Raw genomic sequence first — 115,343 nt, 5'->3', positions numbered from 1 at the left:
AAACTATTCCAACGGATACTAATGGATTAGATGTTAATTACATTGAAAAACACTTTACAAAAGGCAAAATTAGATGTGTTTATGTATGTTCTAATCGAGATTATCCAACTACCAATTGCTTGTCTGCTGAACGAAGATTACAACTTTTATATCTTGCCAAAAAATACCAATTTGCGATAATTGAAGATGATTTTGACTATGACTTTCAATTAGAGGGTTCTGCCATGTTGCCTATGGCGAGTTCCGATGCTAATGGAGTGGTAATTTATCTTGGAAAGCTGGGACAATCATTGTTTCCAAGTTTTCAAACCGGATTTGTGGTAGCGCCAGAAAATTTGATTTTGGAAGCTAAAAACTATATTCAAATATTAGATAAACAAGGTGATTTAATTCAAGAACAGTTGCTTTCGGAATTAATTTATGAAGGAGAAATTCATCGATTACTTAAAAAGAATACTATTATTTATAAACGAAGAAGAGATTATGCCTTTGACTGTCTCAAACATTACTTTAATGATGTTATAAAAATAAAAAAACCTTCTGGCGGATTAGCCTTATGGATAGAATTTAACCCTTCTATTTCGCTTGTTCAATTTGCAGAACAAGCTTTAAACTGGGATGTTTTTTTACCTAAAACTATACTTTATCAAGACCGAAATACATGTGCCATTCGTTTTGGATACGGACATTTCAATGAAGAAGAAATAGAAATAGTAGTAAGTAGATTAAAACAAGCTTATGATGCAATAAAATAAAAAAAGTCCTGCTGATTTGCAGGACTTTTTATTGTAAATCTATTGTCTTAATCAGCTAAAACAATAATTTTGTTTTCATTCATTTCGATGGTACCAGAATTGATAGGCAACCAATACGTTTGCTCATTTACTTTATTGAATTTAGAAACAAATTCTTTTTCAATTTTAATATTTTGAGCATTGATTTTCACGTTTCCTTTTGTTAACAATGAAACAATTGGCGCGTGATTATTTAGCATTTGAAACTCACCGTTAACTCCAGGAACTGCTACCGAAGTAACTTCTCCTTTGAACAATGTAGCTTCTGGTGATACTATTTCTAAAATCATTTTTATTAGTTTTCAGTCTCAGCTTTCAGTCTCAGTTTCTGTAAACTGCTACTGATAACTGATTACTAGTTATTATGCTTCTGCTAACATTTTCTCTCCAGCTTCGATAGCTTCTTCGATAGTACCTTTAAGGTTAAATGCTGCTTCAGGTAAGTGATCTAACTCACCATCAATAATCATATTAAATCCTTTGATAGTATCTTTGATGTCTACTAATACTCCAGGAATACCAGTAAATTGTTCAGCTACGTGGAAAGGTTGAGATAAGAAACGTTGTACACGACGCGCTCTAGCAACTGCTAATTTGTCGTCTTCTGACAACTCTTCCATACCTAAAATAGCGATGATATCTTGTAATTGTTTGTATTTTTGAAGAATTTCTTTTACTCTTTGAGCACACTCGTAATGATCTTTACCTAAGATTTCTGGCGTTAAAATACGAGAAGTAGAATCTAATGGATCTACCGCTGGATAAATACCTAACTCAGCAATTTTACGAGATAATACTGTTGTTGCATCTAAGTGAGCAAACGTTGTTGCTGGAGCCGGGTCAGTTAAGTCATCCGCAGGTACGTAAACCGCTTGTACAGATGTAATAGATCCTTTTTTAGTTGAAGTAATACGCTCTTGCATCGCACCCATCTCAGTTGCTAATGTAGGTTGGTAACCTACTGCAGAAGGCATACGTCCTAAAAGTGCAGATACCTCAGAACCAGCTTGTGTAAAACGGAAGATGTTATCAACGAAGAAAAGTACGTCTTTTCCTTGTCCATCTCCTGCTCCATCACGGAAATATTCAGCAATTGTTAAACCTGATAAAGCAACACGTGCACGTGCTCCAGGTGGTTCATTCATCTGACCGAATACGAAAGTAGCTTTAGAATCTTTCATTAATTCTTTATCTACTTTAGCTAAATCCCATCCTCCATTTTCCATAGAGTGCATGAATTCATCACCATATTTAATAATTCCTGATTCTAACATCTCTCTTAAAAGGTCATTTCCTTCACGAGTTCTTTCTCCAACACCAGCGAATACTGATAATCCTCCGTGACCTTTAGCGATATTGTTGATTAATTCTTGAATCAATACTGTTTTACCTACTCCTGCACCACCAAACAATCCAATTTTACCTCCTTTTGCATAAGGCTCAATTAAATCGATTACTTTAATACCTGTAAATAAAACTTCAGTAGAAGTTGATAAATCTTCAAATTTTGGAGCTGGTCTGTGAATTGGCAAACCACTTTCACCTGCTTTTGGTAAATCTCCTAAACCATCGATAGCATCACCGATTACATTAAAAAGACGTCCAAATACTTCACCACCAATTGGCATTTGAATTGGAGCTCCTGTAGCAACTACTTCAACACCTCTAGACAAACCGTCTGTAGAGTCCATAGAAATAGTACGAACTGTATTTTCTCCAATATGAGATTGAACTTCTAATACTAATAAAGTACCGTCTTTTTTAGTGATTTCTAATGAATCGTAAATTTTAGGTAACTCAGCATTTGCATCATTAAACACGACGTCAACAACTGGCCCGATAATTTGTGCAACTTTTCCTGTGATTCTAGACATTGCTTATGTATTTATTTAATAGCTAATTAATGTTGAAAAAATGATGTATTTTTCCGAGTGCAAAGATAGTTTTTTCTAAAACAATTTTGCAATTTATTTTTTGAATTTTTTGCAATAAAAAAGCGAAATTTTCCAATTTCGCTCTTAAAATGTTATTCTACAGTAACTGATTTTGCTAAATTCCTAGGCTGATCTACATTACAACCTCTTAAAACCGCAATATGATATGATAATAATTGCAAAGGAATTGTAGTTAATAATGGTGTAAATGGTTCATTTGTTTCAGGAATTTCAATTACGTGGTCGGCTAAAGCTCTAACTTGAGTGTCACCTTTAGTTACAACCGCAATAATTTTTCCACTTCTTGATTTAATTTCTTGAATATTACTAACCACTTTATCATAGTGTCCTTTATTAGGTGCAATTACAATAACTGGCATATGTTCGTCAATTAAAGCAATTGGTCCATGCTTCATTTCAGCAGCAGGATAGCCTTCAGCGTGTATGTAAGAAATCTCTTTTAACTTTAAAGCTCCCTCTAATGCCACTGGAAAATTATAACCTCTACCTAAATATAAACAATTACTTGCATTTTTATAAATCTCAGCAATTTTCTTTGCAACATCATTAGTTAGTAAAGCCTCCTGTACTTTTTCTGGCATAATTTCCAACTCTAATAAATAGCGTTGGTATTCCGAATTATTCATTGTTCCTTTTGCTTTAGCTAAGCGAAGTGCCAACAATGTAAGAATAGTAATTTGCGTAGTAAATGCTTTTGTTGATGCAACACCAATTTCTGGTCCGGCATGTGTGTAAGCACCTGCATGAGTTTCACGAGAAATTGAAGATCCTACCACATTACAAACTCCAAACACAAATGCTCCGTTTTCTTTAGCTAATTTAATTGCAGCTAAAGTATCTGCTGTTTCACCTGATTGTGAAATTGCAATAACAACGTCATCTTTATTAATAATCGGATTTCTATATCTAAATTCTGATGCGTATTCTACTTCAACTGGGATTCTTGAAAACTCTTCAATAATGTACTCTGCTACCAGTCCAGCATGCCATGAAGTTCCACATGCTACAATTAGAATTCGTTTAGCATTTAAAAATTTTTCCAAATTATCTTCAACACCTGACATTTGGATAATTCCTTTATTTGCCAGAAGTCTTCCTCTGTAGGTATCTTTTATTACATTTGGTTGTTCGTAGATTTCTTTCATCATGAAATGATCGTAACCTCCTTTTTCAATTTGCTCCAAGTTTAATTGAAGTTCTTGAATATAAGGATCAACCAATGAATCGTCTTTGATTTTTCTAACTTTTAACGGCTTGTGTAAACGCACAATTGCCATTTCTTCATCTTCTAAATAAATAGCATTAGAAGTATATTCTATAAAAGGAGTAGCATCTGAAGCGATGAAAAACTCATCTTCTCCAATTCCAATGGCTAATGGACTACCTAAACGTGCTACAATAATTTCGTCAGGTTTTTCCACATCAATAACCGCAATAGCATAAGCACCAATAACTTGATTTAAAGCAATTTGTACTGCTTTACCAAGTTTGCAATTTTCTTTCTTTTTAACCTCTTCTATTAAATTGACTAATACTTCTGTGTCTGTGTCTGACTTAAATGTATAACCTCTTTTGATTAATTCTTGTTTTAATGGTTCATAATTTTCAATGATTCCATTATGAATTATCACTAATTTTCCAGAATTAGAAAAATGAGGATGCGAATTTACATCATTAGGCACCCCATGTGTAGCCCAACGCGTATGCCCCATACCTACTTTTCCAAAAATTGTTTTTTCGCTTTGAGCTTTTGCTTCTAAATCTGAAACTTTTCCTTTAGTTTTTGATAGTTTTAAATCTTTTCCATCATACAAAACAATTCCGGCACTATCATACCCTCTATATTCTAATCGGTGTAACCCTTTAATGATTACAGGATATGCATCTCTATGTCCAATATAACCTACAATTCCACACATATAATACTAGTTAGGTTTAGTAAAATAAATCATTAATTTTAATTTCATAGGAACCACATTTCCTTTATCGTCAATGTAAGTTGCTGTACTTAACGGACCATGTAATACAGTCCCTAAAGGATTCATTACAGATGCAACAGGTAAAAATTCAACATGATCCCCATCAATAACAATAGGATTAGGGTTGGTTGGATTTATATAAGCATTTGAAACCAAGTTTATAGACTCTGTAACAGAAACACCAATTCTAAGATTTGTATTGTTATCTGTATCTTCATTGATTAGTAATCTTTTAATATATTCGGTAATTCTAAAGCTATATTTAGTTGTTATTACATCTCCATTCCCATTTTTTATTTCTGAACGAATTCCACCAAATGAAGATTTATTTTTTTTAACATCAGAACTTGTTGTTGGATCAGCATAATAGTCTATTATTGGTTTGTCATTGGTAGCATCAAAAATATAAATTCTTTGAGGTTCAACTATATAAGGATTACCCATTATGGAACGTTCTGTATAAAAAACTAAATTGGCTTCATTAATTAACCATTTATCATTTAGTACATTATTTCTCAATCTTGCTAACTCAACATCATCAAAAGCATCAATAAAAGCTAAGGAACCATTACCACCTTTAACATATAACATATCATCTCCTGTCGTTTGATTTGATGCTGCTAATTTAGCTTCATAAATAGGAGATTTTATATGTTCAATAAAATTAATTGTATTACTTTTTTTATTACCAGTTGATTTATATCCTAATTGTAAACTCAGTGTTCTTCTTAGAGCGTCAGTGCTCCCAATTTCGGATTTAAATAGAATTTTAAACTCTGCCAAAGATAAATCAAGCATAGCTAGAGCTCCTTGACCCGGCTGAATCTCTTCAACTTCAAACAATAGTCCTCTAAAATAATTTTTAAAAATGTTATTATTAAATAACACTCCTGATGATGCTGCGTCTAATATTTTTTGTTGAAAGAAACTTTTCTTTAAATCCAACCAAATACCTGGAGCTTTTCTCTCTTTTATAACTCTTAACGAAACATTACTTTGATCAGTAAGTACTTCACCTGCATTATCAACATATAAACCGCTTCCATTCGTCTTATATATATAAATTTCTTTGTTACTAACAAGAAACTCTTCATTCTGGGCTACATTTGAACTATTATTTAACAACTCTGTCCCTTTATATGAATCTATAAGACTTTTTTCGTTTGAATAATATTTTTGAGTAGTTTGAAAATTTGCTTCAGGATCAAAATCTCTTAAGTAATAACCGTTTTCATAAACATGTAATTTAAACTTCGCTGTTGGAGAATTTCCATAAACAGAATCTAACTCATAAATTCTCTCACCAGAAGTAGTGGTAGATTTTAAAGTACTAAAATAGGGTATATACAAATACACAGAATCTATCACTGCGTTTTCTCCAATTGTAGGATTAGCAGAAGACAATTCAACTTGAGATACGATGTGTGCTTTAGTCGTTCCAAAATAAGAATCTTTATAAATCCCTAATGCATTAATTGGTAAGTTATTCGTTTGAACAGGTCCAGTAGCAATTGAATAGGCTTTTAAGTTTTCTGCTTCATAACCTTCTAAATTAAAATGAGCATCATCAATAATGTCAGATCCGATGGAATTAAAATCTTTATCACAAGAAATAACTGAAAAAGAAATTGCTAATATGGAAACTATTTTTAAAAAACTTTTTTTCATAGTAAATAAACCCTTTTATAATAAGTGATTCTTAATAAACGAAGTGTACACTTCTTTAATTGTGTCTTTAGAGGCGAAAGGTAAAAAAGGTTTGTTTGAACTTTCTATAAATTTTGTTAAAGTTGGGGACAATACTTCAGAGCCTGCAACAATACCATCTGAATGCATTATAGAAACCTTCATTAAATTTTCGTAAGTAGGCTTTTCTAAATCAGCAATTGCCGCTTTATCAATATTGTCGAAAAGTACTTTATTTATAAAATTACTATCTAATTCTCCTTCGAAACCTTGATCATATACAGAAGAAATAATTTTTGTTTCAGCAAAAATACCTTCGTCTTTATAGTAATGCTTTAAATAAATAGGCAACATGGCTGCCATCCAACCATGAACATGAATAACATCTGGAACCCAATTTAATTTCTTAACAGTTTCGACTACCCCTTTTGCAAAGAAAATAGCTCTTTCGTCATTATCTGGATATAAAACACCTTCTTCATCAGAAAAAGTCGCTTTTCTTTTGAAATACTCATCATTATCAATAAAATAAACTTGAATTCGTTCTTTAGGAATAGAAGCAACTTTAATAATTAGAGGCATATCCATATCATTTACCACTAAGTTCATTCCTGATAATCGGATAACTTCATGCAGTTGATGTCTTCTTTCGTTGATATTTCCATATCTAGGCATAAAAATTCGTATTTGTCCTCCTAAATCATTAATCATTTTTGGCATTTCATACGATTGTAACGACACTTCGTTTTCCGCTAAATAAGGCACCACTTCAGATGATACATACAATATCCTCTTGTCTTCCATAATGTATTCTAGTTAATTATTGTTTTAAAAAACCTTGCAAAATTACAAAATTTTATGGATTTATCCACTAAAATAGTAAGTTTGCACCTGATTTAATCAATATAAAAATGCTCATTTTTAATAAAAAGTCCGATTTAAGCGCTTTTTTAAGCCCATTACTCAATCAAAATAAATCCATTGGATTTGTTCCTACCATGGGCGCTTTGCATCAAGGACACTTATCGTTGCTGAAAAAATCGCTTTTAGAAAACGACGTAACCGTAATGAGTATTTTTGTAAACCCCACACAATTTAATAATACCGAAGATTTAGATAAATATCCTAGAACTTTAGAACGCGATGTGCAAATCATGCAAGATTTGAGCAACAATATTATCGTGTATGCGCCAGAAGTGGAAGACATTTATGAAGGCTATACCGCTTCTGAAAGTTTTGATTATGATGGGTTAGAAAATCAAATGGAAGGCAAACACCGTCCTGGACATTTTGATGGTGTTGGAACTATTGTAAAAAGATTATTTGAAATAGTTAAACCATCCAAGGCTTATTTTGGTGAAAAAGATTTTCAACAATTACAAATCGTAAAAAAATTAGTTTCAAAATATAACATTTCTGTAGAAATTATTGGTTGTCCTATACATAGAGAAGCAAATGGGTTAGCTATGAGTTCTCGCAACGAACGGTTATCTGAACCAGCAAGAGAAAAAGCAGCTATCATTTATCAGATATTGAATTCGGCAAAAGAAATTTTTAAAAGAAATTCCGTTGTAGAAACACACCAATTTGTTGAAAACGAATTCAAAAAACACCCTGAATTTCAATTAGAATATTTTGAAATTGCAGAGGAAACAACACTTTTACCTATTTCTGAAAAAGAATCTAACAAAAAATATCGTGGCTTTATCGCGATTTTTATCGAGAATATCCGATTAATTGATAATATTTCACTAAATTAATTACCTTTGCATCATGCAAATTCAAGTAGTAAAATCAAAAATTCATAGAGTAACCGTAACGGGTGCTGATTTGAATTATATAGGAAGTATCACCATTGACGAGGCTCTTATGGAAGCTTCAAACATTATTGAAGGTGAAAAAGTACAAATCGTGAACATTAACAATGGTGAACGACTAGAAACGTATGCCATCAAAGGCCCAAGAAATACTGGAGAAATTACCCTTAATGGTCCAGCAGCTCGTAAAGTACATCGCGGTGATATTGTAATTATTATCTCTTACGGAATCATGGACTTTGAAGAAGCAAAAAAATTCAAACCTACTTTAGTTTTTCCTAACGAGAAAGATAATTCTTTAACGTAATTTGAAAACCAGTATCAGAAAATTTTTAAGTTTAACTATCCCACTACTCATTGGGTTAGGTATTATTTATTATCAGTATACTACACTTACTTCAGAAGAAATAGAGAAAATTAAAATAAGTTTCATCAAAGCTGATTATTTTTATATCTACTTATCACTTTTTATAGCACTTTTTGGCTATTGGTCAAGAGCTTATCGCTGGAAGTTTGCTTTACAGCATTTAGGTTACAATACTAAATTTCATAACGATTTTTTTACAGTTTGTGTCTCTTATTTAGTCAACTTAACTATTCCTAGATCAGGAGAAATCTCTAGAGCCGCTCTATTAAAAAAATACGAAAACGTGCCTTTTGACAAAGCTTTTGGAACTGTTGTTGCCGAAAGAATTGTGGATTTACTGATTTTCTTATTATTCGTTGTAATAGCTTTCATTTTACAATTCGATAAACTATATCAATTCTTAATTGAAAAATTACCACTTGAAAAAATAATTTATTTATTGCTAGGTGGAATCCTAGTTTTTGTACTCTTTATTTTAGTTTGGATTTACGCCGAATGGAATATCATTAAAAAATTAAAAGAGAAATTATCAGGTTTAATTGAAGGAATGACTAGCGTTTTAAAAATGAAAGACAAATGGAACTACATTTTTCATTCTTTTTTCATTTGGTTTTCTTATCTTATGATGTTTTATGTAACCATTTTTGCTTTACCCGAAACTTCCAATATAAGTTTTGATGTTGTAATCATGGGATTCATTTTTGGTAGTTTAGCTGTAGGCTTTACCAATGGAGGAATAGGAGCCTACCCATTAGCCATTGCATTAATCTATTCTCTTTATGGCATTACAAATGATGTGGGAGTTGCTTTTGGCTGGTTAGTATGGACTTCACAAACACTTTTAACCATTTTCTTGGGTATATTATCTTATTTGCTTTTACCTATTTTAAATAAAAAATAAATTAGTAAATTGCTAATCTATTTAACCAAACTATTTAAAATGAAAATCAAACTTTTCCTTATTGCATTAATGGTAACGTCTTGCTTATTTGCACAACGTACCCCCGAAACCATCCAATCTAAAAAATTAGGAAATCGTACTTTTACAGTGGTTACTCCGCCTTCGTATGCTTCAAGTCCGGGAAAAACTTACCCCACCTTGTTAGTTTTAGATGGCGAATATTTATTAGATCCATTTGAAGGAATTTTAAAATATGGAGCTTATTGGGATGATTTACCCGAGATGATTATCATTGCTATTGATCAAAACAATGGCGAAACTCGTTTTGCTGATAGTCAATTTGACGAAGCAGGATTTCCTTCTGGAACGGGAGCTAACTTCTTTGAATTTATTGGGCAAGAATTATATCCTTATATCGATAAAAAATATAGAACTTTGCCATTTAGAATGATTGCAGGTCATGATACGACAGCAGGTTTCTTAAACTTTTATCTTTATAAAGACAATCCTATTTTTAACGCTTACATTTCGTTAGCTCCAGAAATGGCTCCAGAAATGGAAAAACGTGTTGCAGAACGTTTGACTAAAATAACAAAACCTTTATTCTATTATCAAGCAACGGGTGAAGGAGATTTAAAAGAAATCAACGAAAAAGCAGCCGAATTAGACGCCAACATCAAAGCCATTCCAAATGCTACTTTTAAATATCAAAATGATGCATTCAAAGGCGCTTCACATTATTCATTAGTGGCTAAAGCGATTCCGAATGCTATTTATTTTATTTTCGATGGATATCAACCTATTTCTATGGTGGAATTTCAAGATAAAATTTTAAAATTAGACAAAGGTTATACCGATTATTTAATTGCCAAATATGACGAATTAGAAAAACGCTTCGGTTTTAAAATGAAACCTCGATTATCTGATTTTAAAGCAATTGAAGCAGCAATCCTAAAAAACAAAGCGTATAATGAATTATTACCTTTGAGTGATTATGCCAACAAACATTATCCAAAAACAACTCTTGGTACTTACCATGAAGCTTTGTATTATGAAAAAACAGGCAATTACAAAAAAGCTATCAAAACCTATCAAAGAGCTTTTACCCAAGAAGCTATTCGCGAAATTACAAAAGATTTCATGTTAAACCGAGCGGAAGCTTTAAAAGGAAAACCAGACAAACCAACGGAAGATATCCCAGCTGAAGCACCAGCAGACAAACCAACAGAAAAACAAGAATAATACCCAATGAGTAAAGTAAAAATCGCTTTCTTTTGCCAAAATTGTGGCACCCAATATTCAAAATGGCAAGGCCAATGTAATGCTTGTAAAGAATGGAATACCATTGTAGAAGAATTGGTGCAAAAAGAAGAAAAAGTAGCTTGGAAAACCACAACGGCTACATCAAAAGCGGTTACCAAACCTTTACTTGTAAAAGAAATAGACACCGCACAAGAAATCCGATTGAACACGACTGATAACGAGTTGAATCGGGTTTTAGGTGGCGGATTGGTTCCAGGCTCACTTACTTTGTTAGGTGGTGAACCAGGAATTGGAAAAAGTACGTTGCTATTGCAAATTGCTTTAAAATTACCTTATAAAACCCTTTATGTTTCGGGAGAAGAAAGCCAAAAACAGATTAAAATGCGTGCCGAACGTATTACTTCTAATGGCGATAATTGCTACATTTTAACCGAAACCAAAACCCAAAATATCTTTCGACAAATATTAGAAATTGAACCTGATATTGTCATTATCGATTCGATACAAACTTTGCATACCGATTACATTGAATCGTCTGCGGGAAGTATTTCTCAAATTAGAGAATGTACTGCAGAGTTGATAAAATTTGCCAAAGAAACCAATACACCCGTTCTTTTAATCGGTCACATTACCAAAGACGGAACCATAGCCGGACCCAAGATTTTGGAACACATGGTCGATACCGTTTTACAATTTGAAGGCGATCGAAATCACGTTTATAGAATTTTACGTTCGTTAAAAAACCGTTTTGGTTCTACTGCTGAATTGGGGATTTATGAAATGCAAGGTTCTGGCTTACGCGAAGTAGATAATCCATCTGAAATTTTGATTTCACACAAAGACGAACAACTTTCTGGAACAGCGATTGCCACTACTTTAGAAGGAATGCGTCCGTTGATGATTGAAATTCAAGCTTTGGTAAGCACCGCTGTTTATGGAACACCGCAACGAAGCACTACAGGTTACAACGCCAAACGCTTGAACATGATTTTAGCTGTTTTAGAAAAACGTGCTGGTTTTAGATTAGGAACAAAAGACGTTTTCTTAAACGTAACGGGCGGAATTTCAGTAGAAGACACCGCAATTGATTTAGCCGTTGTGGCTGCTATTTTATCCTCAAATGAAGACATTGCCATTGCAGAAGGTTTTTGCTTTGCAGGAGAAGTTGGGCTTTCAGGTGAAATTAGACCGGTTAACCGCATTGAACAACGCATTCAAGAAGCCGAAAAATTAGGTTTTACCACCATTTTTGTTTCGAAACACAACAAAATTTCGTTAAAAAATACGGGAATCAAAATTGTTTTAGTAGCGAAAATTGAAGATGTGGTGAGTGAGTTGTTTGGTTAATTATGAGTGATTTAAAAGAACGAAGATTAAAAAGTCTTGATTATCGAATTCAAGAGTTAGAAAACCAACCCAATTATTTTAAAAAATATGGGTTACGACTGCTTTTAATTGGTATTCCTGTTACACTAATAGCTCCAGAATACAAGGCAAGAAATTCTAAAAATTTAATCTATTATTTTAATTACAATTATCCACTATGTTACACGGTTGTAGCATTGTCTTATATTACTTTATGTATAATTATGCTTATTACATTTAAAATTCAAGACAAGAAAAAGTTGAAGAAATTAAAAGAAGAACGGGATATGATTGATTTGTTTAGAAGTTAAACTTAAGCAGATGAAAATATGATGAATAAATAATTTTAAATTTGTAACAAAGAAATAAATCCGAATTAAATGAAAGAAATATTACTAATCATCTTCCTTCAAATATCATTAACTGCTTGTAGCCAAAAAAATGAAACCCAAAATATAAAATCAAATAAACATATTGAGTATGATAAAGAAGGAAATATTTCTGTTGAAGGCTATCTAAAAGATCAAAAAAAACATGGCGTTTGGAAATTTTACAACAATAAAAAATTAGTTGATGTGAAAAAATTCAATGAAGATACTCTACAATATGTATTAGATGTAAATGATTATAACTACAAAGGTGTAATTATAAAAAAAATTAATTCCATCATACCATTACCTGAAAATTGGGAAACAAATCTAAATTTTGAAAACCCTAATACACTTTTAACATCTGTAAAAAAATGTGAAACCGAATCGTATTGCCCAAATATTATAGTAACATCTGAAGAACAAACTTCATCAAGTCTTGAAAAACATGTTAATGATTTCAAAAACCAAATAATTAATAATTACAAGGATGTTAAAATATTAGAACTTAAAAAAAATCCCCTTTCAAAAGAAGAATCATTTCAAATGAAATATTCATACACACATAATAACATTGAACTTATTTACATAATTTTTTGGATGAAAGACAATAAAAACATAACTACTTTCTGTGGTTCTTGTGAAAAAGTAGACTATACCAAATATTCATATTTATTTTACGAAATCGGAAATTCAATTAAGAAAATCAAAAATAATTGATTAAATCCCCTCCAACAACTCCAACGCTTTATTCACTGATTTCACATTATCAAAAGTCAGCAATAAACGTAAGCCGTTTTTTGTTTCTTTTTCTTTTATTTTACACACATTGCCGTTGCGTTGGGCAAATTGTAGCACTTTCATAAAACGATTACTTTGGTAAAAATCGCTTTGTTGGTCGCCAATAAAATAACCAATCATTTTGCCTTGCTTCATCATCAAACGTTCAATTCCCATTGCGGTTGCTTTCCACTTGATACGTACGCTATTTAGTAATGCAATAGCTGGTTTTGGTAAGGCGCCAAAACGGTCAATTAGTTTTTGTTCAAATTGTTGTAAGGTGGCTTCGTCTTTAATTTGGCTCAACTCGTTGTATAAATTCAAACGTTCGGTAATGTTGTTGATGTATTCATCTGGGAAGAGCAATTCAAAATCGGTATCAATTTGAATATCTTTGACAAATTCTTTGGTTTCGATGTCATTCTCTTCTTGGTACAAATCTTTGAATTCGTTTTCTTTCAGTTCATCAATGGCTTCGTTCATGATTTTTTGGTAGGTATCAAAACCAATTTCATTGATAAAACCACTTTGTTCTCCACCTAATAAATCTCCTGCACCACGAATTTCCAAATCCTTCATCGCGATGTTGAAACCGCTTCCTAATTCGCTAAATTGTTCCAAAGCCGTAATACGTTTTTGCGCTTCACCTGTCATCATTGAATACGGTGGCGTAATGAAATAACAAAACGCTTTTTTATTACTTCTTCCCACACGACCACGCATTTGATGTAAATCGGACAAGCCAAAATTATTAGCATTATTGATAAAAATCGTGTTGGCATTTGGCACATCTAAACCACTTTCGATAATGGTAGTAGCTACCAAAACGTCAAATTCACCTTCCATGAAAGCCAACATCAATTCTTCTAATTTTTTTCCATCCATTTGACCGTGACCGATGCCGACTTTTGCTCCTGGCACCAAGCGTTGAATCATTCCGGCAACTTCTTTGATGTTTTCAATTCGGTTATTGATGAAATAGACTTGCCCGCCACGCTGAATTTCGTATGAAACCGCATCGCGAATGACTTCTTCATTAAAACGAATGACTTGCGTTTCAATAGGATAACGATTTGGTGGAGGCGTTGTAATTACCGATAAATCGCGAGCTGCCATCAACGAAAATTGCAACGTTCTCGGAATTGGCGTTGCGGTTAAGGTCAACGTATCAACATTCGTTGCAATGGTTTTTAATTTGTCTTTTACGTTTACTCCGAACTTTTGCTCTTCATCAATAATCAACAAGCCTAAATCTCTAAAAACGACATTTTTATTCACTAATTGATGAGTTCCAATCAAAATATCAACTTTTCCTTCTTGTAATTTTTGAAGTGTTTCCGCTTTTTGTTTCGCTGTTCTAAATCGGTTCAAATAACTCACGGTAACTGGCATATCTTTCAAACGTTCCGAAAATGTTCGGTAATGTTGATAGGCTAAAATGGTTGTTGGAACCAAAACTGCGACTTGTTTTCCATTATCTACCGCTTTAAAAGCTGCACGAATGGCAACTTCTGTTTTTCCGAAACCAACGTCACCACAAACCAATCGATCCATCGGACGTTCGCTTTCCATGTCGGCTTTTACATCGGCTGTTGCGGTAACTTGGTCAGGCGTATCTTCGTAAATGAAGGAACTTTCTAATTCTTTTTGCAAATAACTATCGGGTGCAAACTGAAAACCTTTGTCTAATCTTCGTTTCGCATACAACTGAATTAAGTTGAACGCAATGTGTTTTACACGCGCTTTTGTTTTTTGCTTTAAGGCTTTCCAAGCGTTGCTTCCTAATTTATAAATCTTAGGAGGCGCGCCATCTTTCCCGTTATATTTTGAGATTTTATGTAGCGAATGAATGCTCACATACACAATATCGTTATCGGCATAGACCAATTTTATGGCTTCTTGCGTTTTGCCTTCTACTTGAATTTTCTGCAAGCCACCAAATTTTCCAATTCCATGATCGATGTGGGTTACATAATCGCCCACCGATAACGAAGTCAGTTCTTTTAACGTTATGGTTTGCTTTTTCGAATAACCGTTTTTAATGGAAAACTTATGATAACGTTCAAAAATTTGATGATCGGTGTAACACGCTATTTGATTTTCTTCATCGATAAAACCTTCAAACAAAGGCAACACCATGGTTTTGTATTGTTTGCGAATGCTTTCATGATTAGCTTCATCAATATCTTCAAAAATATCATGGAAACGACTCGCCTGATTTTCATTGGAACAACACAAATAGTTTTTGTAACCGTTGAAATGATTTTCGCTCAAATTATTCAACAACAAATCAAATTGTTTGTTGAACGAAGGTTGCGGTTGAATATGAAATTCGACTTTTTTTTCGGTTTTAAAAACAGCGTTCGTATGTAATTCAATTACTGAAAAATCAAGAGCTCTTTTCAAAAATTGCTTTTGATTTAGGAATAATTCTTCGGGTTTTGCGTGTTGAATGTCTTTGGATAATTTCTCGAAAGCTTCATTGGCTTTGTCGAATAATTTATCCAATTGTTGACCTAATAATTCGGTATTTTGAATGACTAAAACCGTTTTTTCGTTGATATAATCTAAGAAACTTTCGCGGTTTTCTTGTAGTAACTTATTTTCGACATTTGGGATAATCGAAATCTTTTTCAGCTTTTCAACTGATAATTGGGTTTCCACATCAAAACTTCGGATGCTATCGACTTCGTTTCCGAAAAATTCAATTCGGTACGGATTATCATTGGAAAACGAAAACACGTCGATGATTCCACCACGAACGGAAAATTCGCCTGGTTCGGTAACAAAATCGACGCGTTTGAAATTGTATTCAAATAAAGTTTCGTTGATAAAATCAATAGATAAATTATCACCAACCGACAATTTCAAAGTGTTTTTCTCTAACTCTTTTCGAGTAACTACTTTTTCGAAAATGGCTTCAGCATACGAAACAATTATCGCAGGTTTTTTTCGCGAATTGATTCGGTTTAAAACTTCGGCTCGTAACAAAACATTAGCGTTGTCGGTTTCTTCAATTTGGTAAGGTCTTCGGTACGAACTTGGGTAAAAAAGTACGTCTTCAGTATTGATTAGTTGTTCTAAATCGTTCAAATAATACGCCGCTTCTTCTTTATTGCTGAATAAAATTAGGAATGGAAGTTCGGATTTTTTAAACAACGAATTTGCCACAAAAGACAACGACGAGCCAACCAAACCCGTCATTTGGGACTTTTGGCGCGCTGCGAGTGTACTTTCTAAAACGGCAATTTTGGGTGACTTATCGTAAATGGATATAATGTCGGACTTGCTCAAAACTTATTTTATTTTTTATCTGAAAATTCCATTTTCTTTCGCATTTCATCTGGATTGGCGTTTCGCGTTGAATCCAAAGCTTGCAACATTAATTCTTCACCAATTTCTTTTGGGATAGCTTTTTTAATGATGATTTCATCCCATTGATTATACAAACCTTTGATTTCTTCATTGATTTCTGGAATTAACTTAGCAATTCGTTGTTCCGGAATTACTCGCAAATTCATGAAGGTTTCAAGTGATTTCAATTTGGTATTCAAAGTCGTAATTCTGCTTAAAATCTGGGGTTTGTTATATTCAAAAGGAACGGTTAAAGCCAAAGTATCTGCTTTTGATGATAAATTTTTAGTTTTCATCTGAAAAGCTGATAAGGTAGATTGTGGCTTTTGAAGCATTTCAATTTCAAATTGTCGCCATTCGTTCCAACGATCTAAAGTAGCGTCTACTTCTGGTCTTGGTGTTGGAAACTTAAATTGCCACATTTTTGAAATGTTCTTAAAAACAGCTTCGTTTTTTTGAGCTACTTTTTGGGCTTCTAATTGTTGATTTTCATTTTCGCATGAAATCAGCGTTAAAACGAAAAGCGATATACTATATAAGAAAACTTTCATTCGGATAAATTAAAAAGCAAAGGTACAAATGTTTGCCGAAAGCTGTATTTTTTCTAATACTATCTTAACACTAATTTTGTTAATCCATTAAGAATATTTGTTTAAATGATATTAATTTATGAAATAACCAAATTTAGGTTCAAATTTGTAAAAATATCACAAAAATTCATCGACAAAATAAAGGCAAAATACTATATTTGTTACCTCATTTACACAACCAAATGGATACGAAAATTTTAATTATTGGTGCTTGTGGGCAAATTGGCACCGAACTAACTGCTAAATTAAGAGCTACTTACGGCGTTAACAACGTAGTAGCATCCGATATTAGAAAATTAGAAAATGATGTAGTTAATAACGGAATTTTTGAAGTAGTAAACGCTCTTGATTATAACCAAATTGAGCATTTGCTAGAGAAATATCAAATTACCGATGTATATTTAATGGCGGCTTTACTTTCGGCTACGGCTGAGAAAAATCCGGCATTTGCATGGGATTTGAATATGAATTCATTGTTCCATGTTTTAAATTTAGCCAAAGCAGGAAAAATTAAAAAGATTTTTTGGCCATCGAGTATTGCGGTTTTTGGACCTACAACTCCAAGACAAAACACACCACAATATACTGTGATGGAACCTTCAACGGTTTACGGAATTTCCAAACAAACAGGTGAAAGATGGTGTGAATATTATCACAAACAATATGGTGTAGATGTAAGAAGTATTCGTTATCCAGGTTTGATTAGCTGGAGTACCGAAGCTGGTGGTGGAACTACAGATTATGCTGTTGATATTTATCACAAAGCGATTACAGACGGAAAATTCACAAGTTTCTTATCTGAAAATTCAGAATTGCCAATGATGTATATGGATGACGCGATTAAAGCGACAATCGGAATTATGCAAGCACCAGCGGAACAAGTTAAAATTCGTTCGTCTTACAATTTAGCGGCTATGAGTTTTACTCCTAAACAAATTGGCGAAGAAATTAAGAAACATTATCCAAATTTCGAATTAAGCTACGAACCTGATTTCCGTCAGAAAATTGCGGATAGTTGGCCAGCTAGTATTGACGATACTTCTGCAAGAGAAGATTGGGGTTGGAAAAACAATTTCGACTTAGAAAGTATGACAGTGGATATGTTCAAAAATTTAAAAGAACACATTTATAATAAATAAAAAAACGTCCCGAAATATCGGGACGTTTTCCATTAAAACAAAAAACAAACTTACTCCTGAACGATAGGAGCTCTCAATGATTCTAACACTGCCACTACTTCGTTAATAATTGCTGGGTCAGTTACTCCATTTAAACCTGCAGCTTCACCCACATATCCAATAAATTTTGTGTACTCAGCATTATTTGATTTTTTCCCCATACGTGGATTTTGAGCTGGGTTATGAGCAGCTACCATATCTAATCCTGTGTAAGTATTAGTAGCACCACCCCCAGTATTTGCCGAAAAGAAATCGGTTAAGTTTTTACTTAGGATAGCAACATTTGTAGTGTTTCCACTTAATGCCTCAGAAATAACAGGTGCAAAATGTTGTCCTAAATTCCCCTCAGCTCCCACCACAATATCAGAAACAATTAAAGTAATTGTTGAATCCACCACCGAACGGTAGCTTAAACGACCTTGCTCAATCATTTGTCCTGGATTATTAGGATCAGCAACCATTGTAGTTCCACCTAATTTTTGATATAACGTTTGTGGTGCAGCAGAATCATCATCACTACAAGATGTAAATAAGCTTCCCGATGTAATAAATAATGCCATTAAGGCTAATTTTGAAAAATTTTTCATGGTAATAGTATTTAGAAATTAATTAAAAATTCGTTGAATTCCTCTGGAAAATTTGTAACTAAAACTGTCTTCAGACATAACCGGACAAGCCGTTTTATTTTCTAACTCTTTAGGCAAAACAAAGCGTTCGGCTTTGTAATTTCCCATCGCCATAAGTTTATTGTAAATGGTTTTAGAATCCGCTACTTTAATATCGTGAAAGAAAACCAAAACTCCAGTTTCTTTATTCAATCTGTCCGTTTTTACTCCTGGAATAGATTTTAAATTTCGATGGATTTCTTTTGCTTTGAGTGAATCTATAGGTTCTTTGAAATCGATTCGACTAATCTGTAAAGACGCATTATCTACTTCAAGCGGTTTTGCAGTTGCAATGTGAACTACTAAAACCACAAATAAAATCAGGAAGACTCCTAAGATACTTCCTAAAGCAATTTTAATTTTTCTGTTAATTTTCATGATGTTTGAGATTTTTGTTTAGTTGCATTTACGAGAACAACATCAACTTGGTTTTCTCAAACAGAAAAAATTTGAATTTTTAACATTTGGACATAAAAAATCCCAAGACGAATTATCTTGGGATTGAATATTATTTCTGTTTACTTTTATTTCTTTTCGGAAAGAATTTTATCTTCTATTACCGACTTAATTTTCACTACTTCATCAACATTATCATTTGGCACCGTCATCGAAAGCACATAATGTTTTATTTTCCACTGTCCGTTTTCTTGAACCAAAACACCAGAACCGCGACAAATTTTCATTTGTGTACTTAATAATTCGTCAAACCAAACGATTTTTCCGTTTTCGCTAAAATAGATATTGCGTTCAAAAGCTTTAAAATTCCATGCTTTTCCTTTGTCAAAATAAGGTTTTGCAAACGCTTGAAATTGTTTTTTATTCCAATTTTCAGTAGCATCAGTTCCAATAAAAATAGATTCATCGGACATGGCTCCAAAATACTCATCGTAATTTGCTGTTGCCGCCGCTTTGTGCCAATTATCTAAAAGAGTGATAATGTTTTGTTTTTCAGATTGTAACTTTTCTTCACTATGGTTGCATGAGAAAGTTAGAGTTACTAGGATTAAAATGGTTAGTTTTTTCATGGTTTCTTCGTGTTTCCCCTCCTCTGGAGGGGTGCCTGAAAGGCGGGGTGGTTATTAATTAACTTTATATTCGGTAATAATAAATTGTTCTAAATCTTTCATAACATTTTCAGTATCAAATAACATTTTTGTAGTTGAAATTCTGAAAACTTTTAAACCTAAATTTTTGAAATACGTTTCTCTTTTCTCGTCATATTCTTCTTGGAAATTATGAATCTCTCCGTCAATTTCAACAACTAAACCAAGTGCTTTTACATAAAAATCAACAATATAATTCCCTATAATTCTTTGTCTGTCAAAATCGATATTCCAAAAAGATTTATTTCTTACTTCTTTCCAAAACACAACTTCGGAAAAATTTCCTGCTTTACTGAGTGCCTTTGCCCTACTTTTTAAAGAAGCATTATAAGGTAAATTTAAAACAAAATTTCTCTTTATTGGAATATTATGAATTGTTGTTAAGATTTCTTCTTGCATTTATTCCGTTTTAATTCAACATAAAAACCACCCCGCCTTTCAGGCACCCCTCCAAAGGAGGGGAAACCTCTAATTTATAAATTATTAATTACAACAGTTTTTACATTCACAAATTCTTTGATGCCGTCTTCGGCTAACTCTCTTCCATAACCTGATTTTTTTATGCCTCCGAAAGGTAATCTTGGATCGGATTTTACCATTTCATTGATGAAAACCGCTCCTTCATTAAAAGCTGAAATCTGGGTTTTGATGAAATCAATGTTATGAGTAAAGACGGAAACTCCCAAACCAAATTCCGATTGATTACTTAATTCGATAGCTTCTTCAAAGGTTTTGAAAGTTATGATGGCAGCCACAGGTCCGAAAGTTTCTTCATTGAAAACAGGCATTTCTGTGGTTACATTGGTCAAAATTGTAGGTTCATAAAAAGCTTCCTTTCTATTTCCGCCAACAATTAGCTTAGCTCCCAATTGAATGGATTTTTGAACTTGAACTTCTAGTTCTTCAGCTAAGTCAACTCGAGCCAACGAACCAATTTGCGTTTCTTTATCTAACGGATTTCCAGTTTTTAAGTTTTGAATCGCAACTTTGAATTTTGCTACAAACTCTTCTGCAATATCTTCGTGAACTAAAAATCGTTTCGCAGCAATACAACTTTGACCAGCATTTTGCATTCGGGCATTCACAGCTATTGCTACTGTTTTTTCTAGATTAGCATCTTCTAAAATGATAAAGGCGTTACTTCCGCCCAATTCTAAAACGCACTTTTTTAAGTGTTTTCCAGATTCGGTAGCGACTGCGATCCCGGCTTGTTCACTTCCTGTTAAGGAAACAGCTTTTATGATTGGATTTGTAATAATATTTGCGACTTCGCTACTTGGAATAGGCAAATCTTGATAACACCCTCTTGGAAAACCTGCTTGTTCAAATATTTCTTGAATTAATTGGGCTGATTTAGGAACATTGCTTGCGTGTTTTACGACAACTGTATTTCCTGCAATTAGTGTTGGAACAGCAAATCGGAATACTTGCCAAAATGGAAAATTCCATGGCATTACGCCTAAAATAACTCCTAAAGGTTCGTAGGTAATAAAACTTTCAGAAGCTTCGGTTTTTATGTGTTTCGTTGCTAAAAAGGTTTCGGCATTTTCATAATAGTAATTACATAAAAGAGCACATTTTTCAACCTCAGCGATAGCTTGTGAAATGGGTTTATGCATTTCGGAAGTGATACAAGTTGCATATTCCTCTTTGTTTTCTAAAAGTAATTGAGCTAATTGAGGCAAAAAAGAAATTCGATTTTGAACACTCAAATTACGCCAAGAAAGCTGTGTGTTTTCTGAAACTTTTAAAAGATTTTGCATGCTGAAAGGTTTTTGTAAAAATACTAATTTTAATTGAAAACGAGGTTCGCGTTAGGGATTACCTCACCTAGTTCTAGTTTTAGTTGAGTTCGGTGAATTTCATTTGTAATGGAAATCCTTTATTTGTAAAATTGTCAAATTTTATAAATAAAGATTGCAACGGAAAGCCCGACCCTTGTGGTAACGCCCAAATTAAAAAAGGAAATGATATCTTTGTACGATATTTTACAACGTAAATAAAATGGAAGATTGTTTTGAAACCTTAATTTCGAGTTATTTGGATTCGAAAGTGGGCATTGTGGAACATTTTGTATCGGAGGAATTGGCGCAACATTTGGTAAAGAGATTGTTTGAATTGAAAGAACAAAATTTACTAAAAGCCGCCGGAATAGGAAATGCAGCAAAATTGACTCAAAATTTGGCAATACGAAGCGATGCTATTTATTGGTTGGACCGAGCGAATAATAACGAACATGAAAATGCATTTTTAGATCAAGTAGAGGCTTTTGTGGCGTATTTGAACCGCAGTTGTTATACTGGAATTAAGGGTTATGAATTTCATTTTGCGTTGTTTGATAAAGGTAGTTTTTATAGAAAACATTTAGATCAGTTTCAAGATAATTCGAGCCGACAGTTTTCGATGATTACGTATTTGAATGAAAATTGGCAACCTGAAGATGGTGGCGAATTATGTATTTACGATGGGGATGTAGCTCAAAAAATTGCTCCCACGAATCGAAAAACGGTTTTCTTCAAGAGCAATGAATTGGTTCATGAAGTATTAGAAAGTCACAAACCTCGATTAAGCGTTACGGGTTGGTTAAGACGAGATTAAAATAAAAAAACCGATACAATGTATCGGTTTTTTGTTGCTCCCCCTTCCCGATAGTAATCGGGACAAGCAATGGGCCGAACTAATCCCGATAGCTATCGGGACTCTGATTAATAGTCAGATGCTCATTTATATTTTTCTAATAATTTAAATTTCATCTCGGGATATTTAAGCAAATTTTGAATGTAAATTTTGCTTTCCATTGATTTTATATGCTTCTCAATCGATAAACCTTGACGTTTAGTTTCACACTCAATAGTGAAAATCAATTCCCAATCATCTGATTTATAAGTAAACTTTCTGGATTGAGAATCACTATGATGAAAATCTAATCTAACATCAAGATTTTCTGTAAAACCAATATAATGTTTATCCAATTTTTTTGAGTAAAGAATATAAACCGTGTTGCTCATTTCATATAAATAAAAAAAACCGATACAATGTATCGGTTTTTTGTTGCTCCCCCTCTTGGGCTCGAACCAAGGACCCTCTGATTAACAGTCAGATGCTCTAACCAACTGAGCTAAGGAGGAATCACCTCAAAGGTTTATGTTTTGCTAAAAAGTTGCTCCCCCTCTTGGGCTCGAACCAAGGACCCTCTGATTAACAGTCAGATGCTCTAACCAACTGAGCTAAGGAGGAATCACCTCAAAGGTTTATGTTTTGCTAAAAAGTTGCTCCCCCTCTTGGGCTCGAACCAAGGACCCTCTGATTAACAGTCAGATGCTCTAACCAACTGAGCTAAGGAGGAAGGTATTTATCTTTTTAGCGAGTGCAAATATAAACTGATTTTTTGTTATCGCAAATTATTTTATTGAAAAAATTATAAAAGTTTATCTACCACTAATTGGTAAATATCTTTTCCGAAAGTTAAAGCCATTAAGGTCAATAAGATAATCATTCCTGCGGTTTGAACATAACCTGCTGCTTTATCTGATAATTTTCTTCCTGTAATCATTTCAACTATTGTGAATAAAGCATGTCCGCCATCTAATCCAGGAATTGGCAATAAGTTCATAAATGCCAAACCTATTGAGAACAAAGCTGTGAAATTCCATATGAATTCCCAATCCCAAGTGTTGGGTAAACGACGTGCAATACCTATAGGACTTTGAACATGTTTGTAGGCTTCGGTCTTTGGACGTAATATTAATTTGAACTGTTTTACATTGTAAACCAATAATGCCCATGATTCTTTTACCGCTGCAGGAATAGCTTGCCCAAATGATAATTGATTGTTTACTTCGTAGTCTAATTTATCTAAAGCTTTGTTTACGAAACCTAATTTTCCTTCTTTATCTACTTTGGCCTTCAATTCAACCATTTGGGATCCTCTCAAAACAGATAAAGCCACACTATCGTTTTTATGCTTAGCAATTAAATCTTTAAATTCATCATAAAAAGTAAACGCTGTACCATTTAACGCCTTAATTCTATCACCTTTTTTTAAACCTGCAACATCAGCAGCGGATTTTGGAATTACAGAATCTACAACTGTATTTGAAAAACGAGGCCCAACAAACTCTTTGCCTTCTTTGCTTATGATTTCACCTTTCATTTCATCGGTTAAAATCACATCTACTTTTTGACCATCACGTTCTACTTCAACTTTATCACCCAATAAAACATCTAATGTCATACGGTTAAAACTTGGCTGAAATTGCCCATCAACAGCAAGAATCTTATCACCATTTCTAAAACCTGCTTTCTGACCTACTTCACCAAAAGCTAATCCGTTTTCTTGAATTTTTTCAGTAGCAATAAATTTTTGACCTACGGTTGCATACATGATAGTAAAAATCAACCAAGCCAAAATTACATTCACAATTATCCCTCCAAGCATAATAATTAAACGCTGCCAAGCTGGTTTTGAACGAAATTCCCATGGTTGTGGTTCCTGATTCATTTGTTCGGTATCCATACTTTCATCAATCATTCCAGAAAGTTTTACATAACCACCTAATGGCAACCATCCGATTCCCCATTCTGTTTCACCAATTTTCTTTTTAATTAATGAAAAACCAGCATCCATAAATAAGTAAAATTTTTCTACTCGGACTTTGAACATCTTGGCCGTTATGTAGTGACCAAATTCATGAAGAATTACTAAAACAGATAATATGAATAATATTTGCGCTACTTGAATCATTTTTATGCATTTATTTAAACGACAAAAGTAAGGTTTTCACCTTACTTTTTATCATATTTTTATAGTTGGACTATTTTTTTATAAAATTTTTATGAATTGCACCTTCCGAAGTGGTAATTTTCATAACGTGCATTCCCGAACTTAAATTATCAATTTTAAAATCTACTGCATAATGTGTTGCCAATAATTGCCCTAGAGTATTATAAATTTCAACTCTCTCTAATTGTGTGGATGTTGGCATCATAATATGAAGTTCATCATTGGCAGGATTTGGGTAAACTGAAATTGTTTGTTCTAATTGAAAAGATTCGTTTCCTAATGTTACTACATTGTTCTTTGAAATAATATGTTTGTTAGGATCAAATTCAACCCCTGTAACCACAAAAGGAACAGAAACTACAAACTCCTGATTATTTGTTGTATTGTTTACAACAACATAATGCGTAAGTCCTCCAGCGCCTGTAAGTTTAATTTCAAGAGGCATTTCAAAAAAAGTAACAGAAGAATGAGATTGTGTTTGACTTACAGTAATCTTAGCTTGTCCTGCTCCCCAATTTTGTGCAGTAACGTTATAGGTAGGATAACCTTGCATATATATCCAATCATTAAAAAATTCAGATAAACTGCTACCGTGAACCGCTTCTAAATGTCCTTTTAAATCATTTGTAACAGCATAACCAAAAGCTAAATTGCTGTCTGATAAATAATTACGTAAAGCTTGAAAAAAATTAGTATCACCCATCACCCATCGCAACATGTGAGTTACCATTGATCCTTTGTTATAAGACAATCTACTGCTAAAAATTCTATTAACATCTAAAGCTTCTGCGTCTGTTAAGTATACAGCCCCAGAGGTAGAGGAAGTAATATTATTAATTTTAGATGATTTCCAAGAAACAAAACTAGCTGGTCCATCTAACTCTTCTACAACTATACCGGCCATATATTCTGTTAGACCTTCATTTAACCATATATCCTTCCATGTCCCACACGTAATTTTATCACCAAACCACTGATGACCTAATTCATGTGCAATTAGACTTCTACTCCATCCTCCCATTGAAGACATTGTAGTGTGCTCCATTCCGCCTCCCCAACCAAACTGAACGTGTCCGTATTGCTCAGATCGATAAGGATAAAATCCAATTTTTGATTCAAAAACATTCATAATAGGAACCGTAACATCAATTGCGGTTCTTGTTGATGCTGTATTACTTTCGGGATATAAGTAATTATTAATAGGAAAAAATGGATTTTGAGCCGTTCCTAAACCCGCCTGAATATTGTATGTAGTATAATTTGTAACATTTAATGAAATTAAATAAGCTGGAATTGGGAAATTATGTCTAAAATGACGTGTTGTATTTCCCCCAGACGTTATCGAACTCTGTAACAATCCATTTGAAACTCCAATATAGGTGTCTGGACAAGTGATATAAATATCAAAACTATCGATTTTATCATTCAAATCTTGTTTACACGGCCACCAATCTCTTGCTCCAAATGGCTCTGAAAGCGTAAAAATTACAGGTGTTCCACTGTGCGTACTTCTTGTAAAAGCTCCTTCTGCTTGAGGTGGTGAACCTGCATATGTAATAATTACTGTTGCACTATTCCCAACTGTTAATGTAGAAGGTAAGTTAATATTTAACTCATAATTGCTTTGACTAAATGTAAGATTTGAACTGTTCATTGTTACAGAACTTACCACTAAAGCGGTTGCCATATCAAAAGTAACCGTATTCATATTTGACAAAGCCCTAAAAGTGGTTTTTACAACACCATTAATGTAAGGTGTTGTATTATTTGGATTAACTGTAAATCGCAATTCATGATAGGTAACATCATAGTTTAATGTATTGGGATTTACTCTAAGATTTTGAATCGAAGAAGCCGATTTCATTTCCGCTTCTACCATTCTGTCAAATTCAGAATTATCAGTTTGGGCAAAACTGACAATACCAAATAAGAATAATAAACTAAAGGTAATTTTTTTCATTTGTATGTAGGTTATTGAATTTGGGATTTATTCGTATAACAATTATATATTTTTTACTTAATAGATTCCTTTAAAAATTGAGAATTTACATAAAAATTAAGCGAATATACAATAATATCTTTATTTTACTATTAATTTTTATGAGAATTTGCTCAATTCGTAAAAAGGTTTTGTGATTCATATTTTTTATTAATTATCTAAATTCAATTCCTTAAATTTGCATCCTTAAAATCCTATATATTATGTTACAAATAGCGTACATTAGAGAAAACAAAGACGAAGTAATAAAACGATTAGCTAAGAAAAACTTAGATGCTAAAAGTGCCATCGAAGAAGTTATTGCACTAGACGAAAAAAGAAGAGCAACTCAAGTGGAATTAGATACTATCAAATCCGAGTCGAATAAGCTATCCAAAGATATTGGGGATTTAATGAAAAGTGGCGAAAAAGCAAAAGCCGAAATCTTAAAAGAGAAATCTGTTCAACTTCGTGAAAAAGACAAAGAATTGACTGAAGTTTTGAATACATTCGCTACTCAATTACAAGAAGAATTATACAAACTACCTAATTTACCAGCTGATATCGTTCCAGAAGGAAAAACAGCAGATGACAATTTGAACGTTTATCAAGAAGGCGAAATCCCTCAATTGTTTGATGGCGCTTTGCCTCACTGGGAATTAGCAAAAAAATACGATTTAATTGATTTTGAATTAGGTGTTAAAATCACCGGAGCAGGTTTTCCTGTTTACAAAGGAAAAGGAGCCAAATTACAACGTGCATTAATCACGTATTTCTTAGATAAAAATACCGATGCCGGTTATCAAGAATACCAAGTACCACATTTAGTAAATGAAGCTTCTGGTTTTGGAACAGGGCAATTACCGGATAAAGAAGGGCAAATGTATCACGTAGGTGTTGATGATTTATATTTAATCCCCACCGCCGAAGTCCCTGTAACCAATATCTTTAGAGATGTGTTGTTAAATGAAAATGATTTACCGATTCTTTGTACAGGATACACACCATGTTTCCGTCGTGAAGCAGGTTCATATGGTGCTCACGTTCGTGGTTTAAATCGTTTACACCAATTTGAAAAAGTAGAAATTGTTCGCATTGAACATCCAGATAAATCTTACGAAGCATTAGACGGAATGGTAGAACACGTAAAAGGAATTTTACAAGAATTGAAATTACCATACAGAATCCTGAGATTATGTGGAGGAGATATGAGTTTTGCTTCGGCTTTAACGTATGATTTTGAAGTGTATTCAACTGCGCAAGAGCGTTGGTTAGAAATTAGTTCGGTTTCTAATTTTGAAACATTCCAAGCAAATCGTTTAAAATTACGTTTCAAAGACAAAGAAGGTAAAAACCAATTGGCTCACACCTTAAACGGAAGTTCATTGGCGTTACCAAGAGTATTAGCTGGAATTTTAGAAAACTATCAAACGCCAGAAGGTATCGTAGTTCCTGAAGTTTTGAGAAAATATACTGGATTTGATATTATTAACTAAACGTTAATCTTTATAAAATAATGTACTAATTTGACGCTAAAAAGTGTTACTTTAGTACATTATTTGTTTTATTTATGTTGCGAAAAATAGTTTTTTTTATTCTCTTTTTATCCTCGTTTTGGGTTTCGGCACAGAATGAGCAATTGGCTTTGGACTATTTTGATAAAGGCGAATTTCAAAAAGCACTAACTTTATTTGAGGAAATTTCGACCAAACAACCTTCCAATTATTTCTTCTTTCAAAAAGTAGTGGAATGTTACCAGCAATTGCAACAGTATGATAAAGCTGAAAATGCCATTACAAAACGAAAAGAAAAATACAACCAGCCCATTTTATTTGTTGAATTAGGTTATAACTACCAACTTCAAAAAAACACTGATAAAGCAGATAAAAATTACGAATTAGCCATTCAAGAAATTGAAAAAGAACCAAATTACTCTTATCAAATAGCAAATGCATTTGAGAAAAAAGTGTTGTTAACTTGGGCATTAAAAGCCTATGAAACTGCACAAAAAAAGAACCCTAATCTAAATTTCGATTATCAAACCGCCATGATTCAAGGGCAATTAGGTAATTTAGAAATCATGCTAAACAAATTGTTAGATTACGGGTTCAACACTCCTGATGGAACTCCAATGGTTCAAAATCAATTGACTCGTTTTTTAATGGATGATACCGATGGTTCTTTCGCTTCTACAATTCGAAAAAACTTATTGCTTAGAACACAAAAATCGCAAGATGTATATTGGAATCAATTTTTGAGTTGGTTTTTCGTTCAACAAAAAGAATACGGAAAAGCATTTATCCAAGAGAAAGCAGTTTATAAAAGAAATCCTAATAGTTTTTATAACATTATCTCTTTGGGGAACATGGCAATGGAAGAAAAACAATTTGAAGATGCTACATCGATTCTGACTTTTGTGTTAGAAAACACGCAAGATGTGGAATTACAAATGAAAGCTCATCATTATTTACTTTCGATGGAAATGGCATCAGCGACTTCAAAAGACTATCCTGCTATCGATTTGAAACTTCAGGAATTATTAAAAAAATATGGTATAAGTCCGTATTCATTAGACTTGCAAATTCTTTCAGCACATTTTAATACCTTTTATCTGAATCAATCAAAATTAGGAATTGAATTGTTGCAAAATACTTTAAAACTTCCCCTGAACATAAGAGAACAAGCTAAAGTGAAGATGGAATTGGCCGATATTATGGTGTATGATGAAAAATTCAATCAAGCCATTTTATATTACGCTCAAGTGGAAGACAATTTGAAAAACGATGTTTTAGCTCATGAAGCTAGTTTAAAATTAGCCAAAGCTAACTTCTATAAAAAAGATTTCGATTGGACGTTGCAACAAGTAAAAGTATTGAAACAATCTCCAAGTTTATTAATTGCTAATGATGCGATTGAAATGTTTTTACTGATTCAAGACAATTCTGCCGAAGACAGTTTACGAGTAGCACTTCAATCCTATGCAACTGCGGATTTGAAATTATATCAGAATAAAAAAGAAGAAGCACTTCAACTCTTTTTGGCCATCTTACAAAAACACAAAGGCGAAAGCATCGAAGAAGGAACCTTGTTCAAAGTTGGTAAAATTTATGAAGAGAAAGGTGATTTCAACAAAGCCTTAACCTATTATCAAAATATTTTAGACAACCATAAAGACGGAATTTACAAAGATGAAGCCTTATACTTTTCGGCAGAGATTTATAGAAAACATCTTTTAGACAACGAAAAAGCAAAAGCATTATACGAAAAAGTAGTTTTAGAACATCCCGATAGTCTGTATTACACCGAAAGCAGAAAGCAATACAGAACGTTGCGTGGTGATTCAACGATTTAAGATTAACCACAAAGTACTTAGAGAAAGTACAAGGCACAAGAAAATTTTTTTAATTATTCCAATTTTTTTAAATCTGTGTTCCAAAATTGATTTTTGAAATTGTACTTGAACTTGAAATTTATTAAAAATGATTATATACAACGTAACCATAAACGTAGACGAAAGCATTCATTCCGCTTGGTTAAAGTGGATGCAACACAAACATATTAACGATGTTTTAGCAACTGGTTTGTTTACCAATGCTAAAATGGTGAAGGTTTTAGTAGAAGAAGAAATGGGAGGAACAACCTATGCCGTTCAATATTTTACCGATTCTAGAGCCAAATTAGAAGATTATTATAAAAATCACGCTCCAAGATTACGCCAAGAAGGGTTAGAACTTTTTGCGGATAAAATGTTAGCTTTTAGAACGGAGTTAGAAGTTATGGAAGAATTCTACGGAGAAACGAATTAAAATGGAAAAAGTAACCGCAAAAAAACACTTAGGACAACATTTCCTAAAAGATGAAAGCATCGCAAAAGATATTGCTGATACGCTTTCGCTAGAAGGCTATTCTAAAATTTTGGAAATTGGTCCAGGAATGGGTGTTTTAACCAAATATTTATTAGACAAACCTACCGAAACCTTTGTAATTGAAATCGATAAAGAATCGGTGGAATATTTGGGCGTTCATTATCCAAAATTGGAAAATCATATCATTTCGAAAGACTTTTTAAAATACAATCTAAACGAAGTTTTCAATGGCGAACCTTTTGCTATCATTGGAAATTTTCCATACAATATTTCTACTCAAATTGTTTTCAAAACTCTAGAAATGCGCGATCAAATTCCAGAATTTGCTGGGATGTTTCAAAAAGAAGTTGCCGAAAGAATTTGCGAGAAAAAAGGCAGCAAAACCTATGGAATTCTTTCCGTTTTAGCCCAAGCTTTTTACGAAGCTGAATATTTATTTACCGTTCCACCAAACGTTTTTAATCCGCCACCAAAAGTAGATTCGGGTGTAATGCGTTTACGAAGAAAAGCAGATTATTCTTTGCCATGTGATGAAAAATTATTCTTCAATGTGGTAAAAACAGCTTTTAATCAAAGAAGAAAAACATTACGAAATAGCTTAAAATCATTCAATTTCTCTGATAATTTAAAAGAAGATAGTATCTTTGACCTGCGTCCGGAGCAACTTTCGGTAGAACAATTTATTGAAATCACCCAAAAAATAGCAGCCGATGGAGTTTAAAATCAGCAGAGAGTTTCTAACTGAAATAGAACAACTTATAAGCGAAAACAAGTCGCAAGAATTACTTTTGCTTCTTGAAGACATTCACTTTGCTGATATTGCCGAAATCATGGAAGAACTCGATGATTACGGCGCTTCTTACATTTTTAACACCTTAGATTCTGAAAAAACAGCCGAAATTCTTCTGGAATTAGATGAAGAAGTTCGTGAAAAAATCTTACGCAATTTATCTCCAAAAGAAATTGCGGAAGAACTTGACGAATTAAGTACAGATGACGCTGCCGATATTATTGCCGAATTACCACAATACAAAAAAGAACAAGTAATTTCGGAACTAGAAGACGTTGAACACGCTAAAGACATTGTTGACTTATTACGTTACGACGAAGACACAGCCGGTGGTTTGATGGGGAAAGAGTTAGTAAAAGTTAACGAAAATTGGAACGTTTTAACCTGTGTAAAAGAAATGCGTGCTCAAGCGGAAAACGTTACTAGAGTGCATTCTATATATGTTGTTGATGACGAAGAGCGCTTAAAAGGAAGATTGTCATTAAAAGACTTGTTAACAACCTCAACAAAAACACCTATTAGCGAAGTTTACATCAAAAAAGTAGATTACGTTAAAGTTGACACAAAAGATGTTGAAGTAGCCCGTATCATGCAAAAGTATGACTTGGAAGCCATTCCTGTTGTAGATGAATTAGGAAGATTAGTAGGGCGAATCACCATTGACGATATTATCGACGTAATTAAAGATGAAGCTGACAAAGATTACCAGTTAGCAGCAGGTATCTCACAAGACGTTGAAGCAGATGATAGCCTTTTAGAATTAACTAAAGCACGTTTGCCATGGTTGGTTTTAGCCTTATTGGGTAGTTTCATTGCAGTAAAAGTGTCGCGACAATTTGAAGGCGCCATGGAAAATTATGGTATTTTATTCTTTTTTACTCCATTAATTGCCGCAATGGCTGGAAATGTTGGGGTTCAATCATCGGCAATTATTGTACAAGGTTTAGCAAATAATACCTTAAGTGGAACTATTTGGTTTCGTTTGTTTAAAGAATTGCGCTTGAGTTTACTAAACGGATTAATTTTAGCCGCCATTTTAATGCTTGGAAGTCACTTTATCATTGGTGTTGATTATATTATTGGTGTTACCGTTTCTGTAGCTTTAATTACAGTAATAATCATTGCTTCAATGATTGGCACTTTTGTTCCCATTACTTTAAACAAATACGGAATAGATCCAGCTTTAGCAACAGGTCCGTTTATTACTACAAGTAATGATATTTTTGGAATTTTAATCTATTTTACAATTGCTAAACTTATTTTAGGATTTTAATTTCATTTCTTTCCCAACCTTTTCCTGTTTATTTCACTCTATACTAAAAACACTAAAGTTTATAGAGATGAAAAAAATACTTGTATTTGCATTATGTTGTTTTTCGGCAATCGTATTTGCTCAAAAACCAATTTTTACAACAGCTAAAATTAAAAGCGCAACCGTTTATAGCAATTCGGCTGAACTATTACAATCGGCAACCGTTACGCTTCCTGCAGGAACTAGCGAAATTGTGATAAAAAACGTAGCGGATTATGTACACGAAAACACCATTCAAATTGGTGCTCCCGCAAATGTTACCATTTTATCAGTTCAATTTACCAGAAATTTTATTTCGGAATATGAAATTGACGAAAGCAATCCTATGATAAAAAGAGTTCGTGATAGCATCGTAATCATTCAAAGAGAAATGGGAAAAATTGCCAATGAAAAAGTCTCATATTCTAAAACCATTGATTTATTAGATAAAAATCAAACCGTTGCAGGACAAAATTCGGGTTTAAATGTGACCGAATTGATGAAACTTGTAGATTATTACAGAGCAAAAAGAAACGAATTGAGTAATTTAGTTGATATACTTTATGAAAAAGAAAACAAACTAAAGGATAAGTTGGCTAAACTGAATTCAAAATTAGAATTGAATTCACAAAAACAGGAAAAAGCTTCACAAGGAAAATTGGTATTGCAAGTTATGACCGATATAGCAAATTCTGTAAATCTTGACATCAATTATCTTACTAACAATGCTTCATGGTCTCCGTTTTATGATTTACGTGCTGACAACATCAACTCGCCAATGAACTTAATGTACAAAGCAAAAGTGGTACAAAATACAGGAATTGATTGGAAAAAAGTAAAACTAACCCTATCAAGCGGTAATCCAAATCAAAACAATACGGCTCCAATTTTACAAGCTTGGTTTTTACGATTTGGATATCCAAGAGTTTACAATAATAGTAATGCTGTTTATAATTCACTTCAAGGTCAAGTTTCAGGCGTAGCTTATAAAAAAGATAAAGCAGAATACGATGAATCCTCAATTTCAAATTATACAACCATAAACGAAAACCAACTAAACATTTCTTTCGATATCGACATTCCGTATGACATTTTATCGAATGGAAAAGCGCATAGTGTTGCCCTAAAAGATTTGAAATTACCAGCAACTTACAAATATTACGCTGTTCCAAAAGCAGAAAAAGAAGCCTTTTTGCTTGCCGAAATTAGCGAATATTCTAAATTCAATTTATTACCTGGTGAAGCAAATATTATTTTCGAAGGAATGTATGTAGGAAAAACAATGATTAACCCAAATCAGACTTCGGATACTTTGAATTTGAGCATGGGAAGAGATAAAAAAATTGCCATTAAACGTGAAAAAATCGCAGATAAATCAGGAACTAAATTCTTGTCAGGTTATAAAGAACAAACATTTACTTACGATATCACTGTAAAAAACAACAAAAAAGAAGCTATAGAAATGTTGTTAAAAGATCAATATCCAATTAGCACTGACAAAGAAATAACTATCGAATTATTAGAAAATGGAAAAGCTAAAGCAAATGCTGAAACGGGAATTCTAACTTGGGATGTAAAATTAGGTGCGGGAGAAACTAAGAAATTTAGAATTAGTTATAAAATAAAATATCCTAAGGATAAGTTTATAGATAATTTGTAATCATTACCCATAATAAAAATGAAGCGCAAGGAATTTAAAATTCTTTGCGCTTCATTTTTTAACAAAACTAAAACATTGAAAATGAATTAGTTTAATAATTTTTCCTTAATTTTAAGAGCTCAAATCTACTATTATGAAAACAACACTTCTTTTCAATTTCATTTTGCTGTCGTTCTTTGGGCAATCTCAAACCATAGCTTTACAATCTTTTGCAACTGGTTTTGACAGCCCTGTTGAAATTACTCACGCAGGCGATTCCCGATTATTTGTAGTTCAAAAAGGCGGTTTAATTAGAATTCTCAATACAAACGGCACTGTTAATACTACTCCTTTTTTAAATTTATCTTCCATTGTATCTACTGGTGGAGAACGTGGATTATTAGGATTAGCTTTTCATCCCAATTATACTACAAATGGTTATTTTTTTGTAAATTATACCAATATTGCTGGAAATACAGTAATTGCAAGATATAGTGTAGATTCGGGAAATCCAAATGTTGCGAATACTACTGGTACCATTTTAATGACAATTGCACAACCTTATTCAAATCATAATGGTGGAAGCATAAAATTTGGTTCAGATGGTTATTTATATATAGGAATGGGCGACGGTGGAAGTGGTGGAGACCCAGAAAACAGAGCACAAAATATCAATGATAATCTTGGTAAAATGTTACGAATCGATGCTAATTCAGCCATTGCCCCTTATTATTCAAATCCCGCCACAAATCCATATGTTGGTAGTGCGGGCAACGATGAAATTTGGGCAATAGGATTAAGAAATCCTTGGAAATTTTCCTTTAATAGATTGAATGGTGATTTATGGATTGCTGATGTGGGTCAGAATGCAGTAGAAGAAATTAATAAAATTGAAAATCCACTGCCTAACACAGGAATTAATTTTGGTTGGAGATGTTACGAAGGAAATTCTACATACAATACTACAGGTTGTGGTTCTTCTAGCACTATGACTTTTCCGTTTGTTCAATATGCTCGTTCGGGTGGCGCTTGTTCTGTTACTGGAGGTTATGTTTATACAGGCTCCGTTTATCCCAATTTTCAAAATAATTATTTCTTTACAGACTATTGTGACAATAAAATTAGAATGGTTAACAGCGCTGGAGTCATTACAACTTCTACTGCATTTGCAGGCAATAACTTTGTAACTTTTGGTGAAGATATAAATGGCGAATTATATATTGCCGGAATAACCTCAGGAACAATTTACAAAATCATTGATTCTTCTTTAAGCAGTTCTGATTTCGAAACTAATGGTTTTTCATTATTTCCAAACCCTGCTAAAGAATTATTTACTATAAAAAGTTCGATAACTAATTTAGCCACAAAATTGGATGTGTTTGACTTAACAGGAAAATTGCTTTTTACTAAAAAATTAATTAACTCTCCTGAAAATACAATTGCCACTACTTCCTTATCAAAAGGAATTTACTTAGTTTCTGTCGAAACCATAAACGGAACCAATTACTCAACAAAATTAGTCATCGAATAATTGGACTCCTTTCTTTTTAAGGCGCTGGATTTGGAATTAATTCTTGAATTTTCTCAATTTCAGCTACAATTTCGTTTGATAAAACAGTATCGAAAGCTTGAATGTTTTCTTGTAATTGTTCCATAGTGGTAGCGCCAATAATCGTTGAAGTTACAAATTTTTGACGATGTACAAAAGCAATTGCCATTTGGGTTAAGGTCAAACCGTTGGCTTCCGCTAATTCTTTGTATAATTTGGTTGCTCTGAAGCAGTTTTCATTGGTATATCGAACGAAATTTGGAAACAATTTCATACGAGAATTCTCTGGATATCCGTTCAAATATTTTCCAGATAAAAATCCGAAACCTAATGGAGAATATGCTAATAAACCAACATTTTCACGCATTCCAATTTCAGACAAACCTACTTCATACAAACGATTCAACAATGAAAATGGATTTTGAATTGTGGCAATTCTTGGTAAACCGTGTTTTTCGCTTTCCATTAAAAAACGCATTACACCCCACGGATTTTCATTTGAAACCCCAATGTGTTTTATTTTTCCTTCTTTGATTAATCCATCATAAACTGTTAGTACATCAAAAATATTGTCTTGCCATTTGGTATCAATTTCCTGAACACCGCGTTTTTGAAACATGTTCATAACACGTTCTGGCCAATGCATTTGATATAAATCGATATAATCAGTTTGTAAATTTTTTAAACTCAACTCTACCGCTTCATGAATACTTTTCTTTGAAAAATCTAATGGCTGACGAATGTATTCCATTCCGCGATTTGGTCCTGCAATTTTAGTGGCTAAAACCAATTTTTCACGTTCAGAAGCACCAATTTTCTTAATCCAAGATCCAATGTGACGTTCTGTACTTCCAAAGATTTGAGCATTGCCACCAATTGGATACATCTCAGCCGTATCAATAAAATTGATTCCTTTTTCAATAGCATAATCCAATTGCGAATGCGATTCGCTTTCTGTATTTTGATTACCAAAAGTCATCGTCCCTAAACATATTTTACTGACTTTTAGCTCGGTATTAGGTAGTGTTGTATAGTTCATTGTTATATTTCAAAGTAGCAAAGATACAAAGTAGTAAAGTTTCTTAAAAAGAAAAAAGTTCAAAGAAATTCTCTGAACTTTTAAACTTTTAAACTATAAACTTTTAAACCTTTTATAGTTCATTCAACATTTTAGAAATTTCATCTAACTTAGGAGTTAAGATGATTTCAATTCTTCTATTTTTAGCTTTCCCTTCTGCGGTTTCGTTGCTCATTAATGGTGCATATTCTCCACGACCAGCTGCCGTTAAATTTTCTTTTTTCACTTTAGCATTCGCCGATAAAATGTTTACGATAGCAGTTGCACGTTTTGTTGATAAGTCCCAGTTATTTTCTACTCCACCGCCAATTGTTCCAGTGATTTTATCATTATCAGTATGCCCTTCAATTAATACAGAAATATCTGGATTATCTCCTAAAACTTTCCCAACTAAATCCACTGCTTTTTTACCTTCAGCACCCACAGTCCAACTTCCTGATTCGAAAAGTAATTTGTTTTCCATAGAAACATACACTTTTCCGTCTCTTTCTGTAACTGTTAAACCTTTACCTTCAAAAGCTTTTAACGATTTTGATAACGTTTCTTTTAGTTTTTTCATTGCCGCATCTTTATCAGCAATCATTTTTTCTAATTCTGCTAATCTTCCAGAAGAAGCTTCTAAATCCTTCTTCAATTTATTTAAACGATCTTGTTCAGCAGCTAACGCTTTTTCTTTAGCCTCTAATTGTGCTAATAATTCTCTATTTTTCTTAATATTTGATTCTAATGCGTCGTTACTATCTTTTTCTAGAGCTGCGTAAGAAGCTTTTAAGTTGTCTAAACTCTTTTTAGTTGCCGCATAATCTGCCGCTAATTTATCGCGTTCTGCTTTTACTTTATCTAATTCGGTTTGCAGTTTATTTTTGTCTGCTTCTAATTGATTTTTATCGGTTTTTAAAGCCGTATTTTCATCTGATAAAGCGTTGTGCTCTTTCTTTAAATCTGCATATTTGTTTTCTAAATCTTGATAGATTTTTTTAGAAACACATGAGGTAGTTAAACTTAAAACTACACAAGCAAGGGCAATTTTTCTAATCATTACTTTTCTATTTTTTTGATTAATTGATTCTTATTTAATTTCTACTAAAACTGGACAATGATCGGAATGTTTTGCTTCGGGCAAAATTACAGCTCTTTGAATTTTATCTTTCAATGGTTCGGCTGCCAAACAATAATCGATTCTCCAACCTTTGTTATTATTTCGAGCATTGGCTCTATAACTCCACCAACTATAATTGTGTGGTTCTTTGTTTAAATGGCGAAACGTATCTATAAAACCGCTTTTCATAAAACCATCTAACCAAGCGCGTTCTTCGGGTAAAAAACCTGAAACTTTTGCGTTTCTAATTGGATCATGAATATCGATTGCTTGGTGACAAATATTATAATCGCCACAAATTACCAAGTTAGGGATTTCTTTTTTCAACTCATTAATATAGTTTTGAAAATCGTCCATATACTTGAATTTATGATCTAATCTATCAATATTTGTGCCAGATGGAAGGTATAAACTCATCACTGATAACCCATCAAAGTCCAAGCGTAAATTTCTTCCTTCAAAATCCATGTGCGGAATTCCTGTTCCAAAAACCACTTTTTTAGGTTGTATTTTTGATAAAACGGCTACGCCACTATATCCTTTTTTTTCTGCTGGAAAATAATACTGATAAGGATAACCCGCTGCTTCAATTTCTAATTTTGGGATTTGATCTTCGGTTGCTTTAATTTCCTGAAGACAAATTACATCGGGATTCGCTTGTTGCAACCATTCTAAAAAACCTTTGGTAATGGCGGCGCGAATTCCGTTTACATTATAAGATATGATTTTCATTTACTCTTGTAGCTTTTGACCAAATGTACTAAAAAGGTTTGTAAAAATAAAAGTTTGATTTTATTGATTTTCTAATTCACTAACTATCAGCTTGCTAAAAAATATAACAAAATAGCTTTTTTTATTAGCCGTTGAAAAGTGCTCAAAATTCCTCAAAATTCTTATCTTTGTTTCTTGCTCAAAAAACAATACTGAATGGGTTTAGTTACTGCTAAAGAAGTTGCAAAGGCAATAAATGCTGATAAATACGGAGTTTTAGGGACTTTCTCGGGTTGGTTACTCATGAAAGTACTTAAGATTTCAACGCTCAACAAAATTTATGATAGAAACAAACATTTGAGTGAATTGGAATTTTTAAATGCTATTTTAGATGAATTCCAAATCAAATTTGAAATCCCCGAAGAAGATTTAAAACGTTTACCAAAAGAAGGTCCATATATTACGATTTCTAATCATCCACTGGGTGGAATTGATGGTATTTTACTATTGAAATTAATGTTAGAAAGAGAACCTAATTTCAAAATTATTGCCAACTTTCTACTGCATCGAATCGAACCGATGAAGCCCTATATAATGCCGGTAAATCCGTTTGAAAATCATAAAGATGCTAAATCGAGTGTTGTTGGAATTAAAGAAACCTTACGTCATTTAAGTGATGGAAAACCGCTAGGAATGTTTCCAGCTGGAGAAGTTTCTACTTATAAAGACGGAAAATTAGTTGTTGATAAACCTTGGGAAGAAGGCGCGATAAAAGTCATACGTAAAGCGCAAGTTCCTGTTGTTCCTATTTATTTTCATGCGAAGAATAGTAAATTATTTTATTTCTTATCGAAGATTGATGATACGCTTAGAACAGCTAAATTACCAAGTGAATTACTGACCCAAAAAGACCGCGTAATTAAAGTTCGTATTGGAAAACCCATTTCGGTAGCCGAACAAAACGAATATCAAGATATTGAAAGCTATGGTGATTTCTTACGCAAGAAAACCTATATGCTTTCGAATGCTTTTGAAGACGAAAGTAAAATTAATTTACCAAAATTAACGATTCCAAAACCGCCTAAACAAATTGCTAAGCCTGCCAATCAAGAGCAAATTTTAGAAGAAATGGCTTGTTTGAAAAAAGGTGATTATCGCTTATTGCAAAGTAAAAATTATGAAGTTTACTTTGTAACAGCAGATAAAATCCCGAATATTTTACATGAAATTGGTCGTTTACGCGAAATCACTTTTAGAGAAGTTGGGGAAGGAACAAACGAATCGTTAGACCTTGATGATTACGATAAATATTATCACCATATGTTTTTATGGGATGATGAAGCCCAATGTATAGCTGGTGCTTATCGTATGGGATTAGGTTCACATATTTATCCACAACATGGAATTGACGGTTTCTATTTGCATGAATTGTTCCGTTTTGAACCCGAATTGTATGATATGATGAGTAAATCTATCGAAATGGGTAGAGCGTTTATCATTAAAGAATATCAACAAAAACCAATGCCTTTATTCTTGTTATGGAAAGGAATTGTACACACTACTTTACATTATCCTGAACATAAATATTTAATTGGTGGTGTAAGTATTAGTAATCAATTCTCGGATTTTTCAAAATCGTTGATGATTGAATTTATGAAGTCGCACTATTACGATCCGTATATTGCGCAATACGTTCACCCGAAAAAAGAATACAAAGTAAAACTAAAAGACGCCGACAAAGATTTCGTTTTCAATGAAACGGAAGCCGATTTGAATAAATTTGACAAAATAATTGACGAAGTAGAACCAGGCAATTTACGTTTGCCGGTTTTAATTAAAAAATACATCAAACAAAACGCTAGAGTTGTAGCATTTAATGTTGACCCATTGTTTAATAATTCGGTAGACGGCTTAATGTACATTAAAATTGCCGATTTACCAGAAAGCACCGTGAAACCCGTTATGGAAGAATTTCAAGCGGAATTAGAAAGAAAAGAGAAAGGCTAATCGATTGATTAGCCTTTTTTATTAAATATTTTGATTTTGTTTCTTTAATTCTACAACAGTTGTGTTTGCAATGATGTCTCCCAGCCTTTGATTATTAGCTGAATTTTTTATGGTTAAAATCCCGATAATTCCAAAAGGAAACATATCAATCGGATCAAATAGATGTCTTGTTATAGATTGACCAAAAGTTAATTCACCATTATTGGATTTTAGTGATTTCGGCTTCAAATTCATGATCGAATTTCCTAATGTGGCCCCAAAAAAAACTTCTGTTAATACAATAATTGTAAACCACATAATAAAAGGAACAATAGCTGCAATTCCAGTAACTGAGAAACCTCCTTCATTATTAGGCTCTCCAAAAGAATAAAGGTATGCAAAGATTAAAGCATACAAAAGAACGTAATCTATCAATCCTGCAATAAATCTTTTTCCAATATTTTTTTTATTATATACTTGATTCATAACTAAAATTACAATTCAACACTATCAACCCTCTCTTTAAAATCTTCCCAAGCCTCTTTCGTTAAAATTGGCTTCGATTTTATTTTCTTCCCTTTTAGGTAATTCAAAATGGTTTTGGCTCTTGCTTCTGATTCAGGGTGAGTAGAAACCCAATACGTGTATTTGTGTAACTCATTGTCAACGGATAATTCGTAAAGAAAGTCAGCAAATGGTCTTGGATCAATATTCGCGTTAAGCAAATATTTTACACTTTGCATGTCGGCTTCGGTTTCTAAACTTCGGTCGTAGGCTGATGATGAAAGCGTTTTTAAAATTTCTCTTATTACAGTGCCATTTGAACCCGTTGTAATCGATAATAAAACCGAAAGCCCAATTTCTTTTGATAGTTTTTTCATTACATGATTCCCTTCAATATGAGCAATTTCGTGACCTAAAACCCCTAATAACGCTTGCTCGTTTTTACATGCTTTTATTAAACCGGTGTAAACCACCAAATGATTATCGGGCATGGCAAAAGCATTTACCTCATCTTTATCAATGATGTGTACTTTTAAACTGTCTCTTTCGATTTTGTTTTCCTTACAAATTGGCAATAATAAAGAATCTAATGTATTCACAATCGAATCATCTAGAATGATAGTTTCGCTTAATTCGATTTCATTCCAAATAATATCACCAATACTTTTTTCAGTCCCTGTTTTAGCTTCCTTTACTTTAAAATGTTTCACAAAATCAATTTGCGATAATAACATCCAAACACCAAAAAATAGTGCTACAACGATTAATCCTTTACTTAATAACTTCATTTGTTTTGCAAATTAAATTCGTAACATCTCCAAAAAAGAAGAATTCCGTGTGTTGTCCTTTTCTTACTTTCGTTGCGATAATTAAAGTGGAGAAAAATTCAATTAAGTTAAAAATCACTAACGTAATAATGTAGGCAAAATAATAATTAGTAGCCATTTCATCAGAAAATAAGATGGAAACTGTCCACCAAAAACCAGCACTATTAAAGAAAAATAATCCCAATTGAGAAACCAAAGCTTGCGTACAATGCCATTTAACAAAAGCCGTACTTTTTCTGTTTCCTAAATAAAAGAAGACACTTGCCAATAAATTTAAAATTGGTAATGGCAAACCTCCTATTACGGCTACAAGTGACATCAAATAACTATTCGATGCCCGTTCTAATTCCGATTCGTGAGGTTGATAATAAAATTTTGCTGTTGTAATCATAGATTTTTTTTAATATTCCAAATCCAATTGGCTATTACAAGTACGATAAGTATAATAGCAACTTTTCGTTTTCTGAGTATCGATTCTGTTTTTAAATAAGCAATGTAAAAAGTTTCCTTTTTTTGAATGAAATCATAGCTAATCCAAATAGGAGCTATAATCATAATTAGTCCAACAAGTAAACCAAAAGGATTGATTAAAATTGCTGAAAGAAAATTTCCGTGTGAAAGTTGCATTACAGAACGTGTAGTTCCGCAAGAAGGACAAGGAACAGTGGTTACTTTTTTGAACAAACAAACGGTAAATTCTTGATTTTGAATTTCGTGTTCGTGTTGCAAAGAAAAAAGCAACCAACTATACCCTACAAAACAAGCGAATAAAATAAAAATATATAGCTTGTTTTTATGCATTATTAGAACATGAAAGTTCTGTTAAATAACTCCATGTTTTTCTCTTTGGTAGCACCTTGAATTAAAAACCAATCCACGATAGCCCAAACTCCTAAACCACCACAAGTAAGTAGTTTACCAACTCCCATTCCAGTATCACCGATATAAAAACGGTCGATTCCATATGCTCCAGCAAAAATTGAAATTAATAAAGAAGTTGTTGGATCTTTGAATTGAAGAGTTTGTACCATTGGCCATTTATCATCATCCATTTGTAATAAACGTTCTCTGATTGCGTTTAATTGATGACCTTCGAAAAATTTGGCGTTCGTCATCATGAACATGTCTACTTTTTGTGCTTCCATTGTAAAATTGTTTGTTTTAGTTGTCTCCTACTCGTAAGGCTTTTCGGATGCGCCATAAAATGCTAATATAAAAAATATTTTCTTTATTAGTCGACAACCAAGTTAAAAGTTACAAATTTTATTGATAAATCTTACAAATCTTATCTACTATGGTCTGTGCTAATTTTTGATGACTTTCGAATGTCCAACCTGCAATATGTGGCGTTAACAATACATTTTCGGCGTTTAAAAGATATTCAAAAGCTACTGGTTTATCGCCTTCAAACAAGGTTTCAAAAGATAATTTTTCATATTCCAAAACATCTAAACCGGCGCCTAAAATTTTGCCTGATTGTAATGCTTGAACCAAATCAACAGTTACTACGGAATTCCCTCTTGCTGTATTTATGAACCAAAACGGTTTTTTGAATTTATTTATAAAAGCTGCATTAATCATCTTATCGGTTTCAGGTGTCCAAGGTGTATGTAAACTTAAAACATCGGCTCTTTCTTGAAGTTCTGATAATGAAACTTGAGTAGCATTAACATCACTCATATTCGGTAAAATATCATGACATAAAACGGTTACATCGAAACCTCGAAGTTTTTTTGCGAACGATTTCCCCATATTTCCATAACCAATAATTCCGACCGTTTTGCCTTCTAATTCATGTCCACGATTGGCTTCTCGCTTCCAATGACCTGATTTAACTTCGCTATTAGCCTTATTCAAATTATTAAAAAGTGATAACAACATCGCAATAGCATGTTCGCCAACGGCATTAGCATTTCCTTCTGGAGCTGCGATTAAATGAATTCCTTTCGCTATAGCATAATCACAATCGATGCTTTCTAAACCAGCTCCAACACGAGCAATGAATTGTAAATTTCTAGCTTTATCTAAAAACGTTTTATCAATTTTAAAACGGCTACGAATGACAATACCATGATAGTTTTCGATTTTGGCTTCTACTTCTTGTTTAGATGAAGTAAAATCGGCTTCATTATGAAAACCTGCTTGCTCTAATTGTTTCCATAGAAGTGGGTGATTGCTATCGATATGAAGGATTTTAATGTGGGCTACATTCATGATTTTCTATTGAAATATAAAAGTACGAAATTGATTCAAAAAAAATGAGGCCATTGAGACCTCATTGTGTTTTAATTTAACCAAGCTTCTGGATTTAAAGTGGTAGTGTTTTGCAATACCAAAAATTTGATAACTGCTTTACCAGAAGAATCGGTATGAATTTTTCCAATATTTTGTTTGATACTCACTTTTTGACCTTTTGAAACATTAACCGAAGATAAATTCAAATATACTGTTATGAAATCTCCATGTTGGATATAAACTGCTTTATTATTAGCCGAAATTACTTGTACTTGTAAAACTTCTCCGCTAAAAACTGCTCTTGCTGACGATCCTGGTTCAGTAGAAATTTCAACACCACTATTATGTATCGTTAAATTTTTATGGACTGGATGTGGTTGATCTCCATGAGCTAAAGAAATGTATCCTTTTTCAACAGGCCATGGTAATTTACCTTTGTTTGCTTTAAAATTATTAGATTCTATTTTTCCTTCAGCAGTTAAAACAAATTTGGTTGCTTCAGTAGTTCCTGCTTTTGGAGCTGTAGTTCCTGCTTTTTCAGCATTTCTTTTGTTTGCTGCGGCAATTTCATCAGCAATTATTTTCTTGATTTTACGATCAATATCTTTAGCTTCTTTTTGTTTTTTATCAATTTCTGCAGCTAATTTCTTTTTGTCTTTTTGAATTAGTTTAACAAGGCGTTCTTGTTCTTGTTTCTCTTTTTCTAATTCTTGTTTCTCTTTTTCAGTTTGAGCAATTACAACCTCTTTTTCTTTTTTACTTTCTGATAATCGTTTTTCTGCTTGAGCTAATTTGTTTTGTTTTTCTTTGATTTCTTCCCCTTGCATTTTTCTGAATCCTGCATATTGCTTCATATATTGAATTCTCTTGTAAGCTTGAAGAAAATTCTCAGAAGAAAGGATAAACATGATTCTACTTTGCTCATTTCTACTTTTATATGATTTTACAATCATTTTTTCGTAGTCTTCTTTAAGTACTTTTAATTCTCTATTTAACTTGTTCATTTCTAACTGAGTCAAATAGATTTCATCACTTAAAATACGTGTTTGCTTAGCAGTGGTATTTAGTAATTTTTGTCTTAATTCAATTAAATTCTTTTGCTGACTAATTTGAGTTAAAACCGATTTCTCTTTCTTTTTTTCATTTTCCAATTGCGCTTTGTTTTCTGAAATTTCTTTCAAAATTTGTTCTTTACGTTCCTCTAGCTTTTGCTTTTCTGAAGGTTGTGCAAAACATAACGTAGTGATGAAAAAGAAGCATATGATTTTAATAAATTGACTCATGCAAGATAGATTTTTACAAAGGTAACTTTTTTACTTAAATAAAAAATTAATTGATTTCAACCGCGGTATATCCGCTTGGTATAGAATAAGGGTAACTCAAATTTTCGTTAAATGTTGTGCTTTTATACTCAATATCAATTTTAATCTTGTCTTTTTGTTCTGCTTTAATTTTAATTTCATTAGGCAAATACATCCCTTTTTCTTCTTTAAATGAAGGATAACGAATTTCTAAATTTCGGTTTTTACTTGCTTGAACAATCGTTTCTTTTTTCAATAAGTAATTAGCGCCTTCAAAATAAAATTCTTTTGAAACATCACCATTATTAGGCAACGATAATTTAAACATTTTATCTACTATTTCTGAAATCCATTGGTCTTTTGTTAAATCATCAATAGCTTTTCCTAGAAATAAATTTTGCACTTTATTAAAATCTAAATCCGTTCCTAACCATTGACTTAGCAAACTGAAATCACCTTCAAAGTAAGTACTGTTTGGCTTTTCATAATAACTCACTTTAGTTGGAGTTATCATAGCTTTTGCCATTGGAATTCCAATAAATTTAATATTTATCCAAATGATTTCATCTTTTTTAATACGAATATCGGCATGTAAAGAATGTGATTGTTTTGCATCTTCATACTTAGCATTAGCTTTTATGCTTAGCGTTTTAAAATCGTGTTGATTCTTATAATGACCTTTGATTACTTTTGAAACTTCGGTATTTTCATTTGCAGCAGCAGTTGCCACGGCTTGTTTTGATTTACATCCGACTAAGAAAACGATTAAAATGGCTGATAGTATTGATTTCATTTATTTTTGTAATTGCTTTAATTTGTTGGTATACATTTCTTTTTTAGCCTTATCATTCAAATTTTCGCAACTGATAATTAATTGTTTGTAAAAATTAATATTAAAACGATTATTGTAAGTGCCGTTTTCCGAAGGATTAAACTCTACTACAAAATCCAAGCCGTTTTCTAAAATATTTTTGGCTTTTTTATATTCTTTAAGTTGATTATATCCTAAACCTGCGTAAAAATAAAACCCAACCTGAGTTGGAAATGACTCCAAATAATCTTCTGCTTTTTTGGTTAGCATTTGAAACTCTTGCTTTTGAAACAAGACTTCTAAATACAATTCCATGGCTTCCACATCATTTGGATTCTTTTTTATTCCTTTTTCAAAATAATATGCTGCTTTGTCTAAATCGTTCTTTTTCAAGAAAAATTTTGCTACTTCTTTAGCTACGTTGACTTCTTTATCGTTATCAAAATACGGAATGGCCTTATCTATATCTTTTAAATAGGTTGGGTTTTTTACTGCAAAAATCAGGAATTCATTAAAAACACGATGCTTTATTTTTAAATCCATTCGATCATTCTCAACTATTTTGAACATCGATTTTGAAGCGTTTTCTCCATCATTATTATTTAAATGAAATTTCACTAAACTTACATGTGCCCAATCTGAATTTGGGATTTCTTTTTCTAGTTGTTTTGCTACTTCAAACGCTTTGTCTTCCTGATTAAAATTAGTATACAAAACAATCAAGTCGATATAATTTTGCTCTACTTTTGGATTCTTTTTTATGGCTTCTTCTAATTGTTCTTTTTGAGGTTTAGAATACGCATTTGATTCTTGAATCTTCAATTTGTAGTATTCCATAGTGCTGGTTAACTTCGCCTTTGATTCCATTTTTTTTAATAAATCCAAAGCTTTACCATGTTGATTAGTATTCATGTATAGCGACACCAAATCATCATTCATATTAGTATCAAATTCTACTAATTTTTCAACAATGGGAATTGATTTTTGGTAATCTTTCGTTTGATAATATACATCGTACAATCCGTTCCAATACCAACGTTGTTTGTTGTCTAACTCGATAGCTTTTTTAAAGGCATTTTCAGCATCTACATAATTTTTTAGACTTAAGTAATTTTTACCTAATTCATATTGAAATGCCGCATTTTTTGGTTCTTTTTCAATGCATTTTTGAATCGCCACAATTGCTTTATCATAATTTTCTATACCACGTTGTTTCATGGCTTCATAAAAATTATTTTCTAATTGGTCATCTACCAAAGCAATCACATCGGGATTTTCTTGCGCCAACAAGTGATTCCCAAAACTGAAAAGCAGGAATGTAAATAAAGCTATGTGTTTTTTCTTTATCATCTATTCTAAAACCGAATAATCTCCGATACTAATACTTGTAAAATTGCCATCAAAATTCACATGGTTTCCTATCATAGCGTTATCTAAATTCGCATTTTTGATATGAGCGTGTGTTTGAATCAAACTATTTTTTATTGTTGAATCTATTACGTGACATCCTTTCCCTAAAGATACATTTGGTCCTACAGTTGCATTAATCAATACCACATCTTCAGCAATAGAACAAGGAGGAATAATTGTTGCGTTTTCTAATTTTACATCAGCAGAAACTAAATTTTCTCCATCTTTATGTAAAAACCCTAACATTCTTGTGTTTGTTTCAACAGTAACGTTTTTATTTCCGCAATCCATCCATTCATCTACTTGACCTGGTACAAATTTCATGCCTTTTGCCATCATTTGTTTAATACCATCGTTAATTTGGTATTCGCCACCATGAATAATGTTGTTATCTAACACCGATTGCAATTCATTTTTCAAAATCCCAATATCTTTGAAATAGTAGATGCCAATAACCGCTAAATCCGATACGAATTCTTTTGGCTTTTCTACCAATTCGATGATTTCTCCATTCTCATTTAAGTTTACTACACCAAAAGCTTCTGGCTGATCGACTTGTTTTACCCAAATTACGCTATCGGCAGTAGTATCTAAATCAAAATCAGCACGAATTAACGTATCAGCATACGCAATAACCGCTGGTCCTGATAAAGAATCTTTAGCACACATAATGGCATGACCCGTTCCTAATGCTTCATTTTGATAGTAAATCGTTCCTCTTGCGCCTAACTTTTGAGCAATGGCAATTAAATCTTCTTCAACTTTTTTACCAAAACTCTCATGAATAATAAACGCAACTTCATCTATTTTCTGATTTAAAACGCCAGCAATATCTTCCACTAAACGATGAACGATTGGTTTTCCTGCTACTGGAATTAATGGTTTTGGAACTGTTAAAGTATGTGGGCGAAGGCGTGAACCACGACCTGCCATTGGTACGATTATTTTCATGTTAGCCCCCTAACCCCCGAAGGGGGGAATTCCTATTAGGGGTCAATAGGATTTTATTAATTAATTCAATTTATTTATAAACTATTTACACAATTTTGTCAGTTCCCCTTTCGGGGGTTAGGGGCTTTACTTCACTCCCGTGCTGCCAAAACCACCTTCTGCTCTTGAGGTTTCTGATAATTCGGTTACTTCAATCCATTCTGCGCGTTCGTGTTTGGCGATGATTAATTGGGCGATACGTTCTCCGTTTTCGATTACAAAATCTTCATTGGATAAATTTACTAAAATCACACCGATTTCTCCACGATAATCAGCATCGACTGTTCCTGGTGAGTTTAAAACCGTGATTCCTTTTTTGGCTGCTAAACCGCTTCTTGGACGTACTTGAGCTTCGTAACCAATTGGTAATTCAATGAAAAGCCCCGTTTTTACGATGGTTCTTTCTAATGACTTTAGCGTTATTGGTTCTGATATATTCGCACGCAAATCCATTCCAGCTGAAGCGATAGTTTCGTAGTTTGGCAACTCATGATTGGATTTATTGATGATTTTGATTTGCATTTTTAATTTAATTTTTTAGAACACAGATCTTAGAAATGGGATAAATCGTTACTAAATCTATAATTCAAAGTTATTATTTTCTTCTAATAATTGTTAAAATGGTTTCTTTTTCGTTTCGGTATACAAAGTAAGCAAAAAACAAGATAGCTGCAATTCCGAAGATGTAAGTTTCACGTAAAATTGGCACATAAAATGAAACTCCTGAAAGTACTATTGCCAATCCCAAATAGGTAAAAATCGATTTCTTGTCATAAGGAATTGGATATTTTTTTTGTCCCATGTAGTACGAAATCAGCATCATGGTTCCGTAAGCCAAAATAGTGGCAATTGCAGAACCCATGTAACTAATAATTGGAATTAAAAGTAAATTTAAACCTAAAGTTACAATGGCTCCAACAATTGAAATGTAAGCACCAATTCTGGTTTTATCAATTAACTTATACCAAACCGATAAATTAGTGTAGATACCTAAAAAGAAATTGGCTAAAACAATTAATGGAACAATTTTCATTGCCGACCAATAACTTTGGTTATTCACTAAAATTAATTTTAAAATATCGGCAAATACGATAACATTTAAACATATGAACGAACCAAAAATGACAAAATATTTCGTAATCGTAGCATACGTTTGAGGCGCATTTTCATTTTTTGCGTGACTAAAGAAAAATGGTTCAATTCCAAGAGTATAAGCCGTTCTAAACAACACCATAAACATTCCAATTTTATAACAAGCTGAATAGGCTCCAACATCTGCCATATCAACATTCATCGATTTTTGAAGTATTTTATCAAAATGTTCGTTTATGGCAAAGGCAATTCCGGCTACTAAAATAGGCAAACCATATTGCATCATTTTCTTCCATAAATCGGTATCAAATTGCCATTTAATATTGAAATAATCTGGCAATACAAATAATAATGTAAATAAACTTGCTATTAAATTTGAAACGAAAATATAACCAATTTGAAAGTCTTGGTGATAAATAGTTTGAATAAACATATTATCAGTATTTGCTGCCCATTTAGGTAAAAATGCTAAGAAAAAAACATTTAATGATAGATTAATTAAAACATTTAAAATTTTAATTACAGCATATTTTATTGGACGACCTTCGGCTCTAATTTTGGAAAATGGAATAATCGCTAAAGCATCTAAAGCTAAAATCCAAATGGTAAAAACTACATATTCAACATTGATTTTTGACCAAAGTGCTAAGTCTTTACGCAATAAAAGAAACAGAACTAAAAATCCAATTGTAGACCAAAAAAGAGAAATGATGGATGTTGAAATTACTTTTCCTTTATTTTCTTCTGAATTGTAAAATCGAAAAAAAGCCGTTTCCATTCCGTAAGATAAAATTACATTGAAAAAAACCAAATAAGAAAAGATTACTGAAACTTCCCCATATTCTTTATTTGGGAGATAATCAGTATATAATCGAACTAATAGAAAACTCAACATTCTTGGCAACACTGTTGCGATGCCATAGATTGCTGTTTGTTTAAAAAGACTTTTACCTGAACTCAAATTATTCGTTTTTTAGAATAACAAATGTAATTAAAACTTTGGTCTTGCCGAAGGATATTCTAAAGCTGGTTTTTCAATTACATTCGTAATTTTTTGTTGGTATTCTTTACCTTTTTTCAAATAAATTAAAATGGCTTCGTTATCCTTAAGTTTGGTATTGTTTTTTGGACTTGTAAAAATTGGGGAATTATCATCATCATGCTTTTGCTGATTTCCCGGAGTTTTTATCATTGCCTGAAAATGCAAGTTGTCTTGTTTTTCAAACGGCACTTCGTAACCTCTAAAAATTACTTTTTTTAATTGGATGTTAGTGGGCAATTCTGTTTTGAGTTCAAGATAAAAGTTAATTCCGCTTCCACCCCCACGAACTCCTGCAACCCAACTTTGATGAGAAGCTTCTGCAATTTTAATTTCGGATTGCGCTTCTGCTTTGTTAACTGATCCGCATGAAACTATAAATCCTACGAAAAAAACGACTATTAAATTCTTCATAATCCTTGTTTTAAATATTTCACAAAATGAAACCCTTTTGGAACAAATCCGTGATTCATGTAGAATTTTTGGGCTCCAAAATTGGTGGTATACGCATCTAACGCCATCATATTACAATCTTCATCTATTGCTTTTTGGTTGAGATATTCAGTCATAATGCTTCCAATACCTTTGGAACGAAAATCTTCATGCACAACTACATTATCCAATTCTAGATATTTACCACTCCATAGTTTAGTTCCTATCCAAAATCCTGCCAAACCCATCGTGATTCCGTTTTCAACCGCTATCAGTTGTTTGTAATTGTGCGGAATCATTTTATCTAACAAATCGCCATAAATTTCTAGCGTATAATCAGGATATAATTGTTGGATAATAGATAATTGTTCCAACATTTCGGCTTTTGTTCCTAATTCAATTAACTGTGGCATTTTATTTTTGTAATAGATTTTCGTTGAATAAATTTAAAATTCTTCGGTATTCATCTACCCAAGAATACGTTTCAGTAAAACCGTGTGCTTCTACTGGAAAAACGGCTAAATCCCAATCTTTTTTTCCTAACTCGATGAAACGTTGCGTTAATCTAACTATATCTTGAAATTGCACGTTATCGTCTACCATTCCATGTAACATTAACAATTTGTCTTGTAAGTTATTTGCGAAATAAATCGGAGAACTTTTCTTGTACGCTTCAGGATCGGTTTCTGGGAAATTCAAAATATTTGACGTGTAACCGTGATTGTAATGCGCCCAATCGGTAACCGAACGTAATGCGGCTCCTGCTTTGAATTCGCCTGGTTCTGTTAGCAATGCCATCAATGTGATGAATCCGCCATACGAACCGCCGTAAATTCCAACTCGGTTGGCATCAATTCCTAAATTTTGAACCAAATATTTCTTTCCATCCAATTGATCCGATAAATCTTTTCCACCCATGTGACGATAGATTCCCGTTCTGAAATCACGACCGTAACCATCGCTGGCTCTGTAATCGATGTCTAAAACTGTGTAACCTAAATCGGTTAACATATTGTGAAACATGTATTCTCTGTGATACGTGCTCCAATAATTGTGGGCGTTTTGCAAATATCCCGCGCCGTGAACAAAAATAACTGCGGCTTTGTTTTTGTTTTCCGTTTTAGGTTGGTACAAACGTGCGTAAACACTGGTTCCGTCTTCGGCTTTGAAGGTGATAACTTCTGGTGTTTTCCAATTGTATTTTTCGAATTCTGGCGTTGTTGAAAACGTAATTTGTTTCAAATCAGAATTTGGCTTGTTAGCTCCAACGTACAATTCCCAAGGTTTATTTTTATAGGAATACCGAACTAAAAGCGTCTTTTCATCGGGAGATAATTTTACTTCGTAGTTGCCATCATTGGTTAAAATTCCCGTCATTTTTTTAGAAGCGATGTCTAATTTGTAAAAACTTCTGTTTCCTGGATGTGTTGTCGTGGTGGTGATGTAAAATGATTTTTTATCGTTGGACAATTTCACTTCACGAACTTCCCAATTACCTTTTGTTAGCGCTTCTTTTTTCTTGGTTCTTAAATCGTATATGTACAAATGCGAAAAACCAGTAGCTTCTGATTGAAAATAAAAGGTCGAATTATCTATAAACCCTAAAGTTCCGCCACTGAAACTGTAACCAGGAATTCCTGGTCCGCCAATCCATGCTTCGTCGTGTTGATGATCTAACTCGATAATTTTTCCTGAATTTAAATCCAATTGCACAATCCAACGGTGTTTGTTGTCTTGACTTCTGATTTCCAAAACGGCATTTTTTCCGTCTTGGCTATAGACTGGACTCATCATTACAATTGCGGTTTCGTAATCAGATTTGTCTTTAAGATTTTCGTAGTCCTGATAATATTTTGGTGCGTCTTTAATTCCGGTTAAATTCGAAAAAGAAACATAATACGTAGTATCTTTTTCGACATTGAAAATTCCGAATTTATGCTTACTGAAATTAGCTGTCGAAACTTTTGCTCTTGCTTTTTCTTGACGTGTAAATCCATCAGCAGTAATGAAATTTTCAACATTAGTGGAAACTTGACTTGGATAATCTGAAAGTCGGAAGGTTACAAACTTTCCATCTGGTGAGGGTTTAATTTGCTCTAAAGAGGATTTGTCGTAATAGATTTCTTTTGGGAATTTCTCTTTTTTAGATTTTGATTTTTCTTCATACCATTTTGAAGAAGCTTCTTCATCGCGAACAAATTGAAACAATTCTTTTTGTTGGTTTTTTAAAAAAGAATCTTCTTCTTTTGAAACTTTATTCTCTTTTCCCGATTTAAAATTGGTCAATTGAACAATTGAAAAATCTTTGGTATTGAATTGATATACATTTCTATTTTGCTGAAAGAAAATCACATCAGGATTTTTACTTCTTTCTACCGAATTAATTCTATCGGCTAATTGAATGACTTTTTTTGTCTTTTTAGTGGATTTGGTATACGAATACAAAACGCCTTGATTCGTATAATACAACACATCATAGTCTTTTTGTGTTGCCATGAAATCCAAATCGTAAATCGGATTTGAAGTTGTTACTTTTTGAGGCGTTTTTAAAGAAGCGTTCCAGAAATACGTGCTGTTTCCTATTTCGTTATTCGGATTCCAATCAAATAAAACGGTTTGCCCATCGATTGACCAACGGTGATTATCAGGTTGGTGCCCGATGAATTCATTTCCTTTCATGATGTCTTCTAAACGAAGATTTTGTGCCGAAGCCAAAAAGGTAAAAAGTAATAGAACGAAAGACGTATATTTTTTCATTGGCGAGTTGTTATTCTTACAAATATACCAATAAAAGTAAATGAGGGAAAAAGGTTTTGTTAAATGAATTATTGCTATTCGTATAAAATTTATCAACTAACCACCACCCATAAGATGTAACACATAAAGCACCAAATAAAAAACTACAATAATAAATATAGAACCAATTACAAATGCATGCTTATAATCCATACACTCTTTAAAAGGCTTTTCTAACTTAGTAAACACACAATAAACAACAGCACCAACAAATCGAACCGCTAAATATCCCATATCATTTACCTTTTAATTACTCTAAAAAACCGAATCTTGATGAAAATTTCGATAAGCTTATATTTATATTTTGATATTAAAAAGATTTTTAAGCTATCTAAATTGATACGATTCCTAAAAAATCCACAATCATGTTTCTTCTTTTTCAAATATAAAAAAAGTCCCTATAAATCGGGACTTTTTATAATATCTAAATTAAAATTAGTTATTCAAAGCTTCTGCTCCACCAACAATTTCCAAGATTTCTCCAGTAATTGCTGCTTGACGTGCTTTGTTGTAAGTTAATTTTAATTGGTTTCTTAATTCTGTAGCGTTATCGGTTGCTTTGTGCATTGCGGTCATACGTGCTCCGTGTTCTGCTGCAAATGAATCTCTAATCGATTTGTATAATTGTGTTTTTAATGATTTTGGAATCAATGTTAACACAATTTCTTCTTTAGAAGGTTCAAAGATATAATCAGAAGCTACTACTTCGCCACCAACAATTGGAGCTAAAGGTAAAAACTGTTGCGTTCTTACAATTTGAGTCGCTGCATTTTTGAATTCGTTATATACGATTTCAATTTTATCATACTCACCTGCTACGAATTTATCCATTAACTGTTGCGCAATTGCAGCTGCATTGTCAAAAGTCAATTGATCAAAAACACTGTTTTGAACGTCAACCACATTGTGTGTTTTACGTAAAACGTCGTTTCCTTTTTTACCGATAGCAAAAACATCCACTTGTTTTCCTTGGTAAGTATCCGCTACTACTTTTACTTGTTTGATAACGTTTGAATTAAACGCACCACACAAACCTCTATTAGAAGTAATTGCAACGATAAGCACTTTTTTTACTTCTCTTTGAGTTGTAAAAGCACCACCTACTTCTCCTTCAAGAGTTGCACTTAAGTTTTGTAATAGTTCAGTAAGTTTTTCTGCATACGGACGCATAGCCGTAATGGCATCTTGCGCTTTTTTTAATTTAGCAGCAGAAACCATTTTCATCGCCGATGTAATTTGCATCGTAGATGAAACAGAAGTAATTCTATTACGTATTTCCTTTAAGTTTGCCATTTTGTTAATTTGTCAATGTGCCAATTTATCAATGTGTCAATTAATTGTCTAATTGACACATTGTCTAATTGACTAATTAATTATATTTTGCTGAAATTTCTTTAGCTACGTTTTCTAAAACGTCAGTAATTTTGTCATCAAATTTACCTGCTTTTAACGCGTCTAATGTATCTCTGTGTTTTGCATTTAAGAACTCTAAATAATCTTTTTCGAATTCTTTTACTTTTTCAACTGGTACATTTCTTAACAAGTTTTTAGAACCTGCATAGATAATTGCTACCTGATTTTCAACTGTAAATGGAGAGTTCAAACCTTGTTTTAAGATTTCTACGTTTCTCTTACCTTTTTCAATTACGTTTAAAGTAACCGCATCTAAGTCAGAACCAAATTTCGCGAAAGCTTCTAACTCACGGAATTGAGCTTGGTCTAATTTTAATGTACCAGCAACTTTTTTCATTGATTTGATTTGTGCATTACCTCCAACACGAGATACCGAAATACCTACGTTGATAGCAGGACGAACTCCAGAGTTGAATAAATCACCATCTAAGAAGATCTGACCATCAGTAATCGAAATTACGTTTGTTGGGATATAAGCAGAAACGTCACCCGCTTGTGTTTCGATAATTGGTAACGCTGTTAACGAACCACCACCTTTAACGATTCCTTTGATAGAATCTGGTAAATCGTTCATGTTTTTAGCGATTTCGTCGTTAGCGATAACTTTACATGCTCTTTCTAATAAACGAGAGTGTAAGTAGAAAACGTCTCCAGGGTAAGCCTCACGTCCTGGTGGTCTTCTTAATAATAAAGACACCTCACGGTAAGCTACTGCTTGTTTGGATAAATCATCATAAACAATTAAAGCTGGACGACCAGAATCTCTGAAATATTCTCCGATTGCAGCACCTGCCATAGGAGCGTAAACTTGCATTGGAGCAGGATCTGAAGCGTTAGCCGCTACGATGATAGTATAAGCCATAGCTCCTTTTTCTTCTAATGTTTTTGCTAAAGCAGCAACAGTTGAAGCTTTTTGACCTACAGCTACATAGATACAGAATACTGGTTGACCTGCATCATAAAATTCTTTTTGATTTAAGATCGTATCGATACAAACTGTTGATTTACCAGTTTGACGGTCACCAATAACTAACTCACGTTGTCCACGACCAACTGGAATCATAGCATCAACTGCTTTTACTCCAGTTTGTAATGGCTCAGTTACTGGCTGACGGAAAATAACTCCAGGAGCTTTTCTTTCTAATGGCATCTCATATAACTCACCACCGATTGGACCTTTACCGTCAATTGGGTTACCTAAAGTATCTACAACACGACCTACCATTTGCTCTCCTACTTTAAGAGAAGCAATACGTTGTGTTCTTTTTACTGTAGAACCTTCTTTGATTCCTGTTGATGGTCCTAAAAGTACCACCCCAACATTGTCTTCTTCTAAGTTCAATACGATAGCCTCTAATCCATTTTCGAATTGTACTAACTCTCCGTATTGAGCGTTTGATAATCCGTAAACACGAGCGATACCGTCTCCAACTTGAAGTACTGTTCCAACTTCTTCTAACGATGCACCAGATTCAAAACCTGATAATTGTTGTTTTAATATTGCTGAAATTTCAGCAGGTTTAATTTCCGCCATTTTGATATATCTTTAATGGTATATTAATTACTAAACTCTCTTTTTAAATTTTGCAATCTGCTTGCTACAGATGCATTGTATTGTTTGTCGCCCATTCTTAAAATAAATCCTCCAATGATAGCTGGATCTACAATATTTTGAATGGTAATTTTTTTATTTGAAAACGATGCAATTTTTGCCAACACTTTAGCTTCTAACTCTGCAGTCATTGGAATAGCAGTTGTTACTTTAGCTATTTCAATTCCGTTAAGTTCATCGTATAAAGCATTGAACTGTAAAGCAACATCGTTTAATAATTCAAATCTTTTGTTTACTAAAAGCAAATGAAATAATCCTTTTGTCTCTTTCTGAGCAGAAGCAAAAATTTCGTTTAAAGAAGAAAATTTAATTTCTCCTTTAACAATTGGGCTTTGCAAAAAGTCTTTCAATTCTGTATTTTCTTTGATTGCTTTTGCAATAGCAATCATATCTGTATTAACTGCATCTACAGAATTGTTTACTTTGGCAATATCCAAAATAGCTTTAGCGTATCGAATTGCTGCTCTAGTTCCTGCCATGATATTAGTTTAATTTAGCGTCACCTAACATTTTCTCAACCAACTTAGTTTGAGCTTCTTTGTTAGATAATTCTTCTTTTAATAATGTCTCAGCAATTTCTAATGACAAAGAAGAAACTTGATTTTTCAATTCTGCCATAGCTGCATTTTTCTCACTTTCGATAGAAGCTTTAGCAGCCTCAATCATTTTTTCGCCTTGTGCTTGCGCTTCAGATTTAGCATCAGCAATCATTTTTTCTTTGATTTCTCTTGCTTCTTTAATCATTAAATCTCTTTCCGCTCTAGCTTCAGCTAATAATTTTTCATTATCCGACTTCAAGTTTTGCATTTCTTTCTTAGCATTTTCAGCTGCTAATAAAGCGTTAGAAATTCCTTCCTCACGAGCTACAATTGAATTCATGATAGGTTTCCAAGCAAATTTAACCATTAATATAATTAATACTAATAAGATAATTGCTTGCCAGAAAAATAGTCCGAATGAAAAATCGTTAATTAATTTCTCCATGTTTTGAAAAATATATGTTTAAATAGTACTTTCTTTTTAAAAACAGTACCTGTAACCAACCGTTACAGATACTGATTTCTTTTTCTTTATTATTTTCCTAAGATTAAAGCAGCGAATGCTAAACCTTCTAATAAAGCAGCGATAATAATCATCGCTGTTTGAATTTTACCAGCAGCTTCTGGCTGACGTGCGATAGCGTCCATTGCAGAACCACCAATTTTTCCTAAACCTAAACCTGCACCGATTACTACTAAACCAGCTCCAATTAAATTGTACATAATAATTGATTTATAAAATTAAACAATACTCAAATTTTAATGATGATCGTCGTGATGATGATCTTGAACTGCCATACCAATAAATAATGATGATAACATTGTAAAGATAAAAGCTTGTAGAAACGCTACTAAAACTTCAATAATTGAAATAAACAATGTTAATCCTAATGATATAGGTAAGTCAGCTGCTAAATTTTTTCCAACAAAAATCATTGCGATTAAACTCATGATTACAACGTGACCAGCTGTAATGTTTGCAAACAAACGAATTAATAAAGCGAATGGTTTTGTTAATGTTCCTAAAATTTCAATTGGCATTAAGATGATTTTCATTGGAACCGGAACACCTGGCATCCAAAAAATGTGCATCCAATAATCTTTATTAGCACTAAATTGTGTAATAATATATGTAAATAATGCCAAACAAATAGTTACTGCAATATTACCTGTAACGTTGATTCCTAGCGGAGTCATTCCAAGTAAGTTTAATAACCAAATTAAGAAAAACACAGTTAATAAATAACCCATGAATTTTCTGTATTTTTTCTCTCCAATATTTGGAATAGCGATTTCGTCTCTGATAAATAAAATAAGTGGCTCCAACACTCTACCAAATCCTGTTGGAATTGGTCCTTTTTTGTATGATTTAGCTAAACCAACAAACATTAACAACAACAAAGCAGAAGCAAACAACATTGAAACAACATTCTTTGTAATTGAAAAATCTAATGGTTTTGCATTTGTTGGATGATGATGCTCGTCGTAGTTAATAGTTCCAGCTGCATCTGTTTTGTAAATTTTTCCGTGGTATAATTTATAGTAATTTCCATCAACTTCAGCAACAGTTTCTCCGTGGTGAAATTTAGAAGATGAAAATATTTTTAAACCGTTATCAATTAAAATAACAGGCAATGAAAACCCATAATGCTTACCTTCTTTTTCATCAGAGAAAAAAGTAAAATCATAAGAATCTTGTAAGTGATGTTGAATATAAGCATCAACTTTAGCTTTTTTGTCTTGAGGTTCTGCCGTTACTTCATGATGAGCATCTGCTGTAGCATGAACTTCATGAGATTCTTTTTTTACTGAATCATTAGAAACATTTGCGAAACTGAATAAAGGCAATATCGCAATTGCGATAGCTGCTATTACATGAAGTGGTTTTCTTGAAATCACCATAATGATTATATTCTAAAATTTTGGTCTTAAAAATTTTTGCAAAAGTACAACTTTAATTAATATTCCAAGTTTCAAAAAATAATTTTTTTTGAATTTTTAATGATTTTTTTGCCTTAAATTACTTTTTGTTTAGCAATCTTATTGTAAAATAGACATCTACGCTTAAAAAAAACAGAAAAATAACGAAAAAATTAATTTTATTAATTTGAAGCATTTGTTGGTTTTGAAATAAATATTCGGTAGCAAAAAAATAGCTAATTCCTACTTTAAGTGTTGATAAACCTAAAAAAGCGAAACCTAATTGTTCTTTTGCTATTTCATAAATTTTAATCATTGCTAAAACTATCGAAATAGTCATTACAAACTGTAAAGAATAAGACATTAAAAACTTCATTAAATCCAATTTATCCAAATAAGAAACTATTCCAAAATGAATAAGAAAAAAAACTAATGAAACTATAAGAACTTGAACAATAATAGGTAGTTTTTTAAACATCTTTTTTTTTATTTAATTGATTTACTTGTTTGATTACATTATAAAGGGCAACAAAAACTCCAAGGAGTGTAATCCCTTTTAGAAAATAACCTTCGGGATTTGGATATTTTTCATCAAGCCAACTACCAAGATAAGAGAAGCCAAAAATAATCAATCCCATTTGAAATGGGATATTAATTAGTGCTAACCATTTATTAGCTTGTTTTTTATTTTTTGAATCCATTATTTGACCTGTGTTCTCATTTCGCAGCTGGCTTCAAATCTTGCGCCGGGTTCAACAGCAAGTTTGCCTACAATTACTTCACCTGTTATATGAGCTTTAGATTTTACATTTAACATCCCTTCGGCTTGTAATTTACCCGAAAATCTTCCTTCAATATCAATATTTTTACAAATGATATCGCCAATTACTTCGCCTGTAGAACCAATTACGATTTTTCCTTCCGAAGTAAAATTCCCTTTTAGTTTTCCGTCTAACCTAAAATCAGCAAAGGTTGTAATGTCTCCATTAATAGTAGTTCCGTCTACTATTCTATTAGTTTTTCCTAATAAATGATCTTGATTTTTCTCTTTTTCAAACATATTAATAGGGATTTGAGGTTCTTATTTGTTTAACAAAATCCATTCTTCCAACTTCTTTTTCATTTGTACAATCTTATAATCTTCCGTGGAAATAATGTAAACTTTGTCGGTTAATTTATAATTTTTATGTAGCTGCAGTACCGACAATACCGATATTGCTGCATCTTTGTTATCAAAACCATGAATTACAATAAAGTTGTCTGTTAACGTATAAATATCTTCCGATGTTTTTAGAGCAACAGCATTGGTATCTTTGATATACTTAGCTATTTTTTCGGTTAGATTTTTTACATCTTTATAGTAAGGATACTTCTTAGGAAAAATAATTTTGTAACCTGTTGGTTGAGCTAAACCAAAATCAAGCGCTTCAATTAACGGCACTTCCATTTGAACCATTTTTTCAGCTTCTTTTCCTTCAAGTGCATTTGGATAGGTTAAAGCTACAAAATTTAAGGCTTTTTTATATTCTTCAACACCTTGCAATCTTGCAATTGTTTTGGCTTTTAGCATCTCAAATTTTGGCAATGATTCTTCTCCAGCGAATTTAAAAATAGCCTCATCCAACTCCGTTGACACTTCTCTTATTTGATTGTTGTTATATTTCTTGAACAATGCATTAAAAACCAATTCTGGATTATCGTTATCCATTATTTCTACTTCGGGGTTATTCAAAATTTGGGCATAACGACTATCAGGATATTGAGACAAAATTTGTTGCTTCATTTCTGCAGCTTTTGAAGGCGAAATTTGCTGATAAATTTTATACAAATTGTACATTGCTGGAAGCACCAAACGTTCTTCGGGCTTGTTTTTTAATAACTGCTCCAAACGAGAAGCGGCCAATTCATATTCTTTAAATTTTTCTTTATATATTAATCCTAATTGGTAATAAGCAAAATCACGATCTTTAGTTAAACTATCTAACAGTTTTTTATCTGTTGGGATTTGCTTCAAATAAAAACCTGTATCGTATTTAGGATTTTCAACTACAACAGTTGAATCTTTAAGAGCATCTGTATCTTTTTGATTATCATCTTTGAAATCGTTTATATTTCCTTTATCGGAAGACCATCTCCAATTGTCTTTCAACGATCTTTTTCCCCAATTGTTTTGAAAATCTTTTTTCCCAAAATCAACAGCTACTGGATTATAAAAATAAAAATTAGAATTATCAGTACCCACACCCATTCCTGGCGGTAAATTAGAAGGGCCGTTAGTTAGTGGAATTACTGGGTTGTTACCGCCTTTCATTCCGGCTATATTTGGTTGTTTTGGGTTATTTACATTATTTGCTTGCGCATTGGCATCTTTTTTTGCTTTTTCAGCTTCTAATTTTGCTTTTCGTTCATCTTCAGCTTTTAATTTTGAGATGTAATTACTATAGTAAGCTTTTCTATCGAAGTCGTTCATAGCTACAACCGATAAAATACTATCGTTCTGTTGTGCTATTGTTTCATACTTAATAACATCTTCTAGATTATCGCGTTTCTTTTTAATTTTTCGGTGTTCTCTGGTGCGATCATTTAAATTGATAAGCGTACTATCGTAATATTTACCTGCAGTTTTATAATCAGCTTCTCTAAAGTAAATTTCACCAAGGTTTCTGTAATTTGATGCCGTTAAATATTTATCTCCAGAAACAGCTTTTATTGATTTATTATAATGCTTTTTTGCAATTTGATTCTTATTGTTTTTGTCATAGAAAATTCCAACTTGATGGTTTAAAATATCTAAATAAGGACGATTTTCTCTATCTTCAATTAGCTTATTGAATTTTTCTAAAAATGCTAACGTATCACCTTTAGTGTAATTGAATTGTTGGGCTTGTTTAGCATGCGCTTGAATTACATAACGACGAGGAGCTTTTCGATTCATTTGAATAACCTCCTCAAAAGCTGCATAAGCACTATCATTATAATTCATTTGCTCATATAATTGTCCTAAAATAAAAGTATATCTTGCTTTTTCCTCGTTATCACGCGTAGCTTCTTTAGCTACTTTTAAAGCTGCAATAGCAGTATCTTTAACTTGAATATTCATGTAAGCTTGTGCTAACATTGCATTAGCATCGGCTAAATCTTGTCCTTCAATTCTTTTATCTTTTAAAAGTAATTTAAGATTTTTAATAGCTACATCTTCGTTATCCAATCGGATATTTACTTTTTCACGCCATACTTTAGCGTGATAAATTCGGTCACTTAGCGGATATTTGTAAAGAATGTAATTTAATGCTTCTAATGCAGGAATAAAACGATTTTCATAGTAACGTGATTTAGCCAACAGAAGATAAGCTTCATCCATTTGTGGATTTTTTTCTGTCCCAGCAATATTCATAGAGTGCATTTGAATTGCTTTTACTGCTTTTTCTTCGGCACGTTCAAAGTTTTTGTTCTTAGTTTGTCCGGGTAAAACAGCTTCTTCAGCATCTGAAGTTCGTTCAATAGGTAAGACTTCCCAAAAATTATCTTTATAAGTAAGTTTTAATTCATCTAATCCTTTGGTTAGTGCTACATTTCCGTTATAAAGAACATTGTATTTAGTGGTGACAGAATGAAAGTTACGATTAACAAATTTATCTTTTTTAACAGAACATGCTATCAAAAAAAACAAAAAACCAATCGCTAAAGTATATTTAAATATAGTGCTTTTCAATGTAAAACGTTTTTGTACTTAAACTACTAAAATTACTTTTTAGTATATATAGAATGGTAAAAATACGTTTCTTTTTTTGATGTGAAAAAAAATAGTAGACTTTTTGTTAATCAAATACATTTTTAAGGTCCTTGATTACCTTAAAAGCAACATCAATTTGATCGTCACTAACAATGATAGTAAATTCATTTGTGGTTGAAATTACTTCGTGAATGATGATTCCTTCCCAAGCCAATCTTTGAAAAATATAGTAATAAACTCCCGGAGTTGAAATGTTTTCTTGAGGTAATTTCACTGTAATAGAAGAAAGATTTTCTATTTTATGCGTTAATTTTTCATTTTTAAAAATTGTCTCAACAAGAGGTTCAATCGAAGTGCTTGTTACAATGTTAGTTTCATTTACACCACGAGATGATGTATAAAAAATATCTTGTTGTTTGTTGATTTCCGAAATTAACTTTGCTTGATTGTCTAAAAGCGAATCCGAACTAATGAAAGTAAAATCGGTCAGTGAGGAACGTACAGTGATTTCACCAATATTTTTTAAAACTTTTGAAATTTTATAATTGATTTTAAAATCTAATTCTTCAGAAAGTCTTTTCAATGACATTACAACAGCACCTTGCTTTACATCTTTACCCAAATGCGCTTCTAGCTCAGGCATCATAATACGAGCTAGTGATGTTAGATTGATGATTCCTTGCGAAAGCGAACTCAATAAAAAAGGCTTTGATTTGATATATTGCTCTACTACAGATGATATTGTTTTCATTATAATTTTATTCTCTTTGTTGATTGTTTGGGCAAAGATAGGAATAAAAAACAATTTGTTATAAATTTAACATTTTAAAAATAATAAAATGCTTCTTCAATATGTTCGATAACAAATTCTGAGTTTGTTTTATGAATGGCTACTATATCAAATCGAACTTCAACATCTAAATCATTTTGAACAACATATTCATTTACAGCTTTTAGTAATAATTGGATTTTTTTAGGTTTTACAAACTCTTGTGGTAAACCAAAATCAATACTCGAACGCGTTTTCACCTCAACAACAGCTAAAATTTCAGCTTTTTTTGCAATAATATCAATTTCAGCTTTATCAAAAATCCAATTGGTTTCTAGGATTTCGTAGCCGTTTTTCTGTAAAAATTCAACTGCCAATTCTTCACCAAGTTTTCCTAAATCATTATGTTCTGCCATTAGTTCAATGTGTCAATTTTCAATATGTAGATGTGCCAATTTTAGCGAAATTGAAGTTTTACTTCTTTTTCGTTTACTTCAAAATCTACTTGTTTTCCAAGAATTAAAGTTCGGTTGTCTTTTTGATGTCCCGCTGGAAATTCGAAAGCGATTGGAATATTGTATTCCTTAGCAATTGCAGTAATAATCTGCACCTCATTTTGCCCAAACGGAATATCATTATCGTGCATATCGGCCATACTTCCCACAATAATTCCTTTGATCTTTTCAAAATAACCATTACGTTTTAAATTGTACATCATTCTGTCGATATGATATAAATATTCGTCCAAATCTTCAATAAAAAGAATTTTTCCTTTGGTATCAATGGAAGATTTTGAACCCAATAAACTATATAAAATCGAAATATTTCCACCAACTAATTCACCAGAAGCTTTTCCTTTTATATCATATGATTTTGAAGGAATTGTATACGAAATCGTCTCTCCAAAAAGTGCTTTTCGCAACGTTTCTTTTACTTCTTCTGGAGCTTTTGGAACCGTAAACGGCATAATCGAATGCAAAGTCGCAACGCGTTCCACATTCAATTGACTATGTAAAACCGTAACATCAGAAAAACCCATAATCCATTTCGGATGCTTTTTGAATTTGGTAAAATCTAACGAATCAATAATTCGAACTGACCCATAACCACCACGAGCACACCAAATGGCTTTAACATTGTCGTCATCCATCATTTCCTGAAAATCGGTAATTCTTTCTGCATCAGTTCCGCCCAATTGGCAACTATCTAAACCTATGGTTTTGCCTAATTTGGCTTTCAATCCCCAAGATTCTAATAATTCAATAGCAGGTTTTGCATCTTCTGGAAAAAATTTACGGGCTGTACAAACAATAGCAACTGTGTCGCCTTTTTTTAGATAAGATGGAATTTTCATTTTCTTTTGTGAATGAGAAAAGTTTGAAATTAAAATAAGTATCAAAATAAATCTATACATTGTCAGATTTTATTAACTCAAAAGTAAACAAAATCCAATTAAAATTCGGGATTTCGTCACTAATCGATTATTTTTGCATCAAATTTTATGATGATATGTTAGAAAATCCGAAAAGATATACAATTACTGCGGCTTTACCTTATACAAATGGACCGATTCACATTGGACATTTAGCAGGTGTTTATGTTCCTTCTGATATTTATGCGAGATATTTGCGTTTGCAAGGAAAAGATGTGGCTTTCATTTGCGGAAGCGACGAGCACGGTGTGGCGATTTCCATGAAAGCTAAAAAAGAAGGCATTACGCCTCAACAAGTAATTGATAAATATGACGGAATTATTCGCAAATCGTTTGAAGATTTCGGGATTTCTTTTGATAATTATTCGAGAACTTCTTCGGAGATTCATCACAAAACAGCTTCTGAATTTTTCAAAAAATTATACGATAATGGTGATTTCATTGAAGAAACTACCGAACAATTATACGATGCAAAAGCTGACCAATTCTTAGCAGATCGTTTTGTAACTGGAACTTGTCCAAAGTGTGACAATCCAGAAGCTTATGGCGATCAATGTGAAAAATGTGGTTCGACTTTAAATGCAACTGATTTAATTAATCCAAAATCGACAATTACCGGCGAAACTCCGATTTTAAAATCAACAAAACACTGGTTTTTACCTTTAAATCGTTACGAATCGTTCTTAAAAGAATGGGTTTTAGAAGGTCACAAAAACGATTGGAAACCAAATGTTTACGGACAAGTAAAGTCATGGGTTGATGGTGGTTTAGAACCAAGAGCCGTAACACGTGATTTAGATTGGGGAATCGATGTTCCTGTTGAAGGTGCAGAAGGAAAAAAATTATATGTTTGGTTTGATGCGCCAATTGGTTACATTTCTTCAACCAAAGAATGGGCCACTCGCGAAGGAAAAGATTGGGAACCGTATTGGAAAGATGCCGATACAAAATTGGTTCACTTCATTGGAAAAGACAATATCGTTTTCCATTGCATCATTTTCCCAGCGATGTTAAAAGCGGAAGGAAGTTATATTTTACCTGATAATGTTCCGGCAAATGAATTTTTAAATTTAGAAGGAAACAAATTATCGACTTCTAAAAACTGGGCAGTTTGGTTGCACGAATATTTACAAGATTTCCCAGAAAAACAAGACGCATTACGTTATGCGTTAACGGCAAATGCTCCAGAAACAAAAGACAACGATTTTACTTGGAAAGATTTTCAAGCAAGAAATAATAATGAATTAGCTGCGATTTTTGGAAATTTCATCAATCGTGTTGTGGTGTTAACTAATAAATATTACAACGGAATTGTCCCAACTCCAAACGAATTTACAGAAGTTGACGAACAAACTTTAGCTGAATTAAAAGCCTATCCAGCAGTAATATCAAGTTCAATCGAGCGTTACCGTTTTAGAGAAGCGTTAGGTGAATTGATGAATGTGGCTCGTTTAGGAAACAAATATTTAGCTGATGAAGAACCTTGGAAAATGGTCAAAGAAAATCCGGCAAGAGTGCAAACTCAAATGTATGTAGCGTTGCAAATTGCTTCTGCTTTAGCGGTTTTATCGGAACCATTTTTACCTTTTACAGCAAAAAAATTATCAAATATTTTAAAAATCGATGCTTTAGGTTGGAACGATGTTACGACTAAAACAGACTTGTTACCAGCAGGACATCAAATTGGTCAAGCCGAAATCTTGTTTGCCCAAATTGAAGATGCCGAAATCCAAAAACAATTAGACAAATTAGAAGCAACTAAAACTGCCAATAAAGTGGAAAACGCAAAAGCTGAACCTCAAAAAGACATCATCACTTTCGAAGATTTTGCCAAAGTAGATTTACGAATTGGAACCATCATCGAAGCTGAAAAAATGCCAAAAGCCAACAAATTGTTAGTTTTAAAAGTAGATACAGGAATTGATGTAAGAACTATCGTTTCTGGAATTGCAGAGCATTTTACACCGGAAGAAGTTGTTGGAAAACGCGTAACGGTTTTAGTAAACTTAGCACCAAGAGCTTTACGTGGTGTTGAAAGCGAAGGTATGTTGTTATTAACGAACAACGCCGAAGGGAAATTGGTTTTCGTAAACCCAGATGCGGAAGGTGTGATTAATGGCGCGATGATATCTTAATACAAAAATATGAACCCAAAAATAATCGCTTTCGACGCAGACGACACTTTATGGCACAACGAACCTTATTTCGATGAGGCGCAAGAACGCTTTTGTGTCTTGTTTCAAGATTATGCTTCGAGTCAGGAAATTTTGGGATTGATTTTGAATCATCAGGTGAAAAACTTGCCTTTGTATGGTTTCGGAATTAAAGCGTTTACCTTGTCGATGATTGAAACCGCTTTACAATTGACGAATCATCAAATTTCGGGAAAAGGTATTGAGCAAATTTTAACCATTGGAAAAGACTTATTGCAAAAACCGGTCGAATTATTACCAAACGTAGAATCCGTTTTGGAACAGTTGAAAGGGAAATATAAATTGGTTGTAGCCACAAAAGGTGATTTAAAAGACCAACATCGCAAGTTACACGATTCGGGAATTGGACCTTTTTTTCATCATATTGAAGTGTTGAGTGACAAAGCCGAATTAGACTACGAAAAAATGTTAGGCCGTTTAGATTGTAAACCAGAAGATTTTCTGATGATTGGTAATTCATTGAAATCTGATGTTTTACCCGTTTTGAATATTGGCGGACATGCGATTCACATTCCATATCACACCACTTGGGAATACGAGAAAATTGATTTTGAAATCAAACACGAAAATTTCCAATCGTTTACCAATATTACCGAGCTTTTACCTTTACTAAAATGAAGCAAAAAATAGACAAATCCACTTGGAATCGAAAAGGCCATTTGGAATTTTTCACAGCCTTTCAAGAACCGTTTTTCGGAATTACAACAACCCTTGATTGTACGATTGCTTATGAAAAAGCAAAGTCTATGCAAATTTCATTTTTTGTTTACTACCTTCACAAAACTTTGGTTGCTGTAAATCAAATCGAAAATTTTAAATATAGAATTGAAGGTGAGGACGTATTTCTTTACAATGAAATTGATGCATCAGCAACTATAATGCGAGAAGATAAAACGTTTGGTTTTTCGTTTATGAAATTTCATGAAGATATTTACAAATTTAATAAAATTGTACAAACAGAAATTGAAAGAATTCAAACAACTACTGGAATTTTAACTAGGGAATATCCAGAAAACATCATCCATTTTTCAGCTATTCCTTGGATTAATTTCACAGGATTAACACATTCTAGAAACTTTGGCTTTGCAGATAGTTGCCCAAAAATTTCCTTTGGAAAAGTCGTTGAAGAAAACGGAAAGAAAAAAATGGCACTTTCAGTTACAGCGCATCATGGTTTAATTGATGGTTATCATATTGGATTATTTGTAGAAGAATTGCAAAATTTAATGAATTCATAGATGTTTCCCATTGCGTTTCATCCAATTTACAAACATCCATTACCCGATGGGCATCGTTTCCCGATGTTAAAATACGAGTTATTACCACAACAATTGTTGCACGAAGGCATTGTTCAAAAAAGTGATTTTCTTGAACCCGAAATTATCCCGATTGAAACTGTTTTAAGGATTCACACAAAAGAATATGTTTCCGATTTATTGAATTTAACTTTAGATGCAAGAGCTGCGAGAAAAATTGGTTTTCCGCTTTCTAAAGAACTTGTGGAACGAGAATTGAGAATTGCACAAGGAACTGTTATAGGAGCTGAAAAAGCATTTGAAACAAATGTAGCATTCAATATTGCTGGCGGAACGCATCACGCCTATTCTAATAGAGGTGAAGCATTTTGTTTGTTGAACGACCAAGCCATTGCTGCTCAATATTTGTTAGATAAAAAACTAGCAAAAAAAATCTTAATCATCGATTTGGACGTACATCAAGGAAATGGAACGGCAGAAATTTTTCAAAAAAACGATAATGTCTTTACTTTTTCAACTCATGGAAAATCTAATTATCCGTTCAAAAAGGAAACTTCTGATTTAGACATTGCTTTTGAAGACAACACTTCTGATGAGGATTTTTTGAAAATCATTTCCGAAATTATTCCAAAATTAATAGAACAACAAAAACCTGATTTCATTTTCTATTTGGCTGGAGTTGATATTTTAGCTTCTGATAAATTAGGAAAATTAGGTTGTTCTATTGACGGCTGTAAGAAAAGAGACGAAATTGTTTTTCAACATTGTGAACACTATCAAATTCCCGTTCAAGTGAGTATGGGTGGCGGATATTCTCCAGAAATCAAAACGATTATTGATGCGCATACCAATACCTATCGCGCTGCGAAAGATATTTTGTTTTAAATAAAAAAACCACCAACTTTCGCTGGTGGTCTTTTATCAAACGGCATTCAAAATCGCTAAAATATCTTCTCCGAATCGGTCTGCTTTTTGTTTTCCAAAACCTTTAATTTGTTGTAATTCATCTAAGTTGCTTGGTTTATACATAGCTAAATCGATTAATTCTGAATTGTGACAAATCATATACTTTTTCAGCTTCAAAGCTTCCGATTTTTCGCTTCTCCATTGATTCAAATAACCGTAAACTTGTTTGTCTTTCGGATTCAAATCTTCGTAAGATTTTCGTTCTAATCGTTCTGGTTTTTCTTGTTCTTCTGATTCATAATGAACAATAACCGACCAATGTGCTTCTTCACTTTCAACAAATTGTGTACTCGATTTCTTAAACATTACCGAATTCAAGAAAGCATTCAATTGTTGCTGATCGTACTCTAAAAATGCATTATCCAAACGGATTGAAAATACTCTAACTTGCATAACATCTTTATTTACCTATTAACAAAATTTCGTTTGCAATTACTTCGGTAATATAGCGTTTGTTTCCATCTTTGTCGTCGTAACTTCTGTGGGTTAACTTCCCTTCTATACCAATTTCTTTACCTTTGGTTACAAAACGTTCGATAATATCGGCTGTTTTTCCCCAAGCAGTTACTCGGTGCCATTGGGTTTGTTCTACTTTGTCACCGTTTTCACGATAATACACTTCGTTTGTAGCGATGCTGATGTTTGCTATTTTTTTTCCTCCTTCAAGGTTTTTAATTTCTGGTTCTTGACCAACGTGTCCGATTAATTGTACTGAGTTTTTCATGGCGTATAAAATTTAAAATGTTTGTGTTAATTGTAATATCTCGCAAAGTCGCAGAGACGCAAAGTTTGAAATTGACTTTTGAAATTGTAATTGAGTTTGAACTTGATTATTTGCTTAATAATACTAATTCATTTGCAACTACTTCTGTGATGTAACGTTTGTTTCCGTCTTTGTCGTCGTAACTTCTGTGGGTTAGTTTTCCTTCAATAGCAACATGACTTCCTTTGGTTAATAGTTTCTCGATGATGTCGACTGTTTTTCCCCAAGCGGAAACTCGGTGCCATTCGGTTTGTTCTACTTTTTCACCTTTGGCGTTCGTGTAACTTTCATTTGTAGCAATTGTGAAGTTAGCTACTCTTCCAGATTCTAAGTTTTTGATTTCTGGTTCTTGACCTACATGTCCGATTAATTGTACTCTGTTTTTCATAAGGCTTATATATTTATTTATTAAGGTTTTATGTAATTCGCATTTCGTTTAGTTTTTGCCTAAGGAAAATGCTCATTTCATGGCGTGTAAAATTTAAAATGTTTATAATTATTTAATATTGATTCTTATTGGAACACAGATTTAAGAAATTGAAATAATCTAAAAAATCTAATGTTTGAAATTTAAACTTGCTCTTGTTTTTGAACTTGAACTCGTTGTTTCATTTCGACAGTGCAAAGATGTGGCAAGAAAAAAACGTTATTCGGTAATTAGCTATTTAATATCGGTTGTAAATATTTGTAAGCGTTTGTAAATGGAAATCATTTTTGTATATTCGCTTAAACTATAAGACTTTACAGATGAAAAAATCTCTCTTTCAAAAAAGTATTTATTTTTTACTTTTTATTTGTTCGTTTACCACATTTGCACAAAACACTCTAAATTATAATGATGAAAAAGGTTCGCCAAAAGCCACTTTACAAGATGTAAAATGGATTGTAGGCAATTGGACAGGCGAAGCTTTAGATGGCATTTGTCAAGAAACGTGGAGCGAACCTATTGGAAATTCGATGATGTTCAACTTCAAATTAGTGGTTGATGGAAAAGTTGCTTTTTATGAATTGGGACACATTATTGAAAAAGACAAAACACTTTTATTACAACTCAAACACTTTGATGGCGAATTAAAAGGTTGGGAAAAAGCGGAAGTAAGTGAGAATTTCAGATTAGTAAAAGTCGCGCCAACACATGTGTATTTCGACAAATTTACGTTTGAGAAAATTTCGGATAACGAAATTAATATTTACGTAGTTTTTGAAGATAGCGGTAAAGAAATGAAGTTTAATTTTAAGAAGTAAAACTTGAAGAAAATCATCATAATACTAATTCTAATCAATTCAATATTTTCATTCTGTCAAAATGAAAAACTGAATCAAATTTATGTGGATTGGGAAAACCCAAAAAACTTTGAAAAATTTAATATAAAAAGAGTTGCCGTTTTTTCGAAAGATGTCAAAAAGAATGGAAAAATTAAAAGAGACAGTTTACTTTTAAAGCAATATGAATATAACATAGAGAAGTCTACAATAAATGGAACAAATCACAATTGGCTTTTTATTAATCATGGAGGTGGAAGTCATAGACAATATTATAATTTTGAAAACGATTATTCCAAAGACAATTTGATTACCAAAAGATCAATATTTCATATATCAAGTGAAAAAAAAGAAAAAGATAAAATAAATCACAATTCAACAATAGAACAATTTGAATATGATGCATTCAACAATGTTATTAAAAGTATTGTTTACAATAAAAATGAAAGTATCTATTTATTTAAAAATGATACAACTCATCTATTCATTTCCATAAACAATCCAAAAATAACTCAATTTGAATACGATTCAAAAAATAGAAAAGTAAAACAATTTCAGTCAACAGATAGTACAACCTATTATTCAAAATTCGATATGAAATCTGATTTTAAAATTTCCAAAAGTTGTTCTCATTGTGAAGAAAAATATTTATCTCAAGAATGGAAATATGACGAAAGCAAGCTATTGGAATGGATTACTTATACTCATAAAAAAGAAAAGCATACAAAGAAAAATTATTTTTATGATGAAAATCAAAATTTCATAAAACAAATTGATTCTACAGGGTGGTATTACACTAAAGGCAAACCTTTTTTAGATTCTACAACAGAAATAGTTTACAATCATGAAGGAAAAATTATTTCTACAACTGATAATATAAATAAACCAATCCCAAAATATTATACAAAAACCATCCAATATTTTGACAAAAACAATTCATTAATTAAAGAAGAAAAACTTTCTGAAAATCAAATTGACACACGCGAATATTTTTATGAAAATTCAATTTTAAAATATGAAACTTCTAAATATGGTCAAAATAATGTGATTAGATTTGAATATTTATATAATAAAAAAGGGCTTTTAAAAGAAATCAAACATTACATCGGTGAAAAATTAGTAAACATTGAACGATATTATTATGAGTAAAACCTGTTTAGAATGTGGCGATAAAATCATTGGTCGCGAAGACAAGAAGTTTTGTTCGGATGGTTGTCGCAATGCGTACAATAACAAAATGAATAAAGATCAGAACAATCTGATGCGCAACATAAACAACAAATTGCGCAAAAATTACCGCATTTTGTGTGAACTCAACCCAGAAGACAAAGGAAAAACCACCAAAACCAAATTACTAAGCAAAGGTTTCGATTTTGAGTTTTTCACAAGCATGTTACAAACCAAAACGGGTAACACCTATTTCTTTTTGTACGACCAAGGCTATCGTGCTTTGGAGGATGATTTTTATATGTTGGTGAGGAAAGATAGTTAAGAAGATAGATGAAAGAAGAAAGAAAAAAGATTGCTATACTCGGCTGCGGTTGGCTCGGATTCCCTTTAGCCCAATCATTGCTTTCAAAAGGTTACGAAGTAAAAGGTTCTACGACTTCAGAAAGTAAATTGGAAGTATTGAAAAATGCTGGGATATCGCCTTTCCAAATTCAATTGGAAGCACATCAAATCATTGGGAATATTGAAAATTTTCTGAATGAAACCAATGTTTTAGTTATTGATATTCCACCAGGATTGAGAAGAGAAACTTCGACTTCTAACGAAATGCAATTTGTAAATAAAATCAAAAATCTAATTCCGCATATCGAAAAATCGGGAATTCAGAAAGTTGTTTTTGTGAGTTCGACTTCGGTTTATGGTGATTCAAACATCTTCTCGACTTCGCTCGAAGTGACAGAGGAAACAAAAACAAATCCCGATACGGAAAGTGGAAAACAATTAGTTATTGCCGAAACTCTTTTACAATCGAATCCGCATTTCAAAACTACCGTAATTCGTTTTGGTGGTTTGCTTGGCGATGACCGTCATCCAGTAAAATTTTTGGCAGGAAGAACGAATGTTGAAAATCCTGATGCGCCAGTGAATATGATTCAAAGGGAAGATTGCATTGGAGTTATAGAAAAAGCTCTCGAATTCGCTCGAGATGACAATTGGGAATGGAATCAAACGTTCAACGCTGTCGCACCTCAGCATCCAACACGCAAAGCATATTATCACAAAAAAGCTGAAATTTTGAATTTGCCATTACCTACCTTTGCCAAAAATTCGGAATCGAAAGGTAAAATGATTTCCAGTAAAAAAGTGGAAACCATTTTGGGTTATTCGTTCCAAAAAGAAATTTAGTAATGGCGTATTTTAGCGTATTTCACAATTACATCCAACAAAAGAAAAATGCAATTGGCTTGCCCATTTTAGCATTAATTTGGATTAGCTTTTTCTGGGGAACCACTTGGATTGCTTCCAAAGAAGGTGTCAAACACATGCCTCCAATGCAATTGGTTGCGCTTCGTCAATTGTTTGGTGGATTGTTGTATTTGCTATACTTTTTAATCAAAAAACATCCTTGGCCAACCAAACGACAATGGCGTACAATTTTGGTTTTGAGTGTCTTGAATTTTATGCTAAGTAATGGTTTAAGTACTTGGGGCGTGAAATATATTTCGAGTGGTCTGGGCGCGATAATTGGTTCTATTTTTCCGCTTTGGATTGTAATTATCAGTTTGTTTCGCGGACAAAAAACATCATGGAAAGCGGTTGTGGGAATGATTATTGCTTTTGGTGGCATTTGCGTCATTTTCTACGATTACCTCAACGATTTTTTACAACCTGAATTCCGTTTTGGGATTTTACTTTCGGTCATTGCTACGTTTACTTGGGCGTTGTCTTCGATTTATATCAAAGAAAATAAGACGAATTTCAATCCGTATTTTAGTTTGGGATTGCAAATGTTGATTTCGAGTGTAGTGATTTCGAGCGTGATTGGATTTAATGGAACTTCTGTTCCGTTAAGTGAAATCCCTGCGATTTCTTGGTGGTCGATTGGGTATTTGGTGGTTTTTGGTTCGGTGTTGACGTTTATTGCGTTTATTTATGCGTTGGAAAATTTACCAACAGAAATCAGCAGTTTATATGCGTATATCAATCCGATGGTGGCTTTATTCTTCGGCTATTTATTGTTTAATGAACCTTTAACCACTGCTATTATTATTGGTGGAACGATAACCATTATTGGACTTTATTTAGTGAATCGAGCGATTAAGAAGAAATAAAAAATCCCACCTAAAAGATGGGATTTGATTCTATGTAGTAAAAAAATATTACCAAATTTTAACTCTGTTTTCTGGTTTCAAATACATTCCGTTATTTGGTTGAATGTTGAAAGCTTTGTAGAACGCTTCCACATTTTGTAACGGCACATAAGCACGATACATTCCTGGTGAATGTGGGTCAGTTTTTACTTGATTTTTGATTGCTTCGTCACGCATTTTACTTCTCCAAATGGTTGCCCAAGAAATAAAGAAACGTTGTTCTGGAGTAAATCCGTCGATTAAACCTGGGTTTCCATTTTCTTTCAAATAAATTTGTAATCCGTCAAATGCAGCGTTAACGCCACCTAAATCTCCAATATTTTCACCTAAAGTAAATTTTCCATCTACAAAAATTCCTGGTAATGGTTCTAAAGCTGAATATTGGTCAGCTAAAGCACTTCCCAAAGTGGTGAATTGTTTCAAATCTTCATCGCTCCACCAGTTTACTAAGTTTCCTTCTGCATTATATCTTGAACCTGAATCGTCAAATCCGTGTGAAATTTCGTGACCAATTACCGCTCCAATTCCACCATAATTTACCGCTTCATCTGCTTTGTAATCGTAGAAAGGTGGTTGTAAAATCGCCGCTGGAAATACAATTTCGTTATTTGTTGGGCTGAAATACGCATTTACCGTTTGAGGCGACATCCCCCATTCTTCTTTATCAACAGGTTTTCCCATCTTTTCGATGTTTTTCTTGTGACTCCATCTTGCGTACATTCTTGAATTATCGAAATACGTTCCGCCTTGTTCTGGAGATTTCACTTGTAATTCTGAGTAATCTTTCCATTTGTCAGGATATCCAATTTTCACTCGGAATTTGTTCAATTTGATTTTTGCATTTCCCTTAGTAGCTTTTGTCATCCAAGGTAAATTATCAATTCTGTTGTCAAACGCTTTCATCACGTTAGCAATCATCGCTTGTGCTTTTTCTTTAGCTTCTGGTGGGAATTTTTTAGCTACGTATAATTTTCCTAATGCTTCGCCTAATCTTCCGTTAACCGTTGCTAAAGCTCTTTCTTCCGCTGGACGTTGTTTTACTGCTCCTGTTAACGTTTTTCCATAGAAGTCAAAATTTGCATTTTCAATATCCGTTGATAACAACCCTGCCGATCCTCTTAAAGCTGTCCAACGCATATACGCTTTCCAATCTTCAACTTGGTTGTCTTTCAAAATCGTTTCAACTGCTTGTAAATATTTTGGTTGCGAAACTACTAAAGAGTCTACTTTCCCAATGCCAACCGTTTGAAAATACGAATCCCATTTTACTGTTGGAGCTAATTTTTGTAAATCAGCAAAACTCATAGGATTATAAGTATTTCTTCTGTCTCTTCTTTGAACACGGTCTAAGGTAGCTGTTGACATTTTAGTTTCTAAGGCTAAAATTTTCTTTGCATTGGCATTAGCTATAGCTTCAGATTCTCCAATGAATTGTAACATTCTGGTTACATGAGCCACATACTTTTCGCGTTTTTCTTTATTATCTGGTGCATCTGAAACGTAATAATCTCTATCTGGCAAACCAAGACTTCCTGTTCCTACATAAATTACGTTTTTGTTACTGTTTTTTGCATCTGCACCAATGTAGCTACCGAAGAAACCTAATCCCATTTCAGGTTCCATTTCGGCTAATAAAGCAACCAATTGATCTGCATTTTTAACTGCGTTAATTTTTGCTAAATAAGGTTTTAATGGTTCAATTCCTTGTTTGTTTCTCGTTACCGTATCTAAAACCGATTTGTACAAATTAATCGCTTTTGCTTGGTCAGAATTTGGATCGATAGTTTTGTCGTTGATGGCTTCTTTCAAAATTGCCATTACATCGTCATCAGTATTTTTACGAAGTTCGTCAAAGCTTCCCCAACGGGTTCTATCGGCTGGGATTTCGGTTTTGTCTAACCAAGTTCCGTTCACATAACGATTGAAATCGTCAGCTGGATTTACGGATTTGTCCATATATCCAACGTTTATTCCAACAGGTTCTTTTTTTATAGTTGCTTCTTGTGAAGACTTACAAGAAGACAAAACGACTGATAAAAAAAGGAAGCCAAGACTTCCTTTTAAAATGTGTTTATTCATAGTTATTCTTTAATAATTCTTTTGACAGTTGATTGATTTTCTGCTGAAATTTTAACGAAATATATTCCTTGAGCAACAGAAGACAAATCTAATAAAACTTCTGAATTTGAAATAGTAAAATCTTTTCTTGACCAAACTATTTTTCCAGTTAAATCATATACATCAATTACTGTAGGCTGAATTGTTCCTAAAGCAATATTGAATATTCCTTTTGATGGATTTGGATACAACACTATATTTTGCAATTCAAAATTTTGATTTGAAAGTGTTCCATTAATAACAAAATTATCAATATTAACACCTAACTGATTTGCAGATTCATCGGAATGGAAAACAATTCTAAAAATAATATTTGTTTCAGAATTTAATGCATTTAATGGATAAGTATAGGTTTTAACAGTTGTATCTGTCCCTGTCCATTGAGCACCAGGACAGTTGTAACAATCATTACCTGTTGTTGCTTGTGTTCTGTTACTGTTATACCATGTTGGCCCTTGTACACCTAGAACTGTCCAATTAGCACCAAAATTAGTCGAGTATTCAACATAAACAACGTCCCAATTTACCTCTAAATCAAACTTCATATCAAAACTAATCGTTGGATTTACAACATTTGATAAATTGTAACATTGAGATACAATGTAAGATTTAGTCATGTCTGGATAATTTCCTGTAAGATTAGTAGTATATACAGTATTCCCTGCTGAGGCCATTGTTCCTCCTGATCTAACCCCTCTAACCCATTGAGACCCAGTTGTGCCTTCATTATAGGTAATTAATGCATCCGTAACATTTGTAAAAGGATTAACAACACCCACAGTTCCAGCATCATTTACATAAAACTGTGTGCCTCCTGTGTTATTATCGCTGTATGCGTCTCCTGATGTCGTGGTAATGACATTTAAATTATGTACACCTCTTGTAAGTGTAACTGTAGGTAAATCAATTAAGGCAAAGGCACTTGGTGCTAAACTATTATTCCAGTTAAAATTATATGGTGTGCCATCTATTGTGTAATTTACAGTTATAGTCGATATTGAGGATGTTCCGTTATTTTGAACTCTAACTTGAGGAGTTACGTTAGCCCCACAATTAATATTTATTCCTGGATTTTGAATACTAACAAATTTTACATCAACTGCTGGAACTTGTACTGGAATATCTGTTTGCCATACCCCACGACCATAAGTTGCAGCAATTAATTTTGCGTCTTCTAAATTGATTTCTAAATCAGTAACAGAAACATTTGGTAGGTTTGTATCAAAAGGAGCCCACGATGTCATTGAATCATCTCTGTAATATACACCTAAACTAGTTCCTACATATAATGGATTATCAGTATTTCTTCCTTGATGAACAATACAATTCTTTCCAATTGATGGCAAACCTGTTGAAAAGTTTGTAAAAGTAGTACCGCCATTAGTAGATCTTAAAACTTGTCCTGATGTTCCTGATGTAGTTATGTAAACAATGTTACTATCAGAAGAATGAACTTCAATTGAAGTGATATTTGCAGGAGCATTGTATACATTTGTAAAATTTATTCCTCTGTTAACACTTTTATATAATCCAGAACCATTCGCAACATACATAATATCATCATTTGATGGGTCAACATGAATTAATTCAAGATTCCCTGTTCCTAATGCATCTACATTTTGTTGAACCCAAGCGCCATTAGATAACTTAAAAAGGTTTGCAAATCCAGAAAACAACTCACCCGAATTATTAGCCACCAAAGGAGTAACCCAATTACCATTTACACCACCAGGTGAAGCAACTGATCCTGAATTAGAATTTCCTGCAGTACTACTAATATACATACTATTTCCATACTGAATAAACCCATAATATTGATTTGGATTTGTAGGATTAATAGCTGTATCCATACCATCTGCTCCGTAGTAATTTTTCCATTGTCCGCTACTGTAGGCATGACCTCCATTATCTTGCAATCCGCCTACCATATTTGCTGAAGTTTGTTTAGCTACAGCTATTTTATAAAACTGACTGATTTGAACACCAGCTGTTAAATCAGTGAAATTAGTGCCACCATTACTTGAAACATAAATTCCACCATCAGTACCCGCAAATAATTTATTACCATGAAATCCTAGGTAATGAATATCGGCATGGGTATAACTTGCAGCTGTTGGACTACTCCAGTTATTTAATTTTGTAACTGAAGTACCTCCATTTGTTGACTTCCATACATTCAGACAACCAGTGTAAACCTCATTGGCATTTGTAGGAGAAACGGCTAATGCTAAATCATACCAAGCTTGTGTTGACTCTAAAATATTAGTAGTTCCAGAAGTCTTAGTAAAAGTTAACCCACTATCTGTTGATCTATAAATACCATTTAAAGAATAATTAGGGCTTGTTCCAACACTTAATGCATAAACATAATTATTATCTGCAGGCGTTACATCAATAATTAATCTTCCTGTGGAAACCACCGATGAAACTGTTACAGCTGTAAATGTACTTCCCGTATCTGTAGATCTGTAAAATCTATTGTTAGAGGAAGCGTATACAACAGATGGATCTCCTGGTTTTAAACGAATATTACCTTGTGAAAAATTGACTCCAGCTAAGATTTGAGTCCAAGAGGCACCCGCATTTGTCGTTTTAAAAATTCCATTATTAGTAGCGCACCAAAGTATTTGATTATTCGTTGGATGAATTATAATATCTCCTGCTCTTGATGGATTAGATGCTCCCATAGTTCCAGTAGGATTCCAAGTTAAACCACCATCTATAGACTTATAAACACCCACAGAATATGTATCACCAGCATCTTTATCACCTGTAGCAATGTAAATTGTATTTGAATTGGAATAATCAACAGCAATACCTGAAACACCTATCTGAGGTAATTCATCTGTAAGAGGAATCCATGTAGTTCCGTTATTAGTAGATTTCCAAATTCCACCGGCTGGCGAACCTAAATAAATTGTACTTGGATTAGAAGGATCAACATGTACAATATTTACACGACCTTGACCTGAAGACCAAGAACCAGTGTTTGTATGTGTAAAGGGTCCAACTGGTTGCCAATTGCTTGGTGGTAATGCTCTGTTTGTATTTCTACTTGTTTTTACTTGCTTTTTTTGATTCCAAGCATTCCAAAATTCTTCTGGGGTTATGATATATCCTTGATCGTTAATTTTATTTTGCCAATGGTATTCCCATCTTTTAAAAGGTTTATGACCAGAACCTCTTACGTTCATGTCATGAGTTTCCCAATAAGCATTGAAGGCCGCAACCATTTCACTCATAGTTGCCTCACCTTTTTTAGCAGTTTGTAAATCAGTCATCCACGGGGCTGAGGAATTAAATTGTGCAAATCCAAAAAAGGAACACAATAAACTAATCATCAAGTAATTTTTAATCATTTTTTGTAGGTTTTAGGGTATAATTCTACAAATATAGTAAAGTAAATCAATAATTTACAATTTTAACTATTACTAAAGTCCATTTTTACAAAATGAATTTAATTTATCTTTAATTTTGCAAAAAAATAAAATGCTAACTTCTTTTCTTCAATACAAAAAATTTATTATTGGTTTTGGAATCCTTTCTTTACTAATATTTTTAGGGATTTACAGTCTATTATCTCCTGCTAAAATGCTTCCTATCTATTCTCCAAGAGATATCAATCCAGAATTAGTAGATTCTACTGTCCAGCATATCGGTAACGATCATAAAATTGCAGACTTTGCTTTCACCAATCAAAATGGAAAAGTAATCACTCAAAAAGATTACGAAAACACTATTTATGTTGCTGATTTCTTTTTTACGACTTGCCCCACTATTTGCCCAAAAATGACTGACAACATGGTTTGGTTACAAAATCAACTCAAAAATAATCCTAAAGTAAAATTGCTGTCTTTTTCTGTTACTCCAGATATTGATACTCCAGAGGTTTTGAAAAAGTATGCGCTTGAAAAAGGAGTTGACGACAAACGATGGAATTTAGTTACTGGAGATAAAAAAGATATTTATTATTTAGCTCGAAAATCGTATTTAGCAGTAAAAACAGGCAAGCCAGAAGAATTATATGACATGGTTCATACTGAAAATTTTATTTTAGTAGATAAAAATAAAAGAATTCGAGGATTTTATGATGGAACCAATTTAGATCAACCTACAAACGATCCTAAAACAAAGAACATGAAACAACTTTTAGAGGATATTTTGTGGCTTTGCGAAAACCAATAAATTAATTTTTATAAATAATTTGCTAAAATTGATAATTATCAGTTTTAGTCCAATTATAATTTTTACTTTTGTATTTTAATTCAATCTAAATAAGAGAATGGAAATTTGTTCTTCTGAACTTAAAATTGGCGAAGTAGCTACTATTACTTCTGTTAATCTAGATGAAATCCCACTAAAACTTTTAGAAATGGGATGTTTGCCTGGAAATTTCATTTCTTTAATTCAAATTGCTCCATTAGGTGATCCATTGTATTTTAACGTTAATGATTCTCATGTAGCCATTCGTATTGAAACGGCTAAGGCAATCACCGTTACTAAAATTTAATTCTCATGAGTATAAATCCTATAAAAGTGGCTTTAATTGGAAACCCAAATGTGGGCAAAACTTCCGTTTTTAACCAACTTACAGGATTGAATCAACAAGTGGGGAATTATCCAGGAATTACTGTTGAAAAAAAACAAGGTGTTTGTAAATTAAACGAAAACACAAGAGCTCGAATCATTGATTTACCAGGAACTTACAGTTTAAATGCAAGTTCAATTGATGAAAATGTAGTTATTGAATTATTACTAAATAAAAACGATGAAGATTTTCCTGACGTTGCTGTTGTAGTAACCGAAGTGGAAAATTTAAAACGTAATTTACTTCTTTTTACTCAAATTAAAGATTTAGAAATCCCTACCATTTTAGTCATTAACATGGCCGACAGAATGACTTTAAAAGGAATTGAATTGGACATTCCTGTTTTAGAAAGAGAACTAAAAACTAAAATTGCATTAATTAGTTCACGTAAAAAAATGGGGATTTATTATTTAAAAGAATTAATTCTGAATTATAATTCACTTTCAACAGAACCTTGTTTACACGCATCTTCAATTGATCCTGATTACTTTAATAATTTGAGAAGAGCATTTCCAAATCAATTATTATACAAACTTTGGTTGGTTATTACACAAGATGTTAATTTCTTAAATTTAGAACGAAACGAAATTAAAAGTTCTTTTACCAAATCACATGCCGATTTAAAACGTTTACAGCAAAAAGAAACCATCAAACGTTATCAATTTATTAATGATACGTTGAAAATGGGCCAAAAAATAGATAGTTCAAAAGCAACTGATATTCGAGCAAAAATTGACCGAGTTTTAACACATAAAATTTATGGTTATGTTATTTTCTTTGGAATCTTGATGCTTATATTTCAATTTCTATTTGATTGGAGTAGCATTCCAATGGATTTTATTGATGAAACCTTTGCTAATTTTAGTTCGCTTGCCAAACAACATCTTCCTGCAGGAGAATTTACTAATTTAATTAGTGAAGGATTAATTCCAGGTATTGGCGGAATTGTAATTTTTATTCCTCAAATTGCGTTTTTATTCCTCTTTATTTCGGTGTTAGAAGAAAGTGGTTACATGAGTCGCGTAGTGTTTTTGATGGATAAAATCATGCGAAAATTTGGTTTATCAGGAAAAAGTATTGTGCCTTTAATTTCAGGAACGGCTTGTGCAATTCCGGCAATTATGAGTGCTAGAAATATTGAAAATTGGAAAGAAAGATTAATAACTATTTTAGTAACACCGTTTACTACTTGTTCTGCAAGATTACCTGTGTATGCTATTTTAATTTCATTAATCATTCCCGAAAAAAGAGTTCTAGGATTTTTAAGTTTACAAGGTTTAACCCTAATGGGATTGTACTTGTTAGGATTTGGAATGGCTATATTTTCAGCCTATTTATTGAACAAATTTTTAAAATTAAGTTGCAAAACATATTTTGTAGTTGAAATGCCGAGCTATAAAATTCCAATGCTTAAAAATGTTGGAATAAACGTTTTAGAAAAAACAAAAGCGTTTGTAACAGGTGCTGGAAAAATTATTTTAGCATTATCAGTTATCTTGTGGTTTTTAGGTTCGCATGGATTAAGTGATGATTTCAATAATGCAGAAAAAATAATTGCTAAACAAAACCATAGTAAAACTATAACTTCTGAAGAGTTTGAAGATCAAGTGAATTCATTCAAATTGGAAAATTCTTACATTGGATATATGGGAAAAACCATTGAACCTGTTATTCGTCCATTAGGTTACGATTGGAAAATAGGCGTTGCCGTTGTAAGTTCGTTTGCAGCTCGAGAAGTTTTCGTAGGAACCTTAGCTACTATTTACAGCGTAGGGAGTCATAGTGAAGAGGAAACCACTATTAAAAACCGAATGGCTGCAGAAGTACATCCTAAAACGGGAGAAAAAGTATTCAACTTTGCTACTGGAATTTCATTATTGCTATTTTATGCTTTCGCCATGCAGTGTATTTCTACTTTAGCCATTGTAAAAAAAGAAACCAACTCCTGGAAATGGCCAATAATTCAGCTGGCTTTTATGAGCGGATTTGCTTACATTACAGCATTAATAGCTTATCAATTTTTGAAATAAAAAGGCATAATTTTTGATTGCTTTTAGAAAACAAATTTGATGAATAAAATACTACTCACGCTATTTTTTGTCTTAACTAGCTATGGTTCATTTTCACAGAAAATTGATAAATCAAAAAGCGAATTAAAATCAGGTAATTCTACTCGAACTTCTGGTTCAAGTTCTAGTAATTCATCTAGCTCTGCTTCTATTAGAAATTCTTCTTCAAATGATTTTGGATTAGCTGGTTTACTAGTTGAAGGTTTTTTATATGTGAGTTTTTATTCTACTATAGGAGATTACAGAAGCGAAAATCATTTATATAATTCACTATCTAAATATCCTTATTTTGATGGGGAATCTGGAAATTTTCAAAACGATAATGATAGCATTACATATGGAAATCTATTGCGATTTGATGTTGAAAATCATTTTCTTTATAGTAATAACAATACATTTGGAAATCATCTAAAAGCAAAAATCAGACCTTTTCAATATTTTTACATACAAGCTGATTATCACGAATTGTTTGAAAAAAATATACTTACAAATCGCTATACTAATCTTTCTTTTTTTCAATTTAATGTAGCTTATGACCGAATTCGATTTAAAAAATTTAATTTAGGCTGGACTCTTGGCACTACTTATATTGGAAATGATGTTAAAAAAGCAGGATTTTCTTATGGCTTACATACCGATGTTTTTGCTATTAAAAATTTAAGCTTTAATAGTGCTATGATTTGGAGTAAAATAAATGGTTTGCCAGTAAATTCATTTGAAATCAGAGGAAAATATCACAAAAAGAACTATTTTTTCTCACTAGGATATGAGCACTTAAAAATTGCTTCACCAAATTACAATTTTATAACTCTTGGAACTGGAATTTACTTTTAAAACAACTTATTATATTGAATTTTTTCTTTCATTTTTTAAAATAAATTAAAAAATGAAAAAAAATATCCTTAAAAATATAGAAGAATACTAATTCTGAAATACAGCTTAAAAATATTTATTTATAATTTGTCTAAATAAATTTTAGTAATTATTTTTGCAGCGTAGAATTAATCTAAATAAAAATGAAATATATTTCTGTATTTGCTTTTTTAAGCCTTCTAATATCACAAAGCCTAACAGCGCAAGAAATTGAAACTAACGACTCAATTGTAAAATTAAACCCAGTAACCATCTCTCCTATTCAACAAAGTCCAGAAAGACTTCCTGAAACAAAAGAAAATGTAATATATGCGGGGAAAAAAAATGAAGTGTTAAAACTTTCAGCGATTACTGCCAATGTAGCAACAAACAATACACGAGAAATTTTTTCAAGAGTTCCAGGTGTTACAGTTTGGGAAAATGAAGGTTCGGGTATACAAATCAATGTTGGAGTCAGAGGTTTAAGTCCAAATAGAAGTTGGGAACTTAATACAAGACAAAATGGTTATGATATTTCATCTGATGTTTTTGGTTATCCAGAGGCTTATTATAATCCACCTCTTGAAGCTGTAGAATCAATTGAATTGATTAGAGGTGGCGCTTCATTACAATTTGGACCTCAATTTGGAGGAATGCTAAATTATAATTTGAAAAGAGAAAATAAAAAGAAATTTTCTTTTGAAACTCAAAACACACTAGGTAGTTATAACTTAACAAGTAGCTACAATGCTATTGGTGGAAAAATTAATAAATTCTCTTATTATGCCTATAACCATTCTAGAAGTGGTGATGGGTGGAGAGAAAACAACCAATACAAAGTTAGAAATTCGCATTTATTTTTAGAATATGCGTTTTCAGAAAAAACAAAACTTACAGCAGAATATACAAATATGGATTATCAAATGCAACAAGCCGGTGGTTTAACTGATGCGCAATTTAATGATAATCCAAGACAATCTTTTAGAGAAAGAAATTGGTTTGGAACACCTTGGAATTTATTTTCAATTAGTTTTGACACAAAAATTTCGGAAAGATTTAGTTCAAACACTAAATTGTTTGGTTTAATTGGAGAAAGAAACAGTGTTGGTTTTACAGCAACTCCTAATAATCCAGATGCTATTAATCCATCTACTAATGATTACGCTAATAGAAGAGTAGATAGAGATTATTACAAAAATTATGGGATTGAAAACAGAAATTTATTCCGTTATGATTTAGGAAGTATTAAAAATAATTTGGCTTTTGGAATCCGATTATACAAAGCAAATACAAACAGACAACAAGAAGGAAAAGGAACAACAGGCTCTGACTTTGATTTAAATATTGAAGGTAGATATCCAAGAGATTTAGATTTTTCCACAGAAAATGTTGCTTTATTTGCTGAAAACCAATTTAAAATTACGGATAAATTTAGCGTTACTCCTGGGATAAGATATGAATATATTGGTTCTAAAGGGGAAGGAAGATTTGGTATTAGTTCTGGAAATGACGTTCCTTTTGAAAACAAAAACATTACTCGTAGTAAAGCACTATTAGGTGTTGGATTAGAATATAAATTAAACACTACTAATTTTTACGCAAATATTACTCAAGCGTACAGACCTGTGTTATTTTCAGACATAACACCACCAGCTGTTAATGATGTTATTGATCCAAATTTAAAAGATGCCTCTGGTTACAACGCAGATTTAGGTTACAGAGGTACATTTAAAAACTATCTTAACTTCGATTTTAGTTTATTTTATTTAAGCTACAACAATAGAATAGGTGGAATTAGACAACATGTAAACAACGATCCAACTCAAGGCACTTATCTATATCGTACAAATCTTGGAGAAACAATTAACAAAGGAATTGAAGGATTTGTGAATCTAAATATTACTAGATTATTAGAAATTGAAAATGCTTTTGGAAATATCGATGCATTTGCTACTGTAAGTTTTATTGATTCTAGATACACAGACTTCAAAATTTATAGCGCATCGGGTACAGCACCAAATGTAGTTATTACCGAAAGTAATCTTAAAGGCAATAGAGTTGAAAATGCACCACGTTACATTCACAACTTTGGATTAAGTTGGAATAAAAAAGGTTTCTCAACCACACTTCAATACAAAATATCAGGTAAAATATATACAGATGCTAACAATACAATTACACCATCTGCAAATGGAGTTACAGGATTACTAGATGATTATAAGATTTTAGATTTATCTGCAGAATATAAATTCCTAAAAAATTATAACATTAGAGGTGGAGTTAATAATTTATCTAATGAAACTTATGCCACAAGAAGAGCGGGTGGATATCCTGGACCTGGTATTTTGCCAGGAGATGGAAGAACGTTCTACATATCTTTAGGTGCAAAATTTTAATAAAAAAACGCTCTCTATGTGAGAGCGTTTTTTGTATATTTGATATTATGGATATTCAACAAATTTTAGTCTATGTTTCCCTTGCTGTTGCAATAGGCTTTTTAGTAAAAAAATTCTTTTGGAAAAAACGCTCTAAGAAATCAAAACCTTGCGGCGATGATTGTGCTTGTCATTAATTAATGTTTGTTGTGACCTGGTTCATATATTAATCTTAAGAATGAACTAAAACGTTCATTTTCTCTTTTTACAGGAATACCTGTTACAATCCCAATCATTAAATTATCTGCAATTCCCACTCGCATTTGAGGGCGAATAATCATATCAAAATCCTTGTTGTGATTTACTTCCTTGTTGAATTCTATTCCAATAAAATTTCTTGTTCCTGAAATCATGTAATGAAAATTGGAATTAATTTGATAATTTGTATGCCAAGAATTATTTTTTAAAGATTGCTCAAAAACGGGTCCAGTATACAACAATGTATGAAAATTATCACCCCATCTTTTTGCTGCTACAAAAAAAGGATTATATAAGTTTCCTTTAAAAACCCGATCACTGTCATAATTTTTAAATTCCGTCATTTCAAATTCATGAATGTAGCCAATTGCGAAGGAAGTTTTATATTTTTCCGAGACCAAAAAAGAATATTGAGCTGCTAATTTTAATCCGTTAAGTTTACTATTGGGCGCTTGAACATCATTTGCTAATGGATAATAAAACGTAAATGGCAATTCTATTTCCATTCCTAAACGATCAATTGGCGCCCATTCATATTCTACTAAAGCGGTGTATTTATCGTGAGAATTTGCATCTGCTAAACCAAAACCAACATTCCATTCTTTCTCGCCTTTCCGTGCTCCTAAATCTCGAATTAAGTCAATATAAAGAGGTTCGGCATGTAAGACTTTTGTTCGTAGTCTAGGGTTTTCAACTTCTTGAATGTACAAACTATCTTTAATTTCGTTTTCAGTTTGTGCATTTGATGGAATTGCAAAAAGGGCAATCATAAACCCTACTAAAACATAATAGCGTGTTTTCATATATTAATTTGATAATAATAAACATGTAAAATTTACTCCATGATTGGAGTTGTAATTATTTGTAAAAAAATCAAATTAAATAAGCGGTGGTGGTGAAGTAATTTCTAATGTAATACTACAAAAGAGTGGTAACTTTAAAAAGACCTTTTTATTGGAATTCCAATTAAAGCAATTACATTTAAAACCATCATTTTGATTGAAAACAAAAAAATCTAAAGAAATTGATTTTTTCATTGATTTTTGAGGAGTATTCTCAACATCGTCTTGCTCAGAAATTGCATTTTCAAAACCCAATACATTTTCAACTAAAAGTTCTACGATACTCTCTTGATCGTTGAATTTTAAATTTTCATGTTGAGAAAAAAATTGAATATCTGGCGCATCTATACTACAATTTAAAAAATAAAACGCCATGAAAATCCAAAGGAATTTTCCATAATTAGTTATATTTCTTATTTGCATCATGTCACAAAAATAAACATCGAAAAAACAATCTAAAACGTTTTAACAAAGATTTATAGCTTAACCTAATGCTACATCTAAAGTCATCATTACAATAAATCCGCCAATAAAACCTAACGTAGCGATATCCGTGTTTTTATCTTGTTGGGTTTCGGGTATAACCTCTTCAACAACAACAAAAATCATGGCTCCCGCTGCAAATGCTAAGGCGTAAGGTAAAATAGGGGTAAAAAAAGTAACCGCTACGGCACCTATAACTCCAAAAATTGGTTCTACTATAGCAGATGATTGCCCGTACATGAAACTTTTTCTTCTACTCATACCCATTCTTCGTAACGGCATAGAAACGGCAATACCTTCTGGGAAATTTTGAATACCAATTCCAATCGCTAAAGTAACTGCCCCAGCAATTGAGGCTTCCGGAATACCAGCGGCAACACCACCAAATAAAACTCCTACAGCTAGCCCTTCTGGAATGTTGTGCAATGTAATGGCTAAAACTAACAGCGTTGTACGTTGCCAAGGTGATTTTATTCCTTCGGTTTCTTTGAAGTTAATATGCATATGAGGCAATACCTTGTCTAATCCAAAAATAAAAACAGCTCCTAATAGAAATCCAACAGCAGCTGGAATGACTTTAACAAAACCATCGCCTTTACTCATTTCTATAGCTGGCGCTAATAAACTCCAAAAGCTTGCGGCTACCATAACTCCACCTGTAAACCCAAGCATTCCGTCTAAAACAACCCGATTCATTTTTTTAAAAAAGAAAACAAATGAAGCACCTAAAGCCGTTAAACCCCAAGTAAACGATGTGGCTAAAAAAGCTGCAAAAATGGGGTCAATACTTTCAAAAAAATGAATAATAGCATCAAACATAATTATTGAACGTATAAATTGTTAGCAATTTTATTCGAAATTGTTAAGCGTTTTCCATCGATTTCAACAGTTAAAGTATCATCGAAATCTTCTTTATCAATTATTTTTACCACCGATCCTAAAGCAATTTTTTGTTTATCTAAATATTTTAAAAAATCGGTTGAAGAATCTTTCACTCCTACACAATGAAATGAAGCATTAATTTCCACTTCAGATAAAAGTTGTTTTTCTATTTTTTTTATCACTCCTTTGGCATCTGGAATAGGATCACCATGAGGATCGGCAGCTGGAAATCCTAAAAAAGCATCCAACTTATTAATCAATTGTTCCGATTTAATGTGTTCTAATTCTTCTGCAATTTCATGTACTTCATCCCAAGAAAAACCTAATTTATCTACTAGAAAAACTTCCCACAAACGGTGTTTTCTCACAATCATTTTTGCTGAAAAAAAACCTTTATCTGTTAAAGTAACACCTTGATATTTCTGATACGTCACCAAATCTTTATCCGATAGTTTCTTCAACATATCGGTAACAGATGACGCTTTGGTATCTAACATTCCGGCAATAGCATTCGTATTAACTCCTTTTGGCGAAACCAATGATAAATGATAAATAACTTTTATATAATTTTCTTCAGATATGGTCATAATTCATTCATTTCGACAAATATATACATTTTTTTTAGTTTCATAAATATATTATTTTTAGTTTTGCCTAAATTTGATTTTTAAAATGTTAAAAATATTTGTTTATACCACTCTGATTTTTTCGCTTTTTACGTTTTCACAAAACACGTTAAAAGGGAAAGTGACTGCTAACAATGAAGTTTTAGCATTTGCTACTGTTTATATAAAAGAACTCAAAAAAGGAGTTGAAACCGATGGAAGTGGTCAATATGAAATTACAAATATCCCAAATGAAACCTATACCATTACCGTTTCTTTTATTGGGTTTAAAACCGAAAAAAAGAAAATCACATTTTCAGACAATGGGGAAACTATTCTTAACTTCAACTTAATTGAAGATTCAAATGTTTTGGATGATGTGGTAGTATCGGGAACTTTAAAACCCGTTTCAAGAATGGAAACACCTGTCCCAGTAGAAGTTTATACAACAGCATTTTTGAAAAAAAACCCAACCTCAAATATTTTTGAAGCTTTACAAAACGTCAATGGTGTTCGCCCTCAACTAAATTGCAACATTTGCAACACAGGCGATATTCACATCAACGGATTAGAAGGTCCTTATACTATGGTTACGATTGATGGAATGCCAATTGTAAGCGCACTTTCAACCGTTTATGGTTTGTCGGGAATTCCTAATTCATTAATCGATAGAATTGAAGTTGTTAAAGGTCCTGCCTCAAGTTTATATGGAAGTGAAGCTGTTGGAGGTTTAATCAATATTATTACCAAAAAACCTTTGAATGCGCCTTTATTTTCAGCCGATATTTTTTCAACTTCTTGGTTGGAAAATAACGTTGATTTGGGTTGGAAAAGTACAGTTGGAAAAAAAGCAACAACTTTAGTAGGCATCAATTATTACAGTTACAACCAACCTATTGATAATAACAACGATAATTTTACAGATGTAACCTTACAAGAACGAATTTCCATATTCAACAAATGGAACTTTGAACGAAAAAACAATAAAGAATTTTCTATCGCTGGAAGATTGTTTTACGAAGATCGATGGGGTGGCGAAATGCAGTGGAACAAATCAAATCGTGGTGATTCTGAAGTTTATGGCGAAAGTATTTATACGAAACGAATGGAACTTTTAAGTAAATACCAATTACCCACAACTGAAAATATGTATTTGTCTTTTTCAATGACCGCTCACGACCAAAATTCGGTCTATGGAAATACGATTTACTTAGCGAATCAAAAAATCGTTTTCGGGCAGTATACTTGGGATAAAAAACTAGAAAATCACAATTTGCTATTGGGAACCGCTTTACGTTATCAATATTACAACGACAATACAACAGCTACAACTACCGCAGAACAAACAAAACTTTACAGCGTGTTTCTTCAAGATGAAATAAAGTTGGCAGAAAAACATCATATTTTATTAGGCACAAGATACGATTACAACAACAATCACGGCAATATTTTTACTCCGAGAATCGCCTACAAATGGAATCCATCAGAAAATGATGTTTTCAGAATTAATGCTGGAACTGGATTTAGAATTGTAAATCTATTTACCGAAGAACATGCAGCCTTAACTGGTTCAAGGGATGTTGTAATTACTGAAGATTTAAAACCAGAAACATCCTACAACATCAATTTTAATTATTTAAAGAAAATAAGATTTGAAAATGGTACTTTTTTAGGATTTGAAACTTCGGCTTGGTACACCTATTTTAACAACCAAATTATTCCTGATTATGACACCAACCCAAACCAAATTATTTATTCCAACCTAAACGGTTATGCACAAACTTTAGGAATTAGTGGCAATATCGATTTGGTAACACCTTTTGGAATTAAAGCAATTTTAGGTTTTACTATTATGGAGCCTAAAAATGTTAAAAACGGAGTAAGTACAACACCTATTCTAACAGAAAAATACAGCGCCAATTGGGCAATAACATACGATATTCCAAAATGGTTTTTATCCATCGACTATACTGGAAATTTATACGGACCAATGCGATTGCCCTTATTGAGTGATTTAGACCCAAGACCCGAATATTCTCCTATTTGGAGTTTACAGAACATTCAATTTACTTATAAAAAATTTCGTAGTTTTGAACTTTATGGCGGTGTAAAAAATATTTTGAATTGGACACCAAACAAAAGCACACCATTTTTAATTGCTAGGGCAAACGACCCATTTGATGAAGATGTTACATATGACACAAACGGAAATGTTTTAGCAACCCCAACAAACCCATACGCTTTAACTTTTGACCCAAGTTATGTGTATGCGCCTAACCAAGGAATTAGAGGTTTTTTAGGAATTCGATATACGATTTATTAATGCAACATTATCATTACATTTTTACAGGTTCAGGATTATCGGCTTTAATGACCCTTTACGAAATGCTTTTATCTGGAAAATTTGAAGATAAATGCATTTTGCTAATTGATGAAAATGCAAAAAAAGTAAACGATAGAACTTGGTGTTTTTGGGATGAAAATGACACCCCGCTCAAAGGACACACCTCTAAAAGAAGGGAATTATTCGGAGAAATTATTTCCAAAAAATGGAATCAAGCTATTTTTGCCAATAAAAAATTCAATCGGGTTTTAGAACTAGCGCCTTATCAATACAAGAAAATTAATGGTTTGGATTTTTATGAATTGGTTTTCAAGAAGATTTCCAAACATAAAAACATTCATTTTCTAAATCAAAAAGTAGTTGATTTTACCGAATTAGGCAATCATTGTATTGTAAAGACAGAAAGTGAAACATTTACTTGTAACAAAATTTTCAATTCGATTTACAATCCAGAAATTGTAAAATCGCAATCTAAATTCCCATTAATTCAGCAACATTTTATAGGTTGGTTTATCAAAAGTAAAGAAGCCATTTTTAATCCAAATTGTGCCACTTTCATGGATTTTTCAGTGGAACAAAAAGGGAATACGCGTTTTATGTATGTTTTACCAACATCAGAAAATGAAGCGTTGTTGGAATACACCATGTTTTCAAAAGATTTACTTTCAACAGAGGAATACGAAACTGAAATTCAAAAATACATTGAAAATTTAGGCATAACAGAATATGAAATCATCGAAAAAGAACAAGGCAATATTCCGATGACGTGCTATCCTTTTTGGAAACACAATACAAAAAACACCATCAATATAGGTTCGGCTGGTGGTTGGACCAAAGCAAGTACAGGTTATACTTTTAAAAATGCTTCGAAAAAATCAAAAGCTTTAGTTCAGTTTTTAGAAAAAAGCATCTCTTCCGAAGTTTCGGAATCGCTCGATATGACAGATTTTAGAAAATTTCAAAAAAAAGATAAATTTTGGTTCTATGATTTGTTGTTGTTAGATATTTTAAGTTCAAAAAATGAATTGGGTTCTAAAATATTCTCTTCAATGTTCAAAAAAGGAAATTCGAACCTGATTTTTAAATTTTTAGATGAAGAAACAACCCTTTGGGAAGATTTACAAGTCATTTGGAAATGCCCAAAAACAATGTTTGTGAAAGTCTTATTAGGTAGAATTTTCAAATAAGTGCAAACTATTAAATCATAACAAATCTTTATGAATTGGCACTGGGTAACAAGTAAAAAACTTTGTAACTTTGCCTTTCGTTAACTTATAACATTTACATTATGTATCCAGAAGAAATGGTAAACCCAATGCGTGCTGAATTAACAGACGCTGGTTTCAAAAATTTATATACAGCAGATGACGTTAAAAACGCTATCAAAGCAGAAGGAACAACTTTAGTAGTGATTAACTCAGTTTGCGGTTGTGCTGCTAGAAATGCACGTCCGGGAGCAAAAATGAGTTTAGAAGGTGATAAAAAACCTGCTAACTTAATCACTGTTTTTGCAGGAGTAGACAGAGAAGCTGTTGATGCAGCAAGAGCAGAAATGTTTCCTTTTCCTCCATCTTCGCCAAGTATGGCATTGTTTAAAAACGGTGAATTAGTTCACATGTTAGAACGTCACCACATAGAAGGTCGTCCTGCAGAGCTAATTGCTGAAAATTTAAAAGACGCTTACAACGAATTTTGCTAAGATACTATGCTTACATACAATAAAAACCACCAAAACATTGGTGGTTTTTTATTTTATAGCTTACTTTTGCCCAAATTGGTTTTTAAATGGAAAAGATTCTTTCATACCCACTTTCAATAATCTATTATATTTTTTTCATTCTTTGGTTATTGATTTTTCACCCTATTCAATGGATTTGTTTCAATATTTTTGGATACAATGCACATCGTTTGAGTGTAGCCTATTTAAACTGGTTTTTAGTACGAACAGCTCATATTTTAGGAACCACTTATCATATTAAAGGAATGGAAAACGTTCCTGAAAACAAGCCTTTAATTATTGTAGCCAATCATCAAAGTTTGCATGATATCACTACAATTATTTGGTTTTTACGAAAAGTACATCCAAAATTCATAAGTAAAATCGAATTAGGAAAAGGAATCCCTAGTGTTTCTTATAATTTAAAACATGGAGGTTCTGCCTTAATAGATAGAAAAGATCCTAAACAAGCCTTACCCGAAATTAAAAAAGTAGCTGAGTTAATTAACAACAATAATTATTCTGTTGTAATATTTCCTGAAGGTACTCGAAGTAAAACTGGAATTCCTAAACCGTTTGCTGTGAATGGGTTAAAAATGTTATACAAATTTGCGCCAGATGCTTATTTTTTACCTATTACTATTAATAATTCGTGGAAAATGACTAAATTTGGACAATTCCCCCTCGGATTAGGAACTCAATTAGAATTTATAATTCATGAACCTTTGAAAATTTCGGAACACCCCTTTGAAGAGATTTTCGAAAAAACCGAAACAATAATTAAAAAATATATCAAAAATTAACCCCATGTCTATACAAAATGTCCGATTAGAGGTGATGCAGTTTTTAGAAAAAAAAGTGGATCATTTCATGGAAGAGTTCTTAATACCAGTTGAAAAAATTTGGCAGCCTACTGATTTACTTCCAGATTCATCAAAAGAGAATTTTTTAGAAGAAACCAGAGAATTACGTGAAATTGCAAAAGATTTACCTTATGATTTTTGGGTTGTCTTAGTGGGTGACACAATTACTGAAGAAGCTTTACCTACATACGAAACTTGGCTAATGGATGTTGAAGGTGTTTCTCAAAAAGGAGAAAACGGCGATAATGGTTGGGCCAAATGGTTACGCCATTGGACAGGAGAAGAAAATCGTCATGGTGATGTATTAAACAAATACTTATACCTTTCTGGAAGAGTAAATATGCGTGAAGTAGAAATCACTACACACCATTTAATCAACGATGGATTTGATCCTGGAACTGATAGAGATCCATACAAAAATTTTGTTTTTACTAGTTTTCAAGAATTAGCCACTTACGTTTCTCATAATCGTGTGGCACAATTGGCAAAGAAATTTGGCGATAAAAAACTATACAAAATGTGTAATTTAATTGCTGGAGACGAAATGCGTCATCACTTAGCTTATAGCGAATTTGTAAAACGTATTTTTGAAGTGGATCCAAGCGAAATGATGTTGTCGTTTCAATACATGATGAAAAAGAAAATTACGATGCCTGCGCATTTGATAAGAGAGTCTGGAGAAAGTATTGGAACTGCATTTGAAAAATTCTCTGAATCAGCACAGCGTTTAGGTGTTTACACAGCAATGGATTATGTAGACATTTTAAAGAAATTGAATGTAAAATGGGAAATTGACAAAATCACTAATTTAAGCGATGAAGCTGAAAAAGCCAGAGATTATTTAATGAAACTGCCGGAAAGAATGGCAAAAATTTCGGAAAGATTAATCATTCCTGCTGAAGGACAATTTTTCAAATGGGTAGAACCCGCTTTAGTAAAATAACATTCAGAAATAAAATTTAAGATTCCAAATTCAATTAAGAGTTTGGAATTTTTTTTGTAAATTAGAACCATGCAATTAATCAATAATACTATCCTTTTTGTAAAGAATCAATTATCTAATGCCGAAGGTGGACACGATTGGTTTCATATTGAACGTGTTTATAAAAATGCTTTATTAATTGCAGAAGAAGAAAAAGAATGCAATTTAATAGTAGTAAAATTAGCAGCTTTACTTCACGACATCGCTGATTCAAAATTTCATAATGGTGATGAATTGGTTGGACCTAAAACAGCAAGAATTTTTTTAGAATCTCAAAATGTTTCGGAAGACATCATTTCTCATGTAATTGCCATTATTGAAAATATTTCGTTTAAAGGCGGAAATTTCGAAAAGAAATTCCATTCAAAAGAATTAGAAATTGTACAAGATGCCGACAGATTAGACGCCATTGGAGCTATAGGAATTGCTCGCACATTCAATTATGGTGGGTTTAAAAACCGACCGTTATACAATCCGAATATACAACCTAATTTAAATATGAGCAAAGAGGAATATAAGAATAGTGAAGCTCCAACTTTAAATCACTTTTACGAAAAACTCTTACTCTTGAAAGATAAAATGAACACCGAAACCGGAAAGAAAATAGCCACAAAACGTCATGATTTCATGGTAACTTTTTTGAGTCAGTTTTATGCCGAATGGGATGGGCAAGAATAAAAAAAGGAGATTGTTTTCACAATCTCCTTTTTATTATAAAGTAACTTTTAGTAACTGTTTTTTCTTTCCTTTTCTTCCGATAAAATAAACAGAATTTTTTGAAAGTGCTCCATCAGATACCATAAACGGCACTTCATTTTCTTTATCATCTAAAATTTCTTGAAAACTAAAATTTCCATCTGGAGTGATTCTTATTATATTAAGGTTAGATCTTTTTGTACTAGTTTGTCCAAATTGAATTCTATCATTACTTAATTTTTTTACTTTTTCTCCTGTATTAATAAAAAAGTACGTATCGTTTCCTTTAATTGTAGAGGTATAAGAAATATAAGACTCATCTCCACTTGTAGATTGGCGTTTGTTAATGTTTCTAGCCCAAATAATACTTCCGTCATTTGAAATTTTTGCACTTACAATATCGTCATAATGATACACATATCTCCAATAACCACCACCATTAGGAGAACTTTGATAATGTGATGTTATGTAATATTCTTCAGCATTAAAAACAATTTCATTTTGTTGTGTTATCAAAATACCTCTAAAAGATAAGTTTTTCAATTCTTTATCTTTATTTTTTCCATATTTATCGAGTATAAATTGCTCAGTAAAAGGATTGTATTTTGATTTACGAATAGCTAAAGTAATCGGATCTAATTCAAAATAACTAATTCCTTTGAAACGATAATCTTTTTTGTCTGAATAAAAGCCTATACAAGTTAACTTATCCTGAAAAACAATAGTTTTTAAAGAACCTGAAAAATGTTCATCAGTATCAAAAACTTGTGTAGCTTGACCAGCCTTACTAATTCTTGTTAATTCATATTGATATTTTCCACCTTCTTTTTTCTTTTTTTTCTCATCTGTAAAAACCTTACCTAAAAGATAAAGATTGTTTCCATCTTTTGAAACATCAATGTTTTCATACACAAACTTTTTATCTTTAATATCTCTTTTAAAATCATGTTCAATTTTTTTGTTCAACTTATTATCAAACAAAAACACCTTGTGAGTTTCTGTATTCTTGTCTTTAATATCTATAGTAATAGCAAATGCTGTTTTATCTTCATTAACTATAAAATTTGCTCCTGAATCACCATCAAATTGGTTCCCTCCAAACCATTGTGTTTTCAAAACATCTTCACTCGCAATTCTAAAAAGTTCTTTTTTATTGAAGCTAAATTCATTGATACTTGAAGTTAAAGCTGAACAAACAAAAGCTTTATCTTTTGTGTTATAAACAAAATCAATTAAACTAACTTGGTCTCCATTCATGATAACACCTAAAATTGAACCATATCTTTCAACTTCAGAACGCTTCATTTCATATTCATATTCTTTTATTAATTTCAAATTGGAATTATAATGTTCAAAATAATATCCAGCGCCAGATGAAAATAAACCTCCTGCATAACTTCTTACGATAAAAACCCCATCGCTTCCGTCATCTTCTACTAAAACAATTGAAGAATGTTTGTATTCGTCTTTAAAAACTTCACTTTTTGTTATACTAGTGGAGATTTCTTGTGCCTGCATACTGTTAAATGAAAGGCTGACACACAAAATGGCAATAAATTTTTTCATGTTATATAAATTAATTAAATTCTATTTTCCTGGAAACTCAGCTTTTCTTTTTTCTAAAAATGCGGTTGTTCCTTCTTTAAAATCCTCTGTTCCAAAACAAAATCCGAAATTTTCAATTTCTACTTGATAACCATTCACGCCATCAGTATAGTTTGCATTTATGGCTTCTATGGCTTTTGCAATGGCAACACTAGAATTTTTAGTAATTTTAGTTGCAATTCCTTTTGCAAATTCTAACAATTCAGCTTGAGGAACAACATGGTTTACTAATCCGTAATTTTTAGCGGTTTCAGCATCAATCATTCCAGCAGTCATAATCATTTCCATAGCACGACCTTTTCCTACTAATTGTGCTAAACGTTGCGTTCCTCCGTAACCTGGAATCACTCCTAAAGTTACTTCTGGCAATCCCATTTTTGCATTATCTGATGCGACTCTAAAATGACATGACATCGCTAATTCTAATCCGCCACCTAAAGCAAAACCATTTACAGCTGCAATTACTGGCGTACTTAAATTTTGCACAAAATCAAATAATAAAGCCTGACCTTGGGCTGCTAAATTCCCGCCTTCTTCTACTGAAAAGTTAGCAAATTCTGAAATATCAGCTCCAGCTACAAATGCTTTTTCTCCACTCCCTGTTACAATAATTGCTTTTACAGATTTATCTTCGTTTAACAATTTAAATCCATCGTGTAATTCTTGGATAGTTGCTTTGTTTAAAGCATTTAACTTTGTTGGTCTATTAATGGTTACAATTGCTATTGCCTCTTGTTTTTCGATAAGAATGTTTTCCATTTTTATTTGTTTTGATTATTTATTTATTGGGAACGAAACTAAAAATTCGGTTCCTACATTAGGTTCTGTTTCAAAGGTAATTGTTCCGTTGTAATTTTCTATGATATTTTTTATTATGGCTAAACCCAGTCCCATACCGCTTGATTTTGTGGTAAATTTTGGTTCAAAAACGCGTTCTTGATTTTCTCTTGAAATTCCTTTTCCGTTATCTTTTACCGCAATCTTAACTTCGTTATCTTGTCTAAATACCGTAACAAAAACCATTTTATTTTCTTGTTCTTCTGGAATAGCTTGAATGGCATTTTTAACCAAATTGGTAATTACCCTAATTAATTGAGTACGGTCTAACTTAGCAATAATTTCATCTTCTAAAGCTGAAAATTGTATGAAATCTTCGTTAAAAATTTCTAATGCCATTTTTACAATTCGAACTACATTAAGTGTTTCGTTTTGCTGAGCTGGCATAGTTGCAAAATTTGAAAACGCATTGGCCACAGCACTCATTGTGTCAATTTGTTGTAAAATAGTTTTAGTGTAATCGTCTAATTTCTTTGAAATATCAGGATCGTTTGCATCAAATTTTCTTTGAAAACTTTGAACGGTCAATCGCATTGGAGTTAAAGGGTTTTTGATTTCGTGTGCTACTTGCTTTGCCATTTCGCGCCATGCTTGTTCTCTTTCACTCTGTGCTAAAATAGTGGCACTTTCTTCTAACTTATCAACCATAGTATTATACGAATTAATCAATAAGTTAATCTCTTTACTTCCATCTTCGATTACAATTTTTTCGTTGCGTTGATTCAATTGCGTTTCCTCCATTTTATCGCTAATAATTTTTAACGACTTGGTAATATAGCTTGATAAAAAGTAGGAAAGAATGATAGAAATTAAAAACATAAAAACATAAACCTGTCCAAATCGGATTAAAAAATTTTTAACTTCATTATCATAAAACTCGGTGTTTTCTTCATATGGTAAGTTTAAAATTCCCATTGGTTTGAACTTGGTATCCTTTAAATATGAGTAAGAAGAACGGAACGATTGTCCGTCTACTTTTGAAAACTCAATATAGCGTTTGTCTAGTGAAGATTGAATGATTTTTAATGTAGATGGATTAATTTTAGGCTTGTCTTTATCTAACTTAAAAATGGCTTTTGACGAAATCAATAATTTTCCTTTCAAATCGAAAAAGTTAATTTCCATACTATGAATATCGGCCAATTCGAAAATTTTATCTTTAAAAATCAAAGGAATATTTTCGGTGCTTAATGGATAAGTAGTAGTTTGAAGCACATAATTTATATGTTCTGTAATAGCCGCTTCTTTTCTTTCTAATCGATCTTGATGATATTCGCGCGCTTCCTTTCTAAATTGATAAATAGAAACAGCAGCAATAAGGACAGAAGCAATCAATGTTAAGAATATCATGGAAAGAAATATTCTTACACGTAATGAAAGGTTTTTAAAATTGAATATTCTGTCCATTAGGTATGCTAAAATTAACTATTATTTTTTTCTCGGATTTTTTTATAAAGTTTATAACCCAACATTAATAGTATTGAAAAAACAATAATTCCAATTACACCAAAAATCCAATTAATAGCATTCTTTAAAATTACTAAAAAAATAACTGCAAAAAGAATAATCGTGGCGCCTTCGTTCCAAATTCTGAAGAAACCCGATGAATGTTTTACCTCATTATTTTGTAACTGTTTAAAAATTTGATGGCATTTTAAATGATATAAATACAGTAAAAACACAAAAGCTAATTTAACATGCATCCAAGGTTGGGTTAGCCAAACTTTTCCTATTTCTGTAAAAAACAACATCCAAAAAGCAAAAACACTTGCTAAAACCGCACTTGGCCAAGTAATGATATACCACAATCGGTATTGCATTAATTGGTATTGTTTTATTAAAATATCTTGCTCTGGTTGCTTTTTTTGTTTGGCTTCAGCATGATACACAAATAATCTTACGATATAGAACAAGCCTGCAAACCAAGTAACCACAAAGATGAGATGTAATGATTTTATGTAATTGTAAAATTCCATTTTTTGTTAATTTTGAAAAGCCCATTGGTCAATCCAGCGGCTCATGGTTTTTACCCAATCTTCGCTGTCATTCAAACACGGAATAGATAAGAAATTTTCACCTCCGTTTTCTTTGAAACTATGCGCCGCTTCCATTCCTATTTCTTCTAATGTTTCTAAACAATCTGAAACGAAAGCAGGTGTAACAACAGCTAAATTCTTAATTCCTTTTTGTGCCAAACCATCAATTGTAGCATCGGTATAAGGTTGCAACCAAGGATCGCGACCTAAACGTGATTGAAAAGAAGTACTATATTTTCCTTCTTCTAAACCTAAAAATTCAGCCACTTGTTTAGTAGTTTCATAACATTGATGACGGTAGCAGAATTCATGTGCTTTAGAAGAGGTATTACAACAACTTCCATCTATTTTACAATGCGATTTGGTTACATCTGATTTTCTAATGTGACGCTCTGGAACTCCATGATAGGAAAACAACAAATAATCCGATTTAAAATTATCTAAAGAAGATTTGATGGAATTTGACAAATCACGAATGTAATCTGGTTGGTTATAAAAAGCTGGAAGAATCGTGAATTCCATTTTTGGAAATTGTTTTTTACGAATTTCTTCTGCAAGCACCAAAATAGTTTCAGTAGTTGCCATCGCAAATTGAGGATACAACGGAATTAACAAAACCTCGTCTACTCCTTGATTGTGTAATTGTTGTAATCCAAATTCAATGCTAGGATTACCATAACGCATAGCCAAAGCAACAGGAATACTAACTTGTTCTTGTACTTTATTTTGTAAACGTTTTGATAAAACAATGAGTGGAGAACCTTCTTCCCACCAAATTTTTTTATAAGCTTTAGCTGATTTTTTTGGACGTGTATTTAAAATAATTCCTTTCACTAACAACGCTCGAAGTAAATAAGGAATATCAATCACACGTTCGTCCATTAAAAATTCATCTAGATATTTTTTAACATCTTCAGGCTCAGGACTATCTGGCGAACCTAAGTTTATTAACAACACGCCTTTTTTCATTTTCTTTTTTTTTCAAAAATACTATTTAATTATTTAGAATAAAAGTATATACGTAAATGGTTATAACAAGATTTGTATTACACATAAATAAACATTTTTTAATTAAAATGTTAAAATTTAATAATTATTAACATTGTTCTTTTTTAATTAATGCATTTTATCTAATTTAGTGACACAAAAATTTAATTTTTGTTAATTAAATCTTAAGTGAGTATGAAAAAAATTCCCCTACTAAGTTTTTTATTATTCGCATCCTATTCTATCTACTCACAAACTCAAGGAGTAGGAATAAACGAAGACAACCCACAGCAAACCTTGCATTTAGGTTCAAGTAATAGCACTATTAGAGTTGATGGTTTGAACGAAATCAACAATACTTATAATCTTGGTTCAAATAATACTTATCCGTTATATGTAGACCATAATGGAAGCCTGACATTATATAATGCCGCTTCTTACAACAGCAATGGCTTAGATTTTTTAAACAACAACAATATTAATTCTACCATAATTATTCCTGAAGGAGATAATGATGGTGTTGAAAGTGCAGAAATTTTTAATTTTGAAGTTACTGTTAATCGACCTTCATTAGTATTAGTAAAATACAATCTAAGTTTTGAAGTGTTTGAAGATCAAACAGAAAAGAAATTAACTGATAATTTAGCTCGAAGAGTAAATACTTATTTTAAACTCAATAGCGGAACCCGAAAATATAGTCATGCTTCAAAATGTTACACCGGCTCATCACTTAATGATGTTGCAGGTATTTTATACAATATGTCTTCATCGTATATTTACATTCCTACAGCTGGCACGCATACCATTCGTATGTTTGCAGAAGTTTCATCTGGCCTTACCTCAAACATTCCAAACACAGGAAAAGCTACGTGTTTAATTGTAGGAAGAGGTTATGATTCCTTAATGTATATAATTAACTAACCCCCTACTATTATGAAAAAAAATTACCTACTTTTAATTTTACTTAGTTCATTATCTGTTTTAGGGCAAGTTGGTATTGGAACAACAAATCCTCAAGAAACCTTACATATAGGTGGCAATACATCCACCATTCGTGTGGAAGGTCTTGATGTTATTAACAATGATTTAAATTTAGGCCCAACAAAACTAACGCCCGTTTATGTAGATAATCAAGGAAATTTCACTTTAGAAAAAAGAGGTTACAGTTTTGGTGGTAGTGGGAATATACTTCCTTTAAATTTTTTACAGTATAGCACTAATTTTATTCCAAACAATCCACTTGGACTGCCAGCACCATTTGACAAATATGGTGTTATAATTAATAGCGATTTAACTAACGAATCACAAACCGGCTTACTTGAAAGAAGAGCTATAGCTGTTCCAACCAATTCAATGATTGAAGTAAAATATGCGGTTTCATTATGTTTTTCTTCAACTAATTTAGCCGTTCCTCCACACTCTACATATATAACTGATAAAAAAACACGTGTAATTCAAACTTATTTTTGCATTGATATTAATAGCGATGGGTTATCAGCTGATGAAGAAAACTTAAAATATGGTGTAAAAGGGCAATATTATGCATCTGATGCGGGTGGAACTCGTGGTTATCCTTATATGAACAGTCAAGGCTATGTTGATTTACCTGCCGGAAATCACACTATTTATTTTTATGGTGTTGTTATTGATGCTCCAAACACCTTTACTAGCGTTGGTTTTGGAGGCGCAAATGAATATTTAAAAATACGTCTTTATAACTAAATTAAGTTATTAGATATTTATACGTTCCCCTAATTCCCCATGTTATGAAAACAAAATTCTATTTTATAATAGCTTTCTTAAGCTTTGCTTTTAATTCGAATGCTCAAGTAGGTGTAAATACTCAAAACCCGCAAGAGGAACTTCATGTTGCTGGCCCAACATCAAACATTAGAATTGATGGGTTGAATGAAATTAACAATCCAAATAATTTAGGTAGTACTAAATCATCCAAAGTATTTGTAAATCAATTTGGCGATTTGGTTTTAGGAGGTTTAGAAAACAATGTGCAATTACTATTTGATTCAGACAATTATTTAAGAGACGTGCAAAACCCAACCTCTTTAATTTTGCAAACTGGTGAAGGGGATGGTTTTAGTCAAGCTGGAATTCCAACACTTGGGCTGGCGGCTTCATTTACCTTAACGGCTCCTGCAATTGTTGAAGTTAATTATTCTGTTTCATGGAACGTGGGAAAAAATGTTACTTCAACTTCAAGAATTGATGACTTTAGAGCTAGAGTAGTTCAAACAGGAATGTATTTTAGAAAAAATAACTATTTGGGAGAACCCGTAGTAAACGATTATTTTGGAAACCCAATTAATGGCTACTCTTTATGTATTGCTTCTAGTTGTAGTGAAGTTGCAGGGATGTTTGCGGTGAGTGGTCAAATTTATAATAATTCAGACATAAGAAGAGGTGAATGGAAAAGTTTCAGAAACACCGCTTCAGATTATGTTATTTTAGGACCTGGAACATATACTCCAATGTTTGCTGCCCAGTTAGAAGTAGGCAACACCAATTCAACTGGAGCAATTAAAATGTATCTAGGTGTTGAAAATGATGAAGTGCAAATTATTGCGCATTACTTCAACTAAAAATTACACGTTGGAATTAATCGACATCAAATATTTTTTTGGTGTCGTTCCAAATTTTTTCTTAAATGCTGCAATAAAATGGCTTCCGGTGCTATATCCGATTTTTAGACCAACTTCATTTACATTATACGAACCACTATCAAGCAATTGACGTGCATAATCCATTTTATAATCAAAAAGAAATCCATAAACGGTATCGCCATATATTTGTTTGAATCCCATTTTTAGTTTTTTTAGACTAAGTCCCACTTGTTCAGACAATGCTTCAAGTGTTGGAGGTTCTGCCATATTGGCAATGATAATTTCTTTGGCTTTTTTAATTTTTAAAACATTTTCTTCATCTATCAAAAATGGACATTGCTCAGCGTTTGGATCTTCGGAACGATTAAAATACAAACTCAACAATTCATACCCTTTCCCTTTATAATACAGGTTTTTGATGAACGAATTTAAATTGTAATGAAAAATTTGACTCAAAACAATAGACATTGACGGACTAATATCGCTTTCCTTGTAATATTTTTTATCTTTGTTTTCATCACTTAAAAAAGGAATATTCTCTGCTTCAGCAGAAAACAATCCGTGAAATTTTTTAATCGATACAATTACGGAAATTACCCAAGAATTTGGTGCTAATTCTAAATGAATAGGCAATTCTTTTTGTGGATTATAAAACAGCAGTGATTTTTCTTCTTTTAAATCTAGGGCATAATTTCCTTGATTAAAAACAAACTTTCCTTTTCCTTTCAGACCAAAATGAAACTGTATAAGACCTTGACTAACAGGTCTTTCTAACTTAATTATTTCATTACTATCATTTTGAAAACGCAATAAAATAAACTCGTTTTCAATTTTTATTTCTTCTAAAGAACCCATAGCGATATTTTTACGTATATACATTCGAAAAAGGACAAAAATGTTATTTAGAATTATTCTATATAAAAAACTTGTCAAAGCTTGAATATAGTACAAATTTAAAGAAATAATGCAATAAAGACTCAATTATAATTAAAATGTCGTTGAGCGACATAAAAAGTCCTTCCAGCGTTGTTTTTATAAAATAGGAAAATATAATTTTGTTAAACTTTTAGGAAAGAGTACACCATATGGAAAACAATACATTTGCGAAGCATCCAACTTTCTATGCCGTAGGATTAAGTTACAAAAAAGCGGATGCCGAAATGAGAGGGAAATTTAGTTTGGATGAACATGCCAAAACTAACTTATTACACCAAGCTAAAGCAGAAGGAATTGATAGTTTAATTGTAACTTCAACCTGTAACAGAACCGAAATTTATGGTTTTGCTCAACATCCTTTTCAGTTAATTAAATTATTGTGTGAAAATAGTCAAGGAACTGTTGAAGATTTTCAAAAAGTAGCCTTTGTTTACAAAAATAGCGAAGCCATTTCGCATATGTTTCGCGTTGGAACAGGATTAGATAGCCAAATCTTAGGAGATTTTGAAATCATAAGTCAATTAAAAAATGCATTTGTAATCAGTAAAGAACTAAATTTAGTCAATGCATTTTTAGAAAGATTAGTCAATGCGGTAATTCAAGCAAGTAGAAAAATAAAAAACGAAACTGAAATTTCATCTGGAGCTACTTCAGTATCTTTTGCTTCGGTTCAATACATTTTTAAGAATGTTGCAGATATTGCTTCAAAAAATATTTTACTTTTTGGAACAGGAAAAATTGGAAGAAACACTTGCGAAAATTTAGTAAAACACACTAAACACGAACAAATCACATTAATCAACAGAACGAAAGAAAAAGCGGAGAAACTAGCCAAAAAACTGAATGTTATTGTAAAAGATTATGCTGATTTGCAGTTAGAACTTCAAAAAGCAGATGTGGTAGTTGTGGCTACTGGTGCGCAAAATCCAACAATTGACAAAGCCATTTTAAATCTGAAAAAACCTTTATTGATTTTAGATTTATCGATTCCGAAAAACGTAAACGAAAACGTAAAAGATATTGAGGGTGTTACGTTAGTTCACATGGATGAGCTTTCGCAAATTACAGATGAAACTTTAGAAAATAGAAAAAAACACATTCCTGCTGCCGAAGCCATCATTGAAGAAATTAAAGATGAATTTATGGCTTGGACAAAACAGCGTAAATTTGCACCAACTATTCATGCTTTAAAAGCAAAACTGAATACAATTAAAGAAGGAGAATTGAATTTTCAACGTAAAAAATTGGCTAATTTTGATGAAGAACAAGCCGAATTAATTACAGCAAGAATCATTCAGAAAATAACGAATCATTTTGCTAATCATTTAAAAGATGATGAAACAATGGTAGATGAAAGTATTGAATGGATTGAAAAAATTTTCCAATTAGAAACGGTTTCAAAATAATGAGCAAAACAATCCGAATAGGAACTCGTGATAGCGAATTAGCCCTTTGGCAAGCACACACAGTACAAAAAAAATTAAACGACTTAGGTTATCAAACAGAAATTGTAGCTGTAAAATCTCAAGGTGATATTATTCTTGACAAACCTCTTTATGAATTAGGAATTACTGGGATTTTTACTAAAACCTTAGACATTGCCATGATTAATGGTCAGGTAGATATTGCGGTTCATTCTATGAAAGATGTTCCAACCGCTTTACCATTAGGAATTGTACAAGCAGCCGTTTTAGAACGCGCCAACACACTTGATATTTTAGTTTACAAAGACAATTTAGATTTTTTAAACTCAGAAGGAACAATTGCTACTGGAAGTTTGCGCAGACAAGCGCAATGGTTAAATAAATACCCAAATCATAAAGTGGTTGATTTACGCGGGAATGTAAATACGCGTATGCAAAAACTCCAAGAAAACGATTGGAACGGAGCTGTTTTTGCAGCTGCAGGATTAGAACGTATCAATTTAAAACCTGAAAATTACATTGATTTGAATTGGATGGTTCCCGCTCCTGCACAAGGCGCAATGGTTGTAGTTGCTATGGAAAACGATGATTTCTGTAATGAAGCTGTATCAAAATTAAATCATTCAGAAACCGAAATTTGCACTCATATAGAACGTGAATTCTTAAAAACACTTGAAGGTGGTTGTACCGCTCCTATTGGCGCTTTGGCAACTTTTACTTCTGATAAAATTGATTTTGAAGGTGTTTTGTTTTCTTTAGACGGAAAAGAAAAACACACAATCAAAAAAAGTTGTACTTTTGATTCTTATATAAACTTCGGAAAAAAATGTGCCGAAGAAATTTTAAACAACGGAGGAAGCGCTTTAATGGAAAGCATTCGTCGTGATTTAAAAAAGTAATTTTATTCCAAAATGGAGAAAGAATCATTACTCAATTATTTATATCGCTTTTTTGATATCATCGTATTGCTTTTTATTGTATTTGACTTTGGATATGACTTCGAAGAAAATTACAATTCACCTCATGTAATAGGATTAATTTTTTTATCGCTTGGATTATTAGCCTTTAATGCTTTTAAATTCTTTACTTTTAAATACAAAAGCAATAAAAAAGTAGCATTAGCAAACATATTTCTTTTAACAGGTATATTACTGGCTTCTTTTATAGTTTCTATAATCAATTATGATTTTAAAACAGATTACATACTTCAAAAAGTTAAACCTATTCTAGAAGGCGGATTAATTTTTTATTTCTTGCTGAGACTCTTGGTTTTAGTACGCCATATTTATGACATATATTTTAATCCGGCTATTGTTTTTGTTGGAAGTTTCCTCATTTTAGCATTAACGGGTGGGTTTTTATTAATGCTGCCAAGTGCTACCGTTGATGGTATAACTTTTACTAATGCTTTATTTACTGCAACTAGTGCTGTTTGTGTTACTGGACTTACAGTGGTAGATACTGCAAATGACTTTACAATTGTTGGTCAATCTATTATTTTAGTTTTAATACAATTAGGCGGAATAGGAATATTAACTTTTACATCGTTCTTTGCTTTTTTCTTTAGAGGAAGTTCTTCTTTTAAAGAAGGATTAAATACAAAAGATTTTATAGCACAAGAAGGATTACGCGATGTTTTTAGAGCTGCATTAAACGTAGTTATGTTTACTCTTGGAATTGAAATAGTAGGAGCGCTTTTCATCTATTTTTCAGTTGCAGATGTTTCGAGTATTCAAAATAAATTTTTCTTTTCCATATTTCACTCCATTTCTGCATTTTGTAATGCAGGGTTCTCTATTTTATCGGCAGGTTTGTACGATGAAGGAATACGTTTTGATTACATTTTTCAGTGGTGTATCATGATACTAATTATTTTTGGAGGATTAGGACATAACATTGTATTTAATTTTTATCAAAAAATTAAAACTCATGTGGTGGAACTTTTTGATAAAAACATTATTCATAAAAAAGTAAGAATTATTACTTTAAATACCCAAATTGTAATTTACACTACACTATTATTGTTAATTGGTGGTTTTATTTTCTTGTACATATCTGAATACAACAATACATTACTAGAACATAAGTCGTTTTTTGGAAAAATAACAGCCGCTTCTTTCAATGCCGTTACTCCAAGAACTGCAGGATTCAATACCGTTGATTTTACACAAATGAATGTTCCTTCCTTGTTGTTTGTTATCTTTTTAATGTGGATTGGAGGTTCGCCTGCATCAACCGCCGGTGGTATAAAAACTAGTACTTTTGCATTAGCAACTTTAAATATTTTTGCGGTTGCCCGAGGAAAAAGCAGAATTCAATTATTTGGAAGAAGAATTTCGTCTGAATCTACTTCTAGAGCCTTTGCCATTTTGTGTATTTCATTAATAACTATTGGAATTTCAATTGTTGCTTTACTGATTTTTGAACCTAAAGGTACACCTTTATTAACTGTGGCTTTTGAATGTTTTTCAGCCTATAGTACGGTGGGTTTAACTTTAAATTTTACCCCAACTTTAACCGAACCAAGTAAATATGTCTTAATTGCCTGCATGTTTATTGGACGTATTGGAATGCTCAACTTAATGGTTGGATTATTACGAAGATTGAATCATCAATTCTACGAATATCCAAAAGAAAATATATTAATTAACTAAACTTGTCCAAATGAAAATTATCGTATTTGGTTTAGGAAACTTCGGAATGTCGCTTGCCATCAGTCTTACTGAAACAGGAAACGAAGTAATTGGTGTTGATAAAAACATCGAAAAAGTAAATTTAGTAAAAGATAAAATTTCACATGCCATTGCATTAGACTCAACTAATGAATTGTCTTACGAAGCTTTACCTTTAAAAGATGCTGATAAAGTAGTAGTAGCTATTGGTGAAAACGAAGGAGCAGCCATTATTACCACCGCAATTATAAAAAAATTATCAGATGTAAAAATCATTAGTCGTGCCTTATCACCTATTCACGACACGGTTTTAGAGGCTATGGGAATTCATAGTATTATTCATCCTGAGCAAGAATCAGCAGATCGTTTAACCAAACAAATTAACTTCAAATCAACGTTAGAAAATTATCAATTAGATGATAATTTTACGATTTCCGAAGTAAAAGCAAAACCTGAATTTTTTGGAAAAACTTTAGCCGAATTAGATTCTATCGACAAATATCATTTAACATTAGTTACAATCATTCGAAAAAGAGAAAAACGTAATTTAATCGGAAAAAAATCAATTGTAAAAGAAACTATTGGTCGCCCTTCTCCAGACACGATTGTTTTAGAAGATGACATACTTGTGGTTTACGGAAACAATAAAGACATTGAAACGTATTGTTTAGGTCAAGAAGAACATCAAATTAGAAGCTAAATGATTCAAATTCTTTCTACTAAAAAACTCTCCAAAGCATTAAAAAACAAACTTTCTGATGCTAAAATTGAACTTGTAGAAAAGAATTTTATTCAAACTAAATCGATTACATTTGATACACCTCAACTTAACGATTACTTAATTTTTACGAGTAAAGAAGCGGTAAAAAGTGTTTTAAAATCGAATTTAAAAAATGTGTTTTCGAAACCTTGTTTTTGTGTAGGAAGTAAAACCCATAGTTTCCTTAAAAAGAAAGGATTCTCTGTTTTAGAAAGTACAGATTATGCGGAAGAACTGATTCAATTAATTGATTCAAAATATAAAAACCATTCGTTTACATTTTTTTGCGGAAATATTAGAAGAAATACGATTCCCGATTTTTTTCAGCAAAATAAAATCGCATTCAACGAAATTGTCGTATATGAAACGAAACTGAAATCAAGCCAAATAAAAGAATCATTTGATGGCGTTTTGTTTTATAGCCCATCAGGTGTTAATAGCTTTTTGGAAAACAATACATTAAGAAATAAAACGTGTTTTTGCATTGGAACCACCACAGCAAAAGCATTAGAAAATAATCCCGAAGCTTCGGGACATAAAAACATAATAATTGCATCGCAACCCACCGTGGAACATGTAATTGATGAAGTGATAAAATATTACAAATAAAATAAGACCTGATAAGTTTCGAAAAACTGTCAGGCCTAAAAAACAAAAAACATGTTAAAGAACGACTTATTTTTAAGAGCATTAAAAGGAGAAACTGTTGAACGCCCACCGGTTTGGATGATGCGTCAAGCTGGAAGATATTTACCAGAATTTAGAGCTTTACGAGATAAATATGATTTTTTCACCCGTTGCGAAACTCCAGAATTAGCTGCTGAAATTACGGTACAACCTATCCGAATTGTAAAACCAGATGCTGCCATCTTATTTTCGGATATTTTGGTAGTGCCAAGAGCGATGGGAATTGACGTTGAATTAAAAGACAACATCGGTCCGATTATACCAAATCCTATTCGTTCTATGGAACAAGTAAACCAAGTATTTATTCCAGATGTGAATGAATCGTTAGGTTATGTGATGGATGCCATCAAATTGACCAAAGAAATGTTGAACAACGAAGTGCCTTTAATAGGTTTCGCAGGTTCGCCATGGACAATTTTCTGTTATGCAGTTGAAGGTAAAGGTTCGAAAAGTTATGATACAGCTAAAGGTTTTTGTTTTTCACAACCAGAAGCAGCACATACATTACTACAAAAAATTACCGATACAACCATTTTATACTTAAAAGAGAAAGTGAAAAATGGTTGTAATGCGATTCAGATTTTTGATTCTTGGGGTGGTATGTTATCACCTACTGATTATCAAGAATTCTCTTGGAAATATATCAACCAAATTGTAGAAGCATTAGCTCCAGTTACTGAAGTTATCGTTTTCGGAAAAGGATGTTGGTTCGCACTTAACGAAATGTCAAAATCCAAAGCATCTGCTTTAGGAGTGGATTGGACATGTTCACCAAGAAACGCGCGTTATTTAACCGGTGGTGACATCACGTTACAAGGAAATTTCGACCCAAGTCGTTTACTTTCTCCAATCCCAACCATCAAAAAAATGGTTCACGAAATGATTGACGAATTTGGAAAAGACAAATACATCGTAAACTTAGGTCACGGTATTTTACCAAATATTCCTGTTGATCATGCAAAAGCGTTTGTGGAAGCGGTGAAAGAGTATCAAAAGTAGACAGTCTCAGTCTCAGTTTACAAATGAACTGCGACTGAAAACTGCGACTGAAAACTGATTAATATGAAAAACAAATTCTACACCTACATACAAAACCTACAAGATCAAATCTGTAAAGGTTTGGAAGACATTGATGGCGGCACAAAATTTCGAGAAGATATTTGGGAACGACCAGAAGGCGGTGGTGGTCGCACACGTGTTATTGAAAACGGAAACGTTTTTGAAAAAGGCGGTGTAAACATTTCAGCCGTTCATGGCAAATTGCCTGATACCATGCAAAAAATGTTCGGTGTAGGCGAAGCCGATTTTTTCGCTTGCGGATTAAGTTTAGTAATTCATCCCCAAAATCCAATGGTGCCAACGGTTCATGCGAATTGGCGCTATTTCGAAATGTACAATGAGAATGGAGAAATCATCAACCAATGGTTTGGTGGCGGACAAGATTTAACACCGTATTATCTGTTCGAAGAAGATGCCAAACATTTTCACCAAACCTGTAAAACCGCTTGCGACAAACATAATCCTGAATTTTATCCGAACTATAAAAAGAAATGCGATGAGTATTTCTGGAATGCACATCGTAATGAAGCAAGAGGAATCGGCGGTTTGTTTTTCGATTATTTGAAAGAAACCGACACCATGAAAATGGAAGATTGGTACAACTTTGTAACTGAAGTTGGAAATTCGTTCTTACAAGCGTATGTTCCCATTGTGGAAAGAAGAAAAGATTTACCATTTACCGAAGCGCAAAGAACATGGCAAGAAATTCGTCGTGGTCGTTATGTGGAATTCAATTTGGTTCACGATAAAGGAACTTTATTTGGACTAAAAACCAACGGAAGAATCGAAAGTATTTTGATGAGTTTACCGCCACATGTGCAATGGGTGTATGATCATCATCCAGAAGCAGGAAGTGAAGAAGAAAAATTATTGAAAATATTAGCAAAACCAATTGATTGGGTATAATTTCCATTATCAATCATAAATCATAAAATATTATGTTTCCAATACACAGAGGTCGTCGTTTAAGAGTAAACGAATCTATAAGAAGTTTAGTTCGCGAAACCAGCTTGAGTCCAGCTGATTTTATGTTTCCTATGTTTATCATGGAAGGAGAAAACACTAAAGTAGAAATCCCTTCTATGCCAGGAATTTTCCGTCGTACATTAGATTTAACGGTAGAAGAAGTAAAAGAATTATTCGCTTTAGGAATTCGTGCCGTAAACATTTATGTAAAAGTTAGCGATGATTTAAAAGACAATACTGGAAAAGAAGCTTGGAACAACAATGGTTTGATGCAAAGAGCCATTCGTGCGATTAAAGCGGCTTGTCCAGAAATGATTGTAATGCCAGATGTGGCTTTAGATCCGTATTCAATTTATGGTCATGATGGTATCATCGAAAAAGGCGATGTGGCTAACGATGCGACTAATGATGCTTTGGTTAAAATGGCGGTTTCTCACGCTCAAGCGGGTGCAGATTTTGTTGCGCCAAGTGATATGATGGATGGTCGTGTTTTACGTTTACGTCAAGGTTTAGATGCTGCGGGATTTCACAATGTGGGAATCATGAGTTACTCGGCTAAATACGCGTCGGCTTTTTATGGTCCGTTTCGTGATGCTTTGGATTCTGCTCCAAAAGACGCAGATGTGGAAGTTCCTAAAGACAAAAAAACCTACCAAATGGATTACGCTAATCGCATCGAAGCGGTTAAAGAAGCGCTTTGGGATGTTGAAGAAGGAGCAGATATGGTAATGGTAAAACCTGGGATTGCCTATTTGGATATTGTTCGTGAAGTTAAAAATGCAGTGGATGTTCCCATTACAGTTTTCCATGTTTCAGGAGAATATGCCATGATTAAAGCGGCTTCAGAAAGAGGTTGGTTAGATCATGACAAAATTATGATGGAGCAATTAATGTGTATCAAAAGAGCAGGTGCGAGTTTGATTTCGACTTATTTTGCTAAAGAAGCGGCAATTCTATTAAATAAAAAGTAATGTGACATTTGTCACAAATTAAGTGAAATCGATAGCGTAATTTTATCGATATTTCTAAATCATATCAAAATGAAACTTATATTAAAATCTTTTTCCGTTTTTGCTTTAGCTATTTCCTTAACGAATTGTGGTGAAAAAAAAGAAACCGATAAATACGGAAATTCAGTTGAAGAAAATACTGAAACCATATCTGAAACTACGGTTGATCCATTATTTGCTAAAGGACAAGAGCTTTTTGAAGGAAAAGGAACATGTACCGCATGTCATAAACCCGACACAAAAGTAGTGGGTCCGTCAATAAAAGAAATTGCAAAAATTTACAAAGAAAAAGGCGCTAGCATTGCAGCTTTCATCAACGAAGAAGGCAAACCTATTGTAGATCCATCGCAATATGAAACCATGAAAACGAATTTTGCTATTACTAAAGCCATGACAGCTGAAGAACGCAAAGCATTAGAAGTATATATGATGAGTTTTGAGTAAACGTTACTCAACTACCAATTTAAAGCCCACGCGCGGAATGTTTTCGATTCTCACGTG

113 protein-coding genes and 3 tRNA genes (2 of these 116 running past the window's edge) are annotated in these 115,343 nt (G+C 32.6%); 50 read left to right on the top strand and 66 right to left on the bottom strand.

Going from position 1 to position 115,343, the window contains the following annotated elements; translation table 11 throughout:
* Positions 1 to 755, top strand: the 3' portion of a protein-coding gene (locus V7P59_RS01830; protein WP_333808086.1) for an aminotransferase-like domain-containing protein. The gene continues 739 nt to the left of window position 1, outside the view; the window shows 755 of its 1,494 coding nt (coding positions 740-1,494); its start codon lies beyond the left edge, outside the window; it ends in the stop codon at positions 753 to 755.
* Between the two features lie 47 nt (positions 756 to 802).
* Here V7P59_RS01830 and V7P59_RS01825 read toward each other — a convergent pair whose 3' ends face one another.
* From V7P59_RS01825 to V7P59_RS01805, 5 genes are all read right to left on the bottom strand, one after another.
* On the bottom strand, positions 803 to 1,084 hold the full coding sequence (locus V7P59_RS01825) for a FoF1 ATP synthase subunit delta/epsilon (protein WP_333808085.1): 282 nt from the start codon (positions 1,082 to 1,084) through the stop codon (positions 803 to 805).
* 72 nt (positions 1,085 to 1,156) lie between these two features.
* Complete coding sequence (atpD, locus tag V7P59_RS01820) at positions 1,157 to 2,668, bottom strand: F0F1 ATP synthase subunit beta (RefSeq protein WP_333808084.1); 1,512 nt, start codon at positions 2,666 to 2,668, stop codon at positions 1,157 to 1,159.
* A 152-nt stretch (positions 2,669 to 2,820) separates the two neighbouring features.
* Positions 2,821 to 4,668, bottom strand: coding sequence for a glutamine--fructose-6-phosphate transaminase (isomerizing) (glmS, locus tag V7P59_RS01815; protein WP_333808082.1), 1,848 nt, complete (start codon positions 4,666 to 4,668; stop codon positions 2,821 to 2,823).
* Positions 4,669 to 4,674: 6 nt separating this feature from the next.
* Positions 4,675 to 6,396, bottom strand: coding sequence for a DUF4270 domain-containing protein (locus V7P59_RS01810; protein WP_333808080.1), 1,722 nt, complete (start codon positions 6,394 to 6,396; stop codon positions 4,675 to 4,677).
* 15 nt (positions 6,397 to 6,411) lie between these two features.
* Positions 6,412 to 7,218 (bottom strand): glycogen/starch synthase, encoded by an 807-nt coding sequence (locus V7P59_RS01805; RefSeq protein ID WP_333808078.1) that lies wholly within the window; start codon positions 7,216 to 7,218, stop codon positions 6,412 to 6,414.
* Between the two features lie 107 nt (positions 7,219 to 7,325).
* Here V7P59_RS01805 and panC point away from each other — a divergent pair, with 107 nt between their 5' ends.
* From panC to V7P59_RS01770, 7 genes are all read left to right on the top strand, one after another.
* Positions 7,326 to 8,174 (top strand): pantoate--beta-alanine ligase, encoded by an 849-nt coding sequence (panC, locus tag V7P59_RS01800; protein ID WP_333808076.1) that lies wholly within the window; start codon positions 7,326 to 7,328, stop codon positions 8,172 to 8,174.
* Between the two features lie 13 nt (positions 8,175 to 8,187).
* A complete protein-coding gene (gene panD / locus V7P59_RS01795) occupies positions 8,188 to 8,538 on the top strand; it encodes an aspartate 1-decarboxylase (protein WP_008255780.1) in 351 nt (116 codons plus the stop codon).
* A 1-nt stretch (position 8,539) separates the two neighbouring features.
* Complete coding sequence (locus V7P59_RS01790; RefSeq protein ID WP_333808067.1) at positions 8,540 to 9,499, top strand: lysylphosphatidylglycerol synthase transmembrane domain-containing protein; 960 nt, start codon at positions 8,540 to 8,542, stop codon at positions 9,497 to 9,499.
* A gap of 39 nt (positions 9,500 to 9,538) precedes the next feature.
* Positions 9,539 to 10,741, top strand: a complete 1,203-nt coding sequence (locus tag V7P59_RS01785) for an alpha/beta hydrolase (protein ID WP_333808065.1) — start codon at positions 9,539 to 9,541, stop codon at positions 10,739 to 10,741.
* Positions 10,742 to 10,747: 6 nt separating this feature from the next.
* Positions 10,748 to 12,109, top strand: coding sequence for a DNA repair protein RadA (gene radA / locus V7P59_RS01780; RefSeq protein ID WP_333808063.1), 1,362 nt, complete (start codon positions 10,748 to 10,750; stop codon positions 12,107 to 12,109).
* A 2-nt stretch (positions 12,110 to 12,111) separates the two neighbouring features.
* The gene (locus V7P59_RS01775; protein WP_333808061.1) at positions 12,112 to 12,438 is read left to right on the top strand and encodes a hypothetical protein; all 327 of its coding nucleotides are present in this window, start codon (positions 12,112 to 12,114) and stop codon (positions 12,436 to 12,438) included.
* 69 nt (positions 12,439 to 12,507) lie between these two features.
* Positions 12,508 to 13,215 (top strand): hypothetical protein, encoded by a 708-nt coding sequence (locus V7P59_RS01770; RefSeq protein WP_333808059.1) that lies wholly within the window; start codon positions 12,508 to 12,510, stop codon positions 13,213 to 13,215.
* Here V7P59_RS01770 and mfd read toward each other — a convergent pair whose 3' ends face one another.
* Both mfd and V7P59_RS01760 read right to left on the bottom strand, forming a co-directional pair.
* Positions 13,216 to 16,479, bottom strand: a complete 3,264-nt coding sequence (mfd, locus tag V7P59_RS01765; RefSeq protein ID WP_442902407.1) for a transcription-repair coupling factor — start codon at positions 16,477 to 16,479, stop codon at positions 13,216 to 13,218.
* A 98-nt stretch (positions 16,480 to 16,577) separates the two neighbouring features.
* A complete protein-coding gene (locus V7P59_RS01760) occupies positions 16,578 to 17,180 on the bottom strand; it encodes a hypothetical protein (protein ID WP_333808055.1) in 603 nt (200 codons plus the stop codon).
* Positions 17,181 to 17,401: 221 nt separating this feature from the next.
* Here V7P59_RS01760 and V7P59_RS01755 point away from each other — a divergent pair, with 221 nt between their 5' ends.
* Complete coding sequence (locus V7P59_RS01755; RefSeq protein ID WP_333808054.1) at positions 17,402 to 18,358, top strand: NAD-dependent epimerase/dehydratase family protein; 957 nt, start codon at positions 17,402 to 17,404, stop codon at positions 18,356 to 18,358.
* A 50-nt stretch (positions 18,359 to 18,408) separates the two neighbouring features.
* Here V7P59_RS01755 and V7P59_RS01750 read toward each other — a convergent pair whose 3' ends face one another.
* From V7P59_RS01750 to V7P59_RS01730, 5 genes are all read right to left on the bottom strand, one after another.
* Positions 18,409 to 18,984, bottom strand: coding sequence for a hypothetical protein (locus tag V7P59_RS01750; RefSeq protein WP_333808052.1), 576 nt, complete (start codon positions 18,982 to 18,984; stop codon positions 18,409 to 18,411).
* Positions 18,985 to 19,002: 18 nt separating this feature from the next.
* Positions 19,003 to 19,440 carry a hypothetical protein gene (locus V7P59_RS01745; RefSeq protein WP_333808050.1) on the bottom strand — a complete coding sequence of 146 codons (438 nt, stop codon included), beginning with the start codon at positions 19,438 to 19,440 and terminating at the stop codon, positions 19,003 to 19,005.
* A 146-nt stretch (positions 19,441 to 19,586) separates the two neighbouring features.
* Positions 19,587 to 20,087, bottom strand: coding sequence for a nuclear transport factor 2 family protein (locus V7P59_RS01740; RefSeq protein WP_333808048.1), 501 nt, complete (start codon positions 20,085 to 20,087; stop codon positions 19,587 to 19,589).
* Between the two features lie 54 nt (positions 20,088 to 20,141).
* Positions 20,142 to 20,564 (bottom strand): endonuclease domain-containing protein, encoded by a 423-nt coding sequence (locus V7P59_RS01735; protein ID WP_333808047.1) that lies wholly within the window; start codon positions 20,562 to 20,564, stop codon positions 20,142 to 20,144.
* 74 nt (positions 20,565 to 20,638) lie between these two features.
* Positions 20,639 to 21,928 (bottom strand): NAD-dependent succinate-semialdehyde dehydrogenase, encoded by a 1,290-nt coding sequence (locus tag V7P59_RS01730; protein ID WP_333808045.1) that lies wholly within the window; start codon positions 21,926 to 21,928, stop codon positions 20,639 to 20,641.
* Between the two features lie 241 nt (positions 21,929 to 22,169).
* On the opposite strand from V7P59_RS01730, the gene V7P59_RS01725 reads away from it, so the two are divergent.
* Positions 22,170 to 22,763 (top strand): 2OG-Fe(II) oxygenase, encoded by a 594-nt coding sequence (locus V7P59_RS01725; RefSeq protein WP_333808043.1) that lies wholly within the window; start codon positions 22,170 to 22,172, stop codon positions 22,761 to 22,763.
* A 122-nt stretch (positions 22,764 to 22,885) separates the two neighbouring features.
* Here the strand turns inward: V7P59_RS01725 and V7P59_RS01720 are convergent, their stop codons facing one another.
* The 6 genes from V7P59_RS01720 to V7P59_RS01695 all read right to left on the bottom strand — a co-directional run bounded on the left by V7P59_RS01720 (position 22,886) and on the right by V7P59_RS01695 (position 26,908).
* The gene (locus tag V7P59_RS01720; RefSeq protein WP_333808041.1) at positions 22,886 to 23,173 is read right to left on the bottom strand and encodes a GIY-YIG nuclease family protein; all 288 of its coding nucleotides are present in this window, start codon (positions 23,171 to 23,173) and stop codon (positions 22,886 to 22,888) included.
* 46 nt (positions 23,174 to 23,219) lie between these two features.
* Positions 23,220 to 23,293 (bottom strand) — tRNA-Asn (locus tag V7P59_RS01715).
* A gap of 35 nt (positions 23,294 to 23,328) precedes the next feature.
* Positions 23,329 to 23,402, bottom strand: a tRNA-Asn gene (locus V7P59_RS01710).
* 35 nt (positions 23,403 to 23,437) lie between these two features.
* A tRNA-Asn gene (locus V7P59_RS01705) sits at positions 23,438 to 23,511 on the bottom strand.
* 72 nt (positions 23,512 to 23,583) lie between these two features.
* Positions 23,584 to 24,909, bottom strand: coding sequence for an RIP metalloprotease RseP (gene rseP / locus V7P59_RS01700; RefSeq protein ID WP_333808039.1), 1,326 nt, complete (start codon positions 24,907 to 24,909; stop codon positions 23,584 to 23,586).
* A 70-nt stretch (positions 24,910 to 24,979) separates the two neighbouring features.
* A complete protein-coding gene (locus V7P59_RS01695; protein WP_333808037.1) occupies positions 24,980 to 26,908 on the bottom strand; it encodes a M1 family aminopeptidase in 1,929 nt (642 codons plus the stop codon).
* A 242-nt stretch (positions 26,909 to 27,150) separates the two neighbouring features.
* Between V7P59_RS01695 and serS the strand changes: the two genes are divergently transcribed.
* The 7 genes from serS to V7P59_RS01660 all read left to right on the top strand — a co-directional run bounded on the left by serS (position 27,151) and on the right by V7P59_RS01660 (position 36,043).
* The gene (gene serS / locus V7P59_RS01690) at positions 27,151 to 28,422 is read left to right on the top strand and encodes a serine--tRNA ligase (protein ID WP_333808035.1); all 1,272 of its coding nucleotides are present in this window, start codon (positions 27,151 to 27,153) and stop codon (positions 28,420 to 28,422) included.
* Between the two features lie 74 nt (positions 28,423 to 28,496).
* Positions 28,497 to 30,278: a tetratricopeptide repeat protein gene (locus V7P59_RS01685; RefSeq protein ID WP_333808033.1), complete on the top strand. Its 1,782-nt coding sequence runs from the start codon at positions 28,497 to 28,499 to the stop codon at positions 30,276 to 30,278.
* 127 nt (positions 30,279 to 30,405) lie between these two features.
* On the top strand, positions 30,406 to 30,732 hold the full coding sequence (locus V7P59_RS01680; protein WP_333808031.1) for a DUF4286 family protein: 327 nt from the start codon (positions 30,406 to 30,408) through the stop codon (positions 30,730 to 30,732).
* A 1-nt stretch (position 30,733) separates the two neighbouring features.
* Positions 30,734 to 31,513, top strand: a complete 780-nt coding sequence (gene rsmA, locus V7P59_RS01675) for a 16S rRNA (adenine(1518)-N(6)/adenine(1519)-N(6))-dimethyltransferase RsmA (protein ID WP_333808029.1) — start codon at positions 30,734 to 30,736, stop codon at positions 31,511 to 31,513.
* Positions 31,503 to 32,855 (top strand): magnesium transporter, encoded by a 1,353-nt coding sequence (gene mgtE / locus V7P59_RS01670; RefSeq protein WP_333808027.1) that lies wholly within the window; start codon positions 31,503 to 31,505, stop codon positions 32,853 to 32,855. The genes rsmA and mgtE overlap by 11 nt, the downstream gene beginning before the upstream one ends.
* Positions 32,856 to 32,922: 67 nt before the next feature.
* On the top strand, positions 32,923 to 34,533 hold the full coding sequence (locus tag V7P59_RS01665) for a DUF4139 domain-containing protein (RefSeq protein ID WP_333808025.1): 1,611 nt from the start codon (positions 32,923 to 32,925) through the stop codon (positions 34,531 to 34,533).
* A gap of 133 nt (positions 34,534 to 34,666) precedes the next feature.
* Positions 34,667 to 36,043, top strand: a complete 1,377-nt coding sequence (locus V7P59_RS01660; protein ID WP_333808023.1) for a PQQ-dependent sugar dehydrogenase — start codon at positions 34,667 to 34,669, stop codon at positions 36,041 to 36,043.
* Between the two features lie 16 nt (positions 36,044 to 36,059).
* Here the strand turns inward: V7P59_RS01660 and V7P59_RS01655 are convergent, their stop codons facing one another.
* The 3 genes from V7P59_RS01655 to V7P59_RS01645 form a co-directional block, all read right to left on the bottom strand.
* Positions 36,060 to 37,100: an aldo/keto reductase gene (locus V7P59_RS01655; RefSeq protein WP_333808022.1), complete on the bottom strand. Its 1,041-nt coding sequence runs from the start codon at positions 37,098 to 37,100 to the stop codon at positions 36,060 to 36,062.
* A gap of 112 nt (positions 37,101 to 37,212) precedes the next feature.
* A complete protein-coding gene (locus V7P59_RS01650) occupies positions 37,213 to 38,178 on the bottom strand; it encodes an OmpA/MotB family protein (RefSeq protein ID WP_333808020.1) in 966 nt (321 codons plus the stop codon).
* Between the two features lie 30 nt (positions 38,179 to 38,208).
* Positions 38,209 to 38,970: an exodeoxyribonuclease III gene (locus V7P59_RS01645; protein ID WP_333808018.1), complete on the bottom strand. Its 762-nt coding sequence runs from the start codon at positions 38,968 to 38,970 to the stop codon at positions 38,209 to 38,211.
* A 195-nt stretch (positions 38,971 to 39,165) separates the two neighbouring features.
* Between V7P59_RS01645 and V7P59_RS01640 the strand changes: the two genes are divergently transcribed.
* Complete coding sequence (locus V7P59_RS01640) at positions 39,166 to 40,956, top strand: lysophospholipid acyltransferase family protein (protein WP_333808017.1); 1,791 nt, start codon at positions 39,166 to 39,168, stop codon at positions 40,954 to 40,956.
* Positions 40,957 to 40,977: 21 nt separating this feature from the next.
* On the opposite strand, the gene V7P59_RS01635 is transcribed toward V7P59_RS01640, so the two are convergent.
* The 29 genes from V7P59_RS01635 to V7P59_RS01495 form a co-directional block, all read right to left on the bottom strand.
* The gene (locus V7P59_RS01635; protein ID WP_333808016.1) at positions 40,978 to 41,421 is read right to left on the bottom strand and encodes an RDD family protein; all 444 of its coding nucleotides are present in this window, start codon (positions 41,419 to 41,421) and stop codon (positions 40,978 to 40,980) included.
* A gap of 8 nt (positions 41,422 to 41,429) precedes the next feature.
* Complete coding sequence (locus V7P59_RS01630) at positions 41,430 to 42,227, bottom strand: M48 family metallopeptidase (protein ID WP_333808014.1); 798 nt, start codon at positions 42,225 to 42,227, stop codon at positions 41,430 to 41,432.
* Positions 42,211 to 42,657 carry a hypothetical protein gene (locus V7P59_RS01625; protein WP_333808012.1) on the bottom strand — a complete coding sequence of 149 codons (447 nt, stop codon included), beginning with the start codon at positions 42,655 to 42,657 and terminating at the stop codon, positions 42,211 to 42,213. Before V7P59_RS01625 ends, V7P59_RS01630 begins: the two co-directional genes overlap by 17 nt.
* Positions 42,654 to 43,067: a DUF2752 domain-containing protein gene (locus V7P59_RS01620; RefSeq protein WP_333808010.1), complete on the bottom strand. Its 414-nt coding sequence runs from the start codon at positions 43,065 to 43,067 to the stop codon at positions 42,654 to 42,656. Before V7P59_RS01620 ends, V7P59_RS01625 begins: the two co-directional genes overlap by 4 nt.
* Positions 43,068 to 43,069: 2 nt before the next feature.
* Positions 43,070 to 43,411: a TM2 domain-containing protein gene (locus V7P59_RS01615; protein ID WP_073581315.1), complete on the bottom strand. Its 342-nt coding sequence runs from the start codon at positions 43,409 to 43,411 to the stop codon at positions 43,070 to 43,072.
* Positions 43,412 to 43,529: 118 nt separating this feature from the next.
* Positions 43,530 to 44,480 (bottom strand): 2-hydroxyacid dehydrogenase, encoded by a 951-nt coding sequence (locus V7P59_RS01610; protein ID WP_333808005.1) that lies wholly within the window; start codon positions 44,478 to 44,480, stop codon positions 43,530 to 43,532.
* Positions 44,481 to 44,551: 71 nt separating this feature from the next.
* Complete coding sequence (locus V7P59_RS01605; protein ID WP_333808003.1) at positions 44,552 to 45,784, bottom strand: murein hydrolase activator EnvC family protein; 1,233 nt, start codon at positions 45,782 to 45,784, stop codon at positions 44,552 to 44,554.
* Positions 45,785 to 45,830: 46 nt separating this feature from the next.
* Positions 45,831 to 46,595 (bottom strand): DUF4292 domain-containing protein, encoded by a 765-nt coding sequence (locus tag V7P59_RS01600; protein WP_333808002.1) that lies wholly within the window; start codon positions 46,593 to 46,595, stop codon positions 45,831 to 45,833.
* Positions 46,596 to 47,963: a tetratricopeptide repeat protein gene (locus tag V7P59_RS01595; protein ID WP_333808000.1), complete on the bottom strand. Its 1,368-nt coding sequence runs from the start codon at positions 47,961 to 47,963 to the stop codon at positions 46,596 to 46,598.
* Entirely contained in the window at positions 47,964 to 48,974 is a 1,011-nt protein-coding gene (locus tag V7P59_RS01590) for a sugar nucleotidyltransferase (protein ID WP_333807998.1), read from the bottom strand.
* 126 nt (positions 48,975 to 49,100) lie between these two features.
* Positions 49,101 to 49,535 (bottom strand): dUTP diphosphatase, encoded by a 435-nt coding sequence (gene dut / locus V7P59_RS01585; RefSeq protein ID WP_333807997.1) that lies wholly within the window; start codon positions 49,533 to 49,535, stop codon positions 49,101 to 49,103.
* 73 nt (positions 49,536 to 49,608) lie between these two features.
* The gene (locus V7P59_RS01580; RefSeq protein WP_333807995.1) at positions 49,609 to 51,066 is read right to left on the bottom strand and encodes a lipopolysaccharide biosynthesis protein; all 1,458 of its coding nucleotides are present in this window, start codon (positions 51,064 to 51,066) and stop codon (positions 49,609 to 49,611) included.
* A gap of 30 nt (positions 51,067 to 51,096) precedes the next feature.
* On the bottom strand, positions 51,097 to 51,558 hold the full coding sequence (locus V7P59_RS01575; RefSeq protein ID WP_333807994.1) for a hypothetical protein: 462 nt from the start codon (positions 51,556 to 51,558) through the stop codon (positions 51,097 to 51,099).
* Positions 51,555 to 51,989, bottom strand: a complete 435-nt coding sequence (locus V7P59_RS01570; protein WP_333807993.1) for a GNAT family N-acetyltransferase — start codon at positions 51,987 to 51,989, stop codon at positions 51,555 to 51,557. Before V7P59_RS01570 ends, V7P59_RS01575 begins: the two co-directional genes overlap by 4 nt.
* 1 nt (position 51,990) lies before the next feature.
* Positions 51,991 to 54,333, bottom strand: coding sequence for a S9 family peptidase (locus tag V7P59_RS01565; protein ID WP_333807991.1), 2,343 nt, complete (start codon positions 54,331 to 54,333; stop codon positions 51,991 to 51,993).
* Between the two features lie 96 nt (positions 54,334 to 54,429).
* Positions 54,430 to 54,606: a hypothetical protein gene (locus tag V7P59_RS01560; protein ID WP_333807989.1), complete on the bottom strand. Its 177-nt coding sequence runs from the start codon at positions 54,604 to 54,606 to the stop codon at positions 54,430 to 54,432.
* A gap of 201 nt (positions 54,607 to 54,807) precedes the next feature.
* A complete protein-coding gene (atpG, locus tag V7P59_RS01555) occupies positions 54,808 to 55,665 on the bottom strand; it encodes an ATP synthase F1 subunit gamma (protein WP_333807988.1) in 858 nt (285 codons plus the stop codon).
* Between the two features lie 76 nt (positions 55,666 to 55,741).
* Positions 55,742 to 57,319, bottom strand: a complete 1,578-nt coding sequence (atpA, locus tag V7P59_RS01550; RefSeq protein WP_333807986.1) for a F0F1 ATP synthase subunit alpha — start codon at positions 57,317 to 57,319, stop codon at positions 55,742 to 55,744.
* Positions 57,320 to 57,342: 23 nt separating this feature from the next.
* A complete protein-coding gene (gene atpH, locus V7P59_RS01545) occupies positions 57,343 to 57,876 on the bottom strand; it encodes an ATP synthase F1 subunit delta (RefSeq protein ID WP_333807984.1) in 534 nt (177 codons plus the stop codon).
* A gap of 4 nt (positions 57,877 to 57,880) precedes the next feature.
* Complete coding sequence (locus V7P59_RS01540; RefSeq protein ID WP_333807982.1) at positions 57,881 to 58,381, bottom strand: F0F1 ATP synthase subunit B; 501 nt, start codon at positions 58,379 to 58,381, stop codon at positions 57,881 to 57,883.
* An 89-nt stretch (positions 58,382 to 58,470) separates the two neighbouring features.
* The gene (gene atpE, locus V7P59_RS01535; RefSeq protein ID WP_111566383.1) at positions 58,471 to 58,659 is read right to left on the bottom strand and encodes an ATP synthase F0 subunit C; all 189 of its coding nucleotides are present in this window, start codon (positions 58,657 to 58,659) and stop codon (positions 58,471 to 58,473) included.
* A 36-nt stretch (positions 58,660 to 58,695) separates the two neighbouring features.
* Positions 58,696 to 59,838, bottom strand: coding sequence for a F0F1 ATP synthase subunit A (gene atpB / locus V7P59_RS01530; RefSeq protein WP_333807979.1), 1,143 nt, complete (start codon positions 59,836 to 59,838; stop codon positions 58,696 to 58,698).
* A 118-nt stretch (positions 59,839 to 59,956) separates the two neighbouring features.
* A complete protein-coding gene (locus V7P59_RS01525) occupies positions 59,957 to 60,334 on the bottom strand; it encodes a hypothetical protein (protein WP_333807978.1) in 378 nt (125 codons plus the stop codon).
* Complete coding sequence (locus tag V7P59_RS01520) at positions 60,327 to 60,557, bottom strand: AtpZ/AtpI family protein (protein WP_333807976.1); 231 nt, start codon at positions 60,555 to 60,557, stop codon at positions 60,327 to 60,329. Before V7P59_RS01520 ends, V7P59_RS01525 begins: the two co-directional genes overlap by 8 nt.
* Positions 60,557 to 60,916, bottom strand: a complete 360-nt coding sequence (locus tag V7P59_RS01515; protein ID WP_333807975.1) for a bactofilin family protein — start codon at positions 60,914 to 60,916, stop codon at positions 60,557 to 60,559. Before V7P59_RS01515 ends, V7P59_RS01520 begins: the two co-directional genes overlap by 1 nt.
* A 21-nt stretch (positions 60,917 to 60,937) precedes the next feature.
* Complete coding sequence (porW, locus tag V7P59_RS01510) at positions 60,938 to 63,568, bottom strand: type IX secretion system periplasmic lipoprotein PorW/SprE (RefSeq protein ID WP_333807974.1); 2,631 nt, start codon at positions 63,566 to 63,568, stop codon at positions 60,938 to 60,940.
* A gap of 106 nt (positions 63,569 to 63,674) precedes the next feature.
* Positions 63,675 to 64,340: an aspartate kinase gene (locus V7P59_RS01505; protein WP_333807972.1), complete on the bottom strand. Its 666-nt coding sequence runs from the start codon at positions 64,338 to 64,340 to the stop codon at positions 63,675 to 63,677.
* Positions 64,341 to 64,414: 74 nt separating this feature from the next.
* On the bottom strand, positions 64,415 to 64,774 hold the full coding sequence (locus V7P59_RS01500) for a YraN family protein (protein ID WP_333807971.1): 360 nt from the start codon (positions 64,772 to 64,774) through the stop codon (positions 64,415 to 64,417).
* Positions 64,775 to 64,815: 41 nt separating this feature from the next.
* Positions 64,816 to 65,712: a S66 peptidase family protein gene (locus V7P59_RS01495; RefSeq protein ID WP_333807969.1), complete on the bottom strand. Its 897-nt coding sequence runs from the start codon at positions 65,710 to 65,712 to the stop codon at positions 64,816 to 64,818.
* 155 nt (positions 65,713 to 65,867) lie between these two features.
* On the opposite strand from V7P59_RS01495, the gene metG reads away from it, so the two are divergent.
* The 4 genes from metG to V7P59_RS01475 are packed head-to-tail and all read left to right on the top strand — an operon-like array spanning position 65,868 to position 70,144.
* Entirely contained in the window at positions 65,868 to 67,925 is a 2,058-nt protein-coding gene (gene metG / locus V7P59_RS01490; protein WP_333808110.1) for a methionine--tRNA ligase, read from the top strand.
* A 9-nt stretch (positions 67,926 to 67,934) separates the two neighbouring features.
* Complete coding sequence (locus V7P59_RS01485) at positions 67,935 to 68,621, top strand: HAD family hydrolase (RefSeq protein WP_333807967.1); 687 nt, start codon at positions 67,935 to 67,937, stop codon at positions 68,619 to 68,621.
* Positions 68,618 to 69,241 (top strand): chloramphenicol acetyltransferase, encoded by a 624-nt coding sequence (locus V7P59_RS01480; protein ID WP_333807965.1) that lies wholly within the window; start codon positions 68,618 to 68,620, stop codon positions 69,239 to 69,241. The genes V7P59_RS01485 and V7P59_RS01480 overlap by 4 nt, the downstream gene beginning before the upstream one ends.
* Complete coding sequence (locus V7P59_RS01475) at positions 69,242 to 70,144, top strand: histone deacetylase family protein (protein ID WP_333807963.1); 903 nt, start codon at positions 69,242 to 69,244, stop codon at positions 70,142 to 70,144.
* Positions 70,145 to 70,180: 36 nt separating this feature from the next.
* Here V7P59_RS01475 and V7P59_RS01470 read toward each other — a convergent pair whose 3' ends face one another.
* From V7P59_RS01470 to V7P59_RS01460, 3 genes are all read right to left on the bottom strand, one after another.
* Positions 70,181 to 70,618, bottom strand: a complete 438-nt coding sequence (locus V7P59_RS01470) for an HRDC domain-containing protein (RefSeq protein ID WP_333807961.1) — start codon at positions 70,616 to 70,618, stop codon at positions 70,181 to 70,183.
* Between the two features lie 7 nt (positions 70,619 to 70,625).
* The gene (locus V7P59_RS01465; RefSeq protein ID WP_333807959.1) at positions 70,626 to 70,949 is read right to left on the bottom strand and encodes a single-stranded DNA-binding protein; all 324 of its coding nucleotides are present in this window, start codon (positions 70,947 to 70,949) and stop codon (positions 70,626 to 70,628) included.
* 106 nt (positions 70,950 to 71,055) lie between these two features.
* On the bottom strand, positions 71,056 to 71,376 hold the full coding sequence (locus V7P59_RS01460; RefSeq protein ID WP_291110382.1) for a single-stranded DNA-binding protein: 321 nt from the start codon (positions 71,374 to 71,376) through the stop codon (positions 71,056 to 71,058).
* A 359-nt stretch (positions 71,377 to 71,735) separates the two neighbouring features.
* Between V7P59_RS01460 and V7P59_RS01455 the strand changes: the two genes are divergently transcribed.
* The 5 genes from V7P59_RS01455 to V7P59_RS01435 are packed head-to-tail and all read left to right on the top strand — an operon-like array spanning position 71,736 to position 75,532.
* The gene (locus tag V7P59_RS01455; RefSeq protein WP_333807956.1) at positions 71,736 to 72,233 is read left to right on the top strand and encodes a DUF6265 family protein; all 498 of its coding nucleotides are present in this window, start codon (positions 71,736 to 71,738) and stop codon (positions 72,231 to 72,233) included.
* Positions 72,234 to 72,236: 3 nt separating this feature from the next.
* On the top strand, positions 72,237 to 73,400 hold the full coding sequence (locus V7P59_RS01450; RefSeq protein ID WP_333807954.1) for a hypothetical protein: 1,164 nt from the start codon (positions 72,237 to 72,239) through the stop codon (positions 73,398 to 73,400).
* Positions 73,393 to 73,743, top strand: a complete 351-nt coding sequence (locus tag V7P59_RS01445) for a hypothetical protein (protein ID WP_111566400.1) — start codon at positions 73,393 to 73,395, stop codon at positions 73,741 to 73,743. Before V7P59_RS01450 ends, V7P59_RS01445 begins: the two co-directional genes overlap by 8 nt.
* A gap of 8 nt (positions 73,744 to 73,751) precedes the next feature.
* A complete protein-coding gene (locus V7P59_RS01440) occupies positions 73,752 to 74,606 on the top strand; it encodes an SDR family oxidoreductase (protein ID WP_333807950.1) in 855 nt (284 codons plus the stop codon).
* Positions 74,607 to 74,608: 2 nt separating this feature from the next.
* Entirely contained in the window at positions 74,609 to 75,532 is a 924-nt protein-coding gene (locus V7P59_RS01435) for a DMT family transporter (protein WP_333807948.1), read from the top strand.
* Between the two features lie 48 nt (positions 75,533 to 75,580).
* On the opposite strand, the gene V7P59_RS01430 is transcribed toward V7P59_RS01435, so the two are convergent.
* Complete coding sequence (locus V7P59_RS01430) at positions 75,581 to 77,650, bottom strand: M13 family metallopeptidase (RefSeq protein WP_333807946.1); 2,070 nt, start codon at positions 77,648 to 77,650, stop codon at positions 75,581 to 75,583.
* Positions 77,651 to 77,652: 2 nt separating this feature from the next.
* Positions 77,653 to 81,048 carry a T9SS type A sorting domain-containing protein gene (locus V7P59_RS01425; RefSeq protein ID WP_333807944.1) on the bottom strand — a complete coding sequence of 1,132 codons (3,396 nt, stop codon included), beginning with the start codon at positions 81,046 to 81,048 and terminating at the stop codon, positions 77,653 to 77,655.
* A gap of 130 nt (positions 81,049 to 81,178) precedes the next feature.
* On the opposite strand from V7P59_RS01425, the gene V7P59_RS01420 reads away from it, so the two are divergent.
* From V7P59_RS01420 to V7P59_RS01400, 5 genes are all read left to right on the top strand, one after another.
* Positions 81,179 to 81,874, top strand: coding sequence for an SCO family protein (locus V7P59_RS01420; RefSeq protein WP_333807942.1), 696 nt, complete (start codon positions 81,179 to 81,181; stop codon positions 81,872 to 81,874).
* Positions 81,875 to 81,971: 97 nt separating this feature from the next.
* On the top strand, positions 81,972 to 82,199 hold the full coding sequence (locus V7P59_RS01415; RefSeq protein WP_333807940.1) for a FeoA family protein: 228 nt from the start codon (positions 81,972 to 81,974) through the stop codon (positions 82,197 to 82,199).
* 5 nt (positions 82,200 to 82,204) lie between these two features.
* The gene (feoB, locus tag V7P59_RS01410) at positions 82,205 to 84,307 is read left to right on the top strand and encodes a ferrous iron transport protein B (protein WP_333807938.1); all 2,103 of its coding nucleotides are present in this window, start codon (positions 82,205 to 82,207) and stop codon (positions 84,305 to 84,307) included.
* Between the two features lie 39 nt (positions 84,308 to 84,346).
* Positions 84,347 to 85,180: a hypothetical protein gene (locus tag V7P59_RS01405; protein ID WP_333807937.1), complete on the top strand. Its 834-nt coding sequence runs from the start codon at positions 84,347 to 84,349 to the stop codon at positions 85,178 to 85,180.
* 182 nt (positions 85,181 to 85,362) lie between these two features.
* Positions 85,363 to 87,594 (top strand): TonB-dependent receptor family protein, encoded by a 2,232-nt coding sequence (locus V7P59_RS01400; protein WP_333807935.1) that lies wholly within the window; start codon positions 85,363 to 85,365, stop codon positions 87,592 to 87,594.
* Between the two features lie 176 nt (positions 87,595 to 87,770).
* Here the strand turns inward: V7P59_RS01400 and V7P59_RS01395 are convergent, their stop codons facing one another.
* The 4 genes from V7P59_RS01395 to V7P59_RS01380 form a co-directional block, all read right to left on the bottom strand.
* Positions 87,771 to 88,634, bottom strand: a complete 864-nt coding sequence (locus V7P59_RS01395; RefSeq protein ID WP_442902406.1) for an HAEPLYID family protein — start codon at positions 88,632 to 88,634, stop codon at positions 87,771 to 87,773.
* A 75-nt stretch (positions 88,635 to 88,709) separates the two neighbouring features.
* Complete coding sequence (locus tag V7P59_RS01390; protein ID WP_333807933.1) at positions 88,710 to 89,099, bottom strand: hypothetical protein; 390 nt, start codon at positions 89,097 to 89,099, stop codon at positions 88,710 to 88,712.
* Positions 89,100 to 89,156: 57 nt separating this feature from the next.
* Entirely contained in the window at positions 89,157 to 89,975 is an 819-nt protein-coding gene (locus tag V7P59_RS01385; protein ID WP_333807931.1) for a ZIP family metal transporter, read from the bottom strand.
* Between the two features lie 2 nt (positions 89,976 to 89,977).
* Positions 89,978 to 90,625, bottom strand: coding sequence for a metal-dependent transcriptional regulator (locus V7P59_RS01380; protein ID WP_333807929.1), 648 nt, complete (start codon positions 90,623 to 90,625; stop codon positions 89,978 to 89,980).
* An 85-nt stretch (positions 90,626 to 90,710) separates the two neighbouring features.
* Here V7P59_RS01380 and V7P59_RS01375 point away from each other — a divergent pair, with 85 nt between their 5' ends.
* From V7P59_RS01375 to V7P59_RS01350, 6 genes are all read left to right on the top strand, one after another.
* Positions 90,711 to 92,966: a TonB-dependent receptor gene (locus V7P59_RS01375; protein ID WP_333807927.1), complete on the top strand. Its 2,256-nt coding sequence runs from the start codon at positions 90,711 to 90,713 to the stop codon at positions 92,964 to 92,966.
* Positions 92,966 to 94,174 (top strand): lycopene cyclase family protein, encoded by a 1,209-nt coding sequence (locus V7P59_RS01370; protein WP_333807925.1) that lies wholly within the window; start codon positions 92,966 to 92,968, stop codon positions 94,172 to 94,174. The genes V7P59_RS01375 and V7P59_RS01370 overlap by 1 nt, the downstream gene beginning before the upstream one ends.
* Positions 94,175 to 94,275: 101 nt before the next feature.
* A complete protein-coding gene (locus V7P59_RS01365; protein ID WP_333807923.1) occupies positions 94,276 to 94,686 on the top strand; it encodes a BrxA/BrxB family bacilliredoxin in 411 nt (136 codons plus the stop codon).
* A gap of 86 nt (positions 94,687 to 94,772) precedes the next feature.
* A complete protein-coding gene (locus tag V7P59_RS01360) occupies positions 94,773 to 95,507 on the top strand; it encodes a lysophospholipid acyltransferase family protein (protein ID WP_333807922.1) in 735 nt (244 codons plus the stop codon).
* Positions 95,508 to 95,511: 4 nt separating this feature from the next.
* The gene (locus tag V7P59_RS01355) at positions 95,512 to 96,510 is read left to right on the top strand and encodes an acyl-ACP desaturase (protein ID WP_333807920.1); all 999 of its coding nucleotides are present in this window, start codon (positions 95,512 to 95,514) and stop codon (positions 96,508 to 96,510) included.
* A gap of 69 nt (positions 96,511 to 96,579) precedes the next feature.
* Entirely contained in the window at positions 96,580 to 97,227 is a 648-nt protein-coding gene (locus V7P59_RS01350) for an HD domain-containing protein (protein ID WP_333807918.1), read from the top strand.
* 33 nt (positions 97,228 to 97,260) lie between these two features.
* Here the strand turns inward: V7P59_RS01350 and V7P59_RS01345 are convergent, their stop codons facing one another.
* From V7P59_RS01345 to hemH, 5 genes are all read right to left on the bottom strand, one after another.
* The gene (locus V7P59_RS01345) at positions 97,261 to 98,811 is read right to left on the bottom strand and encodes a hypothetical protein (RefSeq protein WP_333807916.1); all 1,551 of its coding nucleotides are present in this window, start codon (positions 98,809 to 98,811) and stop codon (positions 97,261 to 97,263) included.
* A 21-nt stretch (positions 98,812 to 98,832) separates the two neighbouring features.
* A complete protein-coding gene (locus tag V7P59_RS01340; protein ID WP_333808106.1) occupies positions 98,833 to 99,615 on the bottom strand; it encodes an enoyl-CoA hydratase/isomerase family protein in 783 nt (260 codons plus the stop codon).
* 9 nt (positions 99,616 to 99,624) lie between these two features.
* The gene (locus tag V7P59_RS01335; protein WP_333808104.1) at positions 99,625 to 101,037 is read right to left on the bottom strand and encodes a sensor histidine kinase; all 1,413 of its coding nucleotides are present in this window, start codon (positions 101,035 to 101,037) and stop codon (positions 99,625 to 99,627) included.
* A gap of 71 nt (positions 101,038 to 101,108) precedes the next feature.
* Positions 101,109 to 101,663, bottom strand: a complete 555-nt coding sequence (locus tag V7P59_RS01330; protein ID WP_333807914.1) for a CopD family protein — start codon at positions 101,661 to 101,663, stop codon at positions 101,109 to 101,111.
* A gap of 6 nt (positions 101,664 to 101,669) precedes the next feature.
* Positions 101,670 to 102,692 (bottom strand): ferrochelatase, encoded by a 1,023-nt coding sequence (gene hemH, locus V7P59_RS01325; RefSeq protein WP_333807912.1) that lies wholly within the window; start codon positions 102,690 to 102,692, stop codon positions 101,670 to 101,672.
* A gap of 213 nt (positions 102,693 to 102,905) precedes the next feature.
* On the opposite strand from hemH, the gene V7P59_RS01320 reads away from it, so the two are divergent.
* From V7P59_RS01320 to V7P59_RS01310, 3 genes are read left to right on the top strand one after another with little or no spacing between them, the layout of a single operon-like run.
* Positions 102,906 to 103,631 carry a hypothetical protein gene (locus V7P59_RS01320; protein WP_333807910.1) on the top strand — a complete coding sequence of 242 codons (726 nt, stop codon included), beginning with the start codon at positions 102,906 to 102,908 and terminating at the stop codon, positions 103,629 to 103,631.
* A gap of 12 nt (positions 103,632 to 103,643) precedes the next feature.
* A complete protein-coding gene (locus V7P59_RS01315) occupies positions 103,644 to 104,432 on the top strand; it encodes a hypothetical protein (RefSeq protein ID WP_333807908.1) in 789 nt (262 codons plus the stop codon).
* Between the two features lie 44 nt (positions 104,433 to 104,476).
* Positions 104,477 to 105,307 carry a hypothetical protein gene (locus tag V7P59_RS01310; protein ID WP_333807906.1) on the top strand — a complete coding sequence of 277 codons (831 nt, stop codon included), beginning with the start codon at positions 104,477 to 104,479 and terminating at the stop codon, positions 105,305 to 105,307.
* A gap of 3 nt (positions 105,308 to 105,310) precedes the next feature.
* On the opposite strand, the gene V7P59_RS01305 is transcribed toward V7P59_RS01310, so the two are convergent.
* A complete protein-coding gene (locus V7P59_RS01305; RefSeq protein ID WP_333807904.1) occupies positions 105,311 to 106,183 on the bottom strand; it encodes a helix-turn-helix transcriptional regulator in 873 nt (290 codons plus the stop codon).
* Between the two features lie 230 nt (positions 106,184 to 106,413).
* On the opposite strand from V7P59_RS01305, the gene hemA reads away from it, so the two are divergent.
* From hemA to V7P59_RS01260, 9 genes are all read left to right on the top strand, one after another.
* A complete protein-coding gene (gene hemA / locus V7P59_RS01300) occupies positions 106,414 to 107,670 on the top strand; it encodes a glutamyl-tRNA reductase (protein ID WP_333807902.1) in 1,257 nt (418 codons plus the stop codon).
* A complete protein-coding gene (gene hemC / locus V7P59_RS01295) occupies positions 107,667 to 108,587 on the top strand; it encodes a hydroxymethylbilane synthase (protein ID WP_333808102.1) in 921 nt (306 codons plus the stop codon). The genes hemA and hemC overlap by 4 nt, the downstream gene beginning before the upstream one ends.
* A 12-nt stretch (positions 108,588 to 108,599) precedes the next feature.
* Positions 108,600 to 110,342 (top strand): TrkH family potassium uptake protein, encoded by a 1,743-nt coding sequence (locus tag V7P59_RS01290; RefSeq protein WP_333807900.1) that lies wholly within the window; start codon positions 108,600 to 108,602, stop codon positions 110,340 to 110,342.
* A 10-nt stretch (positions 110,343 to 110,352) separates the two neighbouring features.
* Positions 110,353 to 111,060, top strand: a complete 708-nt coding sequence (locus tag V7P59_RS01285; protein ID WP_333807898.1) for a potassium channel family protein — start codon at positions 110,353 to 110,355, stop codon at positions 111,058 to 111,060.
* The gene (locus tag V7P59_RS01280; protein WP_333807897.1) at positions 111,061 to 111,729 is read left to right on the top strand and encodes a uroporphyrinogen-III synthase; all 669 of its coding nucleotides are present in this window, start codon (positions 111,061 to 111,063) and stop codon (positions 111,727 to 111,729) included.
* Positions 111,730 to 111,780: 51 nt separating this feature from the next.
* Positions 111,781 to 112,806 carry a uroporphyrinogen decarboxylase gene (gene hemE / locus V7P59_RS01275; protein WP_333807896.1) on the top strand — a complete coding sequence of 342 codons (1,026 nt, stop codon included), beginning with the start codon at positions 111,781 to 111,783 and terminating at the stop codon, positions 112,804 to 112,806.
* Positions 112,807 to 112,869: 63 nt separating this feature from the next.
* Positions 112,870 to 113,772, top strand: a complete 903-nt coding sequence (gene hemF, locus V7P59_RS01270) for an oxygen-dependent coproporphyrinogen oxidase (protein WP_333807894.1) — start codon at positions 112,870 to 112,872, stop codon at positions 113,770 to 113,772.
* A 32-nt stretch (positions 113,773 to 113,804) separates the two neighbouring features.
* On the top strand, positions 113,805 to 114,803 hold the full coding sequence (hemB, locus tag V7P59_RS01265) for a porphobilinogen synthase (protein WP_333807892.1): 999 nt from the start codon (positions 113,805 to 113,807) through the stop codon (positions 114,801 to 114,803).
* A gap of 69 nt (positions 114,804 to 114,872) precedes the next feature.
* The gene (locus V7P59_RS01260) at positions 114,873 to 115,286 is read left to right on the top strand and encodes a c-type cytochrome (protein WP_333807891.1); all 414 of its coding nucleotides are present in this window, start codon (positions 114,873 to 114,875) and stop codon (positions 115,284 to 115,286) included.
* A 3-nt stretch (positions 115,287 to 115,289) separates the two neighbouring features.
* On the opposite strand, the gene V7P59_RS01255 is transcribed toward V7P59_RS01260, so the two are convergent.
* Positions 115,290 to 115,343 carry the end of a response regulator transcription factor gene (locus V7P59_RS01255; RefSeq protein WP_333807890.1) on the bottom strand. The gene runs 633 nt beyond the window's last position, so 54 of the gene's 687 nt are visible here — the last part of the coding sequence; its start codon lies beyond the right edge, outside the window; its stop codon occupies positions 115,290 to 115,292.

Source organism: Flavobacterium sp. (assembly GCF_036782315.1).
GTDB lineage: Bacteria > Bacteroidota > Bacteroidia > Flavobacteriales > Flavobacteriaceae > Flavobacterium.
The sequence above is the reverse complement of the archived record's forward strand: the minus strand, read 5'-3'. Positions and strand labels throughout refer to the sequence as shown.

What these genes read in the sequence shown, in the direction of transcription:
- V7P59_RS01825 (WP_333808085.1), bottom strand. Translation starts at nt 1,084, where the DNA reads ATGATTTTAGAAATAGTATCACCAGAAGCTACATTGTTCAAAGGAGAA.
- atpD (WP_333808084.1), bottom strand. Translation starts at nt 2,668, where the DNA reads ATGTCTAGAATCACAGGAAAAGTTGCACAAATTATCGGGCCAGTTGTT.
- glmS (WP_333808082.1), bottom strand. Translation starts at nt 4,668, where the DNA reads ATGTGTGGAATTGTAGGTTATATTGGACATAGAGATGCATATCCTGTA.
- V7P59_RS01810 (WP_333808080.1), bottom strand. Translation starts at nt 6,396, where the DNA reads ATGAAAAAAAGTTTTTTAAAAATAGTTTCCATATTAGCAATTTCTTTT.
- V7P59_RS01805 (WP_333808078.1), bottom strand. Translation starts at nt 7,218, where the DNA reads ATGGAAGACAAGAGGATATTGTATGTATCATCTGAAGTGGTGCCTTAT.
- panC (WP_333808076.1), top strand. Translation starts at nt 7,326, where the DNA reads ATGCTCATTTTTAATAAAAAGTCCGATTTAAGCGCTTTTTTAAGCCCA.
- panD (WP_008255780.1), top strand. Translation starts at nt 8,188, where the DNA reads ATGCAAATTCAAGTAGTAAAATCAAAAATTCATAGAGTAACCGTAACG.
- V7P59_RS01785 (WP_333808065.1), top strand. Translation starts at nt 9,539, where the DNA reads ATGAAAATCAAACTTTTCCTTATTGCATTAATGGTAACGTCTTGCTTA.
- radA (WP_333808063.1), top strand. Translation starts at nt 10,748, where the DNA reads ATGAGTAAAGTAAAAATCGCTTTCTTTTGCCAAAATTGTGGCACCCAA.
- V7P59_RS01775 (WP_333808061.1), top strand. Translation starts at nt 12,112, where the DNA reads ATGAGTGATTTAAAAGAACGAAGATTAAAAAGTCTTGATTATCGAATT.
- V7P59_RS01770 (WP_333808059.1), top strand. Translation starts at nt 12,508, where the DNA reads ATGAAAGAAATATTACTAATCATCTTCCTTCAAATATCATTAACTGCT.
- mfd (WP_442902407.1), bottom strand. Translation starts at nt 16,479, where the DNA reads ATGACGGGTTTGGTTGGCTCGTCGTTGTCTTTTGTGGCAAATTCGTTG.
- V7P59_RS01760 (WP_333808055.1), bottom strand. Translation starts at nt 17,180, where the DNA reads ATGAAAGTTTTCTTATATAGTATATCGCTTTTCGTTTTAACGCTGATT.
- V7P59_RS01755 (WP_333808054.1), top strand. Translation starts at nt 17,402, where the DNA reads ATGGATACGAAAATTTTAATTATTGGTGCTTGTGGGCAAATTGGCACC.
- V7P59_RS01750 (WP_333808052.1), bottom strand. Translation starts at nt 18,984, where the DNA reads ATGAAAAATTTTTCAAAATTAGCCTTAATGGCATTATTTATTACATCG.
- V7P59_RS01745 (WP_333808050.1), bottom strand. Translation starts at nt 19,440, where the DNA reads ATGAAAATTAACAGAAAAATTAAAATTGCTTTAGGAAGTATCTTAGGA.
- V7P59_RS01740 (WP_333808048.1), bottom strand. Translation starts at nt 20,087, where the DNA reads ATGAAAAAACTAACCATTTTAATCCTAGTAACTCTAACTTTCTCATGC.
- V7P59_RS01735 (WP_333808047.1), bottom strand. Translation starts at nt 20,564, where the DNA reads ATGCAAGAAGAAATCTTAACAACAATTCATAATATTCCAATAAAGAGA.
- V7P59_RS01730 (WP_333808045.1), bottom strand. Translation starts at nt 21,928, where the DNA reads ATGCAAAATCTTTTAAAAGTTTCAGAAAACACACAGCTTTCTTGGCGT.
- V7P59_RS01725 (WP_333808043.1), top strand. Translation starts at nt 22,170, where the DNA reads ATGGAAGATTGTTTTGAAACCTTAATTTCGAGTTATTTGGATTCGAAA.
- V7P59_RS01720 (WP_333808041.1), bottom strand. Translation starts at nt 23,173, where the DNA reads ATGAGCAACACGGTTTATATTCTTTACTCAAAAAAATTGGATAAACAT.
- rseP (WP_333808039.1), bottom strand. Translation starts at nt 24,909, where the DNA reads ATGATTCAAGTAGCGCAAATATTATTCATATTATCTGTTTTAGTAATT.
- V7P59_RS01695 (WP_333808037.1), bottom strand. Translation starts at nt 26,908, where the DNA reads ATGAAAAAAATTACCTTTAGTTTATTATTCTTATTTGGTATTGTCAGT.
- serS (WP_333808035.1), top strand. Translation starts at nt 27,151, where the DNA reads ATGTTACAAATAGCGTACATTAGAGAAAACAAAGACGAAGTAATAAAA.
- V7P59_RS01685 (WP_333808033.1), top strand. Translation starts at nt 28,497, where the DNA reads ATGTTGCGAAAAATAGTTTTTTTTATTCTCTTTTTATCCTCGTTTTGG.
- V7P59_RS01680 (WP_333808031.1), top strand. Translation starts at nt 30,406, where the DNA reads ATGATTATATACAACGTAACCATAAACGTAGACGAAAGCATTCATTCC.
- rsmA (WP_333808029.1), top strand. Translation starts at nt 30,734, where the DNA reads ATGGAAAAAGTAACCGCAAAAAAACACTTAGGACAACATTTCCTAAAA.
- mgtE (WP_333808027.1), top strand. Translation starts at nt 31,503, where the DNA reads ATGGAGTTTAAAATCAGCAGAGAGTTTCTAACTGAAATAGAACAACTT.
- V7P59_RS01665 (WP_333808025.1), top strand. Translation starts at nt 32,923, where the DNA reads ATGAAAAAAATACTTGTATTTGCATTATGTTGTTTTTCGGCAATCGTA.
- V7P59_RS01660 (WP_333808023.1), top strand. Translation starts at nt 34,667, where the DNA reads ATGAAAACAACACTTCTTTTCAATTTCATTTTGCTGTCGTTCTTTGGG.
- V7P59_RS01655 (WP_333808022.1), bottom strand. Translation starts at nt 37,100, where the DNA reads ATGAACTATACAACACTACCTAATACCGAGCTAAAAGTCAGTAAAATA.
- V7P59_RS01650 (WP_333808020.1), bottom strand. Translation starts at nt 38,178, where the DNA reads ATGATTAGAAAAATTGCCCTTGCTTGTGTAGTTTTAAGTTTAACTACC.
- V7P59_RS01645 (WP_333808018.1), bottom strand. Translation starts at nt 38,970, where the DNA reads ATGAAAATCATATCTTATAATGTAAACGGAATTCGCGCCGCCATTACC.
- V7P59_RS01640 (WP_333808017.1), top strand. Translation starts at nt 39,166, where the DNA reads ATGGGTTTAGTTACTGCTAAAGAAGTTGCAAAGGCAATAAATGCTGAT.
- V7P59_RS01635 (WP_333808016.1), bottom strand. Translation starts at nt 41,421, where the DNA reads ATGAATCAAGTATATAATAAAAAAAATATTGGAAAAAGATTTATTGCA.
- V7P59_RS01630 (WP_333808014.1), bottom strand. Translation starts at nt 42,227, where the DNA reads ATGAAGTTATTAAGTAAAGGATTAATCGTTGTAGCACTATTTTTTGGT.
- V7P59_RS01625 (WP_333808012.1), bottom strand. Translation starts at nt 42,657, where the DNA reads ATGATTACAACAGCAAAATTTTATTATCAACCTCACGAATCGGAATTA.
- V7P59_RS01620 (WP_333808010.1), bottom strand. Translation starts at nt 43,067, where the DNA reads ATGCATAAAAACAAGCTATATATTTTTATTTTATTCGCTTGTTTTGTA.
- V7P59_RS01615 (WP_073581315.1), bottom strand. Translation starts at nt 43,411, where the DNA reads ATGGAAGCACAAAAAGTAGACATGTTCATGATGACGAACGCCAAATTT.
- V7P59_RS01610 (WP_333808005.1), bottom strand. Translation starts at nt 44,480, where the DNA reads ATGAATGTAGCCCACATTAAAATCCTTCATATCGATAGCAATCACCCA.
- V7P59_RS01605 (WP_333808003.1), bottom strand. Translation starts at nt 45,784, where the DNA reads ATGAGTCAATTTATTAAAATCATATGCTTCTTTTTCATCACTACGTTA.
- V7P59_RS01600 (WP_333808002.1), bottom strand. Translation starts at nt 46,595, where the DNA reads ATGAAATCAATACTATCAGCCATTTTAATCGTTTTCTTAGTCGGATGT.
- V7P59_RS01595 (WP_333808000.1), bottom strand. Translation starts at nt 47,963, where the DNA reads ATGATAAAGAAAAAACACATAGCTTTATTTACATTCCTGCTTTTCAGT.
- V7P59_RS01590 (WP_333807998.1), bottom strand. Translation starts at nt 48,974, where the DNA reads ATGAAAATAATCGTACCAATGGCAGGTCGTGGTTCACGCCTTCGCCCA.
- dut (WP_333807997.1), bottom strand. Translation starts at nt 49,535, where the DNA reads ATGCAAATCAAAATCATCAATAAATCCAATCATGAGTTGCCAAACTAC.
- V7P59_RS01575 (WP_333807994.1), bottom strand. Translation starts at nt 51,558, where the DNA reads ATGAAGAATTTAATAGTCGTTTTTTTCGTAGGATTTATAGTTTCATGC.
- V7P59_RS01570 (WP_333807993.1), bottom strand. Translation starts at nt 51,989, where the DNA reads ATGCCACAGTTAATTGAATTAGGAACAAAAGCCGAAATGTTGGAACAA.
- V7P59_RS01565 (WP_333807991.1), bottom strand. Translation starts at nt 54,333, where the DNA reads ATGAAAAAATATACGTCTTTCGTTCTATTACTTTTTACCTTTTTGGCT.
- V7P59_RS01560 (WP_333807989.1), bottom strand. Translation starts at nt 54,606, where the DNA reads ATGGGATATTTAGCGGTTCGATTTGTTGGTGCTGTTGTTTATTGTGTG.
- atpG (WP_333807988.1), bottom strand. Translation starts at nt 55,665, where the DNA reads ATGGCAAACTTAAAGGAAATACGTAATAGAATTACTTCTGTTTCATCT.
- atpA (WP_333807986.1), bottom strand. Translation starts at nt 57,319, where the DNA reads ATGGCGGAAATTAAACCTGCTGAAATTTCAGCAATATTAAAACAACAA.
- atpH (WP_333807984.1), bottom strand. Translation starts at nt 57,876, where the DNA reads ATGGCAGGAACTAGAGCAGCAATTCGATACGCTAAAGCTATTTTGGAT.
- V7P59_RS01540 (WP_333807982.1), bottom strand. Translation starts at nt 58,381, where the DNA reads ATGGAGAAATTAATTAACGATTTTTCATTCGGACTATTTTTCTGGCAA.
- atpE (WP_111566383.1), bottom strand. Translation starts at nt 58,659, where the DNA reads ATGTACAATTTAATTGGAGCTGGTTTAGTAGTAATCGGTGCAGGTTTA.
- atpB (WP_333807979.1), bottom strand. Translation starts at nt 59,838, where the DNA reads ATGGTGATTTCAAGAAAACCACTTCATGTAATAGCAGCTATCGCAATT.
- V7P59_RS01525 (WP_333807978.1), bottom strand. Translation starts at nt 60,334, where the DNA reads ATGTTTAAAAAACTACCTATTATTGTTCAAGTTCTTATAGTTTCATTA.
- V7P59_RS01520 (WP_333807976.1), bottom strand. Translation starts at nt 60,557, where the DNA reads ATGGATTCAAAAAATAAAAAACAAGCTAATAAATGGTTAGCACTAATT.
- V7P59_RS01515 (WP_333807975.1), bottom strand. Translation starts at nt 60,916, where the DNA reads ATGTTTGAAAAAGAGAAAAATCAAGATCATTTATTAGGAAAAACTAAT.
- V7P59_RS01505 (WP_333807972.1), bottom strand. Translation starts at nt 64,340, where the DNA reads ATGAAAACAATATCATCTGTAGTAGAGCAATATATCAAATCAAAGCCT.
- V7P59_RS01500 (WP_333807971.1), bottom strand. Translation starts at nt 64,774, where the DNA reads ATGGCAGAACATAATGATTTAGGAAAACTTGGTGAAGAATTGGCAGTT.
- V7P59_RS01495 (WP_333807969.1), bottom strand. Translation starts at nt 65,712, where the DNA reads ATGAAAATTCCATCTTATCTAAAAAAAGGCGACACAGTTGCTATTGTT.
- metG (WP_333808110.1), top strand. Translation starts at nt 65,868, where the DNA reads ATGTTAGAAAATCCGAAAAGATATACAATTACTGCGGCTTTACCTTAT.
- V7P59_RS01485 (WP_333807967.1), top strand. Translation starts at nt 67,935, where the DNA reads ATGAACCCAAAAATAATCGCTTTCGACGCAGACGACACTTTATGGCAC.
- V7P59_RS01480 (WP_333807965.1), top strand. Translation starts at nt 68,618, where the DNA reads ATGAAGCAAAAAATAGACAAATCCACTTGGAATCGAAAAGGCCATTTG.
- V7P59_RS01475 (WP_333807963.1), top strand. Translation starts at nt 69,242, where the DNA reads ATGTTTCCCATTGCGTTTCATCCAATTTACAAACATCCATTACCCGAT.
- V7P59_RS01470 (WP_333807961.1), bottom strand. Translation starts at nt 70,618, where the DNA reads ATGCAAGTTAGAGTATTTTCAATCCGTTTGGATAATGCATTTTTAGAG.
- V7P59_RS01465 (WP_333807959.1), bottom strand. Translation starts at nt 70,949, where the DNA reads ATGAAAAACTCAGTACAATTAATCGGACACGTTGGTCAAGAACCAGAA.
- V7P59_RS01460 (WP_291110382.1), bottom strand. Translation starts at nt 71,376, where the DNA reads ATGAAAAACAGAGTACAATTAATCGGACATGTAGGTCAAGAACCAGAA.
- V7P59_RS01455 (WP_333807956.1), top strand. Translation starts at nt 71,736, where the DNA reads ATGAAAAAATCTCTCTTTCAAAAAAGTATTTATTTTTTACTTTTTATT.
- V7P59_RS01445 (WP_111566400.1), top strand. Translation starts at nt 73,393, where the DNA reads ATGAGTAAAACCTGTTTAGAATGTGGCGATAAAATCATTGGTCGCGAA.
- V7P59_RS01440 (WP_333807950.1), top strand. Translation starts at nt 73,752, where the DNA reads ATGAAAGAAGAAAGAAAAAAGATTGCTATACTCGGCTGCGGTTGGCTC.
- V7P59_RS01435 (WP_333807948.1), top strand. Translation starts at nt 74,609, where the DNA reads ATGGCGTATTTTAGCGTATTTCACAATTACATCCAACAAAAGAAAAAT.
- V7P59_RS01430 (WP_333807946.1), bottom strand. Translation starts at nt 77,650, where the DNA reads ATGAATAAACACATTTTAAAAGGAAGTCTTGGCTTCCTTTTTTTATCA.
- V7P59_RS01425 (WP_333807944.1), bottom strand. Translation starts at nt 81,048, where the DNA reads ATGATTAAAAATTACTTGATGATTAGTTTATTGTGTTCCTTTTTTGGA.
- V7P59_RS01420 (WP_333807942.1), top strand. Translation starts at nt 81,179, where the DNA reads ATGCTAACTTCTTTTCTTCAATACAAAAAATTTATTATTGGTTTTGGA.
- V7P59_RS01415 (WP_333807940.1), top strand. Translation starts at nt 81,972, where the DNA reads ATGGAAATTTGTTCTTCTGAACTTAAAATTGGCGAAGTAGCTACTATT.
- feoB (WP_333807938.1), top strand. Translation starts at nt 82,205, where the DNA reads ATGAGTATAAATCCTATAAAAGTGGCTTTAATTGGAAACCCAAATGTG.
- V7P59_RS01405 (WP_333807937.1), top strand. Translation starts at nt 84,347, where the DNA reads ATGAATAAAATACTACTCACGCTATTTTTTGTCTTAACTAGCTATGGT.
- V7P59_RS01400 (WP_333807935.1), top strand. Translation starts at nt 85,363, where the DNA reads ATGAAATATATTTCTGTATTTGCTTTTTTAAGCCTTCTAATATCACAA.
- V7P59_RS01395 (WP_442902406.1), bottom strand. Translation starts at nt 88,634, where the DNA reads ATGAAAACACGCTATTATGTTTTAGTAGGGTTTATGATTGCCCTTTTT.
- V7P59_RS01390 (WP_333807933.1), bottom strand. Translation starts at nt 89,099, where the DNA reads ATGATGCAAATAAGAAATATAACTAATTATGGAAAATTCCTTTGGATT.
- V7P59_RS01385 (WP_333807931.1), bottom strand. Translation starts at nt 89,975, where the DNA reads ATGTTTGATGCTATTATTCATTTTTTTGAAAGTATTGACCCCATTTTT.
- V7P59_RS01380 (WP_333807929.1), bottom strand. Translation starts at nt 90,625, where the DNA reads ATGACCATATCTGAAGAAAATTATATAAAAGTTATTTATCATTTATCA.
- V7P59_RS01375 (WP_333807927.1), top strand. Translation starts at nt 90,711, where the DNA reads ATGTTAAAAATATTTGTTTATACCACTCTGATTTTTTCGCTTTTTACG.
- V7P59_RS01370 (WP_333807925.1), top strand. Translation starts at nt 92,966, where the DNA reads ATGCAACATTATCATTACATTTTTACAGGTTCAGGATTATCGGCTTTA.
- V7P59_RS01365 (WP_333807923.1), top strand. Translation starts at nt 94,276, where the DNA reads ATGTATCCAGAAGAAATGGTAAACCCAATGCGTGCTGAATTAACAGAC.
- V7P59_RS01360 (WP_333807922.1), top strand. Translation starts at nt 94,773, where the DNA reads ATGGAAAAGATTCTTTCATACCCACTTTCAATAATCTATTATATTTTT.
- V7P59_RS01355 (WP_333807920.1), top strand. Translation starts at nt 95,512, where the DNA reads ATGTCTATACAAAATGTCCGATTAGAGGTGATGCAGTTTTTAGAAAAA.
- V7P59_RS01350 (WP_333807918.1), top strand. Translation starts at nt 96,580, where the DNA reads ATGCAATTAATCAATAATACTATCCTTTTTGTAAAGAATCAATTATCT.
- V7P59_RS01345 (WP_333807916.1), bottom strand. Translation starts at nt 98,811, where the DNA reads ATGAAAAAATTTATTGCCATTTTGTGTGTCAGCCTTTCATTTAACAGT.
- V7P59_RS01335 (WP_333808104.1), bottom strand. Translation starts at nt 101,037, where the DNA reads ATGATATTCTTAACATTGATTGCTTCTGTCCTTATTGCTGCTGTTTCT.
- V7P59_RS01330 (WP_333807914.1), bottom strand. Translation starts at nt 101,663, where the DNA reads ATGGAATTTTACAATTACATAAAATCATTACATCTCATCTTTGTGGTT.
- hemH (WP_333807912.1), bottom strand. Translation starts at nt 102,692, where the DNA reads ATGAAAAAAGGCGTGTTGTTAATAAACTTAGGTTCGCCAGATAGTCCT.
- V7P59_RS01320 (WP_333807910.1), top strand. Translation starts at nt 102,906, where the DNA reads ATGAAAAAAATTCCCCTACTAAGTTTTTTATTATTCGCATCCTATTCT.
- V7P59_RS01315 (WP_333807908.1), top strand. Translation starts at nt 103,644, where the DNA reads ATGAAAAAAAATTACCTACTTTTAATTTTACTTAGTTCATTATCTGTT.
- V7P59_RS01310 (WP_333807906.1), top strand. Translation starts at nt 104,477, where the DNA reads ATGAAAACAAAATTCTATTTTATAATAGCTTTCTTAAGCTTTGCTTTT.
- V7P59_RS01305 (WP_333807904.1), bottom strand. Translation starts at nt 106,183, where the DNA reads ATGGGTTCTTTAGAAGAAATAAAAATTGAAAACGAGTTTATTTTATTG.
- hemA (WP_333807902.1), top strand. Translation starts at nt 106,414, where the DNA reads ATGGAAAACAATACATTTGCGAAGCATCCAACTTTCTATGCCGTAGGA.
- V7P59_RS01290 (WP_333807900.1), top strand. Translation starts at nt 108,600, where the DNA reads ATGGAGAAAGAATCATTACTCAATTATTTATATCGCTTTTTTGATATC.
- V7P59_RS01285 (WP_333807898.1), top strand. Translation starts at nt 110,353, where the DNA reads ATGAAAATTATCGTATTTGGTTTAGGAAACTTCGGAATGTCGCTTGCC.
- V7P59_RS01280 (WP_333807897.1), top strand. Translation starts at nt 111,061, where the DNA reads ATGATTCAAATTCTTTCTACTAAAAAACTCTCCAAAGCATTAAAAAAC.
- hemE (WP_333807896.1), top strand. Translation starts at nt 111,781, where the DNA reads ATGTTAAAGAACGACTTATTTTTAAGAGCATTAAAAGGAGAAACTGTT.
- hemF (WP_333807894.1), top strand. Translation starts at nt 112,870, where the DNA reads ATGAAAAACAAATTCTACACCTACATACAAAACCTACAAGATCAAATC.
- hemB (WP_333807892.1), top strand. Translation starts at nt 113,805, where the DNA reads ATGTTTCCAATACACAGAGGTCGTCGTTTAAGAGTAAACGAATCTATA.
- V7P59_RS01260 (WP_333807891.1), top strand. Translation starts at nt 114,873, where the DNA reads ATGAAACTTATATTAAAATCTTTTTCCGTTTTTGCTTTAGCTATTTCC.